General features: G+C 65.6%; 108 protein-coding genes and 1 pseudogene (1 of these 109 only partly in view). 35 read left to right on the top strand and 74 right to left on the bottom strand.

The window, feature by feature from the left end; translation table 11 throughout:
- Positions 1 to 60: 60 nt before the first annotated feature.
- Genes AC3WS4_RS12535 through AC3WS4_RS12515 form a run of 5 tightly spaced genes read right to left on the bottom strand, consistent with a single transcriptional unit; the run spans position 61 to position 4587 of the window.
- Positions 61 to 1230 (bottom strand): thiolase family protein, encoded by a 1170-nt coding sequence (locus AC3WS4_RS12535; protein WP_492738259.1) that lies wholly within the window; start codon positions 1228 to 1230, stop codon positions 61 to 63.
- Positions 1227 to 1622 carry a Zn-ribbon domain-containing OB-fold protein gene (locus AC3WS4_RS12530; RefSeq protein WP_187139932.1) on the bottom strand — a complete coding sequence of 132 codons (396 nt, stop codon included), beginning with the start codon at positions 1620 to 1622 and terminating at the stop codon, positions 1227 to 1229. The genes AC3WS4_RS12535 and AC3WS4_RS12530 overlap by 4 nt, the downstream gene beginning before the upstream one ends.
- 29 nt (positions 1623 to 1651) lie before the next feature.
- Complete coding sequence (locus AC3WS4_RS12525; protein ID WP_492738261.1) at positions 1652 to 2401, bottom strand: SDR family NAD(P)-dependent oxidoreductase; 750 nt, start codon at positions 2399 to 2401, stop codon at positions 1652 to 1654.
- A complete protein-coding gene (locus tag AC3WS4_RS12520) occupies positions 2388 to 3803 on the bottom strand; it encodes an MFS transporter (protein ID WP_492738263.1) in 1416 nt (471 codons plus the stop codon). The genes AC3WS4_RS12525 and AC3WS4_RS12520 overlap by 14 nt, the downstream gene beginning before the upstream one ends.
- Before the next feature lies 1 nt (position 3804).
- The gene (locus tag AC3WS4_RS12515) at positions 3805 to 4587 is read right to left on the bottom strand and encodes an SDR family oxidoreductase (protein ID WP_492738265.1); all 783 of its coding nucleotides are present in this window, start codon (positions 4585 to 4587) and stop codon (positions 3805 to 3807) included.
- A 116-nt stretch (positions 4588 to 4703) separates the two neighbouring features.
- On the opposite strand from AC3WS4_RS12515, the gene AC3WS4_RS12510 reads away from it, so the two are divergent.
- Positions 4704 to 5357, top strand: a complete 654-nt coding sequence (locus AC3WS4_RS12510) for a TetR family transcriptional regulator (protein WP_492738267.1) — start codon at positions 4704 to 4706, stop codon at positions 5355 to 5357.
- A 127-nt stretch (positions 5358 to 5484) separates the two neighbouring features.
- Here the strand turns inward: AC3WS4_RS12510 and AC3WS4_RS12505 are convergent, their stop codons facing one another.
- From AC3WS4_RS12505 to AC3WS4_RS12475, 7 genes are all read right to left on the bottom strand, one after another.
- Positions 5485 to 6309 carry a coniferyl-alcohol dehydrogenase gene (locus AC3WS4_RS12505; RefSeq protein WP_492738269.1) on the bottom strand — a complete coding sequence of 275 codons (825 nt, stop codon included), beginning with the start codon at positions 6307 to 6309 and terminating at the stop codon, positions 5485 to 5487.
- Positions 6310 to 6343: 34 nt separating this feature from the next.
- Positions 6344 to 7717, bottom strand: coding sequence for a phosphotransferase family protein (locus tag AC3WS4_RS12500; RefSeq protein ID WP_492738271.1), 1374 nt, complete (start codon positions 7715 to 7717; stop codon positions 6344 to 6346).
- Positions 7714 to 9909 (bottom strand): CoA transferase, encoded by a 2196-nt coding sequence (locus AC3WS4_RS12495; RefSeq protein WP_492738273.1) that lies wholly within the window; start codon positions 9907 to 9909, stop codon positions 7714 to 7716. The genes AC3WS4_RS12500 and AC3WS4_RS12495 overlap by 4 nt, the downstream gene beginning before the upstream one ends.
- Before the next feature lie 3 nt (positions 9910 to 9912).
- A complete protein-coding gene (locus AC3WS4_RS12490) occupies positions 9913 to 10341 on the bottom strand; it encodes a Zn-ribbon domain-containing OB-fold protein (RefSeq protein WP_492738275.1) in 429 nt (142 codons plus the stop codon).
- Between the two features lie 5 nt (positions 10342 to 10346).
- Positions 10347 to 11564 carry a thiolase C-terminal domain-containing protein gene (locus tag AC3WS4_RS12485; protein WP_492738277.1) on the bottom strand — a complete coding sequence of 406 codons (1218 nt, stop codon included), beginning with the start codon at positions 11562 to 11564 and terminating at the stop codon, positions 10347 to 10349.
- 171 nt (positions 11565 to 11735) lie between these two features.
- On the bottom strand, positions 11736 to 12962 hold the full coding sequence (locus AC3WS4_RS12480) for an alpha/beta fold hydrolase (protein ID WP_492738279.1): 1227 nt from the start codon (positions 12960 to 12962) through the stop codon (positions 11736 to 11738).
- Complete coding sequence (locus tag AC3WS4_RS12475; RefSeq protein WP_492738281.1) at positions 12959 to 13681, bottom strand: FadR/GntR family transcriptional regulator; 723 nt, start codon at positions 13679 to 13681, stop codon at positions 12959 to 12961. Before AC3WS4_RS12475 ends, AC3WS4_RS12480 begins: the two co-directional genes overlap by 4 nt.
- Before the next feature lie 118 nt (positions 13682 to 13799).
- Between AC3WS4_RS12475 and AC3WS4_RS12470 the strand changes: the two genes are divergently transcribed.
- Positions 13800 to 14915 carry an amidohydrolase family protein gene (locus AC3WS4_RS12470; RefSeq protein ID WP_492738282.1) on the top strand — a complete coding sequence of 372 codons (1116 nt, stop codon included), beginning with the start codon at positions 13800 to 13802 and terminating at the stop codon, positions 14913 to 14915.
- Positions 14916 to 15027: 112 nt separating this feature from the next.
- Here the strand turns inward: AC3WS4_RS12470 and AC3WS4_RS12465 are convergent, their stop codons facing one another.
- The 10 genes from AC3WS4_RS12465 to AC3WS4_RS12420 all read right to left on the bottom strand — a co-directional run bounded on the left by AC3WS4_RS12465 (position 15028) and on the right by AC3WS4_RS12420 (position 26482).
- Positions 15028 to 16278, bottom strand: coding sequence for an MFS transporter (locus AC3WS4_RS12465; RefSeq protein ID WP_492738284.1), 1251 nt, complete (start codon positions 16276 to 16278; stop codon positions 15028 to 15030).
- 107 nt (positions 16279 to 16385) lie between these two features.
- Positions 16386 to 18803, bottom strand: a complete 2418-nt coding sequence (locus tag AC3WS4_RS12460; protein ID WP_162248576.1) for a TonB-dependent receptor — start codon at positions 18801 to 18803, stop codon at positions 16386 to 16388.
- A 119-nt stretch (positions 18804 to 18922) separates the two neighbouring features.
- Positions 18923 to 19942, bottom strand: a complete 1020-nt coding sequence (locus AC3WS4_RS12455) for a DUF2889 domain-containing protein (RefSeq protein WP_492738287.1) — start codon at positions 19940 to 19942, stop codon at positions 18923 to 18925.
- Positions 19943 to 19951: 9 nt separating this feature from the next.
- Entirely contained in the window at positions 19952 to 20746 is a 795-nt protein-coding gene (locus tag AC3WS4_RS12450) for an SDR family oxidoreductase (protein WP_492738289.1), read from the bottom strand.
- A gap of 24 nt (positions 20747 to 20770) precedes the next feature.
- A complete protein-coding gene (locus AC3WS4_RS12445) occupies positions 20771 to 21565 on the bottom strand; it encodes an SDR family oxidoreductase (RefSeq protein WP_492738291.1) in 795 nt (264 codons plus the stop codon).
- Entirely contained in the window at positions 21565 to 22386 is an 822-nt protein-coding gene (locus AC3WS4_RS12440) for an SDR family NAD(P)-dependent oxidoreductase (RefSeq protein WP_492738293.1), read from the bottom strand. The genes AC3WS4_RS12445 and AC3WS4_RS12440 overlap by 1 nt, the downstream gene beginning before the upstream one ends.
- Positions 22383 to 23459, bottom strand: coding sequence for a hypothetical protein (locus AC3WS4_RS12435; RefSeq protein ID WP_492738295.1), 1077 nt, complete (start codon positions 23457 to 23459; stop codon positions 22383 to 22385). The genes AC3WS4_RS12440 and AC3WS4_RS12435 overlap by 4 nt, the downstream gene beginning before the upstream one ends.
- Positions 23460 to 23463: 4 nt before the next feature.
- The gene (locus AC3WS4_RS12430; RefSeq protein ID WP_492738297.1) at positions 23464 to 24948 is read right to left on the bottom strand and encodes a class I adenylate-forming enzyme family protein; all 1485 of its coding nucleotides are present in this window, start codon (positions 24946 to 24948) and stop codon (positions 23464 to 23466) included.
- Between the two features lie 8 nt (positions 24949 to 24956).
- Complete coding sequence (locus AC3WS4_RS12425; protein WP_187139913.1) at positions 24957 to 25721, bottom strand: SDR family NAD(P)-dependent oxidoreductase; 765 nt, start codon at positions 25719 to 25721, stop codon at positions 24957 to 24959.
- The gene (locus tag AC3WS4_RS12420) at positions 25718 to 26482 is read right to left on the bottom strand and encodes an SDR family NAD(P)-dependent oxidoreductase (RefSeq protein ID WP_492738300.1); all 765 of its coding nucleotides are present in this window, start codon (positions 26480 to 26482) and stop codon (positions 25718 to 25720) included. Before AC3WS4_RS12420 ends, AC3WS4_RS12425 begins: the two co-directional genes overlap by 4 nt.
- 84 nt (positions 26483 to 26566) lie before the next feature.
- Here AC3WS4_RS12420 and AC3WS4_RS12415 point away from each other — a divergent pair, with 84 nt between their 5' ends.
- Genes AC3WS4_RS12415 through AC3WS4_RS12395 form a run of 5 tightly spaced genes read left to right on the top strand, consistent with a single transcriptional unit; the run spans position 26567 to position 31165 of the window.
- Positions 26567 to 27346: an enoyl-CoA hydratase/isomerase family protein gene (locus AC3WS4_RS12415; RefSeq protein ID WP_492738302.1), complete on the top strand. Its 780-nt coding sequence runs from the start codon at positions 26567 to 26569 to the stop codon at positions 27344 to 27346.
- A gap of 1 nt (position 27347) precedes the next feature.
- Positions 27348 to 28259 carry an SDR family oxidoreductase gene (locus AC3WS4_RS12410; RefSeq protein ID WP_492738304.1) on the top strand — a complete coding sequence of 304 codons (912 nt, stop codon included), beginning with the start codon at positions 27348 to 27350 and terminating at the stop codon, positions 28257 to 28259.
- A complete protein-coding gene (locus AC3WS4_RS12405) occupies positions 28256 to 29011 on the top strand; it encodes an enoyl-CoA hydratase/isomerase family protein (protein WP_492738306.1) in 756 nt (251 codons plus the stop codon). Before AC3WS4_RS12410 ends, AC3WS4_RS12405 begins: the two co-directional genes overlap by 4 nt.
- Positions 29011 to 30162, top strand: coding sequence for an acyl-CoA dehydrogenase family protein (locus AC3WS4_RS12400; RefSeq protein WP_492738308.1), 1152 nt, complete (start codon positions 29011 to 29013; stop codon positions 30160 to 30162). The genes AC3WS4_RS12405 and AC3WS4_RS12400 overlap by 1 nt, the downstream gene beginning before the upstream one ends.
- 58 nt (positions 30163 to 30220) lie before the next feature.
- Positions 30221 to 31165 carry an acyl-CoA dehydrogenase family protein gene (locus AC3WS4_RS12395; protein ID WP_492738310.1) on the top strand — a complete coding sequence of 315 codons (945 nt, stop codon included), beginning with the start codon at positions 30221 to 30223 and terminating at the stop codon, positions 31163 to 31165.
- 5 nt (positions 31166 to 31170) lie between these two features.
- Here AC3WS4_RS12395 and AC3WS4_RS12390 read toward each other — a convergent pair whose 3' ends face one another.
- Positions 31171 to 31731 (bottom strand): TetR/AcrR family transcriptional regulator, encoded by a 561-nt coding sequence (locus tag AC3WS4_RS12390; protein WP_492738312.1) that lies wholly within the window; start codon positions 31729 to 31731, stop codon positions 31171 to 31173.
- Positions 31732 to 31793: 62 nt separating this feature from the next.
- Here AC3WS4_RS12390 and AC3WS4_RS12385 point away from each other — a divergent pair, with 62 nt between their 5' ends.
- From AC3WS4_RS12385 to AC3WS4_RS12370, 4 genes are read left to right on the top strand one after another with little or no spacing between them, the layout of a single operon-like run.
- Positions 31794 to 32981, top strand: a complete 1188-nt coding sequence (locus tag AC3WS4_RS12385) for a cytochrome P450 (RefSeq protein WP_492738314.1) — start codon at positions 31794 to 31796, stop codon at positions 32979 to 32981.
- A gap of 5 nt (positions 32982 to 32986) precedes the next feature.
- On the top strand, positions 32987 to 33421 hold the full coding sequence (locus tag AC3WS4_RS12380; RefSeq protein WP_492738316.1) for a VOC family protein: 435 nt from the start codon (positions 32987 to 32989) through the stop codon (positions 33419 to 33421).
- 23 nt (positions 33422 to 33444) lie between these two features.
- Positions 33445 to 34929, top strand: a complete 1485-nt coding sequence (locus AC3WS4_RS12375; RefSeq protein WP_492738318.1) for an aldehyde dehydrogenase family protein — start codon at positions 33445 to 33447, stop codon at positions 34927 to 34929.
- Between the two features lie 2 nt (positions 34930 to 34931).
- Positions 34932 to 35720, top strand: coding sequence for an SDR family oxidoreductase (locus tag AC3WS4_RS12370; protein ID WP_492738320.1), 789 nt, complete (start codon positions 34932 to 34934; stop codon positions 35718 to 35720).
- Here the strand turns inward: AC3WS4_RS12370 and AC3WS4_RS12365 are convergent.
- Complete coding sequence (locus AC3WS4_RS12365; protein WP_492738323.1) at positions 35707 to 36630, bottom strand: LysR family transcriptional regulator; 924 nt, start codon at positions 36628 to 36630, stop codon at positions 35707 to 35709. The genes AC3WS4_RS12370 and AC3WS4_RS12365 overlap by 14 nt on opposite strands.
- A gap of 100 nt (positions 36631 to 36730) precedes the next feature.
- On the opposite strand from AC3WS4_RS12365, the gene AC3WS4_RS12360 reads away from it, so the two are divergent.
- The gene (locus tag AC3WS4_RS12360) at positions 36731 to 37531 is read left to right on the top strand and encodes a sterol desaturase family protein (RefSeq protein ID WP_056347571.1); all 801 of its coding nucleotides are present in this window, start codon (positions 36731 to 36733) and stop codon (positions 37529 to 37531) included.
- Here the strand turns inward: AC3WS4_RS12360 and AC3WS4_RS12355 are convergent.
- The 5 genes from AC3WS4_RS12355 to AC3WS4_RS12335 all read right to left on the bottom strand — a co-directional run bounded on the left by AC3WS4_RS12355 (position 37528) and on the right by AC3WS4_RS12335 (position 42165).
- Complete coding sequence (locus AC3WS4_RS12355) at positions 37528 to 39039, bottom strand: AMP-binding protein (RefSeq protein ID WP_492738325.1); 1512 nt, start codon at positions 39037 to 39039, stop codon at positions 37528 to 37530. The genes AC3WS4_RS12360 and AC3WS4_RS12355 overlap by 4 nt on opposite strands.
- Complete coding sequence (locus AC3WS4_RS12350) at positions 39036 to 39806, bottom strand: FadR/GntR family transcriptional regulator (protein ID WP_187139900.1); 771 nt, start codon at positions 39804 to 39806, stop codon at positions 39036 to 39038. Before AC3WS4_RS12350 ends, AC3WS4_RS12355 begins: the two co-directional genes overlap by 4 nt.
- Positions 39807 to 39915: 109 nt before the next feature.
- The gene (locus AC3WS4_RS12345) at positions 39916 to 40776 is read right to left on the bottom strand and encodes an SDR family NAD(P)-dependent oxidoreductase (RefSeq protein ID WP_492738328.1); all 861 of its coding nucleotides are present in this window, start codon (positions 40774 to 40776) and stop codon (positions 39916 to 39918) included.
- On the bottom strand, positions 40769 to 41287 hold the full coding sequence (locus AC3WS4_RS12340; RefSeq protein ID WP_492738331.1) for an SDR family oxidoreductase: 519 nt from the start codon (positions 41285 to 41287) through the stop codon (positions 40769 to 40771). The genes AC3WS4_RS12345 and AC3WS4_RS12340 overlap by 8 nt, the downstream gene beginning before the upstream one ends.
- Positions 41284 to 42165, bottom strand: coding sequence for an SDR family oxidoreductase (locus AC3WS4_RS12335; protein WP_492738335.1), 882 nt, complete (start codon positions 42163 to 42165; stop codon positions 41284 to 41286). The genes AC3WS4_RS12340 and AC3WS4_RS12335 overlap by 4 nt, the downstream gene beginning before the upstream one ends.
- A gap of 81 nt (positions 42166 to 42246) precedes the next feature.
- Here AC3WS4_RS12335 and AC3WS4_RS12330 point away from each other — a divergent pair, with 81 nt between their 5' ends.
- The 7 genes from AC3WS4_RS12330 to AC3WS4_RS12300 all read left to right on the top strand — a co-directional run bounded on the left by AC3WS4_RS12330 (position 42247) and on the right by AC3WS4_RS12300 (position 48070).
- On the top strand, positions 42247 to 43107 hold the full coding sequence (locus AC3WS4_RS12330) for an SMP-30/gluconolactonase/LRE family protein (protein ID WP_492738338.1): 861 nt from the start codon (positions 42247 to 42249) through the stop codon (positions 43105 to 43107).
- Positions 43100 to 43522 carry a nuclear transport factor 2 family protein gene (locus tag AC3WS4_RS12325; protein ID WP_492738339.1) on the top strand — a complete coding sequence of 141 codons (423 nt, stop codon included), beginning with the start codon at positions 43100 to 43102 and terminating at the stop codon, positions 43520 to 43522. Before AC3WS4_RS12330 ends, AC3WS4_RS12325 begins: the two co-directional genes overlap by 8 nt.
- 70 nt (positions 43523 to 43592) lie before the next feature.
- Entirely contained in the window at positions 43593 to 44051 is a 459-nt protein-coding gene (locus tag AC3WS4_RS12320; protein ID WP_187139894.1) for a MarR family winged helix-turn-helix transcriptional regulator, read from the top strand.
- Positions 44048 to 45115: a phosphotransferase family protein gene (locus tag AC3WS4_RS12315; protein WP_492738343.1), complete on the top strand. Its 1068-nt coding sequence runs from the start codon at positions 44048 to 44050 to the stop codon at positions 45113 to 45115. The genes AC3WS4_RS12320 and AC3WS4_RS12315 overlap by 4 nt, the downstream gene beginning before the upstream one ends.
- A gap of 102 nt (positions 45116 to 45217) precedes the next feature.
- Entirely contained in the window at positions 45218 to 46504 is a 1287-nt protein-coding gene (locus AC3WS4_RS12310) for an acyl-CoA dehydrogenase family protein (protein ID WP_492742802.1), read from the top strand.
- 5 nt (positions 46505 to 46509) lie between these two features.
- A complete protein-coding gene (locus tag AC3WS4_RS12305) occupies positions 46510 to 47334 on the top strand; it encodes an SDR family NAD(P)-dependent oxidoreductase (RefSeq protein WP_492738348.1) in 825 nt (274 codons plus the stop codon).
- On the top strand, positions 47324 to 48070 hold the full coding sequence (locus AC3WS4_RS12300) for an SDR family NAD(P)-dependent oxidoreductase (RefSeq protein WP_492738350.1): 747 nt from the start codon (positions 47324 to 47326) through the stop codon (positions 48068 to 48070). Before AC3WS4_RS12305 ends, AC3WS4_RS12300 begins: the two co-directional genes overlap by 11 nt.
- A gap of 146 nt (positions 48071 to 48216) precedes the next feature.
- On the opposite strand, the gene AC3WS4_RS12295 is transcribed toward AC3WS4_RS12300, so the two are convergent.
- Positions 48217 to 49197, bottom strand: a complete 981-nt coding sequence (locus AC3WS4_RS12295) for an NAD(P)H-dependent flavin oxidoreductase (protein WP_492738352.1) — start codon at positions 49195 to 49197, stop codon at positions 48217 to 48219.
- A 67-nt stretch (positions 49198 to 49264) separates the two neighbouring features.
- On the opposite strand from AC3WS4_RS12295, the gene AC3WS4_RS12290 reads away from it, so the two are divergent.
- Positions 49265 to 50254 (top strand): NADPH:quinone oxidoreductase family protein, encoded by a 990-nt coding sequence (locus AC3WS4_RS12290; protein ID WP_492738354.1) that lies wholly within the window; start codon positions 49265 to 49267, stop codon positions 50252 to 50254.
- Positions 50255 to 50392: 138 nt separating this feature from the next.
- On the opposite strand, the gene AC3WS4_RS12285 is transcribed toward AC3WS4_RS12290, so the two are convergent.
- Genes AC3WS4_RS12285 through AC3WS4_RS12250 form a run of 8 tightly spaced genes read right to left on the bottom strand, consistent with a single transcriptional unit; the run spans position 50393 to position 58681 of the window.
- A complete protein-coding gene (locus AC3WS4_RS12285; RefSeq protein ID WP_492742800.1) occupies positions 50393 to 51286 on the bottom strand; it encodes an NAD(P)H-dependent flavin oxidoreductase in 894 nt (297 codons plus the stop codon).
- A gap of 41 nt (positions 51287 to 51327) precedes the next feature.
- On the bottom strand, positions 51328 to 51819 hold the full coding sequence (locus AC3WS4_RS12280) for a nuclear transport factor 2 family protein (protein WP_492738358.1): 492 nt from the start codon (positions 51817 to 51819) through the stop codon (positions 51328 to 51330).
- Between the two features lie 14 nt (positions 51820 to 51833).
- Positions 51834 to 52892, bottom strand: coding sequence for a DUF7064 domain-containing protein (locus AC3WS4_RS12275; RefSeq protein ID WP_492738360.1), 1059 nt, complete (start codon positions 52890 to 52892; stop codon positions 51834 to 51836).
- 9 nt (positions 52893 to 52901) lie between these two features.
- Positions 52902 to 53945: a DUF7064 domain-containing protein gene (locus tag AC3WS4_RS12270; RefSeq protein ID WP_492738362.1), complete on the bottom strand. Its 1044-nt coding sequence runs from the start codon at positions 53943 to 53945 to the stop codon at positions 52902 to 52904.
- A gap of 4 nt (positions 53946 to 53949) precedes the next feature.
- On the bottom strand, positions 53950 to 55098 hold the full coding sequence (locus AC3WS4_RS12265) for a sulfotransferase family protein (protein ID WP_492738364.1): 1149 nt from the start codon (positions 55096 to 55098) through the stop codon (positions 53950 to 53952).
- Positions 55095 to 56468 (bottom strand): wax ester/triacylglycerol synthase domain-containing protein, encoded by a 1374-nt coding sequence (locus AC3WS4_RS12260; RefSeq protein ID WP_492738366.1) that lies wholly within the window; start codon positions 56466 to 56468, stop codon positions 55095 to 55097. The genes AC3WS4_RS12265 and AC3WS4_RS12260 overlap by 4 nt, the downstream gene beginning before the upstream one ends.
- Before the next feature lie 4 nt (positions 56469 to 56472).
- A complete protein-coding gene (locus tag AC3WS4_RS12255; RefSeq protein ID WP_492738368.1) occupies positions 56473 to 57468 on the bottom strand; it encodes an acyl-CoA dehydrogenase family protein in 996 nt (331 codons plus the stop codon).
- A gap of 1 nt (position 57469) precedes the next feature.
- A complete protein-coding gene (locus tag AC3WS4_RS12250; RefSeq protein WP_492738370.1) occupies positions 57470 to 58681 on the bottom strand; it encodes an acyl-CoA dehydrogenase family protein in 1212 nt (403 codons plus the stop codon).
- A 95-nt stretch (positions 58682 to 58776) separates the two neighbouring features.
- On the opposite strand from AC3WS4_RS12250, the gene AC3WS4_RS12245 reads away from it, so the two are divergent.
- Positions 58777 to 59565: a thioesterase family protein gene (locus AC3WS4_RS12245; RefSeq protein WP_492738372.1), complete on the top strand. Its 789-nt coding sequence runs from the start codon at positions 58777 to 58779 to the stop codon at positions 59563 to 59565.
- Between the two features lie 94 nt (positions 59566 to 59659).
- Here the strand turns inward: AC3WS4_RS12245 and AC3WS4_RS12240 are convergent, their stop codons facing one another.
- From AC3WS4_RS12240 to AC3WS4_RS12230, 3 genes are all read right to left on the bottom strand, one after another.
- Entirely contained in the window at positions 59660 to 60457 is a 798-nt protein-coding gene (locus AC3WS4_RS12240; RefSeq protein WP_492738374.1) for an enoyl-CoA hydratase/isomerase family protein, read from the bottom strand.
- Positions 60450 to 61247: an enoyl-CoA hydratase-related protein gene (locus AC3WS4_RS12235; protein ID WP_492738376.1), complete on the bottom strand. Its 798-nt coding sequence runs from the start codon at positions 61245 to 61247 to the stop codon at positions 60450 to 60452. Before AC3WS4_RS12235 ends, AC3WS4_RS12240 begins: the two co-directional genes overlap by 8 nt.
- Positions 61248 to 61337: 90 nt before the next feature.
- Positions 61338 to 62624: an FAS1-like dehydratase domain-containing protein gene (locus AC3WS4_RS12230; protein WP_492738378.1), complete on the bottom strand. Its 1287-nt coding sequence runs from the start codon at positions 62622 to 62624 to the stop codon at positions 61338 to 61340.
- Between the two features lie 74 nt (positions 62625 to 62698).
- On the opposite strand from AC3WS4_RS12230, the gene AC3WS4_RS12225 reads away from it, so the two are divergent.
- Entirely contained in the window at positions 62699 to 64189 is a 1491-nt protein-coding gene (locus tag AC3WS4_RS12225; RefSeq protein ID WP_492738380.1) for a class I adenylate-forming enzyme family protein, read from the top strand.
- Positions 64190 to 64295: 106 nt separating this feature from the next.
- Here the strand turns inward: AC3WS4_RS12225 and AC3WS4_RS12220 are convergent, their stop codons facing one another.
- Together AC3WS4_RS12220 and AC3WS4_RS12215 are read right to left on the bottom strand one after the other, a co-directional pair.
- Positions 64296 to 65519 (bottom strand): acyl-CoA dehydrogenase family protein, encoded by a 1224-nt coding sequence (locus AC3WS4_RS12220; RefSeq protein ID WP_492738382.1) that lies wholly within the window; start codon positions 65517 to 65519, stop codon positions 64296 to 64298.
- Position 65520: 1 nt separating this feature from the next.
- Entirely contained in the window at positions 65521 to 66612 is a 1092-nt protein-coding gene (locus AC3WS4_RS12215; protein ID WP_492738384.1) for an acyl-CoA dehydrogenase family protein, read from the bottom strand.
- Between the two features lie 91 nt (positions 66613 to 66703).
- Between AC3WS4_RS12215 and AC3WS4_RS12210 the strand changes: the two genes are divergently transcribed.
- From AC3WS4_RS12210 to AC3WS4_RS12190, 5 genes are all read left to right on the top strand, one after another.
- On the top strand, positions 66704 to 67504 hold the full coding sequence (locus tag AC3WS4_RS12210; RefSeq protein ID WP_492738386.1) for an enoyl-CoA hydratase/isomerase family protein: 801 nt from the start codon (positions 66704 to 66706) through the stop codon (positions 67502 to 67504).
- A gap of 79 nt (positions 67505 to 67583) precedes the next feature.
- Positions 67584 to 68678 (top strand): acyl-CoA dehydrogenase family protein, encoded by a 1095-nt coding sequence (locus AC3WS4_RS12205; RefSeq protein ID WP_492738388.1) that lies wholly within the window; start codon positions 67584 to 67586, stop codon positions 68676 to 68678.
- Positions 68675 to 69880, top strand: coding sequence for an acyl-CoA dehydrogenase family protein (locus AC3WS4_RS12200; protein ID WP_492738389.1), 1206 nt, complete (start codon positions 68675 to 68677; stop codon positions 69878 to 69880). Before AC3WS4_RS12205 ends, AC3WS4_RS12200 begins: the two co-directional genes overlap by 4 nt.
- 13 nt (positions 69881 to 69893) lie before the next feature.
- Complete coding sequence (locus tag AC3WS4_RS12195; RefSeq protein ID WP_187139872.1) at positions 69894 to 70676, top strand: SDR family oxidoreductase; 783 nt, start codon at positions 69894 to 69896, stop codon at positions 70674 to 70676.
- A gap of 35 nt (positions 70677 to 70711) precedes the next feature.
- Entirely contained in the window at positions 70712 to 71962 is a 1251-nt protein-coding gene (locus AC3WS4_RS12190; RefSeq protein ID WP_492738391.1) for an acetyl-CoA C-acetyltransferase, read from the top strand.
- 40 nt (positions 71963 to 72002) lie between these two features.
- Here the strand turns inward: AC3WS4_RS12190 and AC3WS4_RS12185 are convergent, their stop codons facing one another.
- Complete coding sequence (locus tag AC3WS4_RS12185) at positions 72003 to 73373, bottom strand: alkaline phosphatase PhoX (RefSeq protein ID WP_492738393.1); 1371 nt, start codon at positions 73371 to 73373, stop codon at positions 72003 to 72005.
- 230 nt (positions 73374 to 73603) lie between these two features.
- On the opposite strand from AC3WS4_RS12185, the gene AC3WS4_RS12180 reads away from it, so the two are divergent.
- From AC3WS4_RS12180 to AC3WS4_RS12170, 3 genes are read left to right on the top strand one after another with little or no spacing between them, the layout of a single operon-like run.
- Positions 73604 to 74734: a CaiB/BaiF CoA transferase family protein gene (locus AC3WS4_RS12180; protein WP_492738395.1), complete on the top strand. Its 1131-nt coding sequence runs from the start codon at positions 73604 to 73606 to the stop codon at positions 74732 to 74734.
- Positions 74735 to 74789: 55 nt separating this feature from the next.
- Positions 74790 to 75593 carry a crotonase/enoyl-CoA hydratase family protein gene (locus AC3WS4_RS12175; protein ID WP_056347641.1) on the top strand — a complete coding sequence of 268 codons (804 nt, stop codon included), beginning with the start codon at positions 74790 to 74792 and terminating at the stop codon, positions 75591 to 75593.
- Positions 75594 to 75595: 2 nt separating this feature from the next.
- Entirely contained in the window at positions 75596 to 76378 is a 783-nt protein-coding gene (locus AC3WS4_RS12170) for a tyrosine-protein phosphatase (protein ID WP_492738397.1), read from the top strand.
- A 39-nt stretch (positions 76379 to 76417) separates the two neighbouring features.
- Here AC3WS4_RS12170 and AC3WS4_RS12165 read toward each other — a convergent pair whose 3' ends face one another.
- From AC3WS4_RS12165 to AC3WS4_RS12125, 9 genes are all read right to left on the bottom strand, one after another.
- Entirely contained in the window at positions 76418 to 77752 is a 1335-nt protein-coding gene (locus AC3WS4_RS12165) for a Xaa-Pro dipeptidase (protein ID WP_492738399.1), read from the bottom strand.
- Between the two features lie 238 nt (positions 77753 to 77990).
- Complete coding sequence (locus AC3WS4_RS12160; RefSeq protein WP_492738401.1) at positions 77991 to 78719, bottom strand: sulfotransferase-like domain-containing protein; 729 nt, start codon at positions 78717 to 78719, stop codon at positions 77991 to 77993.
- A 129-nt stretch (positions 78720 to 78848) separates the two neighbouring features.
- Positions 78849 to 79769: an aminotransferase class IV gene (locus tag AC3WS4_RS12155; protein ID WP_492738403.1), complete on the bottom strand. Its 921-nt coding sequence runs from the start codon at positions 79767 to 79769 to the stop codon at positions 78849 to 78851.
- A gap of 40 nt (positions 79770 to 79809) precedes the next feature.
- A complete protein-coding gene (locus AC3WS4_RS12150) occupies positions 79810 to 80436 on the bottom strand; it encodes a hypothetical protein (RefSeq protein ID WP_492738405.1) in 627 nt (208 codons plus the stop codon).
- A 6-nt stretch (positions 80437 to 80442) separates the two neighbouring features.
- Positions 80443 to 80841: a hypothetical protein gene (locus AC3WS4_RS12145; protein WP_492738407.1), complete on the bottom strand. Its 399-nt coding sequence runs from the start codon at positions 80839 to 80841 to the stop codon at positions 80443 to 80445.
- A gap of 54 nt (positions 80842 to 80895) precedes the next feature.
- Complete coding sequence (locus AC3WS4_RS12140; RefSeq protein ID WP_492738409.1) at positions 80896 to 81519, bottom strand: phosphatase PAP2 family protein; 624 nt, start codon at positions 81517 to 81519, stop codon at positions 80896 to 80898.
- A 98-nt stretch (positions 81520 to 81617) separates the two neighbouring features.
- Positions 81618 to 83012, bottom strand: a complete 1395-nt coding sequence (gene lpdA, locus AC3WS4_RS12135; protein ID WP_492738411.1) for a dihydrolipoyl dehydrogenase — start codon at positions 83010 to 83012, stop codon at positions 81618 to 81620.
- A gap of 14 nt (positions 83013 to 83026) precedes the next feature.
- Positions 83027 to 83281, bottom strand: a complete 255-nt coding sequence (locus tag AC3WS4_RS12130) for a hypothetical protein (RefSeq protein ID WP_492738412.1) — start codon at positions 83279 to 83281, stop codon at positions 83027 to 83029.
- Complete coding sequence (locus tag AC3WS4_RS12125) at positions 83278 to 84624, bottom strand: pyruvate dehydrogenase complex dihydrolipoamide acetyltransferase (RefSeq protein WP_492738414.1); 1347 nt, start codon at positions 84622 to 84624, stop codon at positions 83278 to 83280. The genes AC3WS4_RS12130 and AC3WS4_RS12125 overlap by 4 nt, the downstream gene beginning before the upstream one ends.
- Before the next feature lie 161 nt (positions 84625 to 84785).
- Here AC3WS4_RS12125 and AC3WS4_RS12120 point away from each other — a divergent pair, with 161 nt between their 5' ends.
- A complete protein-coding gene (locus AC3WS4_RS12120; RefSeq protein WP_056347666.1) occupies positions 84786 to 85241 on the top strand; it encodes a universal stress protein in 456 nt (151 codons plus the stop codon).
- Here AC3WS4_RS12120 and AC3WS4_RS12115 read toward each other — a convergent pair.
- Positions 85238 to 85630 carry a hypothetical protein gene (locus AC3WS4_RS12115; RefSeq protein ID WP_492738416.1) on the bottom strand — a complete coding sequence of 131 codons (393 nt, stop codon included), beginning with the start codon at positions 85628 to 85630 and terminating at the stop codon, positions 85238 to 85240. The two genes, AC3WS4_RS12120 and AC3WS4_RS12115, sit on opposite strands and share 4 nt — an antisense overlap.
- Before the next feature lie 120 nt (positions 85631 to 85750).
- Here AC3WS4_RS12115 and AC3WS4_RS12110 point away from each other — a divergent pair, with 120 nt between their 5' ends.
- A complete protein-coding gene (locus AC3WS4_RS12110; RefSeq protein WP_492738417.1) occupies positions 85751 to 86533 on the top strand; it encodes a helix-turn-helix domain-containing protein in 783 nt (260 codons plus the stop codon).
- A gap of 318 nt (positions 86534 to 86851) precedes the next feature.
- Here AC3WS4_RS12110 and AC3WS4_RS12105 read toward each other — a convergent pair whose 3' ends face one another.
- The 3 genes from AC3WS4_RS12105 to phaR are packed head-to-tail and all read right to left on the bottom strand — an operon-like array spanning position 86852 to position 91264.
- Positions 86852 to 89155, bottom strand: a complete 2304-nt coding sequence (locus AC3WS4_RS12105) for a ribonuclease R family protein (RefSeq protein WP_492738419.1) — start codon at positions 89153 to 89155, stop codon at positions 86852 to 86854.
- Positions 89156 to 90682 carry an aminoacyl--tRNA ligase-related protein gene (locus AC3WS4_RS12100; RefSeq protein WP_492738421.1) on the bottom strand — a complete coding sequence of 509 codons (1527 nt, stop codon included), beginning with the start codon at positions 90680 to 90682 and terminating at the stop codon, positions 89156 to 89158.
- Between the two features lie 42 nt (positions 90683 to 90724).
- On the bottom strand, positions 90725 to 91264 hold the full coding sequence (gene phaR, locus AC3WS4_RS12095) for a polyhydroxyalkanoate synthesis repressor PhaR (RefSeq protein ID WP_492738423.1): 540 nt from the start codon (positions 91262 to 91264) through the stop codon (positions 90725 to 90727).
- 500 nt (positions 91265 to 91764) lie between these two features.
- Here phaR and AC3WS4_RS12090 point away from each other — a divergent pair, with 500 nt between their 5' ends.
- A complete protein-coding gene (locus tag AC3WS4_RS12090) occupies positions 91765 to 94938 on the top strand; it encodes a TonB-dependent receptor domain-containing protein (protein WP_492738425.1) in 3174 nt (1057 codons plus the stop codon).
- Positions 94939 to 95047: 109 nt separating this feature from the next.
- Here AC3WS4_RS12090 and alr read toward each other — a convergent pair whose 3' ends face one another.
- Together alr and AC3WS4_RS12080 are read right to left on the bottom strand one after the other, a co-directional pair.
- A complete protein-coding gene (gene alr, locus AC3WS4_RS12085; protein ID WP_492738429.1) occupies positions 95048 to 96094 on the bottom strand; it encodes an alanine racemase in 1047 nt (348 codons plus the stop codon).
- Between the two features lie 43 nt (positions 96095 to 96137).
- Entirely contained in the window at positions 96138 to 97781 is a 1644-nt protein-coding gene (locus AC3WS4_RS12080) for an MFS transporter (protein ID WP_492738433.1), read from the bottom strand.
- A gap of 228 nt (positions 97782 to 98009) precedes the next feature.
- Here AC3WS4_RS12080 and AC3WS4_RS12075 point away from each other — a divergent pair, with 228 nt between their 5' ends.
- Entirely contained in the window at positions 98010 to 98780 is a 771-nt protein-coding gene (locus AC3WS4_RS12075; protein WP_187139853.1) for a cyclase family protein, read from the top strand.
- Between the two features lie 84 nt (positions 98781 to 98864).
- Here the strand turns inward: AC3WS4_RS12075 and AC3WS4_RS12070 are convergent.
- The 15 genes and pseudogenes from AC3WS4_RS12070 to AC3WS4_RS12000 form a co-directional block, all read right to left on the bottom strand.
- Positions 98865 to 99188: pseudogene (locus AC3WS4_RS12070) on the bottom strand (MAPEG family protein); the annotation flags it as partial.
- A gap of 123 nt (positions 99189 to 99311) precedes the next feature.
- On the bottom strand, positions 99312 to 99683 hold the full coding sequence (locus AC3WS4_RS12065; RefSeq protein WP_492738437.1) for a tRNA-binding protein: 372 nt from the start codon (positions 99681 to 99683) through the stop codon (positions 99312 to 99314).
- A gap of 106 nt (positions 99684 to 99789) precedes the next feature.
- Positions 99790 to 101796, bottom strand: coding sequence for an ATP-binding protein (locus tag AC3WS4_RS12060; RefSeq protein WP_492738439.1), 2007 nt, complete (start codon positions 101794 to 101796; stop codon positions 99790 to 99792).
- A 2-nt stretch (positions 101797 to 101798) separates the two neighbouring features.
- Complete coding sequence (locus AC3WS4_RS12055; RefSeq protein WP_492738441.1) at positions 101799 to 102215, bottom strand: lysozyme inhibitor LprI family protein; 417 nt, start codon at positions 102213 to 102215, stop codon at positions 101799 to 101801.
- Entirely contained in the window at positions 102212 to 102634 is a 423-nt protein-coding gene (locus tag AC3WS4_RS12050; protein ID WP_492738443.1) for a hypothetical protein, read from the bottom strand. The genes AC3WS4_RS12055 and AC3WS4_RS12050 overlap by 4 nt, the downstream gene beginning before the upstream one ends.
- Positions 102631 to 102873: a hypothetical protein gene (locus AC3WS4_RS12045; RefSeq protein WP_492738445.1), complete on the bottom strand. Its 243-nt coding sequence runs from the start codon at positions 102871 to 102873 to the stop codon at positions 102631 to 102633. Before AC3WS4_RS12045 ends, AC3WS4_RS12050 begins: the two co-directional genes overlap by 4 nt.
- Positions 102870 to 103298 carry a hypothetical protein gene (locus AC3WS4_RS12040; RefSeq protein WP_492738447.1) on the bottom strand — a complete coding sequence of 143 codons (429 nt, stop codon included), beginning with the start codon at positions 103296 to 103298 and terminating at the stop codon, positions 102870 to 102872. Before AC3WS4_RS12040 ends, AC3WS4_RS12045 begins: the two co-directional genes overlap by 4 nt.
- Positions 103295 to 104305, bottom strand: coding sequence for a biotin synthase BioB (gene bioB / locus AC3WS4_RS12035; RefSeq protein ID WP_492738449.1), 1011 nt, complete (start codon positions 104303 to 104305; stop codon positions 103295 to 103297). The genes AC3WS4_RS12040 and bioB overlap by 4 nt, the downstream gene beginning before the upstream one ends.
- A complete protein-coding gene (locus AC3WS4_RS12030; RefSeq protein WP_492738451.1) occupies positions 104302 to 105582 on the bottom strand; it encodes an O-acetylhomoserine aminocarboxypropyltransferase in 1281 nt (426 codons plus the stop codon). The genes bioB and AC3WS4_RS12030 overlap by 4 nt, the downstream gene beginning before the upstream one ends.
- Positions 105579 to 107726: a methylmalonyl-CoA mutase gene (gene scpA, locus AC3WS4_RS12025; RefSeq protein ID WP_492738453.1), complete on the bottom strand. Its 2148-nt coding sequence runs from the start codon at positions 107724 to 107726 to the stop codon at positions 105579 to 105581. The genes AC3WS4_RS12030 and scpA overlap by 4 nt, the downstream gene beginning before the upstream one ends.
- Before the next feature lie 79 nt (positions 107727 to 107805).
- Entirely contained in the window at positions 107806 to 108246 is a 441-nt protein-coding gene (gene mce / locus AC3WS4_RS12020; RefSeq protein WP_492738455.1) for a methylmalonyl-CoA epimerase, read from the bottom strand.
- Positions 108243 to 108503, bottom strand: coding sequence for a hypothetical protein (locus tag AC3WS4_RS12015; protein WP_056347704.1), 261 nt, complete (start codon positions 108501 to 108503; stop codon positions 108243 to 108245). Before AC3WS4_RS12015 ends, mce begins: the two co-directional genes overlap by 4 nt.
- A gap of 9 nt (positions 108504 to 108512) precedes the next feature.
- Positions 108513 to 109241: a hypothetical protein gene (locus tag AC3WS4_RS12010; RefSeq protein ID WP_492738457.1), complete on the bottom strand. Its 729-nt coding sequence runs from the start codon at positions 109239 to 109241 to the stop codon at positions 108513 to 108515.
- Positions 109238 to 109813 (bottom strand): hypothetical protein, encoded by a 576-nt coding sequence (locus AC3WS4_RS12005; RefSeq protein WP_492738459.1) that lies wholly within the window; start codon positions 109811 to 109813, stop codon positions 109238 to 109240. The genes AC3WS4_RS12010 and AC3WS4_RS12005 overlap by 4 nt, the downstream gene beginning before the upstream one ends.
- 222 nt (positions 109814 to 110035) lie before the next feature.
- Positions 110036 to 111568 (bottom strand): acyl-CoA carboxylase subunit beta, encoded by a 1533-nt coding sequence (locus AC3WS4_RS12000; RefSeq protein ID WP_492738461.1) that lies wholly within the window; start codon positions 111566 to 111568, stop codon positions 110036 to 110038.
- A 108-nt stretch (positions 111569 to 111676) separates the two neighbouring features.
- Between AC3WS4_RS12000 and AC3WS4_RS11995 the strand changes: the two genes are divergently transcribed.
- Positions 111677 to 112593, top strand: the 5' portion of a protein-coding gene (locus AC3WS4_RS11995; RefSeq protein WP_492738463.1) for a helix-turn-helix domain-containing protein. 493 nt of this gene lie beyond the right edge of the window; the window shows 917 of its 1410 coding nt (coding positions 1-917); it begins with the start codon at positions 111677 to 111679; the stop codon falls past the right edge of the window.

The raw sequence follows: 112593 nt of genomic DNA, 5'->3' as shown, positions 1-112593 counted from the left end.
TGCGACTAGCCAGCAAGCTGGCAAGTCTCGCTACCCCTCCCTTTCAGGGAGGGGTAAAGTCTAGTCGCGCCGCAGCAGCATCGAGCCGGCGATGAAGCCGCCGCCCATGCCGCACGCCGCAACCTTGGCGTCGGTGACCTGACGTCCGTCGGCCTGCCCCCATAATTGCAGACAGGCCTCGTGCAGCAACCCGAAGCCGTGCAGCCGTCCGCCCGACAATTGTCCGCCGCCGGTATTGACCGGGAAGCGTCCGCCGGGGCCGATATGGCCCTCGGCGATGAAATCCTTCGCTTCGCCATGGCCGCAGAAGCCGAGCGCTTCGAGCCAATAGGGCACGAAGATGCTGAAGCCGTCGTAGAGCGCGAGCATATCGACATCGGCGGGTTTCAGGTCGGTGCGTTTCCACATGTCGGCGGCGCTGTCGTGCGCGCCCATCGTCGTCAGGTCGGTCCGCTGGTCCCAGGTTTCCTGCGAACCCAGCGCGGCGCCCATCGCCTCGATCGTCAACGGTGCGCGCGCGCAATCCTTGGCGGCGTCGGCGGCCGAGACGATCACCACGCAGGCGCCGTCGATCGGCACGTCGCAGTCGAACAGGCCGAGCGGCGACGAGATCATCCGGGCGCCGAGATACTCGTCCATCGTCAGCGGCGTGCGCATGACGGCGGAGGGGTTTTGCTGCGCGAAGGCGCGTTGGCCCGTCGCGACAAGACCGAGATGCTCGCGGGTCATGCCGAATTCATGGAAATAGCGCTGCGCCATCCAGCCGGCCCAGTTCGACGCCGACATCGCATTGGCAGGGACGAGGTAGCTGTACCAGCCGCCGAGCCGGGCGCGGCCGGCGCCGGGGATGCTGGCGCGCCGAGTCGCGGTCTGCGAACTGCTTTCGGTGAGCGCGCGGAAACAGAGAACGTGCCGCGCCTGCCCCGTCGCGACCGCCATCGCCGCCACTTGAATGGGCGCCATCTGTGACGGACCGTCGGGGACGGCGCTGTGCCAGCGGGTCTTGAGGCCGAGCGCGTTGCGGACTTCTCCGGTGCCGAGCGGCGACATGCCCGGCGAATTGTCGGCCTTGCCCGGATAGGTCGAGATGCCGTCGATATCGTCCTTGGTGAGGCCCGCACAGTCGAGCGCGCGTTTGACCGCCTCGGCGAGATGGAGGATCGCAGGGCGGTTCGTCTTGCGGCCGATGTCGGACATGCCGACGCCGGTGATGGCGGCGTTCAGGGTCATTGCGCGGGCTCCCACTGGGGGAACCAGACATCGTCGACGTTGGCAAAGGTCACGCGCACGGCCTGCCCTATCCTGACGGTTTCTGGGTCGGTGTTCACCACCTCGGCGGTGACGCGAACGCCCGGGGCGCCGTCGAGATCGACCACCGCGAGCGCGAAAGGCACCGGCATATCGGGCATCCATGGCTGGTGGTTCACGGTGTAGGTATAGACGGTACCGGTGCCGGGAACCGTTTTGAATTCAACCGCTTCGCTCCAGCACTTCGGGCAGACGAGTTGCGGCGGATGGATCGCATGATCGCAATCGCCGCAAAAGGCGATGATGAGTTCGCCTTGCGCGCCGCCGGTCCAGAAGGCGGTGTTCTCGGGGGTGAGTTCGGGGAGTGGTCGCATCGATTTTCCTGCAAAACGATCTTGGAAGTTCAAACCTGGAGCGTGGCACCGCCGCTGACGCGGAGCGTTTCGCCGGTGACGAAGCTTGCGCCCGGCGACACGAGCCACAGCATCGCCTCGACGATGTCGCGCTCCTCGCCTTCGCGTTGGATGATCTGCATCGCCATCACCTGGTCGACCACCGGCTGAGGCAGTTCGGCGCGGATGGTGTCGGTGAAGATCAGTCCCGGCGCGATCGCGTTGACCCGGATGCCCTCGGGCGCGAGTTCGTTCGCGAAGGAGACGGTCAGGCCGCGCACCGCGAGCTTCGAGACGCCATAGGCCTTTTGCGCGCCATAGGCCGCCATCGAGGCGATGTTGACGATCGATGCGCCCTCGCGCCCGGTCATGAAGGGCCGCGCGCCGAGCGTGCAATAGACGACGCCCCAGACATTGACCTCGAACATTTGCCGCGTGCGTGCGGTACCGAGTTTACCGATGAATTCATTCGCTTCGGCCGAATGGATGCCGGCATTGTTGATCAAGATATCGATGCCGCCATGACGATCGGCGATGTCGGCCATCGCGGCGTGAACCCCCTCCTCGTCCGCGACATCGACCATGATAGCCTCGGCGCCATGGCCAATTTCGGCGGCCGCCGCCTTTGCCGCAGCTTCGTCGAGATCGAGTTGCACCACCTGGGCGCCGCGCTCCGCGAGCGCCATGCCGAACGCCTTGCCAAAGCCGCGCCCGCCGCCGGTGATGACGGCGACCTTGCCCGTCAGATCATGCACGGTCACGGCCTTCTCCGCCTGCGGCAGCCGCCGTCTTTGGCAGCAGCAATGCGACCAGCACGGCGGCGGTGCACAGCGCGGCGATGACGATGACGGTGATGTCGTAGGCGAAGGGCGACGGATAGCTTTCCTTGCCACGGCGAGCGATGTCGACGGCCAGCAGCGTGGTCACCATCTGCGCCCCGATGCCCATGAAGAGCTGGCGGATGACGGTGATCAGGCCCGAAATCTCGCTGATCCGTTCGGGCGGCGAGGCCTGGGCGATGATCGTCGGGGCGACCGAAAAGAGCATGGTGGTGCCGAAGCTGATGACGATGAGCTGGACGACGACCTTCCCGAAGCTGTCGACATCCATGACGAACCAGAGCAGCCAGCCGGAGACCGTCACGATCCCGCCCGCGATCAGCGCAAAACGTCCACCACCGCGCGCCGCGAGCCAGCCGCCGAGTGGCCCGGCGAAGACCGAGCTGAGGTTCGACGGCAGCTTGGCGACGCCCGCGAGCGTCGCGGTGAAACCAAGGCCGGCGATCGTCCAGAGCGGCGCCTGCATCAGCAGCGAGAAGAAGACGGTGATCTGGAGTGTGCTCATCGCGACGAGCGCGGTCACCGCGCTGCCGACCGCGATGGTGCGGTCCGAAAAGCTGCGCACCGCGATCAACGGGTTCGGGCTGGCGAGGCTGGCGCGCAACCACCAGAGGGTGAGCAAGATCCCCGCGCCGAGCGCCGCGAGCGGCAGCGGGGCGGCCCAACCCCAGTCCTTGCCCATGGTGAAATAGACGAGGACAAGCGCGACACCGGGCGCGAAGGCGAGGCCCGAGAGCCAGTCGACGGGTTGGCTCGCGGCTTGGCGCGGCGAGCGTGGCAAGAGGCCGGCGATCGCGACCGCGGAGACGGTGCAGAGGCCCGCGCTGGCGAAGAAGACGCCGTGCCAGCTGAAATTGTCGACGATCACGCCGCCGACGACGAGCCCCGCCGCGGTGCCGATCGAGGCGCCCGAGATCATCAGCCCGATCGCCATCGGCGCGCGGTCCTTGCCGGCATTTTCGTGGACGAGACCGATGCACAAAGGCAGGATCGCGCCGGTGACGCCCTGCATCAGGCGCCCCGCAAGGAGCACCGGGAAATTGGTCGACAGCGCGCTGATCAGCGAGCCGACCGCGCCGATGACCAGCACCACGACGAGCACCTGCCGCCGCCCGAACAGGTCGCCGAGACGCCCGACGATCGCGGCGATCGCCGCGCCGACGATCAGATAGCCGGTGATCAGCCAGCCGACCATCGCGGGGTTGCCGAAATCCTCGATCAGCTTCTTGAGCGCGGCGAGGATCATCGCGGTCTCGAACGAGCCCGTGACCTCGGCGACCCAGAGCGCGCCGATGATGAGCGGAAGATTGCGGCGCGGTGTCACCCTAGCCCGCGATCGCCTTGGCGCCCTCGGGCACCCCGACCTGCGCGGCGCGGACCTCGATCAGGTCGACGCCGATGTCGGCGGGCAGGCCGATCACCGACAGCAACGCCTTGGCCATCGATTCGGGGGTCGCCCCCTCGCCCGTCATCGACGCATGGCCGGTTTCGACGATCTTTTTGTAAAAGGCGGCGACGGTTTCCTGTGACCAGCTCTTGCCGCCCGAGCCGCCCTTGACCGACCCCGAGCGCAGCACGGTGACGCGAATGTCGTCGCTGCGCAGTTCGTCGCGCAGGCCGTGGCAGAGGGTTTCGACCGCCGCCTTGGTTGCGGCGTAAAGCGCCAGCATCGGGAACGGCATGTTCACCGACTCGCTGCTGATCGCGATCACCTGACCCTTGGTGGCGCGCAGATGCGGGATCGCGGCGCGGATCAGCCAGGAAACGCCAAGGATGTTGATGTCGATATGATTGCGGATTATCTCGTCGCTGCCCGCCTCGAAGGCGAAGGGGTGGAAGATGGCGGCATTGGCGACGACGACGTCGATGCGCCCGAAATGGGTGGCCGCCTGCGCGACGGCGGCGTTCACCGCCTCCGACGAGGCGACATCGCAGGCGATCGGCAGCACCGCATCGCCGAACTCGGCGGCGAGGGTCTCGAACTCCTCCGACGGACGTGCGAGGCACGCGACCTTCACGCCCGCCGCGACAAGCGCGGCGACGAAATGCCGTCCCATTCCTTTTGACGCGCCGGTTACGACGGCGACCTTGCCGTTCAGCCCTTCCATCCCGAATCCCCTGATTTTTGGTCTTTTCGTTTCATTTTTGACGATACGTCAATTTTTTGCCATATCGCAACCCCGCTGTTAGGATGGCGGCAAGATTTCGGGGCAGGATCACCCATTTGACGCAGACACAGGCTATTACGACGGCACCGACCCCGCCCGAGCGCAAGCTCGGCGCAAAGGGGCAGCGGACACGGCAACAACTGATCGACGCGACGGTCGACCTGCTCGAAACGCATGGATTGCGCGACGTGTCGGTGGTCGACGTCGCGCGCGCAGCGCAGACGTCGCCCGCGACCTTCTATGTCTATTTCAAAGGGGTGCCCGAGGTGGTGCTGGCGGCGCTCGAGCATGCGAGCCAGACCTCGCCCGCGCTCGAAGCGGTGGTCGCGCGCGACTGGCTGGCCCCAGGTGCCGAGGAGGACGCGGCGGCGTTTGTCGAGGAATATACCGGCATCTGGAATCGCAACCGAACGATCTTCGTCGTGCGCAACCTGGCGGCCGAGGAGGGCGATGCGCGTTTCTATGAGGCGCGGATGACGCAGGCGCGTCCGATGATGGATGCGATCAGCCAGCAGGTCGCGCGCGCGCAGGCCGCAGGACGGACACCCGCGCACCTGTCGCCGCGGTCGTGCGCGGGCACGGTGCTGATGATCCTCGAGCGCCTGTCGGCGATCGGGCCGATGAGCAGCCATTCGGACGGTGTCGGCTATGCCGATCTGAAAGCGGCGGCGGCGCATAGCATCGCGATGATGCTGGGCGCGCGGGGATGAGAGATATTTCCCCTTCCGCTTGCGGGAGGGGCAGCGAGACTTGCGAGCTTGCTCGCTAGTCGCTGCGGGGAGGGTTGGCGAGGTCACAGGCCCTCCCCTAACCCCTCCCGCAAGCGGGAGGGGAACATTAGCCCGCCGCTTCCGCGATCATCTTCTGGATGTCGAGTACGCCGGTCGCCAAACCACCCGCGAGGCCCGCGTCGACGGGCAAACACACGCCGCTGATGAAGCTCGCGGCGTCGCTGTTGAGCAGGATCAGCGGCAGCGCCTGTTCCTCGGCGGTCGAATAGCGTCCCTTGGCCTTGGCGAAGGCGCCGAGCACCGCGTCGCCAGCCACTTTGCGGAATTCACCGAGCATCGGGGTGTCGATCGGGCTGGGCATGGTGCAGTTGATGCGGATGTCGCGACCGATCAGGTCGGGGGCGCGGACCTGCGTCCAGGTGTTGATCGCTTCCTTGGCGAGGCTGTAGGGGTCGCCCACTTCCTCGGCACGGTCGAGATACCATTGACGCGCCTCGGCAAAATCCTCGATCGCGATGAATTCGCGCAGCAACGGCTGGCGCGTCAGCCATTTCATGCCGCCGAGCGACGAGACCGAGACGATCGCGGCGCCGGGGTTGAGGTGCGGAATCCATCCCTCGGTCCAGGCGCGGATGCCGAGGAAGTTGACGGTGACGACATCCTCACCGGGGAAGGTCTGCGGCAGGCCCGAGACGTTGAAGACGGCGTCGATCTTGCCGCCGATCTTGTCGATACCCGCCGCGATGGCATCGGGGTTCTTGAGGTCGACTTCGGTAAAGCTCGCGAGATTGACCGGCGAGGGTTTGATGTCGGCGCCATGCACTTCGGCGCCGAGGTCGACGAGCGCGCGCGCGGCGGCTTCGCCGGTGCCCGAGAAGCAGCCCATCACGACGACGCGCTTGCCCTTATATCCCAAAATGTCGCTAGCCATGTCCCAAACCTTTCCTGATTGTGTCGGATCGCCGCTATGCGAGCGCGGCAAATTTCGTGTTCGCGAGGCCGCCCATCGCGTCGGCCATCAGCGCCGCTTCGCGCACCTCGTGCGCGTTGCAGAGGATGATCGCGGGGGCGGTGGCGATCGTGTCCGCCGCCACGGCGGTGCGAAAGGCCGTCCAGGCGGCGCGATAGTCTTCGAATTCGGCGCCGAGTGTGGCTTCGATTTCCTGCTTCTCGGCCGCGTGAAAACCCGGCTCGAAGCGCTCGATCGCGCGCCACCATTTGATCAGGCGCGCCATGCCCTTGGCCTTCACCGCCGCCTGCTGGTCGGCGAGGCGCGGGACGATGGTGTCACGAATATCGTCGAGCGCGATGGCGAAGCTGCGGTCGTGCGATCCCGGCGGCGCGTCGGGCATTGTGACGGACGGCAGCGCAATGCCCGCGGCTTCTGCCAAGGCGTTCGAGAGGACGCGGCGGTGGATCGTCGAATAGACGAGGTTCATGCCGAGATTGGGCGGCGGCGGCGCGTCGGGATCGTCGTAGCGCGAGCGGCGTGCGAAGCTGGTCTGGAACAGCAGCCGCCAATAGCGGAGGCGCGGCAGGTCGACTTTGTGGCCGCCTGCGGCCTCATAGGCGGCGAAGGCCTGCGGGAGCGGCACGAAGCCCTGAAACAACATGCGCAGCGCCAGCATCGCGAGGTCGGCCATCGGGTCGCCATAATGGACGAGTTCCCAGTCGAGCAGCGCGGTGACGCGGTCCTCTTCATAGAGGAAATTGCCGGGGCCGGCGTCGCCGTGGACGATCACCGGCGCGGGCATGTCGGCGGGGATATTCGCCTCGAGCCAGTTCAGCGACAGGTGGATCAGCGGGTCCCAGCCCTTGCCGCCGTTACCCGCGCGCAGTTCGGCGATGCGGCGGCGGATGAAGACCTCGGCGGGTTCGACCGGGCCCATGCCGTCGATCGGGTGCGCGGTGACGTCGATGCGGTGGAGCGCGGCGAGCTGCGCCATGAAGTCCTGCGCCAGCGTGTCGCGCTGCGCGGTATCGGCGATCGCGCCGAAGCGGTCCTTGCCCGGGATCATGCCGCAGACCAGCGCGCGCTGATCGGGGACCGAGGCGTAATAGGGCGCGACGCGGACGCCGGCATCGGCAAGCGGACCCGAGAGGGCGCGGAGCACCGCGGCTTCGCGCAGAAAGGCGGCGTCGTCCCCTGCCCCGGCCTTGTGGACGTCGTAGTTCATATAAGCGCTGGCGGTGCGGCGGTCGGGCCATTGAAGATCGAGTTCGGCGCCCTCGCGCGAGGCGCCGCCGCCGCCGCGTGGGCGAACCGCGACAACGCGCGCGCCGCTGGCGGACTCGACCGCCGACGCGAGGCCCGGCGGGAGGAGGTCGTGCGGGGTCATCCGACGATCTTCGCTTCGCGGAACGCAGCGATCTCTTCGTCAGAATAGCCGATTTCGCGCAGGATTTCGTCGCTATGCTCGCCGACCGCGGGGCAGCAGCGTTTGAAGACGACGGGGATTTCGCCGAAGTTCCAGAAGGCGCCGGGCTGTTCGACGATGCCGTAGAGCGGTTGCGGCAGCACCGAGACGAGATTCAGTTCGCGATTGCGCGGATCGTCGAAGAAGCGGTGCATCGCATTTTCGAAATTGACCGCGTCGGCGGGGACGCCTGCGGCTTCGAGTGCGGCGAGCAGGTCGGCGGCGTCGCGGGCTTTCGCGGCCACTGCGAAATCGTCGCCGAGCAGATCGCGCATCGCGGCCTGCTGGTCGGGCTTGAGCGCGGCGACCGCGACCCATCCGCCATCGGCGCATTCGTAGATGCGATGGTAAGGCGAAAAGCCGGTCTGGTCGCTGGTCAGGTGATAGGTTTCGGTGAGGTCGCCGTCGGCGCCGATCAACCGTTCGCCCTGCGTGAAAGCCGCGAGGCCGAGCAGCGAGGTCTGGGTCGTATAGCCACGCCCCGTGGTGCGTTTCGCATAGAGCGAGGCCATGAGTTCGACGAGACAGCTTTGCGCGGTCGAGACGTCCATCGTGCCGGGGCGGTTGAAGATGGGTTTGTTGCCTTCGCCGCCATTTTCGAATTCCCAGCCGGCGATCGCGTTGAAGATCGAGTCATAGCCGGGCCAGTTGCCGCGCGCGCCGCGTTGGCCATAAGCGCTGGCATAGTTGAATCCGACGTCGGGATTATAGTTGCGGATACCCTGTTCGCTGAGGCCGAGCTTCGCCGCGCCCTTGAAACGCATATTGTGGTGGACGAGTTCGGCCCACTGGATCAGCCGTTCGAGGATCGGCTGGGCTTCGGGCTTGGTGAGGTCGAGCGCGAGGCTGCGCTTGCTGCGCGCCGCGGCCTGATAATAGCGGTGCATGAAGCGGATGCGATCGCCGGTCAGCGCCTCGACCTTGATGATATTGGCGCCCATGTCGCCCATCATCGACGGCCCCATCGGCCCGGCGAGGAACATGCCGAGGTCGAGCACGCGGACGCCTTCGAGGACTTCGGCGGGGGCAGAGCTGAATGCGGGCGCAGGTTTGGCGGTCCATATCGTGTCGCCACCTTCGCCGAGGCGCGGCGCCGGGCGGCCCTGCGGCAGGTCGGCGTCGGTGTGGAACGGGACGTTGGGCTGGCGAGTCCGACCGAGATCGGGATCGTCGACTTCGACGACATAGCCGTTTGCTTCAACGTCGTCGTGGCGAAGCATCTCGCCCATCGGAAAGGCCGGTTCGGCGGCGATGTCGGCGGCGCGAAGGTCGGCGAGCCAGTTGTCGAGCGGGCGGAGCTTGAAGGCGGCGGCTTGACCGGCCTCGGTTTCGAGATCGACGTCGGTCTCGGCCATGACGTCCCACATCGTCGGCACGGTGGCGTAATCGAACTGGCGGGTCGGATCCATGATCTGGAGCCAGTCGCCGCCCTGGCATTGGAACAGCTGCTGCGAAATCGGGCGGGCGCCGGGTGGATAGGTGACCGGGTTCGGCATCGGCCCCTCGCTGTTGCGCGCCCAAACGAGGGGAAGCGTCGCGAGGAAGCCCTGAAAGATCGAGGTGTGCGCGGGGCCGCCCTGCCCCGTCTGCAATCGCATGACGAGCCGCGCGAGCAGGCCGGCGGCGGCGAGATGCGCGGCCGACCAACTGCCTTGCCGGTAACGGTAGACGATCGGGCCGGGACGGTAGCCGTCATTCTCATACATCGCGCCGACGCGTGCGGCGACGAGCAGTTCGTCGTCGCTGCGTTCGACGTCGGGATGGTTCGCGGGCGAGCCGGTAATCGCGGTGACGACGAGATGCGAATGGCGCGCGGCGAGGCTGGCGTCGTCGAGGCCGAGCGCTTTCGCGCGCGACGGGGTGAACTGGTGCAGGAGCGCGTCGGCGCAGGTAAGGCGCTCATTCAGTGCGACCAAGCCTTCAGGCGTATCGAGGTCGAGCACGAGGCTCTTCTTGCCGCGGTTCCAGTTGGCGAAGGGCGCGGTGCCACGCGCGGGGTCGCCGCCGGGGCGTTCGGCCTTGAGGACATCGGCGCCCAGTTCGGACAGCATCAGCCCGGCGACCTGGACCGCCATGCCTTCGCCGATCTCGACGATGCGAAGGTCGCCGAGCATCGCTTACGCTTTCTTGAAGTTGGGGAGGACCCAGTCGTCCTGGATCGGGGTCCAGTCGACGGTCACCTTCATCCCGATATGGACGTCCTCGGCATCGCAGCCCGACACATTGGCGTTGAGGCGAGTGCCCGGCGCGCCGTCGAGGTCGACGACGACGGGGACATAGACATAATCCTCGCCATTCTTCGGATTCTTGTTGCAGATCGCAAAACTGAACACCGTCGCGGTGCCGGGCAGCGCCGGCCAGTTCTTCGCGCGGCTGCCGCATTCGGGGCAGATCGCGGTCGGCGGCATGCGGAAATGGCCGCAGTCGCCGCACTGGCACGCGGTGAGCTTATGCTCTTTCGCCGCCTGCCAGAAGGGTTCGGTATCGGGATTGGTGGTGATGCGGATCTGGTCGCCGGGGAGCGCACGGGCGGGGCCATAGGTCATGAGGGTCAGTCCTTGCGCAGGATGAGGCTGGAGACGGGGAGCGACGCCGGGCCGCCCGAAACGAGCGCGAATTCGGCATCCTTGACCTGGTTGATCGCGGTGCCGCGCACCTGTTCGACGCCCTCGACGATGTGGGTCATGCCGATGATATAGGCTTCGTTGAGGTTGCCGCCGTGGGTGTTCACGGGCACGCCGCCATTGACGCCCTTGCCGGTCGCGGGATCGTAGCGCAGCTTGCCCGACAGGACATAATCATTGCCCTCGCCTTTCTCGCAAAAGCCATAATCCTCGAGCTGCATCAGCACCATCGGGCTGAAATGATCGTAGATCAGCGCGACGTCCATGTCCTTCGCCGAAAGGCCCGACTGCGCCCAGACGCGGTCGGCGGTGAATTTGTGGCCCGAGCTGGCGAAATGCGGGTCGGGCATGCCCATCCATGCGAACGCCCTGCCCCATTCGCGCTGGCCGCCATGCGCGGCGGCGTGGACCACCGCGGGCTTGTGGCGACAGTCCTTGGCACGGTCCATCGTCGTCGTGATCACCGCGACCGCGCCGTCGGTTTCGAGGCAGAAGTCGAGCCGGCGCAGCGGATCGGCGAGCATCACCGAGGCGTCATATTGCTCCTTGGTCAGCGGTTCCTTGCGCACCGCCTTCGGCCGGTTGTGCGTGTTGGCGCGAGTCGCCATCACGACCTCGCCGAACGCGTCCTGCGTCGTGCCGTAAAGATGCATGTGGCGACGCGCGAGGACAGACATCAGATGCCCGGGGCCGACGAGGCCCGAGGGCTGGAGGAAGCTGTTTTCGGGATTGGGCGCCGCCGAGCCGAAGACGACGCCGAGCCGATGCTGCGGCAATTGCTGCAGCGCCATCAGCGTGACGGTGTAGGTGCAATCCTCGTTCATCAGCCCCGCGGTCGCGAGGCCGATCGCGCCGGGGCAGCCGCCGCCGCCGCTGGTCAGCGTCGCCGACCAGCTGATGTGCGGCATGCCGAGCGTTTCCATCAGGCTGGCGGTGTCGAACTTGTCGAGATACCCCGCGCCCGCGGTCGAATAATAAGAGAAGCCGTCGATCTGCTTGTGGCTGATCCCCGCGTCGGCGCAGGCGTTCATGATCGCCTCGGCCGCCATGTCGTTGATCGTGCGCGGCCAGCTTTTGCCGCGGACATAATAGTCGGTCGCCCCGACCCCGACGATCGCGCACTTGTCCTGATTCACCCAGGCCATGCTTCTCTCCCGATTCTCTGGGACGCGATTCGATTTGGCAGAGCCAAATCGGCGTCCCAGATTCCCTTATCCAACGCCTTTTCCGAGCCGCCGGGCGATTCCGCCCGGCTAGAAAAGGCTCTAGTTATCTAACTAGGTTGGATATGATGCCTAGGCCATATTGTCCAGCCGTCAAGCGAAATGGAGTTTGCGATACTTGCCGCGGAAATAGAGCAAGGGGTCACGACGCGGTTCGAAAATGGCCTTGAGCACGCGCCCGACAAGGAGAAAATGGTCGCCGCCGTCGTGCACCGCGTCCCGCGAACATTCGAAGCTGCTGAGCGACCCGGTGAGCACCGGGGTGCCATATTCACCAACTTCCCATGGGGTGACGCCGAAGCGATCCTCGCCCTTGCCCGCGAAGCGATTCGAGGTCGGCTGCTGGCCGATCTGGAGCACATTGACCGCGAAGCGTTCGGCGTCGCGAAGATAGGGCGCACTGCCGGCATTGTTGGCGATGCAGACGAGCAGCAACGGCGGGTCGAGCGAGACCGAGGTGAAGCTGTTCGCGGTCAGCCCGATCGGGGTGCCGTCGGGGCACATCGCGGTGACGACGGTGACCCCGGTCGCGAAACAACCGAGCGCGTCACGGAAGGTGCGCGCATCGCTGCCGGCGCGAAATTCGGGCGAACCGCGCGGGGCGCGGCGTTCGAGGAAATCGATGAGATAGCCGCCGAGCGCGTCGGCGCGGTCGTCGGTGACGACGAGCGCGCTATTCTCGACCTCGACGAGTTCGCCATCGGGAAGCTGGGCGACGAAAGCGGCGGCATCGCCCTTTGAGACCAGCTCGCTGATCGCGCCGCGCACATAGAGCGTCGGCAGCGCGATCTTGGCGGCGACGCCGTCGAGCCGGTCGGCCATCGCCGAGGTGTCGAGCGTGTCGAACAGGCGGACGTCCCATTGCGCCTGCCCCGGCGCGAGCGTGGCGGCTTCGCGGAGACGATCGCCGACGCGCTGCGCGAGGACGGGATCGACGTGGACCGGCGAGTCGACGAGGACGAGGCCCGAAGCGAGCACCGCCGCATCGCGTTCGAGCGCGGCGCTAGCAATCCAGCCGCCGAGCGTCGAGGCCACGACGACGGGGCGCGTGCCCATTTGTGCGAGCACGGCGCGCAGATCCTCCACCAGCGCCTCGAAATCATAGCGCGCATCCTCGGGCCATTCACTGCCGCCATGACCGCGCAGATCGAGGCTGATGACGCGGCGCCCGGCCTGTTCGAGCGCGCCCGCGACCCCCGACCATACCGCGCGCGTTTGCCCGGCGCCGTGGAGCAGCAGCACCGCCGGGTCGTTTTCGGCGCCGATCACCTCGGCCTCGAGCCGAACACCTGCAAAGCCGCGATACTCAACGATGCTCATGCCTGATCCTTCTTTGCCGCTCCGGTCAGGTGCAGCCATGCGTCGAACTGGTCCGACCGGCGCCGCATCATCAGCCGGGCGATATCGGCATCACCGTCGATGATCGCCGTACACAGGCTGCGCTGCATGGCGCGCGTGCGTTCGCGCCGGTCAGGATCGGCGTAGAGGTCGCTGCCGCGTTCGTCGAGGCCAAAGCTGTAGCCGATTTCGAGGATCAGCTCGACGACCGGATTGCCGCTCATGCCCGAGATCAGACGCGCCATTTCGACCTCGGCCGCGATCAGTTCGCGCGGTGTATCGCGCGCGTCGATCGTGCCGACGAAGGTCTGCAACGCTTCGACATCGGCAGCACTGCGGAGCCGCGCGGCGGCGACGGCAGCCTCTTCGGACACTGGACGGGTGACCTGGATGACATGGCCGAGATGCGCGCCCTTCATGCGCAGGAACCGCGCGAGCGAGTGAATCGCGTCGCGCGCGTCGGGGCGCTCGGCATAATAGCCGCCCTGCGCGCCGCGGCGGATGCTGATCAGGCGGTCGCGCTCGACCAGCTTCGCGGCCTGGCGGAGCGTCGGGCGGCTGACCCCGAAACGCGCGAGCAGATCGTCCTCGGCGCCGAGGTGCGTGCCCGGATCGGCGGCAAGGCTGAGATTTGCAAGGTCGCGCGCGGTACGGCTGGCGAGGGTTTCGCTGGGGCGGCGGAGTTCGGAGCTTGTTGCCATAACAGATATCTATTTATTCGCCCTTTGCCGCAATGTCTACCACAAGAGCCGCTTGACTTATATAACTAGGTATCTTTTAATGTCGCAAAGACCGATAGCGAGTCGACAGGAGACTGTGATGAAACCCTTTGTGTTCAGCGCCGACAGCCACATCATGGAACCGGCCGATATCTTCCTCGACGGCCTGCCCGCCGCGCTCAAGGATCATGCGATCCATGCACGGATGGAGGGCGAATATCTGGTCACCGGGACCAAGGACAAGATCATCTATCGCCTGCGCGTCGGGCAGCATCGCGAAAAGCAGCTCGGCGATGCGCAGCGCAAGGGCATAAGGGAAATTCCGGGACGGCTCGAGGATATGGAGATGGAGGGGATCGACAGCGAAATCTGTTTCCCCTCGCTCGGCCTGTGGCTCTATTGCCTCGACAATCCCGAAGCCGAAGCGGCGTCGGCGCGGCTGTACAATGATTGGAACGACAGCTTTCTCGGTGGCCATCCGAACCGCTTCGTACGGTGCGGCATGTTGCCGGTGCTCGATTTTTCGAACACGCTGGCTGAACTCGACTATCTGGCGTCGAAAGGTTTTACCGCGGCGATGCTGCCCGCGGTGACGCCGCCGGGACTGCCCAAATATAACAGCGACGCGTGGGACCCGATCTTTGCCAAGGGGGCAGCGCTCGGCATCGTGTTCGTGATGCACACGGGCACGGGCCTCGAAAGCGTGATCGTCGAGCGCGGTCCCGGCGCGGGAATCATCAACTACACCAACCAGATGAACGATGCGCAGCACAGCGCGATGTATCTGGTGTCGGGCGGGGTGCTCGACCGCAATCCGGGCGCCAAGGTCGCGTTTATCGAGAGCGGCGCGAGTTGGCTCGTCGCGCTGGCCGAGCGGATGGACGAGGTGTCGGTGGCGCATGCGAATTTCGTGTTTCCGAAGCTGACGCGCTCGCCGAGCCAGATCGTCGACGACCAGATCTGGGCGAGCTTTCAGCACGATCGCGCGTGCATCGCATCGGCGTCGGCGGGATTGCCGGGGGCGAAAAATGTCATGTGGGGGTCGGACTATCCGCACGCCGAAGGCACCTTCCCGATCAGCCGCCGGATCATCGACGAACTGTTCGAGGGCATGGAGGTCAGCGACGAGGTGCGGCGGAACATCCTGGGGCTGAACGCGGCGCGTCTGTTCGGGTTGGAGCCGCAGGTGGCGACGAGCGAGCGGGTCGCGGCCTGACGGGCATCGCCCAATTCACTTCGTCATTGCGAGCGGAGCGAAGCAATCCAGGGCGGGTTTAGGCCAGCTCTGGATTGCTTCGCTCCGCTCGCAATGACGAGGCTTTAGAAGCTTACTCCGCCAGCGGCTTCGCGGTCCGCCCCGCCATGATCGCGGCAATTCCCCCAACCAGCAGACATCCCGACAGGATCGCCAGCGACGGTTGCAGCGACAGCTCGCCATAGCCCGGCGTGAAGGCCTTGCTGAGATAGCCGGCGACGGTACCGCCCAGCCCGACGCCGGCCAGCCCGATGAACATGTTGATCGTCGCCGACATCATCGCGCGCATCTGGACCGGAACCTGCGCGAAGCAGAGCGCGATGATCGGACCGAGGTGGAGCGTCATCATGAACTTCACGACGACGAAACAGGCGAGCGCGACATAGGCGTTGCCCGCGAGCGCGAAGCCGACGCCGAAGGGGAAGCTGACCAGCAGGCCGATCCCGGCGAACCAGCCATTGAAGCGCGGGTCCGCCTTGCCATAACGATCGCTGACCCATCCTGCGACGAGATTGCCGATCACCAGCCCCGCCGCCATCGCGCCGCCGAGCCAGAAGCCGGTCTCGGTCTTGTCCATGCCATGGACGCGCTGGAAGAAGGAGGCGCCCCACAGGATGAAGGCGAAGCCCGTGAGCGGGACCATGCAGAGCAGCAGCCCGACCCAGCGCAGCGAGGTGCTGGCGGCCATGGTGCGGAGGACCTCGCCAAGGCTGGTCTGCGGCGGCGCGACGGGCTGAACGACGCCGCGGCGACGCGGCTCGGCGGCGAGCAGATAGACGAGCAGCCCGACGCCGATGCCGGGCAGGCCGACGATCAGGAAGACGGTGCGCCAGTCATACCATTGCGACAGCCAGCCGGCGAGCGCGAGGCCGCCCGACAGGCCGATGGCGTTGGCGGCGAGCATCACCGAGATGATCGTCGTGCGGCGGTCCTTGGGGAAGATGTCGGTGAGCAGCGACATGCCCGCAGGTCCGGCCCCCGCCTCGGCCGCGGCAAGGCCGATGCGCGCGAGCAGCATCTGGACAAAGCTGTTCGCGAAGGCCGAGAGCGCGGTCGCGGCGCTCCAGATCGAGACGCACACCGCGATGACGAGGCGGCGGTCGCCGCGGTCGGCGTAGCGCGCGATCGGGAAGGCGGCGATCGCGTAGAAGGCGGCGAAAGCGATGCCGGTAAGCAGCCCGAGCTGGCCGTCATCGAGGCCGAGCTCGACCTTGATGTCGTCCTGGAACAACGTGAAAACCTGGCGATCGACGTAACTGAGGATCGCGACGATGATGAGCAGGGTCAGCGTGAGGCCGCGGCGGTTGCTGGTTTCCGAAGACATATTCTTCCTTTCGCGGGGGGACGAAGGTCTAAAAATCCCGGGCAAAAAAAGAGGGAGGTCCGGCAAGCCGTCCCTCCCCCAATGCTCCTAGGAGCGCCCTGTGGTCCTTAGAATTTGAAAGTCCCCGTCACGCCGTAGCTGCGCGGTTCGTTGTACGAGGTGCCGATGTAGATGTTGCTCAGCAAAAGCGTGTATTGCTGTTCCTGATCGCCCGTCAGGTTCTTGCCCCACAGCGCCAGCTCGAAGTTCTTCTCCGGCCCGAAGCTCACCGCGACGCGCGCATTGAGGATGCCGAGCGAGCCCGACTGCGCAACCGCCGCGACCTGATCGGCCTGAGCCTGCGTCAGTGCAAGGCCGCCGGGTCCGGTCGAGGTGAACATGTTCGTCGGAATGTCGATCTGCGGCATCTTGCCCTGCCAGGCATAGACGATGTTGGCATCGAGACCGACGCCGCCGAGATCCTGCTTGAAGTTGGCGCCGACCGAGAATTGCTTCTTGACGATGCCGACGAGCAGATAATCCTTTTTGTCGACCGTCACGATCGTCTGGTTCGGCGGGCTGCCGGCCAGCGCCTTGCCCTCGTAGCGCGTATATTTGGGATCGGTCAGCGCGCCGTTGGCGAAGATGGTGAAGCCGTCGACGACCTCGAACGAGGTGTCGATCTCGACGCCCCAGGTTTCGGTGTCGGCATTTTCAATCACCGTCTGGCTGATGCCGTTCGGTGCGAGAACGGGACTGCGCTGCGCGCCCTTCACGACGTTGTGATAACCCGCGACGTTAAACTTGCCGCGGCCGTCCATGAAGGTGAGCTTGGCGCCGAGTTCCTGTTCGTAGACCAGTTCGGGTTCGGCCGGGATCGAGTCCGCGAGCGTCACCGTGCGCAGTTGCATCGCCCCCGAGCGATAGCCCTTGCTGTGCTTGGCATAGAGCAGGATATCGTCGCTGACATCATAATCGACGCCGGCGGTATAGGACAGGTTCGAGAAGGTCTTCTGTCGCGAACGCAGGCAGGGCAGCGCCACCGTCGAGGGCGTGCAGCGCACGAATTCGTCGGTGTTGTCGACGACGTCGCCCGTCTGGGTGGTCACGCGCTTGTCGTCGATCGAATAGCGCAGGCCGCCGGTAACGCGGAAGCGATCGGTCAGCTTGTAGTTGAGCTGGCCGTACAGCCCGAAGCTGTCGTTATCGAGCGCGCCGGAGAAGTTCGACCAGCTCGTGCGGCCGACATATTGCGCCGGAACCGTCGGACCGGCCGTGAACTTCCCGTTGAACAGGTTCGAGCGCGACTGATCGAAGCCGGTTTCGCGGAAATAGGTTAGGCCGGTCGCGAAGTTCAGCCGATCGTCCAAGCCCGTTCCGGTGAGCTGCAGTTCGGACGAATATTGCTTCAGGTCCTGCGTGCCGCCGGTAAAGTGACCGGCGAAGCTCGACCCGTCGAGATCGACGAGATTCTCGCTCTGGATACCACGATAGCCGTTGATCCAGCGCACCTGGCCGAAGCTCGTGTCGAGAATGAACTTCGCCGAGAAGGTCTGGGTCTTGGTCTTGTTGAAGATGCCGCGCGGGTCGGCGCCGATGACCGCCGAGGGCGGCGTGATCGACACCAGGTTCGGGTTGCCGCCGAACTGTGCGCGGTCGGTCGCGGCGATGCCGTCGACGATCGGCTTGGCGGGGCCGAAGGCGGCCGGTGCGTTGAAAAAGAGGTTCTGGCGGGCCGGGCCGTCGATGTCGGTATCATACCATTCGCCCGACAGGATCACCTCGAACGTGTCGGTCGGCTTCCAGCCGAGCTTGAGGCGACCGTTGATCGTCTCGCGGCCTTCATATTTCTTGCCGGTGTCGACATCGGTCTTGTAGCCGTCGCGCTTCTGATAATAGATCGCGCCGCGGATCGCGAACTCGTCCGACAGGCCAAGGTTGACGACGGCCTGGCCGGTGCGTTCGTCGAAACGGCCATAGGTCGCGCTGACCTTGCCCGAAACTTCGCCGTAGCGCGGATTGGCGGTCTGGATCAGCACCGCGCCGGCCGAGGTGTTGCGGCCGAACAGCGTACCCTGCGGACCCTTGAGCACCTGGACGCTTTCGACGTCGACGAGTTCGGTGTTCAGGCCATAGGCGCGCGCGATATAGAGTTCGTCGAGATAGGTGCCGACCGACGGTTCGAGCGTCGCGATATTGTCGACCTGGATCTGGCCACGCATCGACAGCGTCAGCGCGGTCGGGTTGTTGCCGGCGCCGCGAATGTTGAAGCCGGGGGTGAAGGTCGCGATTTCGTCGACCTTGTTGATGCCCTGTTCGGTCAGCTTCTCACCGCTGAATGCGGTGATCGCGATCGGCGTATCCTGAATGTTGGCATCCTGCTTGGTGATGCCGATGACGACGATGGCATCATCGTCATATTGCGTCTCTTCGGCGGCAGGCTGGGTGGTGGCCTGGGCAAAGGCCGGGGTCGACGACAGGGCAATGGCCGCCAGCGATACCGCGGCGAGCATTCGGGCCGAATCGCGCTTCTGCTTGAAAATCATGGTCAACATCCTCCCCGCGAGGCTTCCTGGCGTCCTCGCTTCGTCAGTTGTATAACTAAGTCTAACACGTCAGACAAGTGGATTGCGTCACATTGTCACGAAACGCTACGGAAACGGTGTCAATCGTGGCTTTTCGGCAACATCGCTGCGAGCGCGGGCACGTCGGCGAGCGCGCGCAGCACGTCGTTGAGGTGGGTGCAGCCGATCGTGCCGACGAGCGTGTCGAGCACCGACTGGCGGAATTCGCCGACATTTTGCCCGACCATCCGCGCCGCCTTCATCGAAGCGCCGGGACATTCGCGAAACGGCAGGATCAGCGGCAGCGCCTGCAGCGCGAGCAGCGTGCCGTCGGCCTCGTCGATTTCGGCATAGACGCGATATTCGTGGATCGCGGTGCGCGTGCCGCCCGGATTGGGGCCGCTGTCCTGGAACCCGGCGTCGACCTTGAGCACGCCCTCGGCGCGCCACAGGTCGATCCGTCGGGCGCGACGCGCGAGCGGGCGCCCCTCCTGCACCGGCATATCGTGCCAGCCGACGGGATCGTCGGGGTTGGCGAGCGGCCCGACCTCGGTCGCCGACTGGTCGCTGTGGTCGACCATGCCGTCGTCGGTCAGCGAGCTGCCGCCCTCGGTAAAGCCGGTGCAGATATTGACCATGCGGCCCTTGTTGCCCGCGGTCGACTTGAGCTTCTGGCTCGCCATGCGCGCATGCCAGTCGTCGGTCCAGCGCGACCAGATCCATCCGGCAACGAGGCTGGCGCCGGCGAAATCGTCGAGGACCTGGAACAGCGGCGTGCCGCGCAGGTCGCCGAGGGTGGCGGCCAGCGCCTGCCGGCTCGCGCCCCCTGCCCGCACCCCGACCAGCTCCTGCGCGCGCGGATGGAGCGGCGCGACCTCGATCTCGACGATCTCGCGTAGCGGCGAGGTACGAATGCGGAACGCGCCGCTGTCGAGCACGACCGCTTCGCCTTCGAACGGCGTCAGCAGGTCGCGCGCAGCGCCGGACATGATCCATGGCTGGCCGAAGCCGTCGGGCCAGTCCGAATCGATCGAACTGGTGCGGCGAATCGACCCCGGCCGGCGAAGCGGCGCGGGTCCCGCCGACTGGCGCGCGAAGGGGAATTGCTGGGGTGCGTTCAAGTCATCATCCTATTTGGGGGGCATCCGGATCGCGCCATCGAGGCGCAGGGTCTGGCCGTTGAAATAGCCGTTGCGCGCGAGTTCGAGGACGAGGCTGCCGAACTCGTGCGGGTGGCCGAGGCGCTTCGGGAAGGGCACCGAGGCGGCGAGGCCTTCGAAGATCGCGGGCGCGCGATCCTTGACCGCGAGCATCGGCGGGGTCGCGAAGATGCCGGGCATGATGGAATTGACCCGAATACCCAGGTCCATCAGGTCGCGCGCCAGCGGCAGGACGAGGCCGTTCACCCCTGCCTTCAGCGAGCCATAGCCGACCTGTCCGATCTGGGCGTCCTGCGCCGCCGCCGACGCGGTCAGCACGATCGCGCCGCGTTCGCCATCCTCGTTCAGCGGATCGGCGTTCGCCATGCCGAGCGCGGCGAGCGAGGCGAGGCGATAGCTGGCGATCAGGATGCCCTGCGCCGAGAAGGCATAATCGTCGGTCGAATAGCGAACATAGCCGCCGCTCGTCTTGTCGAAGCGGACGGTCTTGCCGCCCTTCGAGATTTGCGCGCAATGGACGAGGATGCGTTCCTGGCCGTGCGCGGCGCGGGCGGCTTCATAGCCGGCGACGACGCTGTCCTCGCTGGTGATATCGACCTTGCAGAAGACGCCGCCGATCGCGTCGGCGACGGCCTTGCCGCCTTCCTCGTTGACGTCGAAGATCGCGACCTTGACCCCTTCGCCCGCCAGCGCCTCGGCGCTCGCGCGGCCAAGGCCCGAGGCGCCGCCCGTCACCACCGCCGCAATGTCATGTCCCAGTTTCATGTCATATCCTTTGATTGCTAATCGTTACTGCAGAACTTCGAGATTGCCACCATCGATCACCAGCACCTGGCCGGTAATGAACCCCGCGCGGTCGGAACAGAGGAAGGCGGCCGCCGCCGCCATATCCTGTGGCGTGCCCATGCGCGGGATCGGATAGGCGCTGGTGCGCTCCGCGATATGCTCGTCATATGTCTGGCCCTGCGCCGCAGCGATCCTGGTGAAGACCTCCTTGAACTGCGGCGTCGCGATCGCGCCGGTGCCGAGCGTGTTGACGGTGATCCCCATCGGGCCGAGTTCGGCCGAGATCGTTTTCGACAGCGCGAGCGCGCCGACGCGGTAGGTGTTCTGCGCCGCGCGCGCGAGCTTGCGGTGCGGCGCCTTTACCGAATTGGTGCCAATGGTGAGGATGCGCCCCCAGCCCTGTTCCTGCATATGCGGGATCACCGCCTGCACCGCCCAGCGAAACGCCATGACATTGTTGGTGTTCGCGGCGGCGAAGGTCTCGTCGTCGACCTCGAGGAAACTACCCTTCGGCCCGGAGTCGACGTTGAAGATCAAGATGTCGGGCGGCGCGAAGGCGGTGCTCGCCGCCTGCACCGCCTGCCCGATCCCGTCCTTGGTCGTGCAGTCGGCGGAGATGCCGATCGCCTGCCCGCCCGCCGCCTGCACCTCAGCGACCGCAGCGTCGATCGTTGATTGCGTGCGCGCCGCGATGACGACGCGGCAGCCCTCGCGAGCGAATTCGTGCGCGCAACCGAGGCCGATACCCTTCGATCCGCCGAAGACGAGCGCGACCTTGCCGGAAATCCCGAGGTCCATCAGGGTGCCTTTCCTTGCTGGAGCTTGAGCCGCTCCTGCAAAATATCGTTGCGGCCGGGCGAGGCGGCGATGGTCGAGCCGCCGTCCATCTTGATCGTCGTCCCGGTGATATAATCGGATTTCGCCGAGGCGAGGAACAGGCAGGCATGGGCGATGTCGGCGGGGGTTCCGGCGCGCCCCACCGGTACCGTCGCACCATAAGCCGCCAACCCCTCATCGCCGAGCACCGATCGCGCGCGGTCGCTGGCGACAAGGCCGGGGTTGATCGCGTTGACGGTGATCCCCTCCCTCACCACATCTCCCGCCGCGGCGCGGATGAAGGCGTCGAGCGCCGCCTTGGCCATGCCATAAGCGGTCATGTTGGGGACGACGTTGAAGGTGCCGTTGACCGAACCGATCGCGATGAAGCGGCCGCCGTCCTGCGCTTTGCCCAGATAGGGCCGCGCGGCATCGAGCAGCCACCATGCCGCCTTGGCGATGCTCGCGAAACCCGCCTCGAGCCGTTCGTCGTCAACATGGCCGAGCCCGCCGTGCGGAATGTCGGCGGCGGCATGCACGATGATATCGACGCCGCCGAACGCCTGCGCGGTCGCCTCGACGAGTGCGCGGCAATCGGCGTGGCGCGCGATGTCGGCGGCGAAGCATTCGGCGATGCCGCCCGCCTTTTCGATCTCGGCCTTTACATCCTGGGCCGAGGAGATGGTGCGTGCGCCGAGCATGACCTCGGCGCCGGCCGCCGCGAACGCCTTGGCGACGCCGCGCCCGACGCCCTTGCCGCCGCCCGTCACGATCACCGATTTTCCAGCGAAGCTCTCGCTCATGCGCTTACTCCTTGTGCGGTGCCGTCGCTGCCGAACTGGCGCGGCGGGAACAGCGGGATGTCCATCTGGGTCAGCACGCCCGGCGGCGCGGCGCAGACGAAAGGCACCGCGTTGACCGCGATCGTCGGCGTCGCCGAGGTGCCGCGCGGGCGGTGCAATTCCTCGCTGACCTCGGGCGCCCCTTCGACGAAGATTTTGTGGGTCACCCCGGCGCCTTTCGCGAGCGCCGGCGTTTCCCATTCGGGCGCGGCGGCGTGGTGGAGGCGCAGGATTTTCTCGTAGCGGATCATCGGTCGGCCGAGGCAATGCGCGGTGACGCGCCAGCGGGTCGCGGCGGTCCGCCCGGCGGCGACCTCGCCGAAAGCCGCGGTGTCGATGGGATAGTCGACCGCGATCGAATCCCATTGCTGTTCGATGTGATCGACCGCGAGGCCAAGGAAATCGGCAATGCCCTTGAGCGTCGCGATGTGCCACGACGCGCCGACCTGGCTGGTGAACATCGGCGGCTCGACCGCGGGGTCGCCGTTGAAACCGTACATCAGCAGCGAGTCGGTGCCGCCATAGCCCTGGACGTCGGACATCTCGACGATCCGCACCGCGTCGAGCCGCGCGATGGTCGAGAGGATCGCGAAAAGTTGCTGGCCAAAGGCGAAGCCCGGTTCCTCGCCGGTGAGCAGGAAGCTGCTGCCGCCACGTTCGCACGCCGCGACGATCGGGTCGACATGGAGCGGGTCGCCGTGCGCGGGATATTGCAGGTCGAAGTGCGAGATGCTGACGACGTTGGTGCCGGCGGCGAGGAAGGGCAGGATTTCGGCGGTCGCTTCATCGTCACGACCGACGGTGCTGGCGAAATAGATGAGGCAGTCGACACCGAGCGCGAGCAGCGCCGCGGCATCGGAGGTTGCGATCACGCCGACGGGTGCGGTTCCGGCAATCTCCCCCGCGTCGCGGCCGCGTTTGTCTTCGCCCGAGACATGCAGGCCGACAAGCTCCAGCGCGGGGTCGCCGAGAATCTGGAGCAATCCCTGTTTGCCGAGATAGCCCATGCCCCAGGCGATGACGCGGATCGGCATCGACCTACCCCTCGAACAACGCGCGCAGCCCCGGTGCCGACGGCTTCATCGACGGGGTGCGCGGGAAATCGGGGACGATGCGGAAATGGACGGGGACCTGATAGGCGATGAGCCGATCCTTGAGCCACGCCTTGAGATCGTCGGTTGCGGGCGCGGCGGCCCCCTCCTTGAGGATGATCGCCGCGGCGGGTACCGAACCGAGGCGATCGTCGGAGATACCGACAACGGCGGCCTCGCGGATCGCCGGATGGTCATTGAGCGCGCGGACGACATCGTCGGGGTGGATCTTGAAGCCGCCGCGGATGATCGCATTGTCGGCGCGGCCCTTGATGAAGAGAAAGCCGTCGCTGTCGAGCGCGGCGCGGTCGGTGGTGCGCAGCCATCGCAGGCCGTTGCCGAGCTGCTCGCCTTTGAGTTCGAGCAGGCCTTCGGTGCCGTGGGGCAATTCCGCTCCGCTGTCGGGATCGACGACACGCGCCGCCATATTGGCGTGAACGCGGCCGACCGCGCCGCGCTTTTCCGCCCAGTGGCGATGAAAGTCATCGATCGTCCAGCCCGCGATCGCGCCGGCGAATTCGGTCGCGCCATAATTGCTGCAGATCGGGATGCCGTAGCGCGCGTAGAAGGCATCGACCAATTCGGGCGCCAGCGGGGCGGTGCCCGAGATCAGCGACTTGAGGCTCGACAGGTCGGCGGGATCGACATCGGCGTCGAGCAGCATACGCACCGCCGAGGGCACGGCGGAAGCGACGGCGGGCCGGTGGCGGCGGACCGCATCGAGCCAGGCGTCGACGCTGAATTTTTCGAGCAGCGCGATCTTGCGCCCCGCCATCAGCGCGCCGATGCAGCCATAGATGCCGCCGATATGGGTCAGCGGGTTGACCACCATCGTACAGCCCGAACCGAGCCGGGGCGGATCGTCGAAGCTCTTGCCGCGTTCATATTTGGCGAAGCCGCGGAAGCTCGCGTCGAAGGCGTCGCGGCTCAGCGGCACGCGTTTCGGCGTGCCCGTCGTGCCGCTGGTCAGCATCTCGATCGCGACACCAGGCGAGGTCTGGATCGCGGCGCGGATGTCGCGCTGCACCACGCGCACGCCTTCGAGGCGCGGGCCGATCTCGATGATCGCCGATCCGGCCCGGGTCAGCGCTTCGGCGAGCCCGGGACGGGCGAGATCGGTGGCATCGGCGATGACCACGGGAAGGCGGAGCGTTTCGACGTCGGCGAACAGCCTCGCGTCGGGCAGGACCGGATTGAGCGTGACGAGGCAGCGATCGGTCGAGAGCACCGCCGCTGCCGCCGCGACATGGCCGGGACGGTTGCGCAGCATCACGCCGACGCGTGCATCCTCGGGCAGGCCCATCGCGCCCAGCGCCTCTTCGATCGCGCCCACATTGTCGGCGATCTGGCGCCAGCTGTAATCGACGCCCTCGAAATCGATCTGGGTCCGATCGGGTTCGAGCGCCATGATCGCGCGCAGTTTGTCGGTCATCAAGGCCATTACAGCGCGAGTCCCCCGCTCGCTTCGATGATCTGGCCGGTGACCCAGCGGGCATCGTCGCCGAGCAGCATCATCACCGCGCCAGCAATGTCCTCGGGCTCGCCGAGGCGGCCCATCGGGGTGTGCTTCGCGGTCGCCTCGTCCCAGCCGGGCTGGTCGCGCAGCGCGGTGATGAAGTCGGTCGCGACCGCGCCGGGGGCGACGCAGTTGCAGGTGATCTGGCGTTTCGCCACCGCGAGCGCGGTCGAGAAGGTCAGGCTCTGCACCGCACGCTTGGTCATCGCATAGCTGGCGGCGAAGGGCTGACCGACCTTGCCCGACATCGACCCGATGTTGACGATGCGGCCGCCGTCGCGAAGGCGCGACAGCGCCGCCTGCGTCACGAAATGCGGACCCTTGACGTTGACCGCGAACAATTCGTCGAACAGGTCTTCGCCCGCGCCCTTGAGCGTGCCGTCACGGCCGCTGCGTCCGACGCCGGCGTTGTTGATCAGGAAGTCGAGATTGGGCGCGCCGCCGAACTGCGCATCGCAGGCGGTGAACAGTGCCTCGATGCCCGAGAGGGTCGAGACGTCGGCCTGCACCGCAAAGGCCTTGCCACCCGCCGCGACGATCTCCGCTGCAAGGGCATCGGCGACGTCCTTGCTCCCCGCATAGTTGATCGCGACATGCGCGCCCGCTTGCCCAAGCCGCCGCACGATCGCGGCGCCGATGCCCCGCGAACCGCCGGTGACGAGCGCGGTCTTTCCGGTAAAATCACTCATAGAAACAATCCTCCGCTGGCTTCGACGATCTGGCCGGTGACCCAATGCGCTTCGTCGCGGCACAGCATCATCACCGCGCCGGCGATGTCGTCGGGCACGCCGAGACGCTTCATCGGGGTGAGCTTCGACGTCGCCTCGGCCCAGCCGGGTTTTTCGGACAGCGTCTTGTTGAATTCGGTATCGACCGCGCCGGGGGCGACGAGGTTGCAGGTGATGCCGCGCGGGCCGACGACGACCGCGGTTGACATGGTCAGGCTCTGCAGCGCGCGCTTGGTCGCGGCATAGGCGGCGAAGGGCGGCAGCGCCGAACGCCCGCCGAGCGAGCCGATGTTGATGATGCGCCCGCCGTCGCGCAGGCGATCGAGGCAGAGCTGGGTGATGAAATGCGGCGCCTTCTGGTTCACCGCGATCATGCGGTCGAACAGCTCCTCGCTGCATTTTTTTAGGCTGCCCTCGTCGCCCTCGCCGCCGACCCCGGCGTTGTTGACGAGGATATCGAGATTGGGCGCCCCGCCGAACGCGGTGTCGCACGCTGCGAGCATCGATGTGATACCCGCCATCGTCCCGACATCGGCTTGCACCGCAAAGGCCCGGCCGCCGGCCGCGACGATTTCGGCGACGAGCGTTTCGGCGGCGTCCTTGCTGCCGGCATAGTTCACCGCGACATGCGCGCCGGCCATGCCGAGTCGGCGCGCGATCGCGGCGCCGATGCCGCGCGATGCGCCGGTGACGAGCGCGGCCTTTCCGCTCAGTTCCGCCATTTCGTCTCTCCCCATATCGTTCGACGTAATTGACTTAGTTATATATGTCGTGCAAGCCCCGTCGCAAAGAAAATGGGAGCGGGCATGTCCGAATTGATCCTGAGCGAGCGCGAAGGCGCGCTGCGTATCCTGACGTTGAACCGGCCCGACCGGCACAATGCGATGGACGACGACATGTCGTCGCTGTTCCAGAAACTGCTCGGCGAAGCGCTCGACGAAACCGAGTCGAGCGCGATCCTGATCCGCGCCAATGGCAAGAGCTTTTGTTCGGGGCGCGACACCAATGTGCTGGGGCACCGCGCGCGCGACGAGAGCGATTTCCACTTCGTGCGGCGGCATCAGGAAGGGCGGCTGAGAATGCAGGAATCGACCAAGCCGATCATCGCCGCGGTCAAGGGCGGCGCGATCGGCGGCGGGTGCGAACTGGCACTCGCGGCCGATATCCGCGTCAGCGACACGACGCTGAAAATGGCGCTGCCCGAAATCCTGTACGGCGTTTTGCCCGATACCGGCGGGACGCAGATGATGACCGCGCTGATCGGGCCGTCGCGGACCAAATATATGGTGATGACCGGACAGAAGATCGACGCGGCGACCGCGCTAGAATGGGGCGCGGTCGATTTTGTCGTCGCACCCGAGGAACTCGACGCGAAGGCGCTGGAGATGGCGCGCGATATCGCCGCCAAGCCGCCGATCAACCTCGCGCTGGCGAAGGAGATGATCAACCTGACGCACGGATCGACGATCCGCACCGGCACCCGCGCCGAACTCTACGCGCAAAGCTATTTGTTCAAGACCGAGGATTATCAGGAAGCCCGCGCCGCGATCCGCGAGAAGCGCGCGCCGAGCTACAAGGGGAAATAAGATGGCCCTCCCTTCCCCTCCTCCGCTCGGCGCCAAGGCGCTGCCCGACGGCACTTATGACGGACAGGTGGTCGCGGTCACCGGCGGCGGCACCGGGCTCGGCAAGGGCATGGCGGTCGAGTTCGCGCGGCTGGGCGCGAAGATCGCGGTGCTGAGCCGCAAGCCCGAGCATCTGGAGGCCGGGCTCGCCGCGATCCGCGACGTCGGTGGCGACGTGATCGCGGTGGCGTGCGACGTGCGCGATCCCGAGGCGATCGCGGCGGCGTTCGACCAGATCGAGGCGAAGCTGGGGCCGGTCGACGTGCTGATCAACAATGCGGCGGGCAATTTCCCCGCGCCGGCCGAGGAGATGACCCCGAACGGGTTTCGTACCGTCGTCGATATCGTGCTCAACGGGACCTATAATTGCAGCCGCGAATTCGCGATCCGGCGGCTGGCGGCGGGGCTGCCGGGGGCGATCCTCAACATCGGGGCGACATACAGCTGGACCGGCGGTCCGGGGACGTCGCATTCGGCGGCGGCGAAGGCCGGGGTGACCAACCTGACGCAGAGCCTGGCGGTCGAATGGGCGCCCGACGGCATTCGCGTCAACTGCATCGCGCCGGGGCGCTTCCCGCACGACGATCTGCCCGACCATATGACGCGCCACCGCGTCGGCGAGCGCGGCGACAATACGATTCCGGGAATGCGCGTCGGCGAAGTGCGCGAACTGGGCTGGGCGGCGACTTTCCTCTGCTCGCCCTACGCAACTTACATCAGCGGACATACTTTGGTCGTCGATGCCGCCAACTGGCTGCGCCGCTCGCTGGTGATGCCCGAGTTCGTGCCGATCCGCGAACAGTTCGGCCAGCGGGCGCGCGCGAGCGGGACGGCGGCAGCGGCGATCGCGAAAACGCGCGGAGACAAGGCATGAGCGCGGCGCTGGTCCTGCGCGAGGATGCAGGCGGCGTGTGCACGCTGACGCTCAACCGGCCCGACAAGCGCAATGCGATCAACCGTGAGCTGTTTCGCGAATTCCGCGCGCATATCCGCGATATCGAGGCGGGTGTCGGCGATGCCGGGCTGGTGGTGATCACCGGCGCGGGCGATCATTTCTGCGCCGGGCACGATTTGAAATCACCGCCGCACGCCGATGCGCTTGGCTGGCTGCGGCAGGAGATGCTGATCGTCGAGCGGTTGACCCAGTTGCGCCAGCCGGTGATCGCGAAGATCCGCGGCACTTGCTACACCGGCGGGCTCGAACTCGCGCTTGCCGCCGATTTCATCGTCTGCGGGACGAGCGCCCGCTTTGCCGACACGCATGGCAAATGGGGCCTCGTCCCCGGCTGGGGGCTGTCGCAGCGGCTGCCGCGCCGCGTCGGACAGGCAAAGGCACTCGAGATGATGCTGACGTGCCAGCCCTATTCGGGTGAGGATGCCGCCGCGATGGGGCTCGCCAATACTTGCGTCGCCGATGACGCGCTTGACGCGAAGGTGGCCGAACTGGCCGCGCTGATCCTCGGCAATAGCCGACACAGCAATGCCGAGAACAAAAGGCTGATCTACGACACCGACGGCCTGGCGATCGGTGCGGGCCTCAATCACGAACTGATGCGCAACGCGGGGTTCGACCCGGCGATGCGCAAGAAGGGCGAGCCGATCGCCGCCGCGAAAAAGGCAGGCTGATGGATATCGGCTTCTCCCCCGGCGAAACGCGTTTCCGCGAAGAATGCCGCGACTGGCTGCACGCCAATGTGCCCGCCGAACAGCGTCCGCTGCACGCCGCCGACGCGATCGATTTCGACAAGGCGTGGCAGCGGCAATTGTTCGATGCCGGCTGGGCGGGGATCAACTGGCCGACCGAATATGGCGGGCGCGGCCTGTCGATCGTCCAGCAGGTCATCTGGCTCGAGGAATATGCGAAGGCCCATGCGCCGTGGATCGGCGCCAATTTCGTCGGCATCAACCATGGCGGGCCGACGCTGATCATCAACGCGAGCGAAGACCAGAAAGCCTGGCACCTGCCGCGCATCCTGTCGGGCGAGGCGATCTGGTGCCAGGGCTTCTCCGAGCCGGGCGCGGGATCGGACCTTGCCGGGATCAAGACGCGCGGGCGGATCGAGGGCGACGAACTGGTCATCAACGGATCGAAGATCTGGACGAGCTTCGCGCATGTCGCCGACTGGCAGGAACTGGTGCTGCGTACCGAGGACGGGTCGCGGCGGCACGCCGGCCTCAGCTGGGCGATCTGCGACATGCACGCGCCCGGGATCGACGTCCGCCCGATCCGCAAGATGTCGGGGCAGGTCGAGTTCGCGCAGGTCTTCTACGACGATGTTCGTATTCCGCTGGCGAATGTCGTCGGCGGACTCGGCAACGGGTGGAAAGTGGCGATGTCGACGCTGAGCTTCGAACGCGGCACCGGCTTCATCGCCGACCAGGTCAAGCAGAGCCAGGAAATCGCCGACCTGATCGAGGCGGCGCGCGCCAACGGCATGATCAAGGACGACCGTATCGCCCACGAGCTGGCGCAGATGCGCGCCGAGGTCGCGGCGCTGCGCGCGATGACCTATCGCAATATTTCGGAAGTGGTCCGCACCGGACAGCCCGGTCCCGAGGCCTCGCTGATCCGCCTGTTCACCGCCGAACTGGGCCAGCGGCTCGACCGCATGGCGGTGGCGTTGATGGGACCCGAAATGCTCGATTTCCAATATGGCGACGACAATGCGGTCGGCGACTATCTGCGCGGCTTTGCCGGCACGATCGCGGGCGGCAGCGCCCAGATCCAGCGCGACATCATCGGCGAGCGCTTGCTCGGCCTGCCCAAATCGCGATGAGCGCGCAGCGGGCATCGCGCCCCGGCGCAGGCCGGAGCCCAGGAACGAAGGAGCCCGCATGGACCTGACCCCGAACGACGATCAGGCCGCCTTTGTGGCGGCGACCACCGACTGGTGCCGCGACGCGATGCCGCTGGAGCAGGCCCGCGGCCGGCCCGCCGATATCTGGGCACAGCTCGAGGCGATGGGACTGCCGCGCATCACGGCGCCGGAGGCCAGTGGCGGTCTTGCGCTCGATCACGCGACCGAGGCGCTGGTCTTTGCCGAACTCGGCCGTTTTCTCGCGCCGGTGGGCCTGCTGTCCTCGGCGGTCGCGAACCGCTGGTTCGCGGAGCCGTTCGACGGCAAGGTAGCGCTCGCACTGACCGTCGAGGAACCCGGGCCGATCCGGGTGCTCGACCCGGTGGATTCGGCGGCGGTGCTGATGCTGCAACCCGGATCGGTGCGCGTGTTCGACATCCCCGACAGCTTTACCAACCTGAATAGCGGACAGCGGCACGTCACCGAACACCGGTCGTCGCTCGACCCCTCGACGATGCAGAGCTGGCAAGAGTGGACGACGACCGCGGTGTGGACCGAGGATGATGTCCGTCCGCCCCTTCACCTGCAATTGCTCGCCGTCGCCTTCGCGGTCGGCTGCGCCGATGCCGCGCGCGACATGGCCGTCGATTATGCCAAGGTGCGCGAACAGTTCGAGCGCCCGATCGGGTCGTTTCAGGCGATCAAGCATATGTGCGCCGACATGGCGGTACGCGCCGCGGTGGCGCGGTCTCAGCTTTATTATGCGGCGTGCGCGCTCGACGAAAATGCTGCGGATGCGGCCTTTCATGTGGCTGCAGCAAAGCGGCTTGCCGACCAGGCGGCGCTCGACAACGGCCGTGCGAATATCCAGGTCCATGGCGGCATCGGCATGACCGACGAGGCGTCCCCGCACCTCTGCCTCAAGCGCGCGCATCTGCTGCAGTTCATCGCGCCCGCCGATGCGGCGCTCTTGCTCGGCTGACGATGTCAGTCGTCGACGATGGCCTGGAACTCCCGCTCCAGCCATTGACGCAGCCGCGGCTCGACGCGGCCGGCGAATTCGGCGAGCGGGAGCTGGTCGCGGTAGGCGAAGAAGCCGAGCGAAACCATCATGAAGCGCGCCGCCTTCACATCGGCATCGCCGCCGCCGAACCAGTGTTTGAGCGGCTCGAACACGCGGTCGCGCAACAATCTTTGCGCCACCGCGCGCGCCTCGCGGTCGGAGGCGGCGCTGAACATCATCGGCAGCGGGCTGACGCGATCATCGTCGTCGGCGAAGCGCGCGACGATCATCTTGCCGAAGCCTTCCTTGGGAAGATCGGTCATCATCCGCGTGTTGAGCGCGGCGTCGAGCGCCGCCTCGAACAATTTGAGCTTGCCGCCGAAATAGCGGCTGACGAGCGACGGGTTGACCCCGGCGCGCGCGGTGATGTCGCGCACCCCCGCTTCGGAAAATCCTTTTTCGGCGAAAATTTGCTGCGCAGCAAAAAGGATCGCCGCTTTTGTGCGATCGGCATCGCGCGTCGGTGCTTCCATCGTCGTCGTCATGACATCTCCCCGTTGACTCGTTATGTAAACCATCGTTTACTTACGTCAATGGGAGAGAGAAAATGACCGAGTCGCAGGCTCCGGCGCGTTCGCCGGTCCATGAATTCGATTATATCGCGGACCCCGGCGTTCTGGCCGATTGTCACGCGCGCTACTGGGATCTGAAGGAGACCGCACCGCCGGTTTTCTGGACGAGCGCGCATGGCGGCCATTGGGTGTGCAACACCGGCGCGTCGGTGCAGCATGTGGTGCGGCATCCCGAGATTTTCTCGAGCCGCTATCTGTCGATCCCGCCCAATCCGAACCAGCCGAAGATGATCCCCGAAATGCTCGATCCGCCCGAGCACCGGCCGTATCGTCAGATGCTGCGGCCCTTTTTCGAATCCAAGGCGATCGAGCCGCTCGAGCCGCGCGTGTCGGCGTGGACCGACCAGCTTCTCGACGAAGTGGTCAGCAAGGGCGAATGCGACTTCGTCGAAGCGATCGGGTCGCGGCTGCCCGTCGCGGTATTCATGGAATTGTTTGGCTTTCCGATAGAGAAGTTCGAGGAATTCCGCGGCCTCGTTACCGGCTTCTTCCACTCGCAGGCCAGCAACGAGGAGCGCAACGCTCTCGCGCAGGCGATCGTCGGTCATCTCGCCGAACTGATCCAGCAGCGCATGGCCGAGCCGCGCGACGACATGATCTCAAAGATCGTCGCGAGCGAGGTCGACGGGCGCACGGTCAATTTCGAGGAGCTGATGTCGATCGGTTTCCTGATGTTCCTCGCCGGGCTCGACACCGTCACCAACGCGATGAGTTTCGGGATGCGCCACCTCGCGCATGACGAAAAACTGCGCCAGCGCGTCATCGACGACCCGGCGGTGATCCCCGACATGGTCGAGGAATTGCTGCGCCGCTATGCCTTTGTCGCGACGCCGCGTTATATCGTCGAGGACACTATACTGGAGGGCGCGCAGCTGCGAGCTGGCGACTGCATCCTCGCGCCGCTGCCGCTGGTCGGCTGGGACGAAGGGTTGACCGAGGACCCGAAGACGGTGTCGGTCGAACGCCAATTTTATCGCCACGCGGCGTTCGGGTCGGGAATCCACACCTGCCTCGGGCTGCACCTCGCGCGGATGGAACTGATCGTCTTCTACCGCGCCTGGTTCGCACGCGTCGGCCATTTCCGGCAGGTTGCAAAAGGCGACGAGACGTGCCGCGGCGGCAGCGTGATGGCGCTCGAACATCTGCATCTGGCGTGGGGGTGAGCAAGATGGATCAGGCCCTGCACATGCTGATGGTGCCCGCGGGCGACGTGGCGACGCTGCGTACCTTCTATCTGGACGGCCTCGGCTGGCAGCCATGGGGTCCCGACAGTCCGGGGTCGCTGATGCTGCGCGCCGGGACGGCGGTGATCGTCTTCGTTCCGCGCGACTATCTGGCGGCCGAAAGCGGCATCGATCTCGCCGCGGCGCCGCGCGCAGTCAACGCGATCTTCGTCGAAACCAAGGCCGACGTCGACACGCAATTCGCCGGAGCAATCGCCGCCGGCGCCACCGTCACCAGTCCGATCCGCGACCGCGATGGCGGCCTCTATTCGGGCTATTTCGCCGACCCCGAGGGCAATGGCTGGGAAATCGTCTGGAGCCCGGTGATGCGTCCGGGCGCCGATGGCGGACTCGTCCTCGCCACGCCCGAAACCCACTGACCAACCGAGAAGAGGATATCATCATGGCCAGCGCAGCACCCGCAGTTCACCTGCATCTGGGGCACGAACAACGCAGCAGCGGCAGCGGCGGGACGCACCCGCATCTGCATCCCGTTACACAAGTGACGCAAGCCGATATCCCGCTCGCCGGTGCGAAGGAGGTCGAGGAAGCGGTCGCCAAGGCCGAGGCGGTGCGCGAGTCCTGGCGCCGCACGGCGCCCGAGACGCGGCGCGACATCTTGAACCGGTTGGCCGACCTGCTCGAGGCGAACAAGGCCGAGCTGGCGCGCATGGCGGCGCTCGACGGCGGCACGACGCTGATGGTCGGCGAGCGCGGGGTCGATACCGCGGTCGGCTGGACGCGCTATTACGCCGGCTGGTGCGACAAGATGTCGGGCGAGCTGATCTCGACCTTCGATACGCGCGGCGAGCTGTCGTACACGGTGCCCGAACCGATCGGAATCGTCGGGATCATCATCACCTGGAACGGCCCGCTGATCTCGCTCGGCATGAAGGTCGTGGCGGCGCTGGCGGCGGGCAATTGCGTGATCTGCAAGCCCGCCGAAATCACCCCCTTCGCCCCTGAGTTGTTTGCGCGGCTCTGTGCTGAAGCGGGGGTTCCCGACGGCGTGCTGTCGATCTTTCCCGGCACCGCCGAGGCGGGCGATGCGATCGTGCGGCACAAGAAGATCCGCAAGATCAGCTTCACCGGCGGGCCGATCACCGCGCGCAAGATACTCATCGCCTGCGCCGAGGAGATCAAGCCGTCGGTGATGGAACTCGGCGGCAAGTCGGCGAGCCTCGTCTTCCCCGATTGCGACGTGCAGGCGGCGGCCGAGCGCGCGGTGTTCTGGACCGTCGGCTGCCTGTCGGGGCAGGGCTGCGCCCTCCCTACGCGTCAGGTCGTCCACGCCGATATCTACGACGATTTCGTTGCGCGGGTGAAGGCGATCATCGGCCAGTTCAAGGTCGGCGACCCGATGGACCCGACGGTGATGGTCGGCCCCGTCATCAACAAGGCCGCGGTCGAGCGGATCACCGGCATGTTCGACCGCGCCAAAGCCGACGGCGCCGCGACCTTCCTGCTCGGCGGCGGGCGCTGCGGCGGCGAATTTGCCGAGGGCAATTTCATCGAGCCGACGCTGATCGTCGATGCCGACCCAGACCATGAAATCAGCCAGGTCGAGATTTTCGGTCCGGCGGTGGTAGTGATGAAATTCCACACCGAAGATGAAGCCGTCGCAATCGCCAACAACAGCGAATATGGGCTCGCCGCGATGATCCAGTCGAACGATCTGCAGCGCGTGCACCGCCTGTCGGAGCGGCTCAATGCCGGCGGCGTCTATGTCAACGGCGGGTTCCAGATCAATCCCTACACGCCATTCGGCGGGGTCGGCATTTCGGGCTTTGGTAAGGAAGGCGGCAAGGCGGGGATCGACGAATTCCTGCACTACAAGACGGTGACAATCGGCGTCGGCGCGCCGATCTTTCCGAAGCAGGAGGCGTGACCATGGCCGATTTCACCAACGACCAGTTCCGGCTCGACGGCAAGGTGGCGATCGTCACCGGCGCCGGCGGGCGCGGGAACAGCATCGGGCGCGCTTATGCAGTGGGCCTCGCCAACGCGGGGGCTAGCGTTGCCGTCGCCGACCTCAACAAGGGAGGCGCCGAGCGCGTCGCGGGCGAGATCGAAGCGGCAGGCGGCAAGGCGCTGGCAGTGAAAGTCGATATCGCCGACGAGGCGTCGGTCGCGGCGATGATGGAGGCCACCGCCGCAGCGTTCGGCGGGCTCGATATCCTCGTCAACAACGCTGCGCTGATGGTCGAGGCGGTCGGTACGCCGGCGATTCAGACGAGCATCGCCGATTTCGACAAATTGATGCGCGTCAACCTGACCGGTGCCTTGATCTGTTCGAAGGCCGCTGTGCCGTTGTTCCAGGCGCGCGGCGGCGGCAAGATCGTCAACCAGCTGTCGGCGGGCGGCTTCCCCGCGCAGACCACCTACGGGATCAGCAAGGTGGCGTTGCTCGGACTGACGACGACACTGGCGACCGAACTCGGGCGGATGAACGTCAACGTCAACGCTATCGCGCCGGGGATGACGATGTCCGACGCGGGCAAGGCACTGACCCCCGAGGAAAGTCCGTTCGTTCAGGCGGCGATGGCGCGCGTGGTCAAGCAGCCGCGCGGGCTGCCGGAGGATCTGGTCGGGGCGCTGTTGTTGCTGTGCTCGCCGGCAGGCGACTGGATCACCGGTCAGGCCCTGAACGTCGACGGCGGATTCATCATGCGCAATTAGGCTGGGCCGTCTCGATCCAGCGATTGCGAACATGAGTGGCCATCGCGACGGCATAACGTTCGGCGGTCGGGGTGGGGTAAAGCCGGGCGCGGCGGGCGATGACGATCTGCGCCGACCAGTCGGCGATTTCGGGGATGGCAAGCGTGAGGAGCCGCCCGGCGTCGATATGCTCGGCGATGGCCGCTGAAATCGCGAGCAAGACGGCGTCGCTGCGCGCGGTCAGTTCGACCAGCGTCGACACTTGTTCGCAATACACGCTGCCAGCCTCCGGGCGGCTCGACTGGCGCACGGCCGGCCCCGCATCGAGCGGCACCATCGGCAGATTGGGCGACGCGCGCGGATATGCGGCGATGTCGGCAACCGAAAGCCGCTTGCGGTCTAGCAGTTCATGCCCCGGGCGTACATGATAACCGATCGGCGCCGTGCCAATCGGTTCGACCGCGATGCTCGGGTGATCGCGCGCCGCGCGGCCGTCGGCGACGAAGAAGTCGAGATCATCGGACAGCAGGCGGCTGACCAGCCGTTCGACCGGCAGGATATGCACCTGAACCTCGACCGCCTGCGACGGTTGCCACACGGCCTGCAGATAATCGGTGAGAAGGCCGGCGAACATCGGGCCGAGGCCGATGCGTACGCGCCCCGTTTCGCCGCGCGACAGCCGCTGCGCATGCGCCTTCAGCCCTTCCGCCTGCCCAAGCAGCGTGCGCGCTTCTTCGACCACCGCCGAACCCGCCGTCGTGGTGACGACGCCCGCTGCAATGCGTTCAAACAATTTTAGCCCCAGTTCGTCTTCGAGACTCTGGATGCTGCGGCTGAGCGCGGGTTGCGACAGGTGCAGCCGCGCGGCGGCGGCGGTGAAATTGCCCCAGTCGGCCAAAAACACGGCGTGGCGAAGTCTTCGCAAATCCATTGCCCATCATGCAGTTCATGCATCAAAAATGCAATATCTATGCATTGGATTTATTACCTGCGTCGTGGGATGGATTGCCGCATCACAGGGGAGAATATCGATGCAGCCGCAACATTGGATCTTCATATTGATCGCCGCGATATTGGCGATCGAACTGGCCACGGGCCGTCACAAGGGCGTCCATCGCAAGCATGATTTCTTCATCATCGGCTCGGTAATTCTCGGCTCGCAGGTGACGCGCATCGGAATGGCGTGGCTGACGGCATGGATCGTCGGCTTGTTGCTGCCGACGGGCAAAGGCGCGCTTGCCGACGTGCCAATCTGGTCGGGGTTCGTGGGCCTGCTGCTTGTCGCCGAGTTCGGCCAATATTGGATCCACCGTTCGGCGCATGATACGATCAACCACCCGTGGCTCCATGGCATGCACCGCACCCATCACAGCGCGCCCTATGTCAATGTCACCTTGATGTGGCGTACCAATCTGGTCTGGCCGCTGGTCCACGCTTATACTTGGGTGGCGGCGCTGGGATTTTACCTCGGCATGACCGGTGCGACGACGATATTCTACATCACCATCATGGCGTGGAACGCGATCACCCACAGCGACTGGCGCTGGGACGACGTGATCGCGCGAAAGGTGCCGGGTGGCGCACGCTTCGTCCGTGCCTTCGAATGGGTGTTCGTGACCCCGCGCATCCACCACACGCATCATGGTTATGGCAAAGACGGCAAGGCCTATCGCAACTTCTGCACGATGCTCAGCTTTTATGATCGGATGTTCGGGACGCTGCATGTGCCCGAAGGTCGCCCGTGGCGTTACGGCCTGCCCGGCGGCGAGCATGACTGGTGGCGGCAATTGCTCTTCCCGCTCGTCCCACTCGGCGAGTCCAGGAAGCGCTAGGCGGTTTCGCGCAACTGGTGCTTCAGCACCTTGCCCGAGGCGTTGCGCGGCAGTTCGTCGACGATGCTCAGCCGTTCGGGCGTTTTCTGCTTCGCGATCCCCGAAGCAAAGAAATGATCACGCACCTCATCGAGCGTCAGCGACCCACCCGGCGCGAGCACGACGCAAGCGCGCACGACCTCGCCCATTCGTTCGTCCTTCGCCGCGACGACCGCGGCATCGAGCACCGCCGGATGCGCCAGCAGTACCGCCTCGACCTCTTTCGACGAGATATTCTCGCCGCCGCGGATGATGATATCCTTCTTGCGGTCGGTGATCAGCAGGTAGCCACCCTCGTCGAGGCGGCCGATGTCGCCTGTGCGATACCAGCCGCCGGGGAGGAAGGCCGCTTCGTTAAGCACGGGGTCTAGATAACCCAGAAAGAGTTCTGGACCGCGGGTGCAGATTTCACCGTCCTCGCCCGGCGCGACGTCGTGACCGTCGTCATCGACGAACCGCATTTCCGATCCCGCGATCGCCCGGCCCTCGGTATGGAGTTGCTTGTCGAGCGGGTCGTCGAGGACGCCCGAGGTGACGGTCGGATGCTCGCTTGATCCGTAGCAATGATAGACGGCGAGGCGCTGCGCCTGACAGCGCTCGATCAACGAAGGCGGAACGGGTGCGGCACCGACGAGATACTGACGCAGCGAGGTCAGATCATAGCCATGAGTGTCGGCGGCGGCGAGCATGCCCGACAGATGGAAGGGCGTGCCCGACGAGGACGTCACCTTGTGGCGGTCGATCAGTTGCGCCGCAAGGGCCGCATCCCACTGGTCCATCAGGATCAGCGGCGTGCCCTGGCACAGGAAACGGTACATCGACAGCGCGCCCGCGACATGGCCGGGCGGCCAGGGCGAGATCACCGCATCATCGTCGCCGCCGGCCCGCATCGCGCGCATCGTTTCAAGCTCGGCGAGGAAACCGCGCGCGCTGTGCATCACACCCTTGGGATCGGCGGTGGTGCCCGAGGTGTAGACAAGCAGGGCGAGATCGTTCGCATCGACCGGCACCGGATCGGCGATCGGGCCGTTGGCTTCGAGCGCAGCGAAACCGGGGCCGATGGCGATATGGCGATCGATGGCGGGGAGGTCGCCGCAATCGGCCACGACCTGCGCATAATCGACGTTGCGAAAGCGGTCGGGCGTGAACAGCCATCGGGCGCCCGACTGGCGCAGGATGAAGCCGAGTTCCTTCGCGCCATAGATGGTGACGACCGGCAGCATCACGGCGCCCGCCTGCGCGGAGGCGACCGCGACGACGAGCCATTCGCGCCAGTTGGCTAGCATGCAGGCGATAATGTCGCCGCGGCCGACGCCCGCCGCTGTCATTCGTGTTCCCATGCGGCGTCCCGCCGCGACGACGTCACCCAGCGTGGTGGTGCAGGGCAGCCTGTCAGACGCGACGGTCAGCGCCGCGCCGGGCGCCCGCGCCGCGGCGGCGGTCATCGCCTCGATGAAATTCGAACTCATCCGTGCAGGGAGTCGACGGTCCGCTCGCCCTCGCCACGCGCCGCCCAGGTGTCGTTGGCGTTGCGCAGGTGGAGCCGCCAGTGCGCGACGGCGCCTTCGACGTCGCCAGCCTCGATCATCGTAACCAGTTTCTCGAAAGATTTGAACCCCGCGCGCAGGCTCTTGTACTTGTCCTCGGTCGTGCGAGGGTGGCGGCGCTGATAGTCATTTTGATGATGGCGCCCCAAATTGAGCAGCATGCGGTTCATCAAGCTCAACGTCTTGTTTCCCGTTGCCTCGACCAGCGTCTGGTGGAAAATCGACACATTGTCGACGAATTCGGCATAGCCTTCATTCTTGAGCATGTCCTCAAGCTCGGAAAGCGCTTGCCGTAGCCTTGCGAAGCCGGGCGTCTGGCCCTTCGAGGTCGCGAGCCAGCGCACGACGGTCGGCTCGATCGCGAGCCGCGCGGCATAGAGATCGGCGATCGTCGTCCCCTCGGCCTCAAGCAGGTAGCCGGCGTAACGCGACACGAGTTCGACCGACGGCTGGTGCACCCGCGCACCGCTGCGCGAACCGCGAACGACGCTGATCAGATTTTCGGCCTCGAGGATACGGAAGGCTTCGCGCAGGGTCGGGCGCGATATGCCGAGGGTGGCCATCAACGTGCCTTCGGGTGGCAGCGAGTCGCCTTCTTTCAGCTCACCGCGGACGATCTGGGCCCTGATCTGGTCGGCGACCAGTTCCGACGTCTTCGGAACCCGGATGCGCGAATTGCCACTATCCATCTGCAAAATTCCTGCCCCCTGACCCGGTCATTCTATAAGGATGCGTTACTCTAACTGCGTCTTTAGTGGCTTTGGTGCCAGCCCGCAATGTTGCTGCCATTTCCTCCATTTAGGCGCCGAAAGACAATCCTTCGTTGAGTGTCCATTTGCCGTTTTGCCCGCGCACCCAGCCCGACGATGCCCAGGTGCCGCCATCGACGGGCAGCAGGACACCGCTGATATAGCTCGCCATCGCGCTCGACAGGAAGACCGCGGCATCGCCGCACTCCATGTCGACACCCTCGCGCCCGAGCGGGATGAGGCGGTTCATCGCATCGACGGCCTCGTCGCTATGCTGTTTCCAGGTCGCCGGATCGACCGGGCCGGCGCGATTGCCCTGATTGCCCGGGGTGATCGTATGGTCGGGGGCAATGCAGTTGACGCGGATGCCATGGCCCGAGAGTTCGACCGCCATCGATTTGGTGAAGCTGAGCATGCCCGCCTTGCACGCGGCATAGACGGCAAAGTTCGGCGCGGCGCGGCTCGCCTCGATGCTCGCGACGTTGACGATCGATCCGCCGCGCCCGCCCGCGACCATATGCTGCGCCGCGGCTTGAGTGGCGACCAGCATCGACATCAGGTTGATGTCGACATGTTTGCGCATGCTGCGCTCGCTCTGTTCGAGGAAGGGGCGCGCCGAGACGCCGCCGGCATTGTTGGCGAGAATGTCGAGCCGGCCATATTCGGCGGCGGTGCGGTCGATTGCGGCGCGCAATGCGTCGGCGTCCATGACGTCGCCGGGGATGGCGAGCGCCTTGCGCCCCGCTTCGCGGACCCGCTCGGCCGCCTCTTCGGCGCGTTCGGGAAAGATGTCGAAGATCGCGATGTCGGCGCCCGCTTCGGCGAGGCGGATTGCGATGGCACGGCCGATGCCGCCGCCGCCGCCGGTGACTAACGCCGCCTGCCCGTCGAGGCGGATGCGGTCAGTCATCGAGGGTGATGCCCATGACCGCGCCGGTGACATAAGCGGCGTAATCGCTGGCGAGATAGGCAGCGAGCTTTCCGAGCGTGTCGCCGGTCTCGCGCGTGAGAATGCTGTTCACGCGGATACCGTCGCGCGCCCATTCGACGCCAAGCGTCTTGGTGAGGTTGCCGAGCGCACCCGCGGCGGCGGCCTGGTCGGCGCCAAGCGCCTGTTCGGGGGCGCCGATAAACAGCACTGCCCCGCCCTGCCCGCGAGCGCGACAGGCCTCGGCGAAATCCTTAGCGCCGAGGAAGCGGCGGTCGAGCCCAGCGTCGAGGCTGGCGCGCCATTCGGCATGGGTGAGGTCCTGCGCCAGCTTTGTCGCGGGCGGCGGCGCGATATGAACCCAGATATCATGGTCGCCGTCGCTCACCAGCGTCGCGCCCGCCGCTTGGAAGGCCGCAATGATCGCCGGGCTATCGCCCTCGATCCGTGCGCGTTTGCCCGCCAGCCAACCGCTCATTTCCACCCGCGTCATTTCCACCCCCAAGGCCCGTCGGCGCGTTCGCGCGGCGGCATGAAGTCGGGCATCATCAGCGACCGGCGCAAGCTTTCGCCGCCGTCCTGCACGATCACCTGCCCGGTCATGTCGCCAAACAGGGGTGTGCAGGTCATCGCCGAAAGCCAGCCGAATTCCCAGATGCTGCCGGTGCGCCCCGCGGGGATCATATTCTGAAGCGGCTCGATGCCGCCTTCGCGGTTTCCGGCGGTCGAGCTCGCATGCGGGAAAAACCCCGCAGCGATCGCGTTGACCCGGATGCCATAGGGCGCCCAGTCGGCGGCGAGTTTGCGGGTCATCGTCGCCTGCGCGGTCTTGGCGGCGGCGCTGTGCGCATCGCCGGGAAAGCCGGTCCAGATATATTGGGCGCTGTTGTTGACGATCGCGCCACCTTTGCCCCGCGCGATGCGGCGGCGGGCAAATTCGGTCGAGCAAAGGAAGGTGCCGTCGATCGCGATGCGGGTGACGGCATTCCACGCGTTGGGCGAGATATCCTCGGCGAGGACCGGAAAATTGGCGCCGGCATTGTTGGCGAGCAGGCCGATCGGGCCGAGCGCCTCTTCGGCCTCGTCGAAAGCCGCGGCGACGGCTTCGGGGAGCCGCACGTCGCAGCTCATCGCATGGGCGCGCACGCCAAGCGCCGCGATTTCCGCCGCGCCTTCCCGCGCGCGTTCGATACTGCGGCCCATGACCGCGACATTGGCGCCGCCCTGTGCAAAGGCCTTGGCCATCGCGAGCCCCATGCCCGATCCGCCGCCGGTGACGAGCACCGTCAGACCCGCGAAGATATCCGCCGGATAGGGCGATGCGTCGAACGGCGGCGGAGCCGCCACGATATGATGTGCTGGAACCGGCAATTTTCTCTCCCTTCGTACAGGGTTGCGCCTCAGCCACGTGCGTGTCAAGACATACATAACTAGGTTATACAGGAGAGGGTGATGGAGATAATCGCGGAAGGCCTCGCCTTTCCCGAGGGGCCGGTGGTGATGGCCGACGGATCGGCGATCGTCGTCGAACTCGCGGGCGGGCGGATCACGCGCTGCTGGAACGGCCGGACCGAGACGGTGTGCGACATCGGCGGCGGTCCGAACGGCGCGGCGATCGGTCCCGATGGCGCGCTGTATGTCTGCAACAGTGGCGGGCTCGACCTCGGTAAATTCCAGAATGCGCGCGGGGCCGGGCATGAGGGCCGCATCGAGCGTGTCGACCTGGCGACCGGCCGGTATGAGCGGATTTACGAAAGTTGCGACGGGATCGCGCTCGAAGCGCCGAACGACATCGTCTTCGACGCGGACGGCCGTCTATGGTTCACCGACCTCGGCAAGACCCACGACGGCATCCGCACCGCGAGCGGGCTGTTCAGCGCCCTGCCCGACGGGTCGGACATCGTCGCGATCAACCGCCATGCGGTGTCGTACAACGGCGTCGGTCTGTCGCCCGACGGCCTTCACGTCTATGTCGCCGACACGCACCAGGCGCGGCTGTGGCGCTATGACCGCAAGGTCGAGGCGCAGCGCCCGACGTGGGTCGCGACCGCACCCGGGCCGGTCGGGTTCGACAGCCTGGCGGTGACGGCGGCGGGCAATATCTGCGTCGCGACGCTCTATGACGGCGGCATTTCGACGATCACCCCCGACGGCGCGGTGTCGAAGTTCGCGATCGCGGGCGAGCCCTATGTCACCAACATCGCCTTTGGCGGCGACGATAGGCGCGATGCCTATATCACGCTGTCGACCACCGGCCGGCTGGTGAAGACACGCTGGAACGAGCCGGGGCTGGAGTTGCATTATCATGGCTGATCTTGCCGGTGATCGCGACGCGATCCGCGACCTGCTCGCGCGCTACACCTACAATGGCGACCGCGGGCGGCTGAACGAAATGACGGCGTGTTTCGCAGCCGACGGCGTGCTCGAATATCTCGGTAAGGTGCCGCAGGGTGCCGCCGCAATCGAGGCCGCACTGTCGTCGGGAACGCGCGATGCGCGGCTGACCTTCATCCGCCACCATATCACCAACCCGCTGATCGCGATCGACGGCGATCGCGCGACCGCGCGCAGCTATTTCACGGTGCACAGCAATTTCGGGCCCGACCATAGCGGCACCTATGACGACAAGCTGACACGGACCGCCGACGGCTGGCGCTTTGCGCATCGCCGGGTGCGGATCGACTGGCAGGCCGAAGGGTCGCTGTTCGACTCGATGACGTCGCGCTGAACCCAATCGAATTCAACACAGCCGCCTTTGGCATATTGACACCTTAGTGTCATTTTGACATCAAAGTGCCATGTCAGAACGTTTCACCGATTTCGAACGATTCGCCGACGAGGTCGCACGGCTGCGCGGGCGGATGCGGGCGCTTTTTGCCGACACGCGCGCCGAGAGCGGGTTGCCCGAGATGGAGCTGATGGTGCTGACCGCGGTAGTGAACGCCGCGGCGCCGCCCACGGTCGCACAGATCGGGCGCAGCCTCGGCCATCCGCGCCAGGTGGTGCAACGCGCGGCGAACCGGCTCGCCGAGCTGGGCCTGGCGGCCTTTGCCGACAATCCGGAGCATAAGCGTGCGTCGCTGATCGTTGCGACCGCGGCCGGGCGGGCCTTGAAGGCGGCCGATCATGAACGTGCGCAGGTGGCAACACGCGCAGTGATGGCGCGGGTCGGCGGCAGCGCCTTCGCCGACGCCGCGACGCGGATGCACGCGATCCGAACCGAAATCGAAGCCTATTTGCGGGAGCGAGAGCGATGAGCGACGATGTGACGGCGCTGGCCGATCCCGTGCGGCTGACCGCATGGCTCGACGCCAATATTCCGGCGCTCGGGAACGGGCCGCTGGTGACCCGCAAGATCCATGGCGGGACGTCGAACGTCATCCTGTCGCTGAATCGCGGCGGCGACACGCTGATCCTGCGCCGCCCGCCAGCGGTGCCGCCGCCGGGGAGCGCGAAGAGCGTGCTGCGCGAGGCGCGGGTACTCACCGCATTGAACGGCACCACTGTCCCCCACCCCGTCTGCCACGGCAGCTGCGCCGACGCCGATGTGATCGGCGCGCCCTTCTATGTCATGGATCTGGTCGAGGGCTGGCCCGCCGACCTGACCGACGGACGCATCCACGACCGCCCACCCTTCGACACGCCGCCGCATGCGCGCGAGGTACCCTTCGCGATGGTCGACGGGCTGATCGCGCTCGCCAATGTCGATTATCAGGCGGTCGGACTAGAAGATTTCGGACGCCCCGACAATTTCCTCGAACGGCAGGTCGACCGCTGGGAAGGCCAGATCAAGAGCTACAAGCAGCTCTATGATTTCGAATGGCGCGAGCTGCCCGGTTTTGCGCTGGCACGCGACTGGCTGCGCGCGAACAAGCCTGCGGATTTCCGCCCCGGAATCATCCACGGCGATGTCGGAACGCCCAACGCGCTGTTCGCCTTCGACCCGCCGTGCCGGCTGACCGCGCTGATCGACTGGGAGCTGTCGACGATCGCCGATCCGCTGCTCGACCTCGCCTGGTTCTGCAACGGCATCCGCGACGATCGTTTCCCCGGCCATGTCCCCGAAAAGGCGCTGTACAATGTCATGGACTGGCCGACGCGGCAGGAACTCATGGCGCATTATGCCGCGGGCACCGGGCGCAGCATGGCGAGCTTCGATTATTATCTGATCCTCGCGATGTTCAAGGGCGGCTGCATCCTCGAATATAAGGTCGCGCAGGCCGCCAAGGGTATCTTGAGCGCCGAGACCGGGCGCTTCTTCGACCGGCTGGTGCGCGGCAATTTCGCCGAAGCCGAGAAATTGATCCGGTTGATTGGATAACCGCCCCTTCCGTCATCCCCGCGAAGGCCGGGATCTCGGCGATGGGACAAGAAATATACGGAGAGATTCCGGCCTTCGCCGGAATGACGAAGGAAGTGAATGATGATCGATTTCCGCATCGAACCCGAATTGCAGGCGAAGCTCGACTGGATGGCGAAATTCGTCCGCGAAGAATGCGAGGCGATGGACCTGCTCTTCCCCGGCCATGGCGCGCCCTATGATGTCGCGAACACGGAATCGCGGGCGTATATGAAACCGCTGCAGGATCAGGTGAAGGCACAGGGGCTGTGGGGCTGCCATCTCGGCACCGAGCTTGGCGGGCCTGGCTATGGCCAACTCACCCTAGCGCTGATGAACGAGATTCTCGGGCGGAGTTACTGGGCGCCCACGGTGTTCGGCACCGCCGCGCCCGACACCGGCAACAGCGAGATTCTCGCGATGTTCGGGACCGCGGAACAGAAGGCGGCCTATCTTCAGCCGCTGATGGACGGCACGATCGTCTCGACCTTTTCGATGACCGAGCCGCAGGCGGGCGCCGACCCCAAGGAATTCACCTGCCGCGCGTGGCAGGAAGGGAATGAATGGGTGATCGAAGGCGAGAAATGGTTCTCGTCGAACGCGCGCTTCGCAGCCTTCCTGATCGTGATGGTGGTGACCAACCCCGAAAGCCCGCCCCACGAACGGATGTCGATGCTGATCGTCCCCACCGACACGCCGGGGGTCGAGTTCATCCGCCATTCGCAAACGATGGGCGACAGCAAGGGCGAGGACGACGGCACCCACGCCTATATCCGCTACAACAAGGTGCGCGTGCCGCTCGACGCAATGCTCGGCGGGCCGGGCGAAGGCTTCAAGGTCGCGCAGGCGCGGCTCGGCGGCGGGCGCGTCCATCATGCGATGCGCACCGTCGGCAAATGCCAGCGTGCGATCGACATGATGCTCGAACGCGCGGTGTCGCGCCGCACGCAGGGCAAGCAGCTCAGCGAGCATCAGTTCGTCCAGGGGGCGATCGCCGATTCGATCATCGAACTCGAACAATTCCGCCTGCTCGTGCTCAAGACCGCGTGGATCATCGACGAGGTCGAGGCGGGCCGCATGTCGCACGGCGCGTCGCGCACGCATATCGCGATGTGCAAGGTGCAGATGGCGAAGGTTTATCACGACATCATCCAGCGTGCGATCCAACTCCACGGCAGCCTTGGTATGACGCTCGAACTGCCGCTCGCCGACATGTGGATGGGGCTGCCGAGCATGGCGCTGGCTGACGGACCGACCGAAGTGCACAAGGTCCAGGTCGCCAAGGCCTATCTGCGGAACGCCACGCCGGCGCCGGGGCTGTTCCCGAGCGAGCATATCCCGACCCGGCTGGCGGCGATCCGGGCGCGCTAGTCGCTATGCACGCATCCTTTGCGATCGAGGGGCGGACCGCCTTTGTCACCGGTGGCGGCAGCGGGATTGGCCTTGCGATCGGCCGTGCGCTGGCGCGGGAGGGTGCGCGCGTCGCGCTCGCAGACATCGACGGCGAGACCCTCGAGCGCGAGGCGGCGGCGCTGAGCGACGCAGCGATGGCGGTTGCACTCGACGTGACCGACCGCGATGCTTGGGCGTGCGCGCGGCAGGCTGTCGAGGCGCGGTTCGGTCCGGTCTCGATCCTCGTCAACAACGCGGGCATCGGCCCCGATCTCAATCCGCTCGATGCCATGCCCGAGGCGCATTTCGACCGGATCATCGCGGTCAAGCTGACCGGCACCTATAATGGCGTCCGCTGCTTCGTCCCCGCAATGCGCGAGGCCGGTCGCGGCGGCCACGTCGTGAACACCGCGTCGATGGCCGGGCTGATCGCCAGCGCAAAGCTGGGAGGCGATACCGCGAGCAAGTTTGCCGTCGTGGGCCTGAGTGAAGTGCTGCGCGCCGAACTGGAGCCCGACGGGATCGGCGTTTCGGTGCTCTGTCCCGGACTGGTGACGACCAACCTCGGCCGAAGCACGGGGCGTGCGCCCCGAGCCGGCGGGATGGACCCGACCATGGTCGGCGACATGGTCGTTCGCGGCATTCGCGAAAATCGGCTGCACATCGTGCCCCACGGACAGCATCGCGGGCTCGTCGCCGACCGCATGGCGCGGGTTGTCGCCGCCTTTGACGATATTCCAACCGATCACCCCGACAGCCGCCCGGCGTCGGATACCCAAAAATATGAGGAACCGAAAAATGACGCCTGATCCCTTGTTCGATTTCACCGGCAAAGTCGCGCTCGTCACCGGCGGATCGCGCGGGTTGGGCTACCGGATGGTCAAGGCGCTGGCCGAACGCGGCGCCGATGTGATCGTGGCGAGCCGCAAGCTCGACAAATGCGAAGAGGTGGCGGCGGAATGCCGCGCGCTCGGCCGCCGGGCGATGGCGCATTCGGTACATTGCGGACGCTGGGACGAGATCGACGGGCTGATCGCGGCCACTTATGCGGAATTCGGCCGTGTCGACATATTGATCAACAACGCCGGCATGTCGCCCGCCTGCCCCAGCCACGAAATGCCGGAAAACCTGTTCGATTCAGTGCTGAACCTGAATTTCAAGGGGCCGTTCCGGCTCGCGAGCCAGGTTGCGCACCGGATGAGCGAGGGCGATGGCGGCACCATCATCAACATCAGTTCGACCGGCGCGCTGATGGCGCTGCCGATGGTGATTCCTTATGGGTCGGCGAAGGCGGCGCTCAACGCGATGAGCGTGTCGTTGAGCCGCGAATATGCGCCCAAGGTGCGGGTGAACACGATCAGCCCCGGACCATTCCTGACCGACATTGCCGAAGCGTGGGACGAGCGGAAGCGCGAGACGCAGCCGGTCGCGCTGGGGCGGCCGGGGAACCCCGACGAGATCGTGACCGCGGCACTGATGCTCGCGAGCCCGGCGTCGTCGTACACGACGGGGGCGCTGGTGCGAGTGGATGGCGGGCAGCTGTGAAATATAATCCTCCCTGTCGCGGAGCGATGGGGAGGTGGCAGCGCGGAGCGCTGACCGCCGGTGCAAGGCCGCTGCCCCTCGACCACGCCCTTCGGGCGCGGTCCCCCTCCCCATCGCTTCGCGACGGGGAGGATTTTGCGCAAGGCTTACCGGCGAAACCCCGCCAGCCGCTGGTCGACGATCGCTTCGGCTTCCGAAATGATCCGGTCGATCAATTCCTGACAGGTCGGAATATCGTGGATCAGCCCCTGGATCATGCCGGCCCAGAAGACGCCCTTCGACAGGTCGCCGGTGGTCAGCAGTTCGCGGCCCGCGGTGCCGGCGACCAGTTCCTGCACGTCGCCGAACTTCGCGTCGGGCAAGGCGAGACGGCGGACGACTTCTTCGCTGACTTCGCTCTTGCCGACGCGGGCGGTGTTCTTGAAGTTGCGGAAGATCAGGAAGCTGCCGCGCTCGTCATTGTCGACATAGGCCTGTTTCACATTGTCGTGCACCGGCGCTTCCTTGGTCGCGCAAAAACGCGTGCCCATGTTGATGCCCTCGGCGCCGAGGCTGAGCGCGGCGATCAGGCCGCGGCCGTCGCCGAAACCGCCCGACGCCAGCATCGGGATTTTCACCTTGTCGGCTGCGGCCGGGATCAGGATCAGGCCGGGGATATCGTCCTCGCCGGGATGGCCGGCACATTCGAAACCGTCGATCGAGATGATGTCGCAGCCGGCTTTCTCAGCCGACAGCGCATGGCGGACCGCGGTGCATTTGTGGAGGATGGTGACGCCGTTCGGCTTCACCCGCGCCCAGATCTCGCGCACCGCCGGGGTGCCCGCGGTCTCCATGATTTTGACCCCGCTTTCGACGACGGCGTCAGCATAGGCGTTGTAGTCGGGCGAATTGATCGTGGGGAAGACGGTCAGGTTGACGCCGAAGGGCTTGTCGGTCATCGACCGGCACTTCTCGATCTCGTCGCGCAGCGCCTGCGGCGTCGGCTGGGTCAGCGCGGTGATGATGCCGAGGCCGCCGGCGTTCGACACCGCGCTCGCCATCTCGGCGGTGCCCACCGCCTGCATGCCGCCCTGGACGATCGGATGTTCGATCCCCAGCATTTCGGTGATCCGCGTCTTGAAACCCATCAGCTTTCCCTCCAATAGTTATATAACTTGGTTATACTTCTAAACCCGCAATGACAAGAGGTGTCCGATGACCGCTCCCCTGCTCCGCGCCGTTCGTGCCGACGAACTCGGCCCGCCCGAAAATTACGCTCTCGTCGATCATGATCCGGGTCCGCCCGCGCCCACACAAGTGAGCATTTCTATCAGGGCGGCGGGGATCAGCTTCGTCGATGTGCTGACCGCAGGCGGCGGCTATCAGGTGAAGCCGCCGGTGCCCTTCATTCCGGGCAGCGAGTGCGCGGGCGTCGTGACCGCGGTCGGGGCCGAGGTGTCGGAGCTGGCAATCGGTGACAGGGTCGTCGCCAGCGGCTGGGGCGGGATGTTCGCCGACGCGACCAACCTGCCCGCGCGCACGGTGCGCAAGATGCCCGCAGCGCTGTCGTTCGCGGAAGCCGCGGTGTTCCCCGTAAGCTATGCGACCGCATGGCACGCGCTGGTCGATCGCGGACGGCTGGCAGCGGGCGAAACACTGCTCGTGCTCGGTGCGGGCGGCGCGACGGGTTATGCGGCGGTGCAGATCGGCAGGCATCTCGGTGCGCGGGTGATCGGCTCGGCATCGAGCGAGGAAAAACGCGCGCTGGCCACCGCGGGCGGCGCCGACGCCGTGGTCGACGCGCGCGGCGACGACTGGCGCGAGCAGGTCAAGGCGGCGAACGGCGGCAAGGGCGTCGATGTCGTGTTCGACCCCGTCGGTGGCGAGGCAACCGATCCGGCATTTCGCTCGCTGGCGTGGAACGGGCGGCATCTGGTGATCGGCTTTCCGGGCGGGATCGCGGCGCTCAAGACCAATTTGCCGCTGCTGAAAGGGGCGAGCCTGATCGGGGTCGACATCCGCCAGTTCGGCATTTTCGAGCCCGAGAAGAGCGAGAGCAATCGCGATACGGTGTTCGCGCTGGCGGGCGAAGGCACGCTGCGCCCGGCGGTCGCGCGGACCTACAGGCTTGAGGATTTTCGGGCGGCGATGGCCGATGCGGCGGCGGGAAAGAGCGCCGGGCGGGTGGTGTTGGTGATGGGATAAAAGCCCCTCCTCTTCAGAGGAGGGGTGGGGGTGGTGGCGCGCGAAAGCGCGCACGGACCAAGAACCACCCCGCTGCAACTAAGCCAGCAAGCTGGCAAGTCTCGCTGCCACTCCTCTGAAGAGGAGGGGTTCGCATATTTAACCCCAATCCGCCGTTACTTCCGCAATCCTGACCCGCCAGTCGGGCACCGCCGGCAGCGCTTCGAACTCACCCACCAGCCGCGCCACGAGGTCCGCCACCGGCTCGACCGCATCGATCAGCCCGGCGCTCTGCCCGGCGCTCCAGATGTCCCGCCAGGGCATCACGCCCTCAGGCATCGGCGAGCGCGTGTTGGGTAGCGTTTTCGCGTCCAGGCCCACCGCCTCGATCGATTGCCGCATCCAGTGCGCGGGCACGCCGTTCATCGCCGCCGAGGCGACGATGTCATCGGCGCTCACCGCCGGGATCATCGACCGATGCCCCTCGACCACCCCGCTCTCGGGGGTCGCGATGAAGCGCGTGCCCATGCAGGCGATGTCGCCGCCGAGCGCGAGTGACGCGGCGATGCCGTGCGCGTCGGCGATGCCGCCCGCGACGATCAGCAGCCCGTCGAATGTCCGCCGCACCGCGGGAACGAACGCCATCGGGGTCAGGAAGCCGGTGTGCCCGCCTGCGCCGGCGCAGGTCAGCATCAGCCCGTCCGCCCCCGCCGCGATCGCCTTTTCGGCGTGTTTCATCGTCGTCACGTCGTGGACGACGCGCCCGCCCCAGCCATGGACACGCTCGACGAGTGCCGACGGATCGCCGAGGCTCGAGAGGACGAGAGGGACGCGGTAGCGTTCGAGCAGCGCAAGGCGGTCGGCGGCCTTGGGATCGGCACCCCAGCGCGCCGGCATGTTGACGATCGGCGGCGCGGCGCCTTCGATGCCGGCGAGCGCCGCCAGATAGTCTTCGAACTGTTCAAAGGGTGTGATCGTGCCGCCCTGCCAGCCGCCGATCACGCCCGCTTGGCAACAGGCGACCGCGAGCGGGACCGACGAGGCGAAGCTCATCGGCGCACACATCAGGGGAAGCGAGAGGTTGGAAAAGATCGTCATCCGCCCGTCTTGGCAGATTTTTTCGCGTCCTGCGCCTGTTTGAACGCAGCCTTGTGTGCGGCCTGCTCTTCCGCCGAATAGACGCGCTGGTGGATATCCTGATAAAAGACGATCTTGCCGTCCTTGACCTGATAGACCCCGACCCAAGGCTGTTCGTCGTTCGGTGCATGCAGCGTCCAGAAGGCCCAGCCGACATTGCCATCGGTGACCAGCCGGTCGAGCGTGCAGCAGCCGTCGCCCGCCCCTTCGAACTGCGCGAGGAATCTGGTCGCCGCTTCCTTGCCCTCATATCGTCCCCAGATCGGGTCGATGAAGACGATGTCGTCGGCGAGCAGCGCCCCGTTGGCGCCGAAGCGGTTCGCGTCCGTGTTCTTCCAGAACGCTTCCATCACCGCCTTGGCATCGCGCTCCGGCGTCGTGGCTTCGGGCTTTGGCTGGCATCCGGCTAGCGCAACCGCCGCCGTCAGTCCGATCAGGATTTTCCGCATATCCCCCCCTTATTTCAGACAGTCGCCTTCAGCGCGTCGAGCACCCGGACATAATGGACCGGATTCCATACGTCCTGATCCTCGCCCCAGCCGATGCCGCCGTCGATGTCCCAGCGCATCAGCTGGTTCACGCCATAACCCGCTTCGCTCATCGTGCTGACGACGAAGCCTTCGCTCTTCATTTCGCGGCCTTGGTCGTCGACCAGTTCGACCTGCATATGCGTGCTCCAGCCGGTTTTCGGGCTACGAAACACGCGCATGCGCGATTTGCTTGCGTCGAGGCTGCCGAAATTGCCGTCGCGGCGAATCCAGCCGGCGTTCATCGGCGACCAGCCGTCGGCGTCGCCGTCCTGCACGCGCGCGAAGCCAAGGAAGCCGGTGCCGTCCTTGCGATGTCCGAAGATATATTGGATGCGCCCACGGCCGCGCTCGCGTTCGATCTCGCGCCAGCGCGCGCCGCCAGGATTCTTCACCCGGTCGAGGTCGCTCTCATATTTCTTGGGGCTCGCCGCATAGGGTCCGCCGCGCGGTCCCCAGGTGCGATCGCGCACGCCGATGCCGTCGATGCGGATCTTTTCGCCGCGCAGCGTCATCCAGCCCTCGACATGGCCGAGTTGGTCGAAATGCGGCGTCTGCATGAAAGGCGGCTTGCCCGGCGGGAAGCGGTGCGGTTCATGCAGGCCGGTGTGCGTAAAATCGAGCGCGAAACCGCGCGACGCGTCCTCGTACTGGAGGTGATATTTCATCCCCGGCTCGATCATCTTGAGGCTGTAGCCGGCCCCATTCTTATCGCCGGGAAAGGTTATGTCGGTGAGGTCGGGGGCGTCGGGCATCGGCGCTTCTTCGACCTTGCGATAATAGGCCATACGCGCCTGGTCATAGCCTTCGTCGTCCCAGGCGAAGATGCGCCAGGTGACCGCCTTGCGGTTCTGATAATAGGGCGCGTGGATCCAGCAGCCGATCTTGCGTTCGGGAATGTTGAACGACCACCAGTTGGTCTCCGTCTCATAAGGATCGTCGGAGAGCGTGTGATAGCGGTCGTCCTCGGGCTTGAAGGCGAGGTCTTCGGTCATAATTGCTCCCTATCCTGATCGTTCGTTGAGGCCGAAGCCGATTTCGCCGTCCCACTCATAGCGGGCCAGCGCCTGTTTCATCACGACGCCGCAGGCGGGGTCAAAGCCATATTTCGGCGGCACCTGCGCGCCCCATTCGGGCATCGACCAAAAGAAATTGCGGACATCGCGGCCGCGGATATCGACCAGCCCAAGTTCGTCGCTGGCGAGCTGGATCCAGAAGTCGCCCTCGGCCGGATCGCGGTGGCGCAGCGGGTGCTTCAGGACGCGCGCCGGGGTCAACGTCGTGCCGTCGGTCGTATAGGCTTCGCTATACCAGTCGCGCCCGTCGGCACCATGATTGACGAGCACGCCAAAGCCCCGGCCCGAGGGGAACAGCCCACTCATCCAGCAGGTGCCGGCCATGCCGACCAGATTGCGGACGCCGCGGACATGGCTGCGCAGGCCAACGCCGTCGAACGGCACGTCGCCATCGGATCCGGCGACGCGACCGGTGACGCGGATCAGCTGGTCATAGCGAAAACTGTCGGGGTCGAGGCCGTCACCCAGCCGCCCGGCGATCCACAATCCCGCCGGACCTGCCATCATCTGGCGCGCCTCGGCCGTCAGCATGCCGTTGCGCCAGATCGGCGCCGCGGCGGTCGACGTCAGGTCGAAATCGATCGCCGTCGTCGGCGTCTCGTTGTCGATCGGCCCCGTCCATTGGGCGCTGTCGCCCGTCTCGAACGCCGGCAAATCCTCGGCCCGGTAATTCCATTGGCGAAACGGCGTGAGGCAGCGATAGCGGACGCGTTGGGACATCGGCGCCGCCGGATCGTCGAAACGTCCGCTGTCGGCGCGCTGACGCAATATCCGCCCGTCGGGAAGGAAAAGGGTCACCATCGCATGGACATCGCCGACGACGATGCGCGGATGGATATTGACCCCGATGTCGCGATCCGGATCATAGGCCCAGAAATTCATCGTTTCCGTCGCCTGGGGATCGACGGGGTGCGGCGCCGTCAGCGCCAGATCCTGTTCGGGAGAAAGCCCGCTGCCGAAATCGCTGCTCATCGGATCACCTGCTGCACTGGACGTGAAAATGGTCGATATAATCGGCGAAGTCGGCGCGCACCCGATCGGGCGCGAGGCCAAAATCGGCTGCCGAATATTGGTGCGTGCCATGCTTGTCGGCGCGGTTGGCGGCCATGAAATCCTCCATCGTCCGCCGCGTCGCATCGGGAAGATCAAAGCCCATCCGCGCATAGAGTGCCGCCAAAGTCCCGACCGGGTCGGCGACGAAATCGACGAAGTCGCAATCGTGGAAGCGATCGGCGAGGTCGGGCCGCGCGGCGCGAAACGCCATCGCGCGCGCCATGCCTTGGTGCCATTTCGCGGACTCGGATCGGCCCAGCGCCTGCGCATCGACCGGATTGCCCGCCATTTCGTGAATGAAGCTAATCAGGCTTGCGTTCGAGGCCATGATGCTGGCGGGATCGCGATGGGTGAAGATGACCCGCGCGTCGGGATAGGTATCGAATAAGGCCTCGAGGCAGAAGAGATGCGGCGGCGCCTTCAGCACCCACCAGTCGCGCGCATGAAAGGCCTGGAGATGCTGCAACGCATGGCGATGGAGCGCAAAGGCCGGTCGCATGTCGCAGTCGAACAGCCAGCGATCATAGGATGGCAAAGGCCGCGACGCCGCGAAGTTGAGCGAGCGGAACGCCATCTGCATGATCGTATTGTCTTCTTCGGGCAGGTCGGCGGATGCCGCGTGCATCGCCCGGAAACGCGCCGGCAGCGCATCGATGCGCGCCTGCGTCTCGGCGATCCGCGGATCGCTCATTGCCGTGCTCGCCCGCGGCGGCGGCGACGGCGCCTCGACCTCCCACGACAGCGGACTGCGCGCCCGCGAATCGGCGGCGAGCAGGCCGTGGAGGATCGTCGTGCCGCTGCGCGGAAAGCCGACGACAAAGATCGGGGCCGTGATCGCCTGCTGCGCAATTTCGGGATGGTTCGCCCGATCGGCATAAAGGCGCAGCCGCTTCACCAGCTGCTTGTCGATTTGCGCCGCAAAACTGGCGGCGCGGCCCTCGTCGAGGCCCGCCTCGCGATTGGCCGAATCGCACAATCGTTCGAGCCCGTCGCGCCAATCGGGACGGCCCCAGTCAGTTAGGCCGGTGTGCTTTTCCGCGGCTGCAATCATGGCCTCGGCGTCGATGTTCATGCGAGTGCTTCAAGCTCGTCGAGCGCGGCGGCGAACAGCGCCGCGATGCGGCCCGCGTCGGCGATTTTTTCGGCATCGGCGATCACGCCCATGTCGAGATTGTCGCCGCTGCGCCGCGAAGTGATGTTGAGAAAGCGGCCTGAGCCGATGATCGGCACGGGGTAATTGTTGCGCTGGCGAAAGCCGGCATAGCTGCGCGCCTCGGCCGGGCCGGGCACGTTCGACAACGTCAAATTGCCGGGGATCAGGCGCTTGCCGCCCGCCAGCCGCTCGGCAAAGGCGATGCGGCGATCCTTGGCGCCGAAAGGCTTTTCGGCGGCGTCGAGCAGCGCCTCGTCGTGCGGGGTACGGCGCATTTCGGCGGCCATCGACGCCTGGATCGCGCGCAGGCGCTCGACGGGGTCGGCGAGGTGCGTCGCGAGATGCGGATGCAGCGCGACGATGCGGTTGCCGAAATCGCCATGGTCTGGGCGACGATAGGACCGCGCCGAATTGACGACGAGCGGCGTGGCGGGAAGGTCGTCGATCTCGATCAGATATTTGCGGAGCGCCGTGCTGGCGAGCGTGAGGAAGACATCGTTGACCGTGGCTTCGAGCGTGTTGCCGACCGCCTTCACGCGCGCAAGCGGCAGGCTGATCGTCGCGTAGCGGCGGCGTGCCGAGGTCGGACCCGACATCTTCAGCTGCGGCGTCGGGGCGCGGTCGCCCTTATGGGCTTCGAGTTCGGCGAGCGCGTCCCGGCGGCGTTCCGATTGTTCGGCGCGCTGCGCGGCCTCATCGGCGAAACGCGTCTGCGCGAGAACGCGCCACGTCCCCCCGTCGGGCAACGCCGCGTCGGCGATGCGCGGCGGTACCGGCTGCGCGGCGTCGCTGAGCCGGGCGAGGACGGTCTGAAAACCGATGCCGTCGGCGACGCTATGGTGCATCTTGAGGTAGAGCGCGCTGCCGCCGCGCGCGAGCCGTTCGAAGACATGCGCCGCAAAGGGCGGCCCTTCGAGGTCGAGCCGCCGCATGTTGAGCATCGCGACGGCGGCATGAAGCTCGTCGTCGGCCCACGCCCCGGGGTGCGGCTGGACCGCGACGAGCGCGTCGAGGTTGCAACTCGCGAGATCGGCCCAGACATCCGAATCGAAACCGTCGGGCGCTTGGTGCAGCCGTGCGAGCAGCGGCGTCGCGGGCAGGCGTTCGGCGAACTGGCGGCGGATCGCGTCGGCGAAACCCTCCTGCCGGTCGGGCGGCACATCGAGCATTATCAGGGCGCCGACATGCATCGGCGACGCGTCGGTTTCGGACAGGATCATGAAATGATCGTCGGGGCGCAACCGGCGGACGCCGGGGGCAAGTTGCAGCGGGTCGCGGGCGCCGCTCACCCCGTCACCACCCCGCGAGGACCGCCGCCCGCGCGCGATGCGCGGCCGGGCTTCCGAGCCATGCCCGGTCAAAAGCCGCGCGACGAAACCAGTAATGGAGTCCATATTCCCAAGTGTACCCGATGCCCCCATGCGCGGCGACCGCCGCCCGGGTCGACCGGACGTAGATGTCACACAGATGGGCCTTTGCCATCGCGGCCGCACGCGGCGCGTCGGGGAGGCCCGCATCCCAGGCATAGGCGGCGTACCACAGGAGCGCGCGCGCCGGCTCCACGTCGAGCGCCATATGCGCGAGCTGGTGCTTGAGCGCCTGGAAACGGCTGATCGGCTGGCCGAACTGTTCGCGCTCCTTGGCGTAGGCGACGCTCATGTCGGTGACCTTCTGCGCGCCGCCGAGCGCATCGGCGGCGACGAGGACGAGCGCCGCGTCGGCGAGACGGCCGGTCATCGGGTCGCTCGCGGCGAAGAGCGTCTCGCCGTCATCGGCGGGAATCGCGACCTTCGACACCGGGCGGCTGCGGTCGGCGGCTTTCACCGCCTCGATCGCCGCGTCGGCAGCGGCGACAAGGCGGACCCCGGCTTCGCGGTCGACGATCAGGAAAAAGTCGGCGGCGCGCGCGCAAGGGACAAACGCGCTGCCGCCGTGGACGAGCGTCGCGACCGTTTCTCCGCTCGCCAGCGTTTCGAGATGGGATTTTGCTACGCCATTGTCGCTGTGCGCAACGGCGGCGACGGCGAGAAGCTGGCCGATCAGCGGCCCCGGTGCCGCCGCCTCGCCCACGACCTCACACACCAGCGCGGCGTCAAGCAGGCCCATGCCGCTGTCTGGCACGAGCGTGCCACCGAGACCGAGCGCCATCAGCGCATCCCAGCTGGCGCGGTCGAAATCATCGTCGTCATCGGCAAAGGCATGAAGCCGCTCGATCGGCCAGACGCCGGCGAGCGTGCCGCGCACCGCGTCCTGGATCGCCGTCTGTTCTTCGGTCAGGTGAAAATGCATCTCAGCGCTCCCCGCTCATCGCGAGGTCGCGCGGCAGGCCGAGGCCGCGTTCGCCGATGATGTTGCGCTGGATGTTCGACGCGCCGCCGGCGATCGAATTGCCGAGGCTGCCCATGATCTGGTCGAGCCATTTTTCGGGGCCGCGCGGCCCGCGATTGCCGCGTCCCCCGGCGCCCGCGGGTTCGACAAAGCCATGCTCACCGATCAGGTCCTGCGCGAGCAGCGCCATCTCGTGGCCGATTTCGGTGAGCAGCAATTTCATCATCAGCGCGACCGGGCCGGGATCCTCGCCCGCAGCGGCGCAGCTGAACAGGCGGTAGCTGGTGTAGCGGTGCGAGAGGACCGAGCCTTCGATCTGGGCGAGCCGGTCGCGGACGATCGGGTCGTCGATGCGGTCGACCTCCTTCGCCAATTCGACGAGCTTGGTGAACTGGCGGCCGAGCCCATCAGCGCCGCCGATGCTCGCGCGTTCGTGCTTGAGCGTGGTGCGGCTGACATACCAACCTTGTCCGCGTTCACCGACCTGCCAGCTCACCGGGGTCTCGGCATTGTCGAAGAAAAATTCGCAGAAGGTGTGATCGCCCTCCTCGCCGGTCATCTGGCGGATCGGACGGCGGGTGACGCCGGGCTGGTCGAGGTCGATCAGCAGGTAGGTGATGCCGTCGTGCTTCGGCGCGTCGGGCTCAGTGCGCACGAGCATGAACATATGCGTCGATTGCATGCCCTGCGACGTCCAGATTTTCTGGCCGTTGATGATCCATTTTTTGCCGTCGGGCGACAGCTCGCCCTTGGTGCGCACGCTCGCAAGGTCGCTGCCCGAGCCGGGTTCGGAATAGCCCTGCCCCCAGATATAATCGCCCGACACCGTCTTGCGGATGAAAAGGTCCTTCTGCTCGTCACTGCCTTTTTCTAGCAGGGTCGGCACGGTCATGTTCATGCCGTTGCCGCCGACTTCCATCGGGGCGCGGGCGCGCGCGAACTCCTCGCGGATCACCTGCGCTTTGATGACGTCGACGCTTTGCTCGGAGCCACCATATATCTTCGGGATCGCGCGGTAGAGATAGCCAGCGTCGGTCGCCTGGGCGCGAAAGGTGCGGATGAAGGCCTTGAGATCGGCGCCGCGCAGGTCGGCGGCCGGGGGCCAGCGCGACGACAGAAAGGCGCGGACCTCCGTACGAAAGACCTCGGCGGCCTCGCCATAGCTCAGATCCATCGCTCGCTCTCCCTTGTCGATGGTGATTCTATGCTTGAGTTATATAACTACGTCAACCATGTTGTACGGCGTGCGAAGCATGGTAGGAGGCGCCGATGAACAGCACCGCCGACCCGATCCCCCATTATTTCGTCCACACCGAGGAAGGTTTCGAGCCCACCGGCCTGTCACGCAACCCCTGGTTCGCCGATGCGGTCGCGGGCGGGCCGATCTCGGCGCTGTTCGCGCATGCGATCGAACAAGCCGGTTTCGATCCGGGGTTCGAAATTTGCCGCGTGACGATCGACTTTTTGGGCATCGTGCCGCGCGCACCGCTGGTCCCGCGCATCGTCCCGGTGCGCCAGGGACGGCAGGCGCAGCTTTACCGCATCGAACTGCTGGCGGGCGCGAAGATGGTCGCGCAGGCGCATGTGCTGCTGGCACGGCAGCTCGACACCCCCGAATTCCTTCCCCCACACCCGCACCCCGCGCCCGAGGATGTGCCCGAGGATGATTTCCTGATCGGCGCGAGCATGGCGGGGGCGATCCGGACGCGGCCGGTCATGGGCCAGGTGCGCGAACCGGGGCGCGGCGTGGCCTGGATGTGCATGAACGGCGAGGTCGTGCGCGGCGTGCCGGCGTCGCCCTTCGTCAAGGCGTGCCTGTTCGCCGATTTCGGCAATGGCGTCGGCAGCGCGACGCATGCGTATGAATGGAGCTATGCGAACCTCGACATCGGCATCCAGTTCTTTCGCATGCCGCGCGGAGCATGGCTGTTGCTCGACGCCTACACCGAGGGCGCGGGCAACGGGCATGCGGTGGCGCAGAATCTCTTCGCCGATGAGGACGGCGTTTATGCCAAGGGTACGCAGACGATCTTTGTCGCGCCGGGGTCGCGGCGGTAGGAATCGTCATTGCGAGCGTAACGAAACAATCCAGAGCAGGCCCGCGCGGCTCTGGATTGCGGCGTCGCTTCGCTCCTCGCAATGACGCGGTGGGCTACTCCCCCCGGAAAACGGGCACGCGCTTTTCAGTCACCGCCGCCAGCCCCTCGCGGTGATCCTGGCTACCGAGCAATAGCGCCTGGTTGGGCAAATTGGCCTGCCATTCGGCCTCCATGCTGCTTTCGAGCGCGCGCTGGATCGATTGCTTGACCGTCGCATAGCCGAGCGGGGCCGATGCGGCGAGTTCGCGCGCCATGTCCATGCCGCGCGCCGCGAGATCGTCCTTCGCGACCACCTCGCTCACCAGTCCGATGCTCAGTGCTTCCTCGGCGCGCACCTGTTTCCCGCGCAGGCACATTTCCATCGCGCGGCCGAGCCCGACGATGCGCGGCAGCAGGAAGGTGCCGCCGAGCGGCGGCATGATGCCGAGCTTGATCCAGCTTTCCTGGAACATCGCGCTGTCGGCGGCGATGCGGAAATCGCAGGCGAGCGCGAGTTCGCAGCCGACCGTCACCGCCGCGCCCTGCACCAGCGCGAGCGTCGGTTTCGGACAGCGATAGATGGCGCGCGCGGCACCCTGGAAATTGGCGTAGACGGTGTCCTTGATCTCGCTCGCCGCCATGCCCGTGAGTTTTTGCAGGAAGGCGAAATCGGCACCGACCGAGAAATGCTTGCCCTCGGCGGCGAGGATGATTGCGCGAACGTCGCGATCCGAAGACAGGGCCGCGAAAGCGTCGCGAATCTCGCCGAGCATCTCGGGCGAAGAGGCGTTGCCGATGTCGGCGCGTGCGACAACAACGGCGGCGATGCCGGCGTCATGCCGGTCGATCCGGATATGCGCGAAATCAGCCATCGGGATTTTCTGCCTTCTTCTTTTCACGCCAGATCATCGCGGTCGCGCTGGTCGACAGCCCCATGTTGAGCGCCTCGGCATCGAGCGCGGCCTCGAACGCCCAATCCTCGGCATTGTTGAGGTTCGTCTTCATATAGCGATAGCCCATGCGGGGGCCGTCGGCGAGGCGGCGCGCCGCCTTCATCGTCTCTTCGCACAGCGCCTCGTCATCGAACAGGCGGGTGTAGAGTCCCTTGGCGAAGGCCTCGTCCGCGCTCAGTTTTTCGCCGAGCAGGAAGAGTTCGCGCGAGACGCCAGTGCCGACGATCTTGGTCCAGAACCAGGTCGATCCGAAATCGCCCCCCGCGCCGATGCGGTCGAACGCGGTCAGGAAGCTCGCGCTTTTCGCGGCGAAGCGCAGGTCGCACGCCCCAGCGATGCCGATGCCAGCGCCCGCGACGGGTCCGTTGACCATCGCGATCGTCGGCTTTGGCATTTCGTGGAGCAGGCGCGAGGTTTCCATGAAGCTGCGGAGGCGCACATGACCCTGTTCGGTGCGGCTGCCGACCTCTGCATTGGCGGGAACGACCGCCTTGTCGGCGCCCCCTTCCTTGAGGTCGCCGCCGGCGCAGAAGCCCCTGCCCGCGCCGGTCACCACGACGCAGCCGACCGACACATCGCGCGCCGCGTCGGCACAGGCGTCGGCGAGCGGCGCCATGATCGAGCTGGTCAGCGCGTTCAATCGATCGGGCCGGTTCAGGGTAATGGTGCGGACGCCCGCATCATCGTCGATCAATATTTCGTCAGCCATAATTCCTCCCCGGCTGGCTCCGGACCACGTCTCTTTTCTCGTCACCCCGAAACAAGTTCAGGGTGACGAGATAGGGAAAGGGCTGCCCGGTCAATCCCCGCCGAGTTCGCGGTGGCGCGCCAGCATGCGCACCGCCTTTTCAGCAAGTTCCTCGGGAACCTGCGGATAGAGCGGCTGCGGGCGACCCTTGCTCGGCAGCGCGATCGTCGCGGTGGCGCGCACCGTTTCCTCGTCGCGCTGGTTGGTGAACTTCACCGCGACATCGACGAGATTCTGGCCGCCTTCCTGGCGTTTCGCCAGCACTTCGCCGGTGACGCGCTGGACGTCGCCCATATAGTTGAACTTGCGGATCTCGTCGTGGATGTGGGTGATGACGGCATCGTCGCCGGCCCAGTCGCTGAGATATTGCCACAGGTAATTTTCGCGCATAACTCCATAGTCATAGGCCATCGGATTGCCGATCGCCTGCGCCCACACCGGATCCCAATGCAGCCGCTGCGCGACGTCGGGAATGCCATGCTCGTTCTTCACATAGAAGGCCGGGATGCGCTGGCGATTCTTGTGCGCGAGGCGGTTGGCGGTCGGCGCATAGGGCACGAAGCCATAGCCGCCGGCGTGGAAACAGATAACGTCGGTTACGGTCAGCGGACCTTTCGCTTGCAGCCCGACCGAATCGCCCTTTTCGACGCTTTCGAACCAGCGCTTCTCGGCGCCCTGAACGCGTTCGGCGGCGTAGATATCCTCGATCGCCTGCATTTCCTCGTCGGTATAGCTCGCGGGTTCGATCGCCGAATATTTGCCTTTCTTGGCCGCCGTCTTGCGTTCGGTCAGCACGCGCAGGATGCGATAGACCGCGACGACCTCGCCGCGCTGGTTGATCTTCACGTCGCGGCGATTGGTGATCACCGAGCGCCCGGCGAATTCGGACTGCTTGACCTCGCACGTCTCGTCACCGTTGAAGCTGTAGATGGTGTCGCCCGGAAAGATCGGGCGATAGAAATCCCATTGCGACCCCGACACGAAAACGTGGATGCCACGGAACAGGCTTTTCTTGAGAGCCTTGATGTCGTCGGGAATCGGGTCGCCCTTCATCGGCTTGTTGATGATGCCCGCCATCATGCCCGGTGCGATCACGCTGCCCCAGCGGGTCTTCTTGGCATAATTGGGATCGGTGTAGAGCGGCTTGTCGTCGCCCATGCCGTGCGCGAAGTTGCGGATATTATCCTCGGTCGCGGTGGTGATATATTCGCGGGTCTTCGCGGCCTGATCGAATCCCAGCAATTTGCGCTGCCGCTCGATATCCTCGTCGGTAATCTCATAGGCGACGGCTTTCTGCCACTCATCGCTCTGCTTGATGTCACTTTTCACCTCGGCCATCACTATCTCCCTTGTCACGAGTTATATAACTAGGTAATACATGCCCAAGAATGACGCAAGGGGATAAAGCCGCAATGGAAGTTCGCCGCATCAGCGATGCCTTGAAGGTGCGCGCGACGCACCAGTCGAATGACATCGCGCACGACGACACGCGGCGGCAAATCACCTTCGCCGAATGGGACCGCGAAGCCGACGAAGTCGGCGGCGGGCTGGCGGCGGCGGGGCTGGTTCCCGGCGACCGGGTGTTCCTGCCGATCAGCAATGCGCATGCGATCGAGATGGCGATCGCGGTGTTCGCGGTGTTCCGCGCCGGCGGCATCGCCTGCCCGATCAGCACGCGCCTCAACCCCCGGGAAATTGCCGATTATGCGGCATTGTGCGAACCGCGCTTCTGCCTGACCGATGCGCCCGATTTGATGAAGGATGTCCCCCTCGCGGGTTGCTGGCACGTCGATGCCATGCCGCGCGATATCGCGGCGCTGCCCGACCAGACGAGCCTCGACCCGGCGGCCGACGCCGAAATCCTCGGCACCTCGGGCACGACCGGCAAGATCAAGGGCGTCGTGATATCGCATCCCGATCTGATGACCGGCGTCACCGGCCTCAACATGGATCGCTCGCGCTCGACGCTGAACGCGCTGCCGCTCACCGGATCGGGCGGCAATATCGGTATCGTCATGCTGCCCGCGCGCGGCGGCGCGACCGCGATCACCCAGCAGAAATTCGATCCGAAGGGCTTTCTGGAGCTGGCGAAGGAAAAGCGGCCGAATCTGGTCTACCTGGTGCCGTCGATGCTGCGGCTCGTGCTCGATCATCCCGATGTCGGCGATTACGACATGGGGGGGGTCAAATATCTGATGACCGGCACCGCGCCGCTGCCGCATGATTCGGTGAAGCGCGCGGCCGAACTGTGGCCGCACCTGCGCATACGTAACAGCTATGGCATGTCCGAGGGCGGCGTGGGCCTTGGCACCACTAGTCAGGAACAGGTGCTGAAACCCGGCTGCGTCGGCAAATTGCCCGCGCATATGCAGATCCGCGACGAGGCGGGCGAGGTCGTCACCGAAGCAGGCGTCGTCGGCGAAATCTACGGCTGGCAGAAACATGCGCGGCGCTATTGGGCCGATGCCGAGGCGACCGCGGCGAGCTTCAAGGGCGGCTGGACCAAGACCGGCGACCTCGGCTTCGTCGACGAAGACGGCGACCTGATCATGGCCGGCCGGTCGAAGGAGCTGATCATCCGCGGCGGCTACAACATCACCCCGCTCGAGATCGAGACGGTGCTGCATTTGCATCCCGCGGTCCAGCAGGCGGCGGTGGTCGGCGTCCCGCATGAGGTGCTGGGCGAGGATATTGCCGCCGCTGTCACATTGCGCCCCGGCTGCGGCGAAGCGACGGCCGACGACATCATCGCATTCTGCAAGGCCCATCTGGGCGACAACAAGGTGCCGCGCACTTTGGTCGTGATGGATCATATGCCGCTCAACCCGAACGGGAAGATCCTGAAGAAGGATCTGGCCGAGCCGCTGGCGAAAGCGGCGGAAGCGCGGCGGCGGGCGGCGTAGCTCCCCAACACTCGTCATTGCGAGCGGAGCGAAGCAATCCAGGGCGGTTTACGCCACTCTGGATTGCCGCGTCGCCTTCGGCTCCTCGCAATGACGAGGATTGTACTTAACCCTTCAAACTCTCGAACGGCACATCCTTGTCCATGCGCACCTCGCCGGGCATGCCCAGCACGCGTTCGGCGATCTGGTTGCGCAGCACCTCGTCGGCGCCGCCCGCGATGCGCATCACGGTCGAATAGATATAGTCGTACTGGACGTCGCCTGTCGCGGAATCCCTCGCCTCGGGAGCGATGCCGGCGAGCCCGCGCAGTTCGAGCGCGAGGCCGTTGGTCTTCTGGTAGCGGCCCGCATAAGCGAGCTTGACCATGCCCGCGAGCGCACCGGGGTTCTCGCCCTTCGACACCATCGTGCGCAGCCGTGCCTGGAAGAAGCGTTCGCCCTGCTCCTCGGCCAGCGCCTCGGCGAGCTGCTGGCGGATCGCGCGATCGTCGAGCATCGTGCCGCCATGGCCGTCGGGGGTCGCGGCGGCATAGTCGATCAGCGGCTCGACCCCGCTGCGATGCGCGCCCGAGCCGAGGCGTTCGCCCATGAGTACCGTCATGCAGCATGCCCAACCCTCGCCCTCGGCGCCGAGACGGTTCCCATCGGGGATGCGAACATCGGTGAGGAAGGTTTCGTTGAACTCGCTCGCGCCCGAAATCTGGCGGATCGGGCGCGTTTCGATCCCCGGCGTCTTCATATCGACGACAAAGAAGGTCAGCCCCTTGTGCTTGGGCAAAGTCGGGTCGGTGCGCACGACGAGGATGCCCCAATCCGTGAGATGCGCCCAGCTCGACCAGACTTTCTGGCCGTTGACGATCCAGTCACCGCTGCCGTCGTCGGCGCGCACCGCCTTGGTGCGCAGCGCCGCGAGGTCCGAGCCCGCCGAAGGTTCGGAGAAGAGCTGGCACCAGGTGATGTCGCCCTTCAGCGTCGCCTCGATGAAGCGCGCCTTCTGTTCGTCGCTGCCATGCTTCGCGATCACGGGCAGCGCCATGCCGGTGCCGATCGAGGTGAAGGGTCCCTTGGGCAGGTGATATTGGCCCTCTTCCTCGGCGAAGATCACCGCCTCGGGTCCCGACAGCCCGCGCCCGCCGAGCGCCTTGGGGAAAGTCAGCCCCGACCAGCCGCCCGCGTAAAGCTCGCGCATCCACGCGCGGCCACGATCGGCCTCTTCGGTGTCGGGCATCTTCTCGCCGGGCGTGAGCACATGCGCGGGGGCGTGGGCGGCGAGCCAGGCACGGGCTTCGGCGCGGAAGGCGGCTTCCTGCGCATTGTCGTTGAAATCCATCTTACGCCGCTTTCCCTTGGCTGCCCGGTTGTGCGTTCAGCAGCCGGTCGGCCCAAAAGCCGCGATTGCCGAGATGCACCGCGAGCATCCGTTCGCGCCGGTAATAGAAATGGCAGTTCGCCTCGAACGTATAGCCGATGCCGCCATGGACCTGCAGATTCTCGCGCGCCGCAAGCTCGAGGCACTTAATTCCAGAGAGCCGCGCGGCGGCGGCGGCGGCGGGCAGGTCGTCGGGCGAGGATTCGGCCGCCCAGCCGCCATAATAAGCGTTGGAGCGCGCGAGTTCGGTCGCGACCGCGACATCGGCGAGCTTGTGCTTGATCGCCTGATAGCCCGCGAGCGGACGGCCGAACATCTGGCGCTCCATCGCATAGTCGCGCGCCATGGTCAGGCACGCCTCGGCAGCGCCGGCGGCTTCGAACGCGGCCTGCACCGCAGCCTGGTCGATCAGTCGGTCGAGCTTGCCCGCGCCGGGCAGCGCTTCGGCAACCGCATCGGCAAAGTCGAGGCGGTAGTGCGGGCGGAGCTGGTCAAAGCTGTCGAGCCGCGTGCGGGTGACGCCGGGCTGGTCGAGTTCGACGAGCGCAAAAGTGCCGCCCGCGACGAGCACGACCGCGATGTCGGCGATGCCCGCGTCGGCAACCGGCGACTTGTTCCCGCTGAGCTTGCCGCCTTCAAGTTTCGCGCCGGTCGCGAACACCGGCCCTGGCCCCTCGGCATAAGCGAATGTCGCGACAGCCTCGCCGCTCGCCAGTTTCGGCAGCCACGCCGCCTTCTGCGCGTCGCTGCCCGCGAGCCGGATCGCTTCGGCCCCGAGGATGATCGAACTCATAAAGGGCACGGCCGCGTTGGCGCCGCCCAGCGCCTCCATGATGACGCCGAGGTCGAGCGCGCCGAGACCCAGCCCGCCATGCTCCTCCGGAATCGCGGCGCCGAGGAAACCCATTTCGGCAAGCGCGCGCCACAAGGGCTCGTCCCATTCGGCGCCCGAATCGATCAGCGTGCGGAGCCGGTCGAAGGACGACAGGTCGGAAAGCAGCGCGCGGGCTTGCTCGCCGAGCATTTTCTGTTCATCGCTAAGGTCGAAATTCATCGCAGGCCTTGCCCCTCCATATCGGTCTGTGTCATAGCGAGTTATATAACTAGGTCAACCATGACAAATATCCGGAGAGGATCCGCTGGCCATGCAATATGAAACCATCCTGGTCGACGTCACCGACCATATCGCGACGATCACGATCAACCGCCCCGACGCGATGAACAGCTTCACCAAGCGGATGATGGACGAATTCGAGCATCTGTGGAAGTGGATCGGCAGCAACGACGACGTCCATTGCTGCGTGCTGCGCGCCGCGCCGGGCAAAGCCTGGTGCACCGGGGTCGACGTCAAGGAATCGCAAAAGGAAGGCGGCACCGTCGTTGACCTTGCGAACATCTGGCACTGCGAGGACCCGGGCAATTATCTTGGCCCCAAGTCGATGAAATGCTGGAAGCCGGTGATCGCCGCGGTGCACGGCATGGCGGCGGGCGGCGCCTTTTACTGGCTCAACGAGAGCGACATCATCATCTGTTCGGAGGACGCGACCTTCTTCGACCCGCATGTCACTTACGGGATGACGAGCGCGCTCGAGCCGATCGGCATGACCTATCATATGCCGCTTCACGATGTGCTGCGCATGGTGCTGCTCGGCAATGATGAACGGATCGGCGCGGGGACCGCGCTGCGCATCGGGCTGGTCAGCGAGATTACGACGCTCGAGGATCTGTGGCCGCGCGCGCAGGAACTGGCGACCGCGATCGCCGCCAAGCCGCCCGCGGCGACCGCGGGTTCGGTGAAGGCGATCTGGGAATCGCTCGACCTGCCGCGCAGCGTCGCGATGCAACAGGGCCTGAAATATTGCCAGATCGGCAATCCGGTCGGGGTGCCGCAAGTCGACCGCGCCGCGCTGATGGCCGACAAGGCCAAGAAATTCACCGTCCGCTAGACGTAGCGGCAATTCCACTTGACGTTTACGTCAACGTCCGGTCATGGTCTCAAAACATAGGGTGAGGACTCGAACGCGCATGTCGATTTTATACGACGAAGGGCAACAGGCGATCGCGACCGAGTCGCGGCGCGTGCTCGAAGCCCGGATAAACAAGGACGAGCTGCTGCCGCTGCTCGAAACCACCGGAAAATTTCACGACGGCTTCTGGACCACCGCGAAGGAACAGGGCTGGACCGCCCTAGCCCTGCCCGAAGCCTATGGGGGGCTCGATCTCGGCCTCGTCGAACTCGGGCTGATCGCGCACCAGGCGGGCCGCAGCCTCAGCGGCGCGCCGTTCCTCACCGGCAGCTTCGGCGCCGCCAAGGCGATCGAGCTTTACGGTAGCGACGAGCAGAAAGCGAAATATCTCCCCGGCCTCGCGAGCGGCGAGACGATCGGTGCGATCGCCTTCGCCTCGGGATCGAACGCCCTGCCGGTACTGCCGAGCGTGACGGTCACCGATAACCTGCTGAGTGGCACCAAGACCGGCGTTGCCGGCGGGCTCAGCGCCGACATCGCGGTCGTATATGCCAACGGTCCCGGAATGCCGGTGCTGGTGGTGGCCGAACTGGCGAAGGTGGAGCGCTGCGCGATCGACAGCTTCGACAACAGCCGCCTCTACGCCGACCTGACCTTCGCCGGCACGCCCGCCGACACGCTGGTCATCGGCGGCACGGCGCGCGAGGCGGCGCTGCACATCCTCGCCCTGCAGGCGGTGATCACCGCGCACGAACAGACCGGCGGCGCCGAAGCGATGATGGAAATCGCGCGCGACTATGCCGTCACCCGCCGCGCCTTCGGACAGGTCATCGGCGCCTTCCAGTCGATCAAGCACCGCATCGCCGAACTCTACGGCTTCGTCGAACTGGCGCGCGCCAACTGCATCCATGCGGCATCGCGCGAGGGACAGGCCGATTTCGTCACCGCCGCCGCCGCGGCGCGCATCTCGGCGACCGAGGCCTATGACACCGCCTCGCGCGACTGTGTGCAGATTCACGGCGGCATGGGCGTGACGTGGGAACTTGGGCTCCACCTTCACACCCGCCGCGCGCGCAGCCTCGCGATCGAACAGGGCAATCTGCTGTTCTGGGAAGATATCCTCGTCGACCGCCTGACCGGAGAAGCTGCATGAGCGATCTCGACGCCTATCGGACCAAGGCCGCGGCCTGGCTGGAATCGATGGTCCCGACCTTTGGCAAGGAAGCGCGCAAGGGCCTGTCGGTCGAAGAAGACCTCGCCGTCGGTCGCCAATATCAGCGCGCCAAGTTCGACGCGGGCTATGCCGGCATCAACTGGCCGGTCGAATATGGCGGCCAGGGCCTCGGCCATCTCGAAAAGGTCACCTTCGACGGCGAGGAAATGAAGCACGGTTTCCCGAGCTTCTATTTCGGTATCTCGCTCGGCATGCCGATCCCGGTGCTGATGCAGTTCGGCAGCGACAAGGAGTTCGTCAAAACCCGCGTACTCAAGGCGCTGAAGGGCGAGGAAATCTGGTGCCAGCTTTTCTCCGAACCCTCGGGCGGTTCGGATCTTGCCGGCCTGCGCACCAAGGCCGAAGCCGATGGCAACGGCTGGAAGATCAACGGACAGAAGATCTGGACGAGCTGGGCGCAATATTGCGACTATGGCGTCATCGTCGTGCGCACCGATCCCAATGTGCCCAAGCACAAGGGACTCACGTATTTCTGGGTCGACATGAAGGCGCCCGGCGTCACCGTGCGCCCGATCAAGCTCGTCGGCGGAGACAGCCACGTCAACGAAGTCTTTTTCGACGATGTGAAGATCACCGACGACCACCGCATGTCGCCGGTCGGCGGCGGCTTCGCGGTCGCGATCGCGACGCTGATGATCGAGCGCTATGTCGCGACCGACAGCGGCGGCTTCGGCCCGCACCTCGACCTGTTCGTCGACCTTGCCAAAAACACCGAACTCAACGGCAAGCCCGCGATCGAGGACGGTCGCATCCGCCAACAGATCGCGCGCAACTATGCGATGCGCAACGGCCTGCAATCGATCACCGCACGCGCGATGGCATTGATGCAGGCGGGTATGGTGCCGGGTCCCGAAGGCTCGCTGAACAAGCTCGTCGCGGTACGATCGCGCCAGAAATTGTCCGAACTCGCCATCGACCTGCAAGGCTCGGGTGGCTTCGCTTACGACGACCATGCCTCGCAGAAAGAGGATTGGACCGCGAGCTGGATCAATGCGCCGACCGGCCGCATCGCCGGCGGGTCGGACGAGACCTTGCTCAACACGATCGCGGAAAAGATCCTCGGCCTGCCGCAGGACCATCGTCCCGACAAGGGCGTCGCGTTCAACCAGATTCCGGCCTGAGGAGGGCCAGCGCATGAAGATCGATTCCACCACCGCAGCCGTCGTCACCGGCGGCGCATCGGGCCTCGGCCGCGCGACCGCAGAGGCGCTCGCGGCGCAGGGCGTCAAGGTCGCCATCTTCGACATCAACGACGCGCTCGGCGAAGAAGTCGCCGCATCGATCGGCGGCCTGTTTGTCCATGTCGACATCACCGACGAGCAATCGGTACTCGACGGCTATGCCGCCGCGCGCGCCGCGCACGGGCAGGAGCGTATCTGCGTCCATTGCGCGATGACCTCGCGCCGCGGCAAGACGCTTGCCTTCGACAAGACGAGCGGCAGTTTCCGCCGCACCCCGACCGAGGATTATGCCTTTGGCGTCGCCGGCATATTGACCGCGAGCTACCGCATCGCCTCGATCTCGGCCGAGGGCATGGCGACCTTGCCTGAACTCGAAGACGGCGAACGCGGCGCGATCGTCCTCACCGCGTCGGTCGCGGCGCAGGACGCGCAGATCGGCCAGGTCATCTATGGCTCGGCGAAGGCGGGCGTGAACGGGCTTGTGCTGCCGATGGCGCGCGACCTGATGGACCTTGGGATTCGCGTCAATTCGATCATGCCCGGCGTGTTCAAGACGCCGCTCGTCGCGGGGTTGCCCGAACCGGTACTCGCCAGCCTCGGCGCCTCGGTCCCCTTCCCCAAGCGCCTCGGCCACGCCGAGGAATATGCCAGCCTGGCGATGGAGATGCTCCGCAACAGCTATTTCAACGGCCAGGCCGTCCGGTTGGACGGCGCGATCAGAATGGCCCCGCGTTAGTCCGAAAACTCCCCTCGAAGAAGGAACCCTGTGAAATGTCCGAAGCCTATATCATCGACGCCGTCCGCACCCCGCGCGGGATCGGCAAGCCCGGCAAGGGCGCGCTGTCGCATCTCCACCCGCAGCATCTCGCCGCGACGGTGCTGAAAGCGATCAAGGACCGCAACAATCTCGACACCGCGACCGTCGATGACATCATCTGGTCGACCTCGACCCAAAAGGGCAAGCAGGGCGGCGACCTCGGCCGCATGGCCGCGCTCGCCGCGGGTTATGACACCAAGGCCTCGGGCACGACGCTCGACCGCTTCTGCGGCGGCGGCATCAGCAGCGTGAATTTCGCTGCGGCGACCGTGATGTCGGGCATGGAAGATTGCGTCATCGCCGGCGGCACCGAAATGATGAGCTACACCGCGCAGATCGGTGCCGAGGAAGCCAATGCGGGCCTCAAGCCGCTCGGCATGGGGTCGGGCAACGCCGCACTCGACGCCATCCACCCCCAGTCGCACCAGGGCGTGTGCGGCGACGCGATCGCCGCGAAGGAAGGCATCAGCCGCGAAGCCGTCGACGCGCTCGCGCTCGTCAGCCAGCAGCGCGCAGACCGCGCGATCAAGGAAGGCCGCTTCGCCAAGTCGGTCGTGCCGGTCTATAACGAAGACGGCAGCGTCGCACTCGACCGCGAGGAATTCCCGCGTCCCGAGACCACCGCCGAAGGCCTTGCCGGGCTGAAAGCTAGCTTCGGCGCGCTCAAGGATTTCGACCTCGGCGGCGGGGTGACCTTCGGCAAGCAGATCCAGCGCGTCTATCCCGACCTCGAATGGGAAGGCGTCCACCATGCCGGCAACTCGTCGGGTGTCGTCGACGGCGCCGCCGCGCTGCTCCTGACCTCGAAAGAATATGCCGACAAGCACGGCCTGAAACCGCGCGCGCGCATCGTCGCTTATGCCAACCAGGGCGACGATCCGACGCTGATGCTCAACGCCCCGGTTCCGGCGGCGAAGAAGGTCCTCGAAAAGGCCGGGCTGACCGTCGCCGACATCGACGTCTGGGAAATCAACGAGGCGTTCGCGGTGGTCGCTGAAAAGTTCATCCGCGACCTGAAACTCGACCGCGAAAAGGTGAACATCAACGGCGGCGCGATGGCGCTCGGCCATCCGATCGGCGCCACTGGCTCGATCCTGATCGGCACCGCACTCGACGAACTCGAACGCTCGGGCGGCCGCTATGGCCTCGTCACCATGTGCGCCGCGGGCGGCATGGCGCCGGCGATCATCATCGAACGCATCTGATCCTGAAGCGAAGCCCCTCCCCTTGCGGGAGGGGCTTCGATCAGAACGGCCCGCGCACCGCGATCGTTCGCGCGGGGTTGTAGAGGTTCAGGAACATCGTCTTACCGTCGGGCGCGAAGCACACACCCGACACCTTGGTCGCCGCGCTCACCCGCGCAAAGGGATAGACCTTCCCCTCCGGCGTCACCCCACGCAGCCAATTGTCGGGGCGGCTGCCGCGCCGGTCCTCGCACACCATCAGGTCGCCATTCGGCGCAACGCTCAGATTGTCGCCGAAGCTGAAATGCGCGGGATCGGTCGTTTCGACGAACAATTGCAATTGCCCCGGCTGCGCCGTCTCGGCCGCCGTCCCTTCGGCCGGCGACGGGAGATAACGCATGATCTGCCCGCGCCGTGCCGGACCACCCGAGGTGCAGGTGAAATAAATCTCGCCGTCGCCGCCATGGATACCCTCGCCGCGTGCGAACACGGTCGCACCGGCACGCGCACCGCGTTTGCGCAAATCATCCTTCGGGCTTTCGACCTCGTCGAGATCGATCCAGCGCGCCTCGTGCCAGCCGCCGCTCGCCAGCACCGACCGCGTCCAGTTGCGCGTATCGGACAGCGCCGGGTCGATCAGCGCCAGCGCCTGCAATCGCCCGCCCTTTTGGAGCTCGCCCGGCACAGCGGGCAGGAAGCGGTAGAAGAGGCTGTCTTGCCGGTCCTCGGTCATATAGACCGCGCCGCTCCGGGGATCGACGACTGCTGCCTCATGGTTGAAACGCCCCATCGCCTTGATCGGCTCGGCGGTGACCAGCCCGCCCGGCGCGACGGGCATTTCGAAGACCCAGCCATGGTCTTCCTTGTGCAGCCCGCCGCCGCGCGAAACATCTTCCTCGCAGCTCAGCCAGGTGCCCCAGGGCGTGATGCCGCCCGAGCAATTGTAGATCGTGCCGACGAGCGAGAGATATTGTTCCTCGACGTCGAGGGTCGCGGGATCGAGGATGATCGTGGAGACGCCGCCGGGCAGCGCCTCGCCGCTTCCCGCACGGTAACAGTCGAACGCCGCCGCATCGCCGCTGGTCCCCACCGGGCACGCCCCATGCCTCAACTCGTCGGCGCCAAGCTCGTGATTGCGCATCAGGCACAGCCGACCGTCGGGCAGCGTCGTGCAGCCCATGCCGTCGGCGCTGTTCGGCACCTGCCGCCCGTCGCTCATCGTCTGGCCATATTGCGAAAGGATCTTGTACGAAAAGCCGCGTGGCAGATCGAGGAGCCGCGCCGGGTCGGGGATCGGCGCCCCGAAGCCCCGCCCTTCTGCCAGCATCGCAGCGGAAACATGGCGGCTGTGCAGCGCGAGCCCGGCGAAGGCAGTGGCCATCAGCCCCTTGGCGAAGCCGCGGCGATCGAGTGCGATGGATGCCCGTTCCATGGCCGCGCGATAGGGGCGTGAGGTGACAGGCGGGCTGCGGAAGCCTGACAGTTTGGCGACATTTTGAAGTTGGCTGGCACATTAGTGCAACATTTGGCGCAGCCGCCCTGTTTGCATCCCGCACGGCGCCCCGGGAGCAAAGAAATCCTTTCCCTCCTAAGGGTTCCTTCGCCCTTGCACTGCCCCTTTTGCGTCGGCATGGCCAAGCGGACATATTGGGAGAAAAAGACATGGCAGGTCCGCTTCAGGGTATCCGTATCATCGAATTCGCCGGCATCGGTCCCGGCCCTTTCTGCGGCATGATGCTCGCCGACCATGGTGCCGAAGTGATCCGCATCGACCGGCCAGGCGGCTTCATGGACCCGCGCGATCCTTTGTCGCGCAACCGCACCTCGATCTCGCTCGACATGAAGAATCCCGAGGCGGTCGCGATTGCGCGCGACCTGTGCAAAAGCGCCGACGGGATCATCGAGGGCTATCGCCCCGGCGTGATGGAGCGGCTCGGCCTCGGCCCCGATGTGCTGCTCGCGGACAATCCGAAGCTTATCTACGGCCGCATGACCGGCTGGGGCCAGTTCGGTCCTTATGCGCAAGCTGCCGGCCATGACATCAACTATATCTCGCTGTCGGGCGTGCTCCACACCGTCGGCGTGCGCGGCGGCAAGCCGGTGCCGCCGGTCAACTATGTCGGCGATTTCGGCGGCGGGGGCATGATGCTCGCCTTCGGCATGTCGAGCGCGTTGCTCCATGCGGCGAAGACCGGCGAGGGCCAGGTGATCGACTGCGCGATGACCGACGGTTCGGCGCTGCTCGCAGGCATGAGTTGGTGGTTCCACGCCGCGGGCGCGCTCAAGGACGAAGCCGGCGTCAACCGTCTCGACGGCGGCGCCCCATATTACGACACCTACACCTGCAGCGACGGCAAGTTCATCTCGATCGGGTCGATCGAGCCGCAATTTTACGCGCTGCTGCGCGCCAAGACCGGGCTCGACGCCGACCCCGCTTTCGACGTGCAGGACGACCAGGAAAATTGGCCCGCCAAGAAGGAAAAGGTCGCCGCGCTCTTCGCCACCAAGACCCGCGACGAGTGGTGCGAGCTGATGGAGATGACCGACGTCTGCTTCGCCCCCGTGCTGTCGCTGAGCGAGGCACCGCACCATCCGCACAATGTCGAGCGCGAGACCTTCGTCACCGTCGCCGGTGTCCCGCATCCCGCCCCTGCCCCGCGCTATTCGGCGACGGTCAACGACACCCCGCGTCCCGCCCCGGCGGTCGGTGGCGACGGCGATGCGGTGCTCGCCGCGCTTGGTTACGATGCCGACAAAATCGCGGCGCTGCGCAACGGCGGCGCGGTGCGCTGAACTTGCACGCGGCGGCCGCGAGGCGTAGCCTGCGGTTGCCGATAAGGAGAGAATAATGGGCGAATTTCTGAGCGTCGAGCGGCGCGGCAAGATCGCAATCCTGACGATGATCAAGCCCGAGAGCATGAATGCGATCGGGACGCACGAGGATTGCCAGGACATCATCGACACGCTGCGCACGCTGGGCGACGACCGCGGCGTCAGCGCGATCATCCTCACCGGCAGCGGCAAAGCGTTCAGCGCCGGTGGGAACCTGAAGGGCATGCAGGACCGCACCGGCATCGGGGTGCTCGACCAGCCCGATTCGACCCGCGCCAATTACCGCAAGGGCGTGCAGGCGGTGATCCGCGCGCTGATGGACTGCGAAGTGCCGATGATCGCCGCGGTCAATGGCCATGCGATCGGACTCGGCGCCGACCTCGCCTGCACCTGCGACATCCGCATCGCAGCGGAGAGCGCGAAATTCGCGTGCAGCTTCATCAAGGTCGGCATCGTCCCCGGCGACGGCGGTGCCTGGCTGCTGCAGAAGATCCTCGGCTATCCGCGCGCCGCCGAATTGTTCCTGACCGGCGACCGTTTCGACGCGGCGCAGGCCAAGGAGTACGGCCTCGTCACCGAGGTGGTGCCCGACGAGGAACTGCTCGACCGCGCCATCGCCATCGCCGAGCGCATCGTGTGCAACCCGCCGCGCGCGTTGCGACTCACCAAGCGACTGCTCCGCGAGGCGCAGCACAGCCGGATGAGCGACATCCTCGAACTCAGCGCCGCCTATCAGGCGATCGTCCACGAAACCGCCGACAACCGCGAGGCGATCAACGCTTTCGTCGAAAAACGCCCCCCCGTTTTTACAGGAGACTGACCATGCTCGCCGAGCGCGTCCTGCCGCTGTCCGGCATCCACAATTTCCGCGACTATGGCGGCTATGACGTCGAGGGCGGCGGCAAGTTGCGCAGCGGGATGCTGTGGCGCTCGGCGCACCATCAGGATGCGACCCCGGCCGACCTTGGCGCGGTCGATGCGCTGGGGATCGAGACGATCGTCGACCTGCGCGGCGACGACGAACGCGCGGCGCATCCGTGCAAAAGGTCCGACGGCTTTTCGGCGCGGGTGCTGTTCGCCGACGGCAACACCGCGGGCCTTGCGCCGCATCTGCAGGCCGCCAAGGGCACGATCGACAACGAAACCGCACGGGCGCGGATGATCGATACCTATGCCGGCATGCCGTACCGCCCGGTGCTGGTCGCAACGCTGCGCCTGTATCTCGCCGCGCTCGCCGAATATGACGCGCCGAGCCTGGTGCACTGCGTCGCGGGCAAGGACCGCACCGGCTTTGCCGTGGCGATCGTCCACCGCCTGCTCGGGGTGCATGAGGACGATCTGATGCACGATTATCTGCTCACCAACAGTGCTGGCAAGATCGAGGAGCGGATCGCGCAGGGCGGCGATGTCATCCGGGCGCGCTACAATGCGGACATCCCCGATGACGCGATCCGCACGTTGATGTCGGTCAATCCGATCTTCCTCGAGGCCGCATTGGCGACGGTGCGCCGCGACCATGGCGACATCGCGACCTATGCCGAGACGGTGCTGAACTTCACCCCCGAGATGCGCGACGCGATCGTCGACAAGCTGGTGGTTTACTGAACGCCCTCGTCGCCCCCGCGAAGGCGGGGGCCACGGTGATCAGCCGCCCTTCACCAGCACCCCGCCCTTGACCACCGCATCGACATCCTCGAGCTGGCGGACGTCGGTCAGCGGATCGCCGTCGACCGCGATGATGTCGGCGTAGCGGCCGACCGCAATCGCGCCGACATCCTTTTCGCGGTTCAGCGCCTGCGCGGCGTTGCGCGTCGCGGCCTGAATGGCCTCGATCGGGGTCATCCCATATTCGACCATGACCCGAAACTGCTTGCCGACCTGGCCATGCGGCATCACGCCCGCATCGCTGCCGAACACCATGCGGACACCGGCCTTGTGCGCTTTGCGGAAATTGTCGCGCTGCGCCTGCGCGATCTCGCGATCCTTGCGCAGATTATCCTCGAGCACGCCGTTCTTCGCGCCCTCGGCCTGGGTATATTCGGTGTTATAGATATCCATCGAGAACCACACCGGCTGCTTGCGCGCGACGGCGAGGCGGATTCCCTCGTCGTCGACCAGGCTGGCATGCTCGATCGTGTCGATCCCGGCGTTGATCGCGGCGCGGATGCCCGCCGCGCCATGCGCATGCGCGGCGACGCGCAGGCCCCATTGATGTGCCTCGTCCGCAATCGCGCGCAGCTCGACCTCGGACACCTGCAACTGCCCGGGTTCGGTGTTGCGCGAAAAGACGCCGCCGGTCGCGCAGACCTTGATCACCTCGGCGCCATATTTGCGCTGGCGGCGAACCTGATAGCGCAGTTCGTCGGGGGTATCGCCGATCCCCTCCTTCTTCGCGTCTTCCTTCTCGAAGCTCGGCGGGAAGAAGGTCGAATCGCAATGCCCGCCGGTGGCGCCGAGCGCATAGCCCGCGGGAACGATGCGCGGCCCGACGGCATAGCCGGCCTCGATCGCCTGCTTGAGCCCGATGTCGTTGCGGTCGGACGAACCGACGTTGCGCACGGTGGTGAAACCGGCGTCGAGCATGTCGTGGGCGTTCTTGACTGCGGTCATGCCCCAGAAGCTGTCGGTGAATTCCAGCCCGTTGTAACCGCCGATATCGGCGGGGCCGTCGAGGTGGACGTGCATATCGATCAGGCCCGGCAGCAAAGTCTTGTCGCCGAGGTCGATATGCTTGACGTTCGCGCCCCATTTCACGGTGCGCGCATCGGCAACCCCGGTGATGCGGCCATCGGGGCCGACGAAGATCGCGGGATAGTCGATCGTCTTGCCGGTCAGCACATCGACATAGCGCGCGGCGGTGATGACGGTCTGGCCGGTCGAGTCCTGAGCCTGCGCAGGGACCGTTGCGACGGCGAGAAGCGCGGTGCCGCCAAAAGCGATTCGCCGCAGAAAAGTCCCGAACTTCACACTGGATTGCATGTCTGACCCGCCTGTTTTTGTTGCCCGCAACGGTGATGGCAAAGGCGGGGAAATTAGGACAGCGGAAAATGACGGATGAACGGTCCTCCCTGTGGCCGAAGGCCATGGGGAGGTGGCAGCGCGAAGCGCTGACGGAGGGGCCGACGCCGTCAGATGCCGGTGCGAGGCCGCCGCCCCTCCACCACCGCTTCGCGGCGGTCCCCCTCCCCATCGCTACGCGACAGGGAGGATCAATGGCTCAGAGGTCGATCTTGAACCGCGCCAGATAATCATAGTCCGGCCGGCACGCCTCGGCGACGGCCTGCGCTTCCGCCGTCAGTTCGGGGATCGGCTTGTCCGGAACCCCGAAACCCGTGCTCGACATCACCGCGTCGTACCAGTGCGAGGCCCAGATGCCGTCGGTGTCGCGCAGCCCCGCCTGCCAGTGCAGCATCGCCGGGTCCCATTCGATGCCAAGCGCGGCGCACAGTTTCGCCAGCATCGCGGGCGGATCGCGCAAGATGTCAGCGCTGTCGATCACCGGCGGCGCATGGCCGAGCCGATCGGCCTCGCGGTCGAAAAATTCGACCTGCTTGTCGGTGCCGAGATGGTCGGGGCGCACCGACACGCGCTTGGCGGCATAGCTCGCGACGACGCGTGCCGGGTCGCGGATCAGGAAGGCGTGGCGCAGCCCCGGCAGGTCGTCATGCCTTATGGGGCCGACCATATGGTGCGCCATATGCTTCTGGTACCAGATCGGCGTCGTGGCGGGGTTCGCGCCGGTCATGCTGCGCGCAACGCCAAACCAGTCGCAATCCATCGACGCCATCACCGCGTCCATCATCGGCTGCGGATCGCCGGTTTGCTTCAGATAGGCGCCATAAAAGGGTTCGTCGCTGACATGGGTATCGGCCCGGCTGCCGAAGCTGCGCATCATCGCGGTCGACAGGTTGCGCGGTCCCGACCACATGGCGATGCGGATGGTCATCGGGTGCGCTCCGCGACTAAATGGGGACTGCCCCTATTCAATCCGTTCGCATCGAGCGAAGTCGAGATGCCCCTCAGTCCTGCATGGTGTCTCGACTTCGCTCGACACGAACGGAATTTGGGCGTCGCTTCAGGCATCCAATTCTCCAGAAATATCGCGCTCGATCAATATCTTATAGAGTCCCTGCAGACGCTCGACCATAGGGCCCCGGCCCTCGGTCAATACCCGCCCGTCGATCGTGTGCGCGGGCACGACCCCCGCGAAGGTGCCGGTCACAAACGCCTCGTCCGCGCCGTAAACATCGGTGAGCGAGAAATTCTTCTCATACACCGGGATGCCCGCCTCGCGGCAGATGCGGATGACGTTGCTGCGGGTGATGCCGGCGAGGCAATAATCGCCGCTCGAGGTCCACACCTCGCCCTTGCGGACGATGAAGAAGTGGGTCGAATTGCAGGTCGCGACGAAGCCGTGCGGGTCGAGCATCAGCGCCTCGTCGGCGCCCGCCTGCGCCGCCTGGATGCACGCGGTGATGCAATTCAATTTGCTGTGCGAATTGAGCTTGGGGTCCTGCACCGCGGGGTCGCCGCGGCGGACATGGACGGTAAACAGCGACAGTCCCTTTTCGACCGTCGCGGGCAGCGGGTCCTTATGCTCGGCGATGATGACGATCGTCGCGGGCGAGATTACGACGCGCGGGTCCTGATACGGGGTCGAGCGGATGCCGCGGGTGACCATCAGGCGGATGTGACAGGCGTCCATCTGGTTGTCGGCGATCGTGTCGTAGAGTCGCTGGATCAGCGCCTCGCGGCTGATCCCGATGTCCATCGCGATCGCCTTCGCACCCTCGAACAACCTGTCCATATGCTGATCGAGAAAGGCCATGCGCCCCTTGTGGACGCGGATCCCCTCCCACACCCCGTCGCCGAGCATGAAGCCGCTGTCGAACACCGACACGCTCGCATCGATACGGGGCACCAGCGTGCCGTTGACGTTGATCAGGATCGCGTCGTTGCGCGGATCGGGGACGAAATCGTGGGTGCCTTGAGCCATGGCGCGAGCCTAGCCGCTGGCGCGACGCTGTCGAGAGGTGTCAGGCGACCTTGCGGCCGAAACTGCCCGGCGGCGGGCGGTCGAGACGGCCGCGGGCGGCGCCCTCGAGCGGGTCACGGCGCGCCGCCGCGCGTTCCTCGGCGGTGGCGAGCTGGCGCGGCGGCGGCGGGCCGCCCTCGACCGCGCGGCGTTCGTCGAGCACCTTGTGCCAGACCGCCCCCGCCTCGCGGTGCGGCATCGCGAAGATTTCGATCGCTTCCCCGACGAGCGGCACCGCGCGTTCGACGAGCTTCAGATAACCGAGCGGGAGGCGCAGCTTGCGTTTGCCCGCGATGCCGCCCTTGTCGCTGTGGATCACCAGCATCACCGGTCCCGGGATCGGCAGGCCGGCGGCGCTGAGGAAGAGCGTTTCGGCGCCGACATGCGTATAATGGTCGAAGGAGACGAAACGCTTGGTCCAGAGCGTGCGGATTTCGAGCCCGCGCGCATGCTGGGTGATCGCCGCCTTGTCCGGTGCCATCGCCTTCCACAGCGCGCGACATCCATAAGCGATCAGATAGAGCCCGAGCGGCGCACCGATCAGCGTGCCCATCAGCGCAAAGCCGCCGAAGAAAAACAGCAGCGCGCGGGTGACGAGCTTGCCGCCGCTATACTGGACGATCACCATCGGCGATCAGCCGATCTTGCGGCCGAATTGCGGGCGCGGCGTGTCGGCGGGTGGCGACGCTTCCTCGGGTATAGCGGGCGCTTCGCCGCGCTTGCTCATATAGCGCGCGAAGGCGGCGTCGGCGTCGAACCCCTCGGTCGTCGGCAGGTCGTCGCCGACCTTGACCGCCGCACCGGGCACGCGGTTCGCGCCCGACGCGACGCGGAGCAGCTTGACCAGCGGGCCGATCAGGAACAGCAGCGCGATGATCGACAGGCCGAGCACGGTCGGACCGAGTCCGATGCCGACGATGCCCTCCATCGAATTGCCGCCGACGCCCATGAAATGCCACAGGAAGAAACCGATATAGGCGACCGGAATCAGCGCCAGCAGCCAGCGGAACACCCCGCCGATCGAACCACCCATAGGAAGACCCTCCTCTTTCAAAGAGGGTCGTAGCGCCAAGCGGTTAGGATTTTCTTATGTCGCGGGCCGGCCGCGCCGCACCCAGGCGGCACCGAGCAACGCGAAGGCGGTGCCGAGCATCGTACCGCCGACGACGTCGCTCGCCCAATGGACGCCGAGCATCATGCGCGACACGCCGTTGAGCACGATCATCGCCCCCGCAAGGCTCCACGCCGCGCGGCGCCAGCGCGGCGGCACCAGCCAGGCGAGCATCAGATAGACGACCGCGGCGCTCGTCGCATGGCCGCTGGGGTAGGAAAAGCTCGTCTGATGATCGAGGTGCGGGATGAGGTCGGGGCGTGCGACGCCAAAGGCCATTTTGAGCAGGCTCGACGCGAGGTTGGCGAGCAGCGACGCCCCCGCCAGCGCGACCGCACAGCGCGGCCCGCAGAGCCGCCAGACGAGCGCGGTCAGGCCGATGACGATGACCCAGCGCGGCGCGCCGCCGCCGATCCAGCTCGCGCCCTGCATGAAGGCGATGAAAGCGGGGTCGCTCTTGCCGACATGGAGGACAAGGTCGGTCGAGATGCGCAGGTCGATCGCCCGGGTCCAGCCCGCGACGACCGCGAAGCCTAGCAGGATCACCGCGAGGAGCAGGACGGCGGCGGCGATGAGGAAGCGGTTGGTCTTGTTCGGCATCAATCCCCCTTCGCCATCCCCGCGCAGGCGGGGATCCAGCTGTCCACGTTGAAGGAAAAAGCTGGATCCCCGCCTGCGCGGGGATGACGAGGTTGTGGTCAAATATGCAAAGGCCGCCCGAACGCCGCGAGCACGCCTTCGTGCATCGTCTCGCTCAGCGTCGGATGCGGGAAGACGGTGCCGATGAAATCATCCTCGACCAGCTCGGCGGTCTTGCCGATCGTATAGCCCTGGATCAGTTCGGTAACCTCGGCGCCGATCATGTGCGCGCCGAGCAGTTCGCCGGTCTTGGCGTCGAATATGGTCTTGGTGAAACCCTCGGCCTCGCCGAGCGCGATCGCCTTGCCGTTGCCGATGAAGGGGAAGGTGCCGGCCTTCACCTCGTACCCCAGTTCCTTCGCCTTGGCCTCGGTCAGCCCGACGCTGGCGATCTGCGGGCGGCAATAGGTGCAGCCGGGGATGTTGCGCGGGTCCATGGCGTGCGGGTGGTTGCCGGCGATCGCCTCGACCGAAATGATCGATTCGTGCATCGCCTTGTGCGCGAGCCACGGCGGCGCGGTGACGTCGCCGATCGCCCAGAGGCCGGGCACGTTGGTGCGGCACATCGCGTCGGTGTCGATATGGCCCTTGGTGGTCTTCACGCCGAGCGCTTCGAGCCCGATATTCTCGGTGTTCGGGACGATGCCGATCGCGACGATCGCGTGGCTGAATTCGGCGCTTTCGGTCTTGCCGTCCTTGGTCTTGATCTTCGCGGTAACGCCGGTCGCGGTCGCCTTCAATTCCTCGACGCCGGCGCCGGTGAAGATCGTCATGCCCTGCTTCTTGAGCGATTTTTCGAGGAAGGCCGACACATCGGCGTCCTCGACCGGGACGACGCGGTCGAGCATTTCGACCACCGTCACTTGGGCGCCCATGTCGCTGTAGAAGCTCGCGAACTCGATCCCGATCGCGCCCGAACCGATGACGAGCAGCTTCTTGGGCATTTCGGGCGGGACGAGCGCGTGGCGATAGGTCCAGATGCGCTTGCCGTCGGCGGGCGCGAACGGCAGGTCGCGGGCGCGCGCGCCGGTCGCGACGATGATGTTCTTGGCGGTGAGGGTTTCGCTGCCCTTCTCGCCCTTCACCTCGAGCTTGCCCGGCGCCGTCAGCTTGCCCTCGCCCATATGGACGGTGATCTTGTGCTTCTTCATCAGGAAAGCGACGCCCTGGCTCAGTTGCTTGGCGACGCCGCGGCTGCGCTTCACCACCGCGTCGATATCGGCGCTGATCTGCTGCGCGATCAGGCCGTAATCGCCGGCATGCTGCATATAATGATAGATTTCGGCCGAACGCAGCAGCGCCTTGGTCGGGATGCAGCCCCAGTTGAGACAGATGCCGCCCAGATTCTCGCGCTCGACGATCGCCGTCTTGAGCCCGAGCTGCGCCGCACGGATCGCCGCAACATAGCCGCCGGGGCCGGAGCCGAGGACGATGAGATCGTAGTTTTCAGCCATCTCTTATAACAAACCTACAAAAAATCTTGAATCGAGGGGACTTCGGGATCGTGCGCAGCAATCTCGCGTGCATAATTTTCCGCTTCAGAGCGATCACCAGCCTCTTTAGCAGCGTAGAATGCCTGCAGAAGGGCGGGCAATATGCTCACATCGTCAAACTTGTCCCGATTATTTTCGATCTCAAGCGCGGCGAGGAAATAGTCGCCTTTTCCACGTAGCGCGGCGGAACGATTTATATGATCTTGAGCTGACACCTTGATCCCTTTCACGCCACCAGCCCCAGCGGGTTCTCCACTAGTTCCTTGAAGGTCTTCATCAGCAGCGCCCCGTCGGCGCCATCGATCGCGCGGTGGTCGAAGCTGCCGGTCGCCGACATGACGGTCGCGATCGCGAGGGCGTCGTCGACGACATAGGGCCGCTTTTCGCCCGCGCCGATCGCCATGATCATGCCCTGCGGCGGGTTGATCACCGCGGTGAACTGCTTGATCCCCATCATCCCCATGTTCGAGATGCTGGCGGTGCCGCCCTGATATTCGCTGGGCTGGAGCTTGCCCTCCTTGGCCTTCGCCGCAAGTTCGGACATTTCGGTCGAGATTTTCGACATCGATTTGCCGCCGGCATCGGTGATGATCGGGGTGATCAGCCCGCCGGGGATGCTGACCGCGACCGAAATGTCGGCGCGGCTGTACTGGCGCATCACATCGCCGCCGAAGCTGACGTTGCACGCCGGGACGCGTTCGAGCGCGACCGCGAGCGCCTTGATCAGCATGTCGTTGACGCTGAGCTTCACCCCGCGCCCTTCGAGGCTGGCGTTCAGTTCACCGCGCAGCTTGAGCAGCGCGTCGAGGCGGATGTCGACGGTCAGGTAGATGTGCGGTGATTGCTGCATCGATTCCGTCAGGCGGCGCGCGATCGTCTTGCGCATGCCCGACAGCTTGCTGTCCTCGTGCGGGATGCCGAAATCGGGGATTTCGCTGTGCGCGGCAGCAACGGGAGCCGCGGCGACGGGCGCGGCCGACGGGGCCGCAGCGGCCGGAGCCGCGGCGGGAACAGCCGCTGCGCCGGCGGGGGCGCCATCGAGGTCGTCCTTGACGATGCGGCCCCCGGGGCCAGTGCCGGTGATGGTCGACAGGTCGATGCCGCGCTCGGCGGCGAGGCGCTTGGCGAGCGGGCTGGCCTTGATGCGGTCGCCAGCTTTCGTCGTTCCCGCGGAGGCGGGAACCGCTGGCGTGGGAGCTTCACTGCTCGCGGCCCCCGCCTTCGCGGGGGCGACGTCTTTGGTTTCGGCGGATGCGGGTGCTTCCGCTTTCGGCTCAGCCACGGGAGCGGCAGCCGTTGCAGGGGCCGCCTTGGCGCTCGCCGCATCCTCGCCCTCGCCGGTGATCGTCGCGATCACGGTGCCGACCTTCACATTGTCGGTGCCCTCGGCGATCAATATCTGCGCGATTACGCCATCGTCGATGGCTTCATATTCCATCGTCGCCTTGTCGGTCTCGATCTCGGCGAGCAGGTCGCCAGACTTCACCGTATCGCCTTCCTTGACCAGCCATTTGGCAAGCGTGCCCTCCTCCATCGTGGGCGAGAGCGCGGGCATTTTGAGTTCGATCGGCATGGTAAGGCATGTTCCCTGTCAGTCTGGCAGGTTGCCCCTGCCGTTACGGCCTGTACCTCTCCATAAGCGGAGCCGGGGTCAAGGTCCATCGGGTCAAACTTGCCTTTCATACGAATGTGACGCACTCTCCCCTCATAAAAAGCATAGCGGGGGTCGGGGCGATGCGGACTTATCTGGTGGTGATCGACGACAGTCCCGAGGCCAGCCTCGCGCTGCGCTTCGCGGCGCGCCGCGCGGCGCGCACGGGGGGCGGCGTGATGGTGCTGGCGATCATCCCGCCACAGGACTTCGTCGCGTTCGGCGGGGTGCAGGCGACGATCGAGGCCGAGGCGCGCGAACATGCCGAAGCGCTGGTGGCGGCGGCGGCCGACACGGTCGCGCAGGAAGCCAATGTCACGCCGCAGATCATGGTCAAGTCGGGCAAACCCGCCGAGGTCGTGTGCCAGGTGATCGCCGAGAATGACGAGGTCGCTGCGCTGGTGCTGGCGACGGCGGCGAGCGGCGCGCCGGGGCCGCTGGTTGCGCATTTCACCGGACAGGATGCGGGAACGCTCCCCTGTCCGGTGATGCTGGTGCCCGGCGGGATCGATATCAGCCGGCTCGATGCGTTGAGCTAGGCGGTCGCAAGGCGCGGCAGGGCGGCGGCGCCCCTCGCTTCGAAGAAAGCCAGATCGAGCACGACCAGCGCCTGCACCACGACGACCGCGATGCCGAGCCATGTCATCTGGCCGGCGAACACCGCGAGGACGCCGAAGCTCGCGGCGACCCAGCCGATGTTGCCGACCGCGATCAGGTTCGCGAGCCCCTTGCTCGGCGCCTTCTGCGTGGCGACGAACAGCATCAGCAGGGCGCTCGGCAGCCCGATCCATCCCGCGACGGTCACGACTTCGGAGGGGAGGCCGAGAAGTGCCGCAACCGTCGCGGTCGCAAAGACGCCCAGCACGAACAGCCCCGTGCAGGTGATGGCGTCGATGATCAGGACATTCTTGAGATTGAAATAGGACATGACGGGTTCTCCTTTCGAACCCAGCCCAATTATGCCGCGAAACAACGCCAGTCGATTACGCCCGAGGTAATGGAAAAGAGGAAGACCAAGGTATAGCTCCCGCAGCGAAGGAGAAGGACGATGCAGGTTGCACCGCTGGGCGAGCAATTGCGCGAATGGCGTACGCGCCGCCGGATGAGCCAGATGGACCTCGCGCTCGACAGCGAGATTTCGACCCGCCACCTGAGCTTCATCGAGACCGGACGGTCGAAACCGAGCGCCGCGATGCTCGGCCGGATCGCCGATTGCCTCGAAGTGCCGCACCGCGCGCGCAACGCGATGCTGCTCGCGGCGGGTTACGCGCCCGATTATCAGGAGCGCGCGCTCGACAGCGCCGAAATGGCGGGAATGCGTGCGATCGTCGATCATGTGCTGAAAGGGCATGAACCCTATCCGGCGCTCGCGGTCGACCGCCACTGGAACATGGCCGCGGCGAATGATGCGATCGCGATCCTGATCGAGCAGGTGTCCCCTGCCCTGCTCGTCCCGCCGGTCAACGTGCTGCGGATCGCGCTGCATCCCGACGGGCTGGCGCCGCAGATCGTCAATTTCGGCGCGTGGCGCGCGCATATCCTGCACCGGATCGACCTGCAGATCGAGGCCAGCGCCGATGCCGGGCTGATCGCGCTCCGCGAGGAACTGGCGGGTTATGACCGCCAGGCGAACGACAATGACGGCGGCCCGGTGAGCGGCATCGCGGTGCCGCTGATCCTCGACACGATCGCGGGACGGATAGCGTTCGTGTCGACGGTGACGATCTTCGGGACGCCGGTCGATATCACGCTGTCGGAACTGGCGATCGAGGCGTTCTTTCCAGCGGATGCGGAGAGTGCGGGGTTGTTGCAGCGGTTGGCGGGGAGATGAAGACGCGTTTGTTGTTCAAAATGCCCAACGCCGCCGCGCCTGCCTAACGCGAGCCCAGAGCACAAAAGACAAAAAAGGCACCCAAAAATAGAATGCGCTAGAGTTCCTCGTGAAGCCTACTACGATCATGAGAAGAAGAAATATCGTCAGTGCCATATCGGCCAGAAGCTGGAGCATCTCCAGAATCTTCTCTTTTGTCGTCATCGCCCGATAACGAATGCGTAGGCGACTACCCCGCTCAAGTCCCATGTGCACGCCCCTGCCCGTTCGCGTTCGCCAAGCCATGGCAGGAGAAAAGCTCCTGCCCATTGTCGGCGTTCAGCGCCGCCGCCCCTTATGCTTGATATTCGCCGGGCGTCCGCGCTTGCCGACGACATGCTTGCCCGCCTTATCCTTCAACCCGTCGCGGCGCGGTGGGCGGCCCCGGAAACCGCCCTCGGGCGCGTCGGGCAGTTCGAAACGCAGCGCGCCGCTGACCGGATTGGCATCGACCAGCCGCAGATCGAGCCGCTGGCCGGTGGTGAAGCTCACCCGCCCATGTTCGCTGTCCAGGCTGCGCGCCGCCTCGTCGTAGAAGAAGCGCTCGCTGCCCAATGTCGACACCGGCACCAGCCCGTCGCCGCCGAGTCCGTCGACCGTCGCGAAGAAGCCGAAGGGCTGCACCCCGGTGATCCGCGCCTGGACGATCTCACCCTTCCGGCTCGACAGATAGGCCGCGACATAGCGGTCGATCGTCTCGCGTTCGGCCTCCATCGCGCGGCGTTCGAGCGCGCTGATCGCCTCGCCGATGCGCGACAATCCCTTAGCGTCGGCCTCGCCGAGTCCGGTGCGCTCGGGCAGGCCCTTGGGTTTGCCCGGCACTTCGAGCTTGTAGCTGTCGACCAGCGCGCGGTGGACGATCAGATCGGCGTAACGCCGGATCGGCGAGGTGAAATGCGCGTAGCTGCCGAGCGCGAGGCCGAAGTGGCCGGCGTTGGCGGGGCCATAATAGGCCTGCGTCTGGCTGCGCAGGATCGCCTGCATGATCTCGGGCAGCCGGTCGTCCTCGGAGAAACCGTCGATCAGGCGGTTGAACACCGCGGGGGTGATCACCTGCCCCAGCGCGAAACTCTGTTCGAAGGTTTCGAGATAATCCTTGAGGCTGACGAGCTTTTCGCGGCTCGGCGGCTCGTGGATGCGGTACATCACCGGCGATTTCTTCGCCTCGAGCGCCTTCGCCGCCGCGACATTGGCGGCGATCATATAATCCTCGATCAACCGCATCGAATCGAGCCGGTCGCGGACGCGGATTTCGGCGATCCCACCCTTTTCGTCGAGGATCACCTGGCGTTCGGGCAGGTCGAGGTCGAGCGGCGCGCGGGCGGCGCGCGCGGCCGCCAGCAATGTCCAGCAGGCCCAGAGATTCCGCAGCCCCGGCAGCACGTCGGCGTCCCAATCGTCCCGCGCCGTATCGGCATCATAGGCCGTCTGCGCATGTTCATAGGCGATGTTCGCGCGCAGCCGCACCAGCGCGCGGGTGAAGCGCCATGACGTCACCTTGCCATGTTTGTCGATGACGAGATGGCACGCCATCGCCGCACGATCCTGCCCGGCTTTCAGCGAGCACACGCCCGCCGACAGCGTTTCGGGCAGCATCGGCACGACCTGGTCGGGGAAATAGACGCTGTTGCCGCGCCGCCGCGCCTCGCGGTCGAGCGCGCCGTCGGGGCGGACATAGAAGCTGACATCGGCAATCGCGACGATCGCGCGCCAGCCGCCCTTGTTGGTCGCATCCTCGTCGGGCGCCGCCCAGACGGCGTCGTCATGGTCGCGCGCGTCGATCGGGTCGATCGCGACGATCGGCAGGTCGCGCAGATCCTCGCGCCCGTCGGGGGTTAGCGGCAGCTTGGCCGCGATTTCGGCCTCGGCGAGGGTTTCCGTGCCGAAGACATGCGGGATTTCGTGGCGCGCGATCGCGATCATGCTCAGCGCGCGCGGCGCGAACGGATCGCCGAGGCGCTCGACGACTTTCGCCTTGATCGCCGGTCCGCGGCCGCTCAGTTCGGCGCGCACCAGATCGCCGACATTGGCATCACCCTTGTCGGCAACCGCGAAGTCGTAGCGCGCGCGCTTGTCGGCGGGGCGCAGCCACAGGATCGGCTTGCCGCCGGGTCCCATATCCTCGACGAGAACGCCGATCACAGTCTCGCCGCCCGTCTGCAATTTCTTCATCGGGTGCGCGACATGGCCGCTGCCGCGTTCCTCGGTGCGCGCGAGGATGCGGTCGCCGACGCCGAGCGCGCCCTTGCGCCCCTGCTCCATCACGCGCAGCCGCGGTGTGGGACCGGCGGCTTCCCAATGTTCGGGGACGGCCCAGACGGTGCTGCCGTCGATCGCGACGACGCGCAGCACGGTAACGCGCGGCAGCCCGCCGTGCTTGTGGAACGAACGCCCCGCCGCGAGATCGACGAGCCCCTCGTCGGTCATATCCTTGAGCAGCGCCTTCAGCGCGATCTTGTCGGCGCCGTGCAGCGCGAAATGCTTGGCGATCTCGCGCTTGCCGACCGGACCGCTGCTCGTTTCGATGAAACGGAGGATCTGGTCGGGCTTGGGCAACCCCGCGGGCCGTTGCGCTTTTGCCAATTAATAGGTCCGTCCTATCAGCACGCGTTCGACCGCGGGTTCGCCGGTGAAGAAGCAGGCGCCGTCGGCGGGTGCGGCGTCGAGCGGGGTGTTGCGCATCGTCAGCTTGAGCGCCTTCAACTGCTCGACGATCTTGTCGAGCGCGACGCCGGTCGGGCGCGACCATTGGACTTCGGCCCAGCCGACAAATTTGTCGTCGCCGGCAAAATGCGCTTTCAGATCCGCCACATCACGGCGGATATTGTCGTCGAGCCGCGCCTTGGCCTCGGCGTAGAGGCTTGCCTGGATCTCCTCAAGCATCGCGACCGCGCCGGCGGCGAACGCGTCCCTGCCGACGAACGCCGTGTTCAGCTTGCCGTCGTCCTTGTACAGCCGGTCGCGGCGGATCACCGCGACATTGCCGCCCGCCATGTCGCGCGGACCGATTTCGACGATGATCGGCGCACCCTTCTTGACCCAGCCCCAGCGCTTGGTCTGCGCCTTGGCGCCGCCGGTGTCGAGCAGCACGCGCACGGGTTCGCGGAAGGCGTCGAGCGCCTTGAGGCTCGCCTCGATGCCGCGGCAATAATCGAGGATCGCGGCGTCTTCCTCATTGTCGCGCAGCATCGGCACGATGACGATCTGGTGCGGCGCGATGCGCGGCGGGCAGCGCAGGCCGTCATCGTCGCCATGCGTCATGATGACGCCGCCGATCATCCGCGTCGACGTGCCCCAGCTCGTCGTGTGGCACAGGCTGTGGCCGCCATCCTTGTCCTGATAACGGATACCCGCAGCTTCGGCGAAACCGGTGCCCAGATAATGCGAGGTGCCAGCCTGCAACGCCTTGCCGTCCTGCATCATCGCCTCGATCGAATAGGTCGCGACGGCGCCCGGGAAGCGCTCATTCTCCGGCTTTTCGCCCGCGACGACGGGCATCGCCAGCACATCCTCGGCGAAGGCGCGGTACATTTCGAGCGCGCGCAGCGTCTCGGCCATCGCGTCGGCCTTGTCGGCGTGCGCGGTATGGCCTTCCTGCCACAGGAATTCGCTGGTGCGCAGGAACATGCGCGTGCGCATTTCCCAGCGCACGACATTGGCCCATTGGTTGACCTTGAGCGGCAGATCGCGCCAGCTCTGCACCCAGCGGCTCATCGCCGCGCCGATCACCGTCTCCGAGGTCGGGCGGACGATCAGCGGCTCTTCGAGCTTCGCTTCGGGATCGGGGACCAGCTTGCCCTTGTCGTTGGCGATCAGGCGATGGTGGGTGACGACCGCCATTTCTTTCGCAAAACCATCGACATGGTCGGCTTCCTTTTCAAAGAAGCTCAAGGGAATGAACAAGGGGAAATAGCAATTCTGGACCCCGGCATCCTTGATGCGGGCGTCCATCACAGTCTGGATGCGTTCCCACATGCCATAACCCCACGGCTTGATGACCATACAGCCGCGGACGCCCGATTCCTCGGCAAGATCGGCTTCGGCAATGACATCCTGATACCAGGCCGCAAAGTCGGCCTGCCGGGTTACGCTGAGCGCATGTTTGACCATGATATTCGTTTTTTCCGTCGCTGAGGGCGGGAGAAGCCCTGCTTATTTCTTCTTGGCGAGTTCGGCCTTGAGCTCTGCCACTTCAGCCTTGAGCGCCGCGATTTCGGCGTCCTTGGCCTTGCTGCCCCCCGCGCCTGGGATGAAGGCGCCCGCCGCCTGTTGGAACATCTCCATGTTGCGACGCGTCAGTTCGGCGAGTGGGTTAGCACCAAGCGCGCCTTCGAGCGCCGAGCGCACGTCCTGCTGGTTCTTGCGGAACGCGGTCATCGAGGCTTCGAGATATTGTGGCACCATCGACTGCATCTTGTCGCCGTACATGCCGATCAGGTGTCGCAGGAAATTGACCGGCAACAGCGTCTCGCCGCGCGTTTCCTCGTCCATGATGATTTGCGTGAGCACATTGTGCGTGATGTCGTCGCCGCTCTTGGCATCGAGGACGCGGAATTCGCGGCCGTCGCGCACCATCGTGCCGAGATCTTCGAGCGTGATATAGCAGCTGCGTTCGGTGTCATAGAGGCGCCGGTTCGCATATTTCTTGATGATGACCGTGTCGCCATCGGCGGACGCCTTGGACTTCGCCATGGTGATGCTGCTCCCTGATCCGGTGGCAAAGGCGACCCCGCCGCTCCGGGCTTTTGAATAGTGAGTTACGGGCATTAGCACCAATCTATGATGCATCGCAACATGAGGCGGCGCGGCGGCGGCGATTCGCTTTAGCGCCGTCGCGACACTGTCTTAATCCGCCGGATCGCTTTCCCTCGAACGACAAGGCCGGATAGGCCGGGTCCGCCCCCGCGCCGCAGCTAAAGCAACATAGTTTCAACGGAAACTGCCATAGCGACATAATTATCGCGCCAAGGCACCAAGGCCGACCACTTCATGTCGCACTGCAACAAGCTTATTATTTGACGGTTTTTCGGCGCGGGCCTTGGTCACTGTTGCGAAAATGACACAATGTCATACCGATGCGGCGAAGCGGTCATAAATTTTTCCCCAAGGGCTTGTGTGCTTTCCGTTTTCCGGCTTTCTAGCTGTCAATCCGTTCATCTCTATTTTTGAACGGGCAACCGGGGAGTTACCAAATGAACAAGTCGCACCTGCTTATGGGTGCTGCTGCCTTTGCAGTAGCAATGTCCGTGAGCCAGCCTGTCCTCGCACAGAGCACCGCGGATTGCGTCGACGCCAACGAGAATGGCGTTTGCGATTCGGATGAGAACAAAGAACGCGCCATCGTCGTCACCGGCTCGCGCATTGCCCGCCCGACGCTCGAATCGTCGGTTCCGCTGACCTCGGTCGACGTCGGCGAACTGACCGACACCGGCGATGTCTCGCTGGGCGACGCGCTGAACGACCTTCCGTCGCTGCGCTCGACCTTCAGCCAGGGCAACTCGACCCGCTTCATCGGCACCGCCGGCCTGAACGTCCTCGATCTTCGTGGCCTCGGCACCGCCCGTACGCTGGTGCTGGTCAACGGCAAACGCCACATCACCGCGCTGCCGGGCGACTATCTGGTCGACGTCAACACCATCCCTGTCGACCTGCTCGAGCGCGTCGACATCGTGACCGGCGGCAATTCGGCGATCTACGGCTCGGACGCCGTCGCCGGCGTCGTCAACTTCATCACCAAGCGCAACTTCGACGGCATCAACCTGCGCGCGCAGGGCGGCATCTCGTCGCGCGGCGATCGCGGCAACCTGTTCGTCAGCGGCACATGGGGCAAGAATTTCGCCGATGGCCGCGGCAACATCGCGGTTTCGGCTGAATATGCGAAGGCCGAGCCGCTGTATTTCAGCGACCGCGACAGCCTGACCGGTGCCTATTCGGGCCGCTGCCAGTACCAGCTGACCGACGCCACCACCGGCGAGCCCGCAGCGGGCGACGGCATCCCCGACAACACCTTCCTGTGCGGCATCAAGAACGCATCGATCAGCGATGGCGGCACCATCGGCGCACTCGACGCGGCAAGCAGCGCCCGCCGTCGCTATCTGCGCTTCGCGCCGAACGGGGACCTGTTTATCGACACGCCCGACCAGAGTTTCTCGTCGGTCGGTTCGGGCAACCAGCAGGGCGGCTTCGGTTCAACACTGCGCAACACCGGTCAACTCGCGGCGGGTCTCGAACGCTATGCCGTCAACCTGCTCGCCCACTACGACGTCAGCGATGCGTTCCGTCCCTTCATCGAAGCGAAATATGTCCATGTAAATGCGGTTCAGGAAGGTCAGCCGAGCTTCTTCCAGGGCAGCATTCCCGGCTTCTTCGGCGGCGGCACCAACTTGCGTTGCGACAACCCGTTCCTGACGACGCAGGCTTTCCAGACTCTCGCTGGCTTCGGGGTCTGCAACGCAACGCCTAGCTCGCGCGCGTTCGCCATCTCGCGTTTCAACACCGACTTCGGCGGCCGCGGCGAATATCACACGCGTGAGACCTATCGCGTTGTCGGTGGTGTTGAAGGCACGTTCAACGACGACTGGAACTACGAAGTATCGCTGAACTACGGTCGTCTCGATACGCGCATGAAGTCGCTCAACAACCTGAAGCTGTTCGATCTCGACGGCAACCCGGATGGCTTCCTGCTCGCACTCGACGCGACCCGCAATGCTGCCGGCCAGATCGTCTGCCGCGTCAACGCCGTGACCGTGACGCGTCCGGACTGTGTGCCCATCAACGTCTTCGGCGTCGGGGCGCCCAGCCAGGCTGCGCTGGACTTCATCAACACGACGGCGCTCAGGAAAGAACGCGCCGAGCAGTTCGTGGCGGGTGCCAGCATCAATGGTGACCTGTCGCAACTGTTCGAACTGCCGGGCGGCCCGATCGGTTTCGCACTCGGCGCCGAATATCGCGAAGAAACAGCCTCGTCGTCGTATGACGAACTGACTGCCAGCGGCGGCACTTTCCTGAACGCGATCCTTCCGTTCGATCCGCCGAAGCTGACGGTCAAGGAGCTGTTTGGCGAAGTTAATCTTCCGCTGCTCGCCAATATGCCGTTCGCCGAGGAACTGTCGCTCGGTGCTGCGGCCCGCGTGTCGGATTACAATTCGTCGGCCGGGACGGTCTGGGCATGGAACGTTCAGGCTCTCTACGCTCCGATCCCGGACGTCCGGTTCCGTGCGGCCTATGCGAAGTCGGTCCGCGCTCCGACACAGAGCGATCTCTTTTCGCCCCAGTCGCAGAACTTCGCGCAGGTCGGTGACCCCTGCGACAGCCTGAACATCGCCAACAACCCCAACCGCGCGGCCAACTGCGCTGCGGCGGGTGTTCCGACGACGGCCAATCAGGCTGTGGTCGACGCCTGCGAAGGCACCGCTTCGGCTCCGGTTCTTGGCGGGCCTTGGGTAAACTGCCTTGCACGTTCGTTCAGCACCAGCTTTACCTCAGGCGGCAACTCGGCGCTCCAGGTTGAAAAGGGCCGCAGCCTCACCGTCGGCGCGGTGTTCGAACCCAGCTTCCTGCCGGGCTTCAACTTCACCGTCGACTACTACCGGATCAAGGTTGATAGCCTGATTGCGGCGCCGAGCCTCGCAAACCTGCTGTCGCTCTGCTTCGACGATGCCTCGCCCTATGCGTCGAACCCCTTCTGTTCGTCGACGGCAACCGACCCGACGGGTCTGTATCCGCGTGACGCGGCGACGGGTCTGTTCGCGGACTTCGCAGCGCAGGTTGGCGGCGTGAACTTCGCGGCTCAGAAGACCGAAGGCGTCGATTTCGACGTCCAGTATCGCCGGACGTTCGACAACGGTCATCGCGTCTCGTTCCGTGGGATCGCGACCTATCTGATCCGTCTCGACAACTACACCAACATTCTGAACCCGATCGTTCCGAACCGTCAGATGAGCGAACTTGGCGATCCGCGTTTTTCGGCCAATGCCAGCATCAACTACGACTTCGGCGAACTGGATGTCAGCTGGTCGGTTCGTTACATCGGCAAGCAGACCATCGGGACTTGGGAAGCGCAGAACTCGTATCAGGGCGCGTGTCCGAACAGCGGGGCGATCCCCGGTGGCGGCACTTGCACCCCCGGCACGGTCGTTACTCTACCCCCGCTCGACGCCGACCAGTTCCCGCGGGTCTACTATCCGGACGCGTTCTACCACAATTTCCGTGCCAACATGGAAATCGACAAGAAGTTCAACTTCTACGTCGGCATGGACAATGTGTTCGACAAGAAGCCCCCGCTCGGCCTGCTCGGCACTGCCGGTGGCGATCCGTACGACACGTTCGGCCGCTACTTCTATGCGGGTATCCGCGCCAACTGGTAATCCAGTCGGCACGGGCCGCGGAAACGGGCCGCCTTCCTTCGGGAAGGCGGCCTTTTTCTTTGCCTGCGATCGAATGGAGCGGCCGGGCGACGACGCCTCCGAGCGGGTCTCAGCCCCAGATGCGCTCGAACCGGCGGCCGAGTCCGGTCAGCAATTCATATTGCGACAGGCCGGTCGCCGCCGCGGTGACCGGCAGGTCGTAATCGATCGCCAGCCAGTCGCCCTCGCCGATCGCGCCGGCAGCGCCGGCGTCGAAGGCGGTCAAGTCCATCGACACCCGCCCCACGAGCGGCAGGGCATGGCCGTTCCACGTCGCACCGCCGCTGCCCGCGTGGCAGCGCAGATAGCCGTCGGCATAGCCGAGATTGGCGACCGCGATGCAGGCCTCACGCGGCGCGGTCCAGGCTGCACCATAACCGACCGTCTCGCCGGCGCGCACGTCGCGCACCTGCAGGACGCGCGCCTCGGGAAAGACGACCTGGCGGATATGGCCAGCCGCCTCGATCCGCGGCGTACCGCCGTAGAGCGCGAGGCCGGGGCGCGTGAGGTCGAACGCGTAATCTGCACCGAGGCTGATGCCCGCGCTGTTCGCCAGGCTGTAGCGGCGGGCGGGTATCGCATCGCGAAGTGCGCGAAACGCAGCGAGCTGGCGCGCATTCTGGCCGCTGTCCTCATCCGCCGACGCCAGATGGCTGAGCAGGGTTTCGATCACCAGCCCGTCGAGCACGCCGCCGACCGCTTCTTCGATCCGCAGCCCGAGCCGGCTCATCCCGGTATCGACCATCACGTCGCACGGCCGCCCGTCCCCGGTCGCGCGCCAGCGCGCAACCTGTTCGACGCTGTTCAGCACCGGACGCACCGGCAGGGTGCCCGCCGCGACCATGTCGGCCTCCCCGACCCCGTGCAGCACCGACAGCGACACCCCGGCGGGCAGCGGCATCAATGCCGCCGCCTCGGCCCAGGTCGCAACGAAGAAGTCGCGGCAGCCCGCGGCGGCGAGGTGCCGCATCACGTCGCGCGCGCCCAGCCCGTACCCATTGGCCTTGATCGCCGCGCCGCATACCGCACCGCCGCTTTGCGCAGCGAGCCAGCGCCAGTTGGCAACGAGCGCCCCGGCATCGAGGCGGAGGCGGAGCGGCGGGGCGATGTCGATCATCCTCTCGCCCCTAGCCGCGATTGGCGGCAGCGCCAATGGCTGTTCAGGCGACCGGCCCCGGTGACGGCGCGACCTTGTCCCACTGCCCCTCGACCGGGTCCTTGAGCATGAACGCCGCGACGAGGAATGCCACCAGCACCACGCCCCAGGTGTACCACAGCCCGGCATAGGCATCGCCGGTCTTGGCGATGATGAAGCTCGCGATCAGCGGCAGGAAACCGCCGAAATAGCCGGTCCCCAGATGATAGGGGATCGACAGCGACGAATAGCGGACGTGCGGCGGGAACATTTCGGAGAGCAGCGCCGCGACCGGGCCATAGGTGAAGCCCGACAGCGCGCTGAGACCGAGCAGCGCGACCAGGATCACCGCGATGCCGAGCGGGCCGGGGATCTGCTTTTCGAAATCATAACCCATCGCCTCGAGCGCGGGTTTCAGCACCGCCGGGTCTTCGCCCGCGACCTCGCGCCCGCCGATGTGAACCTTGACGGTGTCGAAGGCGTTGTCGCTGCTGACCACTTTGTACGGCACGCCGAGCTTGGTGAGTTCGCCGAGCGTCTTGCCGCACGCGGTCGCCTGTTTCGATGCGAAGGGGTCGAAGCTGCACTGCGAGCCGGTGACCACCACCGGCGCCTTTTCGGCCGCGGCGGTCAGCGCGGGATTGCCGACGCTGCCCATCAGCCAGAACAAGGGGAAGAGCAGCACCAGCGTCGCGGCATAGCCCCAGACGATCGGCTTCTTGCGCCCGATGCGGTCGGAGAGATGCCCCGCCCACAGGAAAAAGCCCATGCCGAGCGCGGCGGCGAACCCGACGATGATCTCGGCGGCGGTGTCCTCGACCTTCATCGGGCCTTTCAGGAAGGCGAGGCCCGAGAACATCGCGGTGTACCAGATCACCGTCAGACCGGCGGCGATGCCGAACAGCGCGATGAAGATACGGCGCGGGTTGCCCGGAAAGGTGAAGCTCTCCTTGAGCGGGTTCTTCGCCAGTTCGCCCTCGGCCTTCATCGCCTGGAACACCGGGCTTTCGGATAGCTTGAGCCGCATCCACAAAGAGATGGCGAGCAGGATCAGCGACAGCAGGAACGGCACGCGCCACCCCCAGCTTTCCCACACCGCATCGGACATCAGCACCTTGCACCCGAGCACGACGATCAGGCTGAGCACGAAGCCGCCGACGACGCTCGCCTGGATGAAGCTGGTATAGAAGCCGCGCCGTTCGAGCGGCGAATGTTCGGCCACATACACGGCGGCACCGCCATATTCGCCGCCGAGCGCCAGCCCCTGGAGTACGCGCAGCAGGATGACGATGATCGGCGCCGCGATGCCGATCGTCGCCGCCGACGGGATCATGCCGACCCCCGCCGTCGCGATGCCCATCAGGGTGACGGTGACGAGGAAGGTATATTTGCGCCCCAGCCGGTCGCCGAGAAAGCCGAACAGCACCGCGCCCAGCGGGCGAAACCCGAAACCGACCGCGAAGCCGGCCCAGACGAGCAGGATTTCAAGCGTCGCATTGTCGCTGGGGAAAAAGGCCTTGCCGATGATCGCCGCGAGCGTGCCGTATATGAAGAAATCATACCATTCGAAGATCGTCCCCGCCGACGAGGCGGCGATGACCATGCGGATATCCTTCTTGGTCGGCGTATAGGCTGCGCCATGGCTGGCGACAGCGGCTGCGTCGGTCATATGCTCTCCCTTTGGCCTCTCGGGCCTTTCCCCTTCCCGTTCGCATCGAGCCCTTCGACTGCCTTGCAGGCGCTCAGAGTAAACCAAGCTCGAGATGCCCCGAAGGCACGCACGACAACGCGTGTCTCGACTTCGCTCGACACAAACGGATTGAGGTTTGTGTAGCTGTCCGGTCGCGCCGCGCAAGCCTTCTTGGCGTAGCGTCAAACCGGTGGCAGACTGCGCCGCATGACCCAGTTCATCGACCTTTCGATCCCGATCACCAACGACGTCGTCTCCGACCCCCCGGTGATGCGCCCGCAGATCACCTACATGACCCATGAAAACACGTGGCAGCAGATCGCGATGTTCTTCCCGGGACTGACGCAGGACGACCTGCCCGATGGCGAAGGCTGGGCGGTCGAGAGCCTGACATTGAGCACGCACAACGGCACGCATATGGACGCGCCCTGGCATTTCCACTCGACCACCGACCGCGGCGCCACGCCGGCGCCGAGCATCGACGAGGCGCCGCTCGACCTGTTTTTCCGCCCCGGGGTGAAGCTCGACTTTTCGGACCGCCCCGCGGGCCATGTCGTGAGCGCCGCCGAGGTCGAAGCCGAACTGACGCGCATCGGGCATAGCCTTCAGCCCTTCGACATCGTGCTCGTCCAGTCGGGCGCCATCTATGGCACCGACAATTTCACCGACCAGGGCTGCGGCATGGGCGAGGAAGCGACGCTCTACCTGACCGAACGCGGCGTACAGGTCGTCGGCACCGACGCGTGGAGCTGGGACGCGCCGTTCAGCCACACCGCAAGGCGCTGGGCCGAAACGCGCGACCCGAAGATCATCTGGGAGGGTCACAAGGCGGGGCGCATCCAGCCCTATTACCAGATCGAGAAACTCACCAACCTCGCAGCGCTGCCGCCGACCGGCTGGACGCTGAGCTGCTTCCCGGTGAAGATCGAACGCGCCAGCGCGGGGTGGATAAGGGCGGTGGCGTTGGTGGAAAGCTGAGCCGCGTTTAACCGTCGCCAGCATCCACAAGGTCCAACCGCCCAACGCCAGCAACGTCCCGAAGGTCGCGACGACGCCGATCTGGCGCGGGATCGGTGCCTTGCCCGGCTCAATCTTCGCATAAAGCCCCGCGATATGCGCGACGCGGCCGATCAGGAAGATCGCGCCGATGACCATCAGCGCCATATGATTGGCGCGCGCACTTTCGAGCAGGCCGAGCAGGATGATTGTGATCGGCGCATATTCGGCGAGATTACCGTGGCTGCGGCTCGCGCTGATCAGCTTCGCGTCGCCATGATCGCCAAAGGCGGCCTGTACGCGCAGCCGCTGGCGCACCGTGTCGATCGCGGTCGCGAGCAAAAGCAGCGCGCAGACGGCGGCCACAAAGGCGGTTACCGGTAAAGTCATAGGTCGCTCCCCCCAGCTTCCTCGTTCGCCGTCATTGCGAGCGTAGCGAAGCAATCCAGAGCGGTTTACGCTACTCTGGATTGCTTCGCTACGCTCGCAATGACGGTATTTCGGGTAGCGCGATCAGAACAATCGCGACCCGTTCGGCACCACCCGATCCGGCGCGAACAGGATCACCGCGCCTTCCTCGTCGGCAAAGCCGAGCGTCAGCACTTCGGACATGAACTTGCCGATCTGGCGCGGCGGGAAGTTCACCACCGCGGCGACCTGCCGCCCGACCAATTCGTCCAGCGCGTAACGGTCGACGATCTGCGCGCTGCTTTTCTTCACGCCGATCGCGGGACCGAAGTCGATCTTCAGCTTGAAGGCGGGTTTGCGCGCTTCGGGAAAGGGTTCGGCCTCGACGATCGTGCCGATGCGGATATCGACCTTCAGGAAATCGTCGAAGGTGATCGAGGGGGCGGCGGGCGTGTGGTTGTCGTGATTCAGGTGCATTGTCCAATTCCGTCATTGCGAGCGAAGCGAAGCAATCCAGGGCGGTTTGCGCCCACTGTGGATTGCTTCGTCGCTTCGCTCCTCGCAATGACGAAATGCGGGAGCGCTATTCCATCTCCAAAATCACCGCGTCGACGGCCAGGCTGTCGCCCTGCGCCGCGTTGACGGTTTTCACCGTGCCGGTCTTTTCGGCGCGCAGGATGTTCTCCATCTTCATCGCTTCGACCGTCGCGAGCGGCTGGCCGGCTTCGACCTTGTCGCCCGCGCCGACATGCAGCGCGACGAGCAGGCCGGGCATCGGGCAGATCAGGAACTTCGACAGGTCGGGCGGCACCTTTTCGATCATATGCGCGGTCAGCGGCGCGATGTGCCAGGGCAGGACGCGGACATTGTGGATGCGCCCGCGCGTCGTCATGCGCCAGCCGGTGCGCGTCTTCGCGACCTTCACCGCCAGTTCGCTGTCGTCGATATCGGCGACGACGAGCTTGTCGCCCGGCGTATATTCGAGCGCGATATCGACCTTGTCGCCGTCGACCTTGATGTGTTTTTCGCCGACCTTGACCTTGTGCGGGGTGCCGTCGATCGTCACCTGCCATTTGGCCGGCGGGTTCAGCCGGTCGCCGAGCTGGCCGTCGGTGCGCCGCGCGCGGTCGGCCTCGGCGCTGGCCATAAAGCCCGCGATCGCCGCCAGCGCGCGCGTCACATCGGCGTCGGTGTCGGCGCCGTGGAAGCCTTCGGGATATTCCTCTGCGATGAAGCCGGTGGTCAGCTCGCCCGAGCGGAAACGCGGATGCTGCATGATCGCCGACAGGAAGTCGATATTGTGGCCGAGCCCTTCGAGTTCGAAACGGTCGAGCGCCGCGACCTGCAGGTCGGCGGCCTCGTCGCGCGTCTTGCCCCAGGTGATCAGCTTGGCGATCATCGGGTCGTAGAAGATCGACACCTCGCCGCCTTCCTCGACCCCTGCATCGACGCGCACGCCGTCCTCGCCGCGCTCGTCGCCTTCCCACGCCGGAACCGGGGTGCGATAGCGCACGAGCCGCCCGGTCGAGGGCAGGAAGCCGCGATAGGGATCCTCGGCGTAGACGCGGTTCTCGATCGCCCAGCCGTCGAGCTTGACGTCTTCCTGTTTCAGGTCGAGCTTTTCTCCGTAAGCAACGCGGATCATCTGCTCGACCAGGTCGATGCCGGTGATCGCCTCGGTCACTGGATGCTCGACCTGAAGCCGCGTGTTCATTTCGAGGAAATAGAAGCTCTCGCCCGTCGGGTCGGCGCCGCTAACGATCAGTTCGACCGTGCCCGCGCTATAATAGCCGACCGCCTTGGCGAGCGCGACGCACTGCTCGCCCATCGCTTTGCGCATTTTGGGCGTGACGAAGGGCGACGGCGCTTCCTCGACGACCTTCTGGTGGCGGCGCTGGATGCTGCACTCGCGCTCGTTGAGGTAGAGCGTGTTGCCATGCTGGTCGCCCAGGATCTGGATTTCGATGTGGCGCGGGTTGAGGATGAACTTCTCGATGAAGACGCGGTCGTCGCCGAAGCTGTTGAGCCCTTCGCGCTTGGTCGCCTCAAACCCTTCGCGGACGTCCTTTTCGTCATAGGCGAGGCGCATGCCCTTGCCGCCGCCGCCCGCCGACGCCTTCATCATCACCGGATAGCCGATTTCGTTCGCGATGCGCACCGCATGCTCGGTGTCGTCGATCTCGCCGACGAAGCCGGGGACCACATTTACCCCTGCCGCCAGCGCCAGCTTCTTCGACTCGATCTTGTCGCCCATCGCGGCGATCGCATTCACCGGCGGGCCGACAAAGGCGATACCCTCCTTCGCCAGCGCCTCGGCAAAGCTGGTGCGTTCGGACAGGAAGCCATAGCCCGGATGCACCGCCTCGGCGCCGGTTTGCTTGCACGCGGCGATGATCTTGTCGGCGATCAGATAGGATTCGGACGCGGGCGAGGCGCCGATATGCACCGCTTCATCGGCCATCTGCACGAAGGGCGCGCGCGCGTCGGCGTCCGAATAGACGGCGACGGTGGCGATGCCCATGCGGCGTGCGGTCTTGATGACGCGGCAGGCGATTTCACCGCGGTTGGCGATCAGGATTTTCTTGAACATCTCTAGCTATTGCCTTCCATAAGTCTTGCGACGCTTTCTAGCTCTTCGGTTCGAGCCCGACTCAAGCGATCCTTGCATTGGGCAATCAGTGCCCGCGTTCCCGTTCCGCCGCGGGCTATCCTGCCTTCGAACAAACATTGTTGGTCGAGATATTTGATCCAGTCCGTCTGCGATTCCTGCAACGGGCTAGAAAGCCAATCCCTCGCATCGCCGCCGTAACTTTCTTGCAAGTCGGACGTGTCTGCGACCCGTCGTGCGTGGGCGTAAGCGGCATCGACCTCCGCTCGCGCACCGTCGGCTCGCTCCTGCCAACATGACGTATAATCGAGGTTGGATTCGAGTCCGGAGCATGGACGGGCTTCAGTGGAGGCCGGTTGAGCGGCAGCAGCCAAGAGCAGCATCAACGACATCAGCATCATTCGCCCTCTCCCGTCCGCACGAAATGCACATAGTCGTAGGCGTCGATGAAGCCGTCGGCGGCGTCATCGGGATCGGCCTCGTCATGCTCCAGATAGAAGCGGCCCGTATCGCCATCCTTCACATAATAATTCGGAAAGCCGCAGTTGATCTCGGCCGCGAAGGAGGTGCGATAGCGCTCGACCAGCTTGCCGCGCCGCGTTTCGATATAGCCGGTCTTGCGATAGCCGCTGGCGTCGTCCGCATCTTCTGCGAGAAGATGCCAGGTGCCGGTCACCACCTTGTCGCTGTTCTTGCGCAGCCAGTCCTGCTCGCGCTTCCGTTCCAGCGCCTCGCCCGCCGGCGTTTGTTGCCAGCATGCGAGCGCCGGTTCGGCGGAAAGCAACAGGAGCGTTGCGCTGCAGACGGTAGCCCGGATCATTCGCCCGTCTCCTCCGCCGCCGGTTCGCTGCGATAGATTTTCGACACCTGCCGCGCCCACAGGATGATCAGCGCCAGCGCGCCGATCCACAGCAGATTCTCGGCCCACAGGGGCGCCCCCGTGCCGCCCTCGGACCCCATCCGCACCCCCTGCATCCGGTTCGCGCTGTAGCCGCACGCGCAGGACGCGGGCAGCAACAGCACCGAGATCAAAAGAAGGAGGAGCGGCTTTCGGGTCATTGGCCCTGCCCCTCGGGATAACCGATCACCTTGCCCTCGACGTAGCGCCCGGTCCAGTCGACGAGTTCGTAGCGTCCGTCCTTGCCGGACCGGCGCGATAGATAGAAGACGCCCTCGGCCTCCCCTTGCGGCAGGACGTAGATCAGGCACTGAACCCAGACGTCCATATACTCGTAGGAAACCGGATAGCTTTTCCCGTTCGCGCGCGTGACGCTGCCGCGGACGATCTGGCGTTCGAGGTGATTGGCTTCGGAAATATCCTCGATCCGAAAGCTGCCGGTGACCTGGCGCAGGTCGTCGCGTCCGGCGATGCGCTCGGCGGCAGTCGGCGCGGGCCGCCCGCTGACCGAACAAGCCGCCGCGTCGACCGAGACCAGCGCCGCAGCCGTGCCCAACGCCAGCATCGAGGCGCGCGCCAAATTCACTCCGCGGCTTCCGTCAGAATATCCCGGCGCATCGGCTCTTCGCTCACCATCGGCACGATGCCCAGCTTCGCGAACAGCGCCGCGTCCTTGCTGTCCCCCGCATTCGCCGTGGTCAGCAATTTGTCGCCGGTGAAGATGCTGTTCGCACCCGCCATGAAGCAGAGCGCTTGCGTCGCTTCCGACATGCTCTCGCGCCCCGCCGACAGGCGGACCATGCTCAGCGGCATCGCGATGCGCGCGACCGCGACGGTGCGGACGAACTCGATCTCGTCGATCTGCGCCAGCGGGGTGTCGGCGAGCATGTCGCCGAGCACGGTGCCCTTCACCGGCACCAGCGCGTTGACCGGCACGCTTTCGGGATGGCGCGGCAAGGTCGCGAGCGCGTGGATGAAGCCGACGCGGTCGGCGCGCGTCTCGCCCATGCCGACGATCCCGCCCGAACAGACGTTGATGCCCGCATTGCGGACCTCTTCGAGCGTGTCGAGCCGGTCCTGGAAGGTGCGCGTCGAGATGATATTCTCGTAATTCTCCGGGCTCGTGTCGACATTATGGTTATAATAGTCGAGCCCCGCGACCGCGAGCGTCTGCGCCTGGTCCTTGTTGAGCATGCCGAGCGTCATGCAGGTTTCCATGCCCATCTGGCGCACGCCCTCGATCATCTCGACGATCGCGGGCATGTCGCGATCCTTGGGGTTGCGCCAGGCGGCGCCCATGCAGAAGCGCTGCGATCCCGCATCCTTCGCCTGCGCCGCCGCCTGCAGCACCGCGCGCACGTCCATCAGCTTGGTCGCCTTGAGCCCACTGTCGGCGTGCTTCGACTGCGAGCAATAGCCGCAATCCTCGACGCAGCCGCCGGTCTTGATGCTGAGCAAGGTGCACAGCTGCACCTGCCCGCGCGCATGATGGCGGCGGTGGACGCCCTGCGCCTCCCACATCAGCTCGTCGAACGGCAGGTCGAACAGCTCGGCGATTTCCTCGCGGGTCCAGTCGGTACGGCTCTCAGTCACGCGATAGTCTCCAATGCCTGCGCCAGGTCGGCGATGATGTCGTCGATATGCTCGATGCCCACCGACACGCGCACGACGTCGGGGCCGGCCCCCGCCTGTGCCAGTTCGTCGGCGTCCAATTGGCTGTGCGTGGTCGATGCCGGGTGGATGATCAGCGAGCGCGTATCGCCAAGATTGGCGAGGTGGCTGAACAGCTTGACCGACGACACCAGCCGGACCCCGGCATCATATCCGCCCTGGAGCCCGAAGGTGAAAACCGATCCGGCGCGGCCGCCGAGATATTTGTGCGCCAGTTCGTGATACGGGCTTTCGCGCAGCCCCGCATAGGACACCCAGCTCACCGCCGGATGCGCCTGCAGCCATTTGGCGAGCGCGATCGCATTGCTGCAATGCCGGTCCATCCGCAGCGCCAGCGTCTCCATGCCGGTCAGCGCGAGGAAGGCGTTCATCGGCGCCAGCGCGGGCCCCAGGTCGCGCAGGCCCAGCGTGCGCGCGGCGAGGATGAAGGCGAGATTGCCGAATGCCTCGGTGAACTTCAGCCCGTGATACGACGCATTGGGTTCGCTCAGCGTCGGATATTTGCCGCCCTTCGCCCAGTCGAAGCTGCCCGCGTCGACGATCACCCCGCCGATGGCATTGCCATGGCCGTTGAGGAATTTGGTGGTCGAATGGACGACGATGTCGGCGCCATGCTCGATCGGGCGGCACAGGATCGGCGTCGCCATCGTGTTGTCGACGATCAGCGGCACCCCGGCATCATGCGCGACCTTGGCGATCGCCTCGATGTCCTGCACGACGCCGCCCGGATTGGCGAGGCTTTCGATGAACACCGCGCGTGTCTTGTCGTTGATCGCCGCGGCGACATTGCCCGCATCGTCGGCATCGACGAACTGCGTGTGCCAGGCCATCTTGCGAAAGCTCTGGCCGAGCTGGTTGAGCGACCCGCCATAGAGTTTCTTGGCCGCGACGATCTCGCAGCCCGGCTCCATCAGCGTGTGAAACGCCAGGAATTGCGCGGCATGCCCCGACGCCACCGCCAACGCCGCCTGCCCGCCTTCGAGCGCGGCGACCTTGCCTTCCAGCGCGCCGTTCGTCGGGTTCATGATCCGGGTGTAGATATTCCCGAATTCCTGCAGGTTGAACAGGCGCGCCGCATGATCGACATCGTCGAAGACATAGGATGCGGTCTGATAGATCGGGGTAATCCGCGCCTTGGTCGTCGGATCGGGAGCGGTCCCCGCATGGACCGACAGCGTTTCGGGCTTCTGTCCGGTCATGCGGCATCCTCCAGCGGCGGCATATTGTGGCCGAGCAGGCGCAGCACATCGGCCGCGCATTCGACGACGTTCGATCCGGGGCCATAAATCCCCTGCACCCCGGCGTCGCGCAGATAGTCGTAATCCTGCGGCGGGATGACGCCGCCCGCGATCACCTTGATGTCGGTGCGGCCGGCTTCGCGCAGCTTGCCGATCAGTTCGGGGATCAGCGTCTTGTGCCCGGCGGCGAGGCTCGACGCGCCGACGACGTCGACGCCGCTGTCGAGTGCCAGCACCACCGTTTCCTCGGGCGTCTGGAACAAAGGCCCCGACACGACGTCGAACCCCATGTCGCCGAACGCCGAGGCGATGATGTTCGCGCCGCGGTCGTGCCCGTCCTGCCCCATCTTGGCGACGAGCAGTTTCGGTTTGCGTCCCATGCGGCGTTCGACCGCCGCGACGCCGTCGAGCACCTGCTGCCAACGCGCGTCGCCCTCATAGGGCGCGGCATAGACGCCCTTCACCGGGGTCGGCTGGGTGCCGTAACGCTCGAAGCTTTCCTCCATCGCCGACGAGATTTCACCGAGCGTCGCGCGCGCGCGCGCGGCCTCGACGGCGTGCGCGAGGAGGTTGTTCTCGATCGACTGCTCGCCCGCCGCCGCATCGCGCAGCGCCTTCAGCGCGGCCTGGCACGCGGCTTCGTCGCGCTCCGCCTTGGTCTTGGCGATCCGCGCGATCTGCCCCTCGCGCACCTTGGCGTTATCGACCTCGAGCGTTTCGAGCAGGTCTTCGTCCTTGAGGCGATATTTGTTCACGCCCACGATCACATCGTCGCCGCGATCGACGCGCGCCTGCCGCGACGCCGCCGCGGTCTCGATCATCGCCTTGGGCCAGCCCGCCGCGACCGCCTTCGCCATGCCGCCTTCGGACTGGACGCGGTCGATGATTTCCTGCGCCGCATCGACGAGTTGCTGGGTCAGCGCTTCGACATAATAACTGCCGCCGAGCGGGTCGACGACCTTGGTCATCCCGGTCTCTTCCTGGATGACGATCTGGGTGTTGCGCGCGATACGCGCCGAGAAATCGGTCGGCAGCGCGATCGCCTCGTCAAGCGCGTTGGTGTGCAGCGACTGGGTGCCGCCGAGCATCGCCGCCATCGCCTCGATCGTCGTGCGCATGACGTTATTGTAGGGGTCCTGCTCGGTCAGCGACACGCCCGACGTCTGGCAATGCGTGCGCAGCATCTTCGACCGCTCGTCCTGCGCACCCAAATTGGTCATCGCGCGGTGCCACAGCACCCGAGCCGCGCGCAGCTTGGCGATCTCCATGAAGAAGTTCATGCCGATCGCGAAAAAGAAGCTCAGCCGCCCGGCGAACTTGTCGATGTCGAGCCCAGAGGCGACGCCATATTTCACATATTCCATGCCGTCGGCGATGGTGAAGGCCAGTTCCTGCACCTGCGTCGCGCCGGCTTCCTGCATATGATAGCCCGAGATCGAGATGCTGTTGAACTTGGGCATCTCGCGCGACGTGTAACCGAAGATGTCGCTGATGATCCGCATGCTCGGTTCGGGCGGGTAGATATAGGTGTTGCGGACCATGAACTCCTTGAGGATGTCGTTCTGGATCGTGCCGTCGAGCAATTTGCGGTCGACCCCCTGCTCCTCGCCCGCGACGATGAAGAAGGCGAGGATCGGGATCACCGCGCCGTTCATCGTCATCGAAACCGACATCTGGTCGAGGGGAATGCCGTCGAACAGGATTTTCATATCCTCGACGCTGTCGATCGCGACCCCCGCCTTGCCGACGTCGCCGGTAACGCGCGGATGGTCGCTGTCATAGCCGCGGTGCGTCGCAAGGTCGAAAGCGACCGACAGGCCTTTCTGCCCCGCCGCGAGGTTGCGGCGATAGAAGGCGTTCGATTCCTCGGCGGTCGAAAAGCCCGCATATTGCCGGATCGTCCACGGCCGCCCCGCATACATCGACGCGCGCACGCCGCGCGTGAAGGGCGCGAAGCCGGGTAGGCCGGGCTCCACCGTCACGTCCTCGGCCGTATAGAGCGGCTTGACGTCGATCCCCTCGGCAGTGTGCCAGGTGAGGTCTTTGCCCTTCACTTCCTTGGTCGCGGCGGTAGCCCATTGGTCGAGGGTGGGTTTGTCGGTCATATGCAGTCTCTTTTTATGTTCCCCGGCGCAAGCCGGGGTCCAGAAGTCATGGGCCCCGGCTTGCGCCGGGGAACACGGATTAATGATCGCCCTTCGGCGTCTCCATGATCTCGGTCAGCACCCCGCCCATATCCTTGGGGTGCAGGAAGAAAATCAGCGTCCCATGCGCGCCGATACGCGGCTCGCCCAGCACGCGCTTGCCCAGCGCCTCGAACGCGGCCTTGGCGGTGTGGATGTCGGGCACTTCATAACACATATGATGCTGCCCGCCCGCCGGGTTCTTCTCGAGAAAGCCCGCGATCGACGTGTTGCCGGGCAACGGCTCGACCAGCTCGATCTGCGTCCCGTTCAGCGCCCCGTCGACGCCGGGCGTATCGACGAAACACACCTTCACCCCCTGCTCGGGCAGGTCGAACGGTTCGTGGATCTTCGTCGCGCCCATCACGTCGCGATAAAAGACAATGCTGTCGGCGATCGACGGCGTCGCAACGCCGATATGGTTCAAACGTCCCAGTTTCATAAAGCCCTCGATATCCATCCCAATGTGATCGCGATCCCGATCGCGACGAAAAGCAAGGCCAGTCCCGCGACCAGCAACGCGGCGCCGCGTGCAACCGCAAAGCCGACGGGGTTGGCGTCGCGCGACAGGCCGCCGGCCAACCCGCTATCGACCATGCCGCTCGCGCTCCAACTCTGCGCCATCGCCCAGACCGCGCGCGCGACGACCCATGCGCCGATGGTCCAGCAGACCGAGATGGCGGCCCAGAGCCATTCCATCACGCCGCCTCAGCAACCCGGAACCTGATCGGTGCCGACCAGCGCATATTTTCCGTCCTTCAGCACATAGCGCTGCGTGAACGACCGCGTGCCGGTGTAACCGACGGTAAAGCTGTTGTCGGGTTCGGCGGCGACGATCCTGCCGTCATATTCGCCGTCCACCTGCCCGGTCCCCGCGCCCGAACTCATCGCGTCGGTGAAGCCCGCCCGGTCGACCGGGCCACCCGGCGCCAGTTCGGTCAGCGTCGCGGTGCTGATCGCGCAGCCCTGCCACACGCCGCCGCCCGAGGTGACCAGATAGGGGTATTTGCCGATTGCATCGCTGAACGCCCAGCCGGTCGCGGCATTGCCGACGGTGCCGACCGCACCAAGGTTCAACCATTCGCCGACCCGCTGCCAGCCGCCCTCGGCATCGCGCAGATAATGGACCGCGTTGATGCCGCCGTCGCTATGCCCCGCATCCTCCAGACTGCCGGTGCTGAGCAGCGCCCACAAATGGTCGCCGATCTTGTGCATCGCCACGGGGCGGAAATGATAGCTCCGCTCGTCGATCACCCGCACCGCGTCGAGGTCGCTCGACGAGGCCATCGGAGTCTCGAACGCCTCGACAAAGGCTTCGGCAAGATCGGGGGTCGCCTCGTCGGCGAGCTGGATCGGGAAAGCCCTGTCCGCCGCCTGTCCGGTGGCCGGAGCGACCAGCGCGAGCGCCAGCATGGGGAGAGCGAATTTCAACGTCATGAAGGCACCTTGCAAGACCGCATCAGCAACGAGAAATAGCGGAAATCCTTGTCGGAAAAACCCAAGCTCTTGCCGTCGATGGTCAACTCGCGATTGGCGATCACCGCCGCGTAAAGCGGATCGTCGGCGTTGATGAAGCCATGGATGCGACCATCGGTCAGCGTGCCTTCGAAAACGCGCGCCTCGACCGCGCCCGAGGACAGCGTCACGGGGTGGTCGCGCGTCGCCGCGACCGACACGCGGACAAAACCGCCCTGCGGCGAGCAGGTGATATAGGTGTCGCTGGCGATGTGATGCAGCCCGCTGGTGACGGTGACCGGGTCGCTGCCGCGCTCCCATTGGTCCGCGGTATCCTGGGCGATTGCGTTGGGCGCGACGAGACATGCGATAGCGGCGACAAGAAAGTCAATTCCTCCCCGCTTGCGGGGAGGTGGCAGCGCGAAGCGCTGACGGAGTGGGTTCGCGTCCTTGCGCAACGCCGCGTCAGGACGCCAGCCCCCTCCACCATTCGCTTCGCGAACGATCCCCCTCCCCGTTCCGGGGAGGAATTGGTTGGGGCGGCCAAGTTTCAAATCAAATCCTCATTACTGCCACAACGGCGCCGACGGAAACGAGCGAACCCATCAAGGCGCAAAATACAACATCGACCCAATAGCTGCGCGATCCATGCGGGACATTCTCCCATCGCATGTCCCGTCGGTTCCATGCTTGGCGCGTCCTAAAAGCTCTGGCGCCCTGCCAGAACCAGAAGATTGCAAAGACCAGAAGCGCAATCGCAGCGAGCCAATCCATAGTCACAGCGGAATATTGTCATGCTTCTTCCACGGATTCTCCAACTGCTTGTTCCGCAGCTTGCGCAGCCCCAGCGCAATCCGCTTGCGCGTATTGTGGGGATGGATGACCTCGTCGATATAGCCCCGCGACGCCGCGACGAACGGGTTCGCAAAGCGATCCTCATATTCCTTCGTGCGCTGCGCGATCTTCTCGGGGTCGCCGATGTCGCTGCGGAAGATGATCTCGACCGCGCCCTTCGCGCCCATCACCGCGATCTCGGCGGTCGGCCAGGCGTAGTTCAGATCGCCGCGCAGATGCTTTGACGCCATCACGTCGTATGCGCCGCCATAGGCCTTGCGCGTGATCACCGTGATCTTCGGCACCGTCGCCTCGGCATAAGCGAACAGCAGCTTCGCACCATGTTTGATGATGCCATTATATTCTTGCGCGGTGCCGGGCAGGAAGCCGGGTACGTCGACGAAGGTGACGATCGGGATTTCGAACGCGTCGCAGAAGCGCACGAAACGCGCCGCCTTCTTCGACGAATTGATGTCGAGCACCCCCGCGAGCACCATCGGCTGGTTCGCGACGATGCCGATCGTGCGCCCCTCGATGCGCCCGAAGCCGCACAGGATATTGCCCGCATGCGCCGGCTGCACCTCGAAGAAATCGCCCTCGTCGACCGTTTTGCGGATCAGCTCGTGCATGTCATAGGGCTGGTTCGCATTGGGCGGGATCAGCGTGTCGAGGCTCGGCTCGGCGCGGTCCCACGGGTCGTCGGTCGGGCGCTCGGGCACCCCGCTGCGGTTGTTTTCGGGCAGATAGTCGAAGAAGTCGCGCGTCGCGAGCAGCGCCTCGATATCATTCTCGAACGCGATATCGGCGACCGAGCTCTTGGTCGTGTGGGTGATCGCGCCGCCCAGTTCTTCCTGCGTCACCACCTCGTTGGTCACCGTCTTGACCACATCGGGGCCGGTGACGAACATGTAGCTGCTGTCCTTCACCATGAAGATGAAGTCGGTCATCGCCGGGCTGTAAACCGCGCCGCCCGCGCACGGGCCCATGATCAGGCTGATCTGCGGCACCACGCCCGACGCCAGCACGTTGCGCTGGAACACCTCGGCATAGCCGCCGAGCGACGCGACGCCCTCCTGGATGCGCGCGCCGCCGCTGTCGTTCAGGCCGATCACCGGCGCGCCGACCTTCATCGCATTGTCCATGACTTTCATGATCTTCTCGGCGTGGCGCTCGGACAGCGCGCCGCCGAAAACCGTGAAGTCCTGGCTGAACACATAGACGAGGCGACCGTTGATCGTGCCGCTGCCGGTGACGACGCCGTCGCCCGGTATCTTCTGATTTTCCATGCCGAAATCGGTGCAATTATGTTCGACATAGGTGTCGAGCTCTTCGAACGAGCCATGGTCGAGCAGCACGTCGAGCCGCTCGCGCGCGGTCAGCTTGCCCTTGCTGTGCTGCGCATCGATGCGCTTTTGCCCGCCGCCCAAAGCGGCGGCGGCGCGGCGGCGTTCCATTTCGGCGATATTGGCGGACATGCGTCTCTCCGGATAAATCGAATGCGCCGTCTGCGCCCACGGGGGCCGCGATGCAAATGCGAATTTGCAAAGTTGCAAAGTGACAGTTTGCAAAGTAGCCTGCGCCTTATGACCCCAACCCGCCTCTACGCTGGGCGACAACTTCGCCAACTTCGGGAAACCCGCGCGATCCGCCAGGCCGACTTCGCCGCGCAGCTCGGCATCTCGGCCTCCTACCTCAGCCAGATCGAGCATGACGACCGCCCGCTGACCCCCGCGCTGCTCGACCGGTTGCAACGCCTGTTCCCGCTCGAATGGGAAGAGGTTGCAACCGACACCGGCGACCGCCGCCAGGGCGCGCTGCGCGAAGCCGCCGCCGATCCGCTCTTCGCTGCAGCGCCCCTGCCCCCCGAACAGCTCGAACGCGCCGCGCTGCAACAGCCGCAGCTCGCCGACCAGTTCGTCGCGCTCCACGCCGCCTATCGCCGCGCGGGCCAGCGGCTGCAGATCATCGACGAGGCGCTGACCGGCGGCACCGCCGAGGGCAGCCGCCTGCCGTGGGAGGAGGTGCGCGACTGGTTCCACGACGCGGGAAACTACGTCGACAGCATCGACCGGGCGGCCGAAGTGCTTGCGGCGCAATTGCGCGGCAAATCGCCCTCGCCTGCGGTCGAGACGATCGAGCGGCGGCTGCGCGACGCGCTCGGCATTTCGATCGTCTATAACCAGACGCAGGCGCTGCGCGACTATGATGCGACGATGCGCCACCTGGTGATCGACCCGTCGCAGCCCGCCGAGAGCCGGCGGTTTCAGTTGGCGCACCAGCTCGCCGCGCTCGCGCTCGCGAACGAGATCGCGGCGGTGGTCGAGGCGTCGCCGCTGCGTACCGCGGCAGCGCGGCAATTGCTCCACGTCGGGCTGGCCAATTACGCCGCGGGCGCGGTGCTGATGCCCTATGCGCCGTTCCGCGCCAGCGCGCGCGCGGTGCGCCACGACATCGACCGGCTGCGGATGGATTATGGCGTCAGTTTCGAGCAGGCGTGCCA

Source organism: Sphingopyxis sp. EU05-FHT14B03 (genome assembly GCF_058790875.1).
Note: the sequence above shows the minus strand (reverse complement) of the source record. Positions and strands in the feature narration are given on the sequence as shown.

Coding starts and splice junctions, on each gene's coding strand:
- AC3WS4_RS12235 (WP_492738376.1), bottom strand. CDS start 61,247: ATGGCTGACGAAATATTGATCGACGATGATGCGGGCGTCCGCACCATT.
- AC3WS4_RS12495 (WP_492738273.1), bottom strand. CDS start 9,909: ATGCTCGGCGACCTTCGCATCGTCGAGATCGGCGAAGGCATGGCGGTC.
- AC3WS4_RS12225 (WP_492738380.1), top strand. CDS start 62,699: ATGGAAGTTCGCCGCATCAGCGATGCCTTGAAGGTGCGCGCGACGCAC.
- AC3WS4_RS12265 (WP_492738364.1), bottom strand. CDS start 55,098: ATGAACATCGACGCCGAGGCCATGATTGCAGCCGCGGAAAAGCACACC.
- AC3WS4_RS12015 (WP_056347704.1), bottom strand. CDS start 108,503: ATGGAATGGCTCTGGGCCGCCATCTCGGTCTGCTGGACCATCGGCGCA.
- AC3WS4_RS12075 (WP_187139853.1), top strand. CDS start 98,010: ATGACCCAGTTCATCGACCTTTCGATCCCGATCACCAACGACGTCGTC.
- AC3WS4_RS12410 (WP_492738304.1), top strand. CDS start 27,348: ATGGCCCTCCCTTCCCCTCCTCCGCTCGGCGCCAAGGCGCTGCCCGAC.
- AC3WS4_RS12205 (WP_492738388.1), top strand. CDS start 67,584: ATGTCGATTTTATACGACGAAGGGCAACAGGCGATCGCGACCGAGTCG.
- AC3WS4_RS12440 (WP_492738293.1), bottom strand. CDS start 22,386: ATGAGCGAGAGCTTCGCTGGAAAATCGGTGATCGTGACGGGCGGCGGC.
- AC3WS4_RS12485 (WP_492738277.1), bottom strand. CDS start 11,564: ATGGCCTGGGTGAATCAGGACAAGTGCGCGATCGTCGGGGTCGGGGCG.
- AC3WS4_RS12140 (WP_492738409.1), bottom strand. CDS start 81,519: ATGCCGAACAAGACCAACCGCTTCCTCATCGCCGCCGCCGTCCTGCTC.
- scpA (WP_492738453.1), bottom strand. CDS start 107,726: ATGACCGACAAACCCACCCTCGACCAATGGGCTACCGCCGCGACCAAG.
- AC3WS4_RS12355 (WP_492738325.1), bottom strand. CDS start 39,039: ATGAGTTCGAATTTCATCGAGGCGATGACCGCCGCCGCGGCGCGGGCG.
- AC3WS4_RS12195 (WP_187139872.1), top strand. CDS start 69,894: ATGAAGATCGATTCCACCACCGCAGCCGTCGTCACCGGCGGCGCATCG.
- AC3WS4_RS12110 (WP_492738417.1), top strand. CDS start 85,751: ATGCAGGTTGCACCGCTGGGCGAGCAATTGCGCGAATGGCGTACGCGC.
- AC3WS4_RS12515 (WP_492738265.1), bottom strand. CDS start 4,587: ATGGAAGGGCTGAACGGCAAGGTCGCCGTCGTAACCGGCGCGTCAAAA.
- AC3WS4_RS12215 (WP_492738384.1), bottom strand. CDS start 66,612: ATGAATTTCGACCTTAGCGATGAACAGAAAATGCTCGGCGAGCAAGCC.
- AC3WS4_RS12450 (WP_492738289.1), bottom strand. CDS start 20,746: ATGAAACTGGGACATGACATTGCGGCGGTGGTGACGGGCGGCGCCTCG.
- AC3WS4_RS12120 (WP_056347666.1), top strand. CDS start 84,786: ATGCGGACTTATCTGGTGGTGATCGACGACAGTCCCGAGGCCAGCCTC.
- AC3WS4_RS12240 (WP_492738374.1), bottom strand. CDS start 60,457: ATGGCTGATTTCGCGCATATCCGGATCGACCGGCATGACGCCGGCATC.
- AC3WS4_RS12150 (WP_492738405.1), bottom strand. CDS start 80,436: ATGGTGATCGTCCAGTATAGCGGCGGCAAGCTCGTCACCCGCGCGCTG.
- AC3WS4_RS12255 (WP_492738368.1), bottom strand. CDS start 57,468: ATGCATTTTCACCTGACCGAAGAACAGACGGCGATCCAGGACGCGGTG.
- AC3WS4_RS12115 (WP_492738416.1), bottom strand. CDS start 85,630: ATGTCCTATTTCAATCTCAAGAATGTCCTGATCATCGACGCCATCACC.
- AC3WS4_RS12155 (WP_492738403.1), bottom strand. CDS start 79,769: ATGGCTCAAGGCACCCACGATTTCGTCCCCGATCCGCGCAACGACGCG.
- AC3WS4_RS12415 (WP_492738302.1), top strand. CDS start 26,567: ATGTCCGAATTGATCCTGAGCGAGCGCGAAGGCGCGCTGCGTATCCTG.
- AC3WS4_RS12090 (WP_492738425.1), top strand. CDS start 91,765: ATGAACAAGTCGCACCTGCTTATGGGTGCTGCTGCCTTTGCAGTAGCA.
- AC3WS4_RS12060 (WP_492738439.1), bottom strand. CDS start 101,796: ATGTTCAAGAAAATCCTGATCGCCAACCGCGGTGAAATCGCCTGCCGC.
- AC3WS4_RS12535 (WP_492738259.1), bottom strand. CDS start 1,230: ATGACCCTGAACGCCGCCATCACCGGCGTCGGCATGTCCGACATCGGC.
- AC3WS4_RS12230 (WP_492738378.1), bottom strand. CDS start 62,624: ATGGCCGAGGTGAAAAGTGACATCAAGCAGAGCGATGAGTGGCAGAAA.
- AC3WS4_RS12300 (WP_492738350.1), top strand. CDS start 47,324: ATGACGCCTGATCCCTTGTTCGATTTCACCGGCAAAGTCGCGCTCGTC.
- AC3WS4_RS12125 (WP_492738414.1), bottom strand. CDS start 84,624: ATGCCGATCGAACTCAAAATGCCCGCGCTCTCGCCCACGATGGAGGAG.
- AC3WS4_RS12405 (WP_492738306.1), top strand. CDS start 28,256: ATGAGCGCGGCGCTGGTCCTGCGCGAGGATGCAGGCGGCGTGTGCACG.
- AC3WS4_RS12080 (WP_492738433.1), bottom strand. CDS start 97,781: ATGACCGACGCAGCCGCTGTCGCCAGCCATGGCGCAGCCTATACGCCG.
- AC3WS4_RS12055 (WP_492738441.1), bottom strand. CDS start 102,215: ATGATGCTGATGTCGTTGATGCTGCTCTTGGCTGCTGCCGCTCAACCG.
- phaR (WP_492738423.1), bottom strand. CDS start 91,264: ATGGCGAAGTCCAAGGCGTCCGCCGATGGCGACACGGTCATCATCAAG.
- AC3WS4_RS12460 (WP_162248576.1), bottom strand. CDS start 18,803: ATGATTTTCAAGCAGAAGCGCGATTCGGCCCGAATGCTCGCCGCGGTA.
- AC3WS4_RS12320 (WP_187139894.1), top strand. CDS start 43,593: ATGTCAGAACGTTTCACCGATTTCGAACGATTCGCCGACGAGGTCGCA.
- AC3WS4_RS12430 (WP_492738297.1), bottom strand. CDS start 24,948: ATGACCGACAAACTGCGCGCGATCATGGCGCTCGAACCCGATCGGACC.
- AC3WS4_RS12325 (WP_492738339.1), top strand. CDS start 43,100: ATGGCTGATCTTGCCGGTGATCGCGACGCGATCCGCGACCTGCTCGCG.
- AC3WS4_RS12200 (WP_492738389.1), top strand. CDS start 68,675: ATGAGCGATCTCGACGCCTATCGGACCAAGGCCGCGGCCTGGCTGGAA.
- AC3WS4_RS12315 (WP_492738343.1), top strand. CDS start 44,048: ATGAGCGACGATGTGACGGCGCTGGCCGATCCCGTGCGGCTGACCGCA.
- AC3WS4_RS12475 (WP_492738281.1), bottom strand. CDS start 13,681: ATGGCAACAAGCTCCGAACTCCGCCGCCCCAGCGAAACCCTCGCCAGC.
- AC3WS4_RS12420 (WP_492738300.1), bottom strand. CDS start 26,482: ATGGCGGAACTGAGCGGAAAGGCCGCGCTCGTCACCGGCGCATCGCGC.
- AC3WS4_RS12345 (WP_492738328.1), bottom strand. CDS start 40,776: ATGACTGACCGCATCCGCCTCGACGGGCAGGCGGCGTTAGTCACCGGC.
- AC3WS4_RS12190 (WP_492738391.1), top strand. CDS start 70,712: ATGTCCGAAGCCTATATCATCGACGCCGTCCGCACCCCGCGCGGGATC.
- AC3WS4_RS12175 (WP_056347641.1), top strand. CDS start 74,790: ATGGGCGAATTTCTGAGCGTCGAGCGGCGCGGCAAGATCGCAATCCTG.
- AC3WS4_RS12425 (WP_187139913.1), bottom strand. CDS start 25,721: ATGAGTGATTTTACCGGAAAGACCGCGCTCGTCACCGGCGGTTCGCGG.
- AC3WS4_RS12285 (WP_492742800.1), bottom strand. CDS start 51,286: ATGAGCTTCGCCTCGTCGGTCCCGCTCGCGGTCGCCTGTTGCCAAGCG.
- AC3WS4_RS12365 (WP_492738323.1), bottom strand. CDS start 36,630: ATGGATTTGCGAAGACTTCGCCACGCCGTGTTTTTGGCCGACTGGGGC.
- AC3WS4_RS12465 (WP_492738284.1), bottom strand. CDS start 16,278: ATGTCTTCGGAAACCAGCAACCGCCGCGGCCTCACGCTGACCCTGCTC.
- mce (WP_492738455.1), bottom strand. CDS start 108,246: ATGAAACTGGGACGTTTGAACCATATCGGCGTTGCGACGCCGTCGATC.
- AC3WS4_RS12270 (WP_492738362.1), bottom strand. CDS start 53,945: ATGAGCAGCGATTTCGGCAGCGGGCTTTCTCCCGAACAGGATCTGGCG.
- AC3WS4_RS12250 (WP_492738370.1), bottom strand. CDS start 58,681: ATGGATCTGAGCTATGGCGAGGCCGCCGAGGTCTTTCGTACGGAGGTC.
- AC3WS4_RS12530 (WP_187139932.1), bottom strand. CDS start 1,622: ATGCGACCACTCCCCGAACTCACCCCCGAGAACACCGCCTTCTGGACC.
- AC3WS4_RS12385 (WP_492738314.1), top strand. CDS start 31,794: ATGACCGAGTCGCAGGCTCCGGCGCGTTCGCCGGTCCATGAATTCGAT.
- lpdA (WP_492738411.1), bottom strand. CDS start 83,012: ATGGCTGAAAACTACGATCTCATCGTCCTCGGCTCCGGCCCCGGCGGC.
- AC3WS4_RS12065 (WP_492738437.1), bottom strand. CDS start 99,683: ATGCACCTGAATCACGACAACCACACGCCCGCCGCCCCCTCGATCACC.
- AC3WS4_RS12050 (WP_492738443.1), bottom strand. CDS start 102,634: ATGATCCGGGCTACCGTCTGCAGCGCAACGCTCCTGTTGCTTTCCGCC.
- AC3WS4_RS12350 (WP_187139900.1), bottom strand. CDS start 39,806: ATGGATAGTGGCAATTCGCGCATCCGGGTTCCGAAGACGTCGGAACTG.
- AC3WS4_RS12245 (WP_492738372.1), top strand. CDS start 58,777: ATGAACAGCACCGCCGACCCGATCCCCCATTATTTCGTCCACACCGAG.
- AC3WS4_RS12100 (WP_492738421.1), bottom strand. CDS start 90,682: ATGGTCAAACATGCGCTCAGCGTAACCCGGCAGGCCGACTTTGCGGCC.
- AC3WS4_RS12145 (WP_492738407.1), bottom strand. CDS start 80,841: ATGGGTGGTTCGATCGGCGGGGTGTTCCGCTGGCTGCTGGCGCTGATT.
- AC3WS4_RS12010 (WP_492738457.1), bottom strand. CDS start 109,241: ATGACGTTGAAATTCGCTCTCCCCATGCTGGCGCTCGCGCTGGTCGCT.
- AC3WS4_RS12310 (WP_492742802.1), top strand. CDS start 45,218: ATGATCGATTTCCGCATCGAACCCGAATTGCAGGCGAAGCTCGACTGG.
- AC3WS4_RS12030 (WP_492738451.1), bottom strand. CDS start 105,582: ATGACCGGACAGAAGCCCGAAACGCTGTCGGTCCATGCGGGGACCGCT.
- AC3WS4_RS12185 (WP_492738393.1), bottom strand. CDS start 73,373: ATGGAACGGGCATCCATCGCACTCGATCGCCGCGGCTTCGCCAAGGGG.
- AC3WS4_RS12305 (WP_492738348.1), top strand. CDS start 46,510: ATGCACGCATCCTTTGCGATCGAGGGGCGGACCGCCTTTGTCACCGGT.
- AC3WS4_RS12480 (WP_492738279.1), bottom strand. CDS start 12,962: ATGAGCATCGTTGAGTATCGCGGCTTTGCAGGTGTTCGGCTCGAGGCC.
- AC3WS4_RS12275 (WP_492738360.1), bottom strand. CDS start 52,892: ATGACCGAAGACCTCGCCTTCAAGCCCGAGGACGACCGCTATCACACG.
- AC3WS4_RS12390 (WP_492738312.1), bottom strand. CDS start 31,731: ATGACGACGACGATGGAAGCACCGACGCGCGATGCCGATCGCACAAAA.
- AC3WS4_RS12435 (WP_492738295.1), bottom strand. CDS start 23,459: ATGCCGATCCGCGTCATCGCCTGGGGCATGGGCTATCTCGGCAAACAG.
- AC3WS4_RS12375 (WP_492738318.1), top strand. CDS start 33,445: ATGGCCAGCGCAGCACCCGCAGTTCACCTGCATCTGGGGCACGAACAA.
- AC3WS4_RS12490 (WP_492738275.1), bottom strand. CDS start 10,341: ATGACCTATGGCCCCGCCCGTGCGCTCCCCGGCGACCAGATCCGCATC.
- AC3WS4_RS12165 (WP_492738399.1), bottom strand. CDS start 77,752: ATGCAATCCAGTGTGAAGTTCGGGACTTTTCTGCGGCGAATCGCTTTT.
- AC3WS4_RS12395 (WP_492738310.1), top strand. CDS start 30,221: ATGGACCTGACCCCGAACGACGATCAGGCCGCCTTTGTGGCGGCGACC.
- AC3WS4_RS12500 (WP_492738271.1), bottom strand. CDS start 7,717: ATGACCCCGCACGACCTCCTCCCGCCGGGCCTCGCGTCGGCGGTCGAG.
- AC3WS4_RS12280 (WP_492738358.1), bottom strand. CDS start 51,819: ATGCGGAAAATCCTGATCGGACTGACGGCGGCGGTTGCGCTAGCCGGA.
- AC3WS4_RS12505 (WP_492738269.1), bottom strand. CDS start 6,309: ATGGCTAGCGACATTTTGGGATATAAGGGCAAGCGCGTCGTCGTGATG.
- AC3WS4_RS12445 (WP_492738291.1), bottom strand. CDS start 21,565: ATGGACCTCGGGATTTCCGGCAAGGTCGCGCTCGTCTTCGGCGGATCG.
- AC3WS4_RS12400 (WP_492738308.1), top strand. CDS start 29,011: ATGGATATCGGCTTCTCCCCCGGCGAAACGCGTTTCCGCGAAGAATGC.
- AC3WS4_RS12045 (WP_492738445.1), bottom strand. CDS start 102,873: ATGACCCGAAAGCCGCTCCTCCTTCTTTTGATCTCGGTGCTGTTGCTG.
- AC3WS4_RS12340 (WP_492738331.1), bottom strand. CDS start 41,287: ATGACGCGGGTGGAAATGAGCGGTTGGCTGGCGGGCAAACGCGCACGG.
- AC3WS4_RS12330 (WP_492738338.1), top strand. CDS start 42,247: ATGGAGATAATCGCGGAAGGCCTCGCCTTTCCCGAGGGGCCGGTGGTG.
- AC3WS4_RS12290 (WP_492738354.1), top strand. CDS start 49,265: ATGACCGCTCCCCTGCTCCGCGCCGTTCGTGCCGACGAACTCGGCCCG.
- AC3WS4_RS12295 (WP_492738352.1), bottom strand. CDS start 49,197: ATGGGTTTCAAGACGCGGATCACCGAAATGCTGGGGATCGAACATCCG.
- AC3WS4_RS12360 (WP_056347571.1), top strand. CDS start 36,731: ATGCAGCCGCAACATTGGATCTTCATATTGATCGCCGCGATATTGGCG.
- AC3WS4_RS12470 (WP_492738282.1), top strand. CDS start 13,800: ATGAAACCCTTTGTGTTCAGCGCCGACAGCCACATCATGGAACCGGCC.
- AC3WS4_RS12170 (WP_492738397.1), top strand. CDS start 75,596: ATGCTCGCCGAGCGCGTCCTGCCGCTGTCCGGCATCCACAATTTCCGC.
- AC3WS4_RS12160 (WP_492738401.1), bottom strand. CDS start 78,719: ATGACCATCCGCATCGCCATGTGGTCGGGACCGCGCAACCTGTCGACC.
- alr (WP_492738429.1), bottom strand. CDS start 96,094: ATGATCGACATCGCCCCGCCGCTCCGCCTCCGCCTCGATGCCGGGGCG.
- AC3WS4_RS12370 (WP_492738320.1), top strand. CDS start 34,932: ATGGCCGATTTCACCAACGACCAGTTCCGGCTCGACGGCAAGGTGGCG.
- AC3WS4_RS12220 (WP_492738382.1), bottom strand. CDS start 65,519: ATGGATTTCAACGACAATGCGCAGGAAGCCGCCTTCCGCGCCGAAGCC.
- AC3WS4_RS12180 (WP_492738395.1), top strand. CDS start 73,604: ATGGCAGGTCCGCTTCAGGGTATCCGTATCATCGAATTCGCCGGCATC.
- AC3WS4_RS12210 (WP_492738386.1), top strand. CDS start 66,704: ATGCAATATGAAACCATCCTGGTCGACGTCACCGACCATATCGCGACG.
- AC3WS4_RS12000 (WP_492738461.1), bottom strand. CDS start 111,568: ATGTCCGCCAATATCGCCGAAATGGAACGCCGCCGCGCCGCCGCCGCT.
- AC3WS4_RS12380 (WP_492738316.1), top strand. CDS start 32,987: ATGGATCAGGCCCTGCACATGCTGATGGTGCCCGCGGGCGACGTGGCG.